General features: G+C 71.9%; 100 protein-coding genes, 1 tRNA gene, 1 pseudogene and 1 riboswitch (2 of these 103 cut by a window edge). Of the genes and pseudogenes, 39 read left to right on the forward strand and 63 right to left on the reverse strand.

Features of this window, described 5'->3' with window-relative positions; translation table 11 throughout:
• The 3 genes in view from IE140_RS17040 to IE140_RS17050 are tightly spaced (at most 12 nt apart) and all read right to left on the reverse strand, a layout consistent with a single transcriptional unit that may run on beyond the window.
• Positions 1 to 386, reverse strand: partial view of a dipeptidase gene (locus IE140_RS17040; protein WP_109178801.1) — the 5' portion only. It extends 811 nt beyond the left edge of the window; the window shows 386 of its 1197 coding nt (coding positions 1-386); it begins with the start codon at positions 384 to 386; its stop codon lies beyond the left edge, outside the window.
• Positions 387 to 398: 12 nt separating this feature from the next.
• The gene (purE, locus tag IE140_RS17045) at positions 399 to 938 is read right to left on the reverse strand and encodes a 5-(carboxyamino)imidazole ribonucleotide mutase (protein ID WP_150196465.1); all 540 of its coding nucleotides are present in this window, start codon (positions 936 to 938) and stop codon (positions 399 to 401) included.
• A complete protein-coding gene (locus IE140_RS17050) occupies positions 935 to 2074 on the reverse strand; it encodes a 5-(carboxyamino)imidazole ribonucleotide synthase (RefSeq protein WP_073824111.1) in 1140 nt (379 codons plus the stop codon). Before IE140_RS17050 ends, purE begins: the two co-directional genes overlap by 4 nt.
• A 165-nt stretch (positions 2075 to 2239) precedes the next feature.
• On the opposite strand from IE140_RS17050, the gene IE140_RS17055 reads away from it, so the two are divergent.
• The gene (locus IE140_RS17055) at positions 2240 to 2803 is read left to right on the forward strand and encodes a GtrA family protein (RefSeq protein WP_109178804.1); all 564 of its coding nucleotides are present in this window, start codon (positions 2240 to 2242) and stop codon (positions 2801 to 2803) included.
• 44 nt (positions 2804 to 2847) lie between these two features.
• Here the strand turns inward: IE140_RS17055 and IE140_RS17060 are convergent, their stop codons facing one another.
• On the reverse strand, positions 2848 to 4113 hold the full coding sequence (locus IE140_RS17060; protein WP_150196466.1) for a sensor histidine kinase: 1266 nt from the start codon (positions 4111 to 4113) through the stop codon (positions 2848 to 2850).
• Between the two features lie 58 nt (positions 4114 to 4171).
• Positions 4172 to 4849, reverse strand: coding sequence for a response regulator transcription factor (locus IE140_RS17065; protein ID WP_069737479.1), 678 nt, complete (start codon positions 4847 to 4849; stop codon positions 4172 to 4174).
• A gap of 492 nt (positions 4850 to 5341) precedes the next feature.
• On the opposite strand from IE140_RS17065, the gene IE140_RS17070 reads away from it, so the two are divergent.
• Positions 5342 to 6826 (forward strand): oligopeptide:H+ symporter, encoded by a 1485-nt coding sequence (locus IE140_RS17070; protein WP_150196467.1) that lies wholly within the window; start codon positions 5342 to 5344, stop codon positions 6824 to 6826.
• Positions 6827 to 6954: 128 nt separating this feature from the next.
• Here IE140_RS17070 and IE140_RS17075 read toward each other — a convergent pair whose 3' ends face one another.
• The 6 genes from IE140_RS17075 to IE140_RS17100 all read right to left on the reverse strand — a co-directional run bounded on the left by IE140_RS17075 (position 6955) and on the right by IE140_RS17100 (position 12368).
• A complete protein-coding gene (locus tag IE140_RS17075) occupies positions 6955 to 8316 on the reverse strand; it encodes a hypothetical protein (RefSeq protein WP_150196468.1) in 1362 nt (453 codons plus the stop codon).
• A gap of 14 nt (positions 8317 to 8330) precedes the next feature.
• Positions 8331 to 9428, reverse strand: a complete 1098-nt coding sequence (locus tag IE140_RS17080) for a hypothetical protein (protein ID WP_150196469.1) — start codon at positions 9426 to 9428, stop codon at positions 8331 to 8333.
• On the reverse strand, positions 9425 to 10351 hold the full coding sequence (locus IE140_RS17085; RefSeq protein ID WP_150196470.1) for a COG1470 family protein: 927 nt from the start codon (positions 10349 to 10351) through the stop codon (positions 9425 to 9427). Before IE140_RS17085 ends, IE140_RS17080 begins: the two co-directional genes overlap by 4 nt.
• A 68-nt stretch (positions 10352 to 10419) precedes the next feature.
• Complete coding sequence (locus tag IE140_RS17090) at positions 10420 to 11124, reverse strand: peptidase (RefSeq protein ID WP_150196471.1); 705 nt, start codon at positions 11122 to 11124, stop codon at positions 10420 to 10422.
• 180 nt (positions 11125 to 11304) lie between these two features.
• Positions 11305 to 11796: an ATP-binding protein gene (locus IE140_RS17095; RefSeq protein ID WP_010070993.1), complete on the reverse strand. Its 492-nt coding sequence runs from the start codon at positions 11794 to 11796 to the stop codon at positions 11305 to 11307.
• A 203-nt stretch (positions 11797 to 11999) separates the two neighbouring features.
• Complete coding sequence (locus tag IE140_RS17100) at positions 12000 to 12368, reverse strand: STAS domain-containing protein (RefSeq protein WP_093441085.1); 369 nt, start codon at positions 12366 to 12368, stop codon at positions 12000 to 12002.
• Positions 12369 to 12653: 285 nt separating this feature from the next.
• Between IE140_RS17100 and IE140_RS17105 the strand changes: the two genes are divergently transcribed.
• Entirely contained in the window at positions 12654 to 13643 is a 990-nt protein-coding gene (locus IE140_RS17105) for an RNA polymerase sigma factor SigF (protein WP_100561759.1), read from the forward strand.
• A 191-nt stretch (positions 13644 to 13834) separates the two neighbouring features.
• Positions 13835 to 14542 carry a hypothetical protein gene (locus IE140_RS17110; protein ID WP_189460501.1) on the forward strand — a complete coding sequence of 236 codons (708 nt, stop codon included), beginning with the start codon at positions 13835 to 13837 and terminating at the stop codon, positions 14540 to 14542.
• Here the strand turns inward: IE140_RS17110 and hutI are convergent.
• The 4 genes from hutI to hutU form a co-directional block, all read right to left on the reverse strand.
• Positions 14505 to 15677: an imidazolonepropionase gene (hutI, locus tag IE140_RS17115; protein ID WP_150195092.1), complete on the reverse strand. Its 1173-nt coding sequence runs from the start codon at positions 15675 to 15677 to the stop codon at positions 14505 to 14507. The two genes, IE140_RS17110 and hutI, sit on opposite strands and share 38 nt — an antisense overlap.
• A gap of 128 nt (positions 15678 to 15805) precedes the next feature.
• Complete coding sequence (locus IE140_RS17120; RefSeq protein WP_150195090.1) at positions 15806 to 17173, reverse strand: formimidoylglutamate deiminase; 1368 nt, start codon at positions 17171 to 17173, stop codon at positions 15806 to 15808.
• Positions 17164 to 18474, reverse strand: coding sequence for an allantoate amidohydrolase (locus IE140_RS17125; RefSeq protein ID WP_150195087.1), 1311 nt, complete (start codon positions 18472 to 18474; stop codon positions 17164 to 17166). Before IE140_RS17125 ends, IE140_RS17120 begins: the two co-directional genes overlap by 10 nt.
• Positions 18474 to 20132, reverse strand: a complete 1659-nt coding sequence (hutU, locus tag IE140_RS17130) for a urocanate hydratase (RefSeq protein ID WP_100561764.1) — start codon at positions 20130 to 20132, stop codon at positions 18474 to 18476. Before hutU ends, IE140_RS17125 begins: the two co-directional genes overlap by 1 nt.
• A gap of 136 nt (positions 20133 to 20268) precedes the next feature.
• Between hutU and IE140_RS17135 the strand changes: the two genes are divergently transcribed.
• The 5 genes from IE140_RS17135 to IE140_RS17155 all read left to right on the forward strand — a co-directional run bounded on the left by IE140_RS17135 (position 20269) and on the right by IE140_RS17155 (position 24095).
• On the forward strand, positions 20269 to 21654 hold the full coding sequence (locus tag IE140_RS17135; protein WP_150195085.1) for an APC family permease: 1386 nt from the start codon (positions 20269 to 20271) through the stop codon (positions 21652 to 21654).
• 157 nt (positions 21655 to 21811) lie between these two features.
• Entirely contained in the window at positions 21812 to 22219 is a 408-nt protein-coding gene (locus IE140_RS17140; RefSeq protein WP_093441095.1) for a hypothetical protein, read from the forward strand.
• Positions 22216 to 23022, forward strand: coding sequence for a helix-turn-helix domain-containing protein (locus tag IE140_RS17145; RefSeq protein WP_150195083.1), 807 nt, complete (start codon positions 22216 to 22218; stop codon positions 23020 to 23022). Before IE140_RS17140 ends, IE140_RS17145 begins: the two co-directional genes overlap by 4 nt.
• A gap of 38 nt (positions 23023 to 23060) precedes the next feature.
• The gene (locus IE140_RS17150) at positions 23061 to 23549 is read left to right on the forward strand and encodes a roadblock/LC7 domain-containing protein (protein ID WP_010070995.1); all 489 of its coding nucleotides are present in this window, start codon (positions 23061 to 23063) and stop codon (positions 23547 to 23549) included.
• Between the two features lie 171 nt (positions 23550 to 23720).
• Positions 23721 to 24095, forward strand: a complete 375-nt coding sequence (locus IE140_RS17155) for a hypothetical protein (protein ID WP_150195081.1) — start codon at positions 23721 to 23723, stop codon at positions 24093 to 24095.
• A 30-nt stretch (positions 24096 to 24125) separates the two neighbouring features.
• Here IE140_RS17155 and IE140_RS17160 read toward each other — a convergent pair whose 3' ends face one another.
• Positions 24126 to 24971, reverse strand: a complete 846-nt coding sequence (locus IE140_RS17160) for a MurR/RpiR family transcriptional regulator (protein ID WP_093441102.1) — start codon at positions 24969 to 24971, stop codon at positions 24126 to 24128.
• 180 nt (positions 24972 to 25151) lie between these two features.
• On the opposite strand from IE140_RS17160, the gene IE140_RS17165 reads away from it, so the two are divergent.
• Positions 25152 to 25568: a hypothetical protein gene (locus tag IE140_RS17165; RefSeq protein WP_150195079.1), complete on the forward strand. Its 417-nt coding sequence runs from the start codon at positions 25152 to 25154 to the stop codon at positions 25566 to 25568.
• Between the two features lie 368 nt (positions 25569 to 25936).
• Here the strand turns inward: IE140_RS17165 and IE140_RS17170 are convergent, their stop codons facing one another.
• Complete coding sequence (locus IE140_RS17170) at positions 25937 to 27343, reverse strand: cystathionine beta-synthase (RefSeq protein ID WP_150195077.1); 1407 nt, start codon at positions 27341 to 27343, stop codon at positions 25937 to 25939.
• A gap of 159 nt (positions 27344 to 27502) precedes the next feature.
• Between IE140_RS17170 and IE140_RS17175 the strand changes: the two genes are divergently transcribed.
• The 3 genes from IE140_RS17175 to IE140_RS17185 all read left to right on the forward strand — a co-directional run bounded on the left by IE140_RS17175 (position 27503) and on the right by IE140_RS17185 (position 31013).
• Complete coding sequence (locus tag IE140_RS17175) at positions 27503 to 28504, forward strand: SGNH/GDSL hydrolase family protein (RefSeq protein WP_100561771.1); 1002 nt, start codon at positions 27503 to 27505, stop codon at positions 28502 to 28504.
• 153 nt (positions 28505 to 28657) lie between these two features.
• A complete protein-coding gene (locus tag IE140_RS17180) occupies positions 28658 to 29878 on the forward strand; it encodes an acetyl-CoA C-acetyltransferase (protein WP_032783648.1) in 1221 nt (406 codons plus the stop codon).
• Positions 29879 to 30098: 220 nt separating this feature from the next.
• Positions 30099 to 31013, forward strand: coding sequence for a hypothetical protein (locus IE140_RS17185; protein WP_372505036.1), 915 nt, complete (start codon positions 30099 to 30101; stop codon positions 31011 to 31013).
• Between the two features lie 39 nt (positions 31014 to 31052).
• Here IE140_RS17185 and IE140_RS17190 read toward each other — a convergent pair whose 3' ends face one another.
• The 3 genes from IE140_RS17190 to IE140_RS17200 form a co-directional block, all read right to left on the reverse strand.
• Positions 31053 to 31370, reverse strand: coding sequence for a hypothetical protein (locus IE140_RS17190; RefSeq protein ID WP_032767286.1), 318 nt, complete (start codon positions 31368 to 31370; stop codon positions 31053 to 31055).
• 186 nt (positions 31371 to 31556) lie between these two features.
• Positions 31557 to 32438, reverse strand: a complete 882-nt coding sequence (locus tag IE140_RS17195; RefSeq protein ID WP_093441113.1) for a Bax inhibitor-1/YccA family protein — start codon at positions 32436 to 32438, stop codon at positions 31557 to 31559.
• Between the two features lie 170 nt (positions 32439 to 32608).
• Positions 32609 to 32694, reverse strand: a tRNA-Leu gene (locus IE140_RS17200).
• Between the two features lie 578 nt (positions 32695 to 33272).
• Here IE140_RS17200 and IE140_RS17205 point away from each other — a divergent pair.
• Both IE140_RS17205 and IE140_RS17210 read left to right on the forward strand, forming a co-directional pair.
• Positions 33273 to 34043 carry an ABC transporter ATP-binding protein gene (locus IE140_RS17205; RefSeq protein WP_006125104.1) on the forward strand — a complete coding sequence of 257 codons (771 nt, stop codon included), beginning with the start codon at positions 33273 to 33275 and terminating at the stop codon, positions 34041 to 34043.
• 117 nt (positions 34044 to 34160) lie between these two features.
• Positions 34161 to 36692 (forward strand): ABC transporter permease, encoded by a 2532-nt coding sequence (locus IE140_RS17210; RefSeq protein WP_150197529.1) that lies wholly within the window; start codon positions 34161 to 34163, stop codon positions 36690 to 36692.
• A 101-nt stretch (positions 36693 to 36793) separates the two neighbouring features.
• On the opposite strand, the gene IE140_RS17215 is transcribed toward IE140_RS17210, so the two are convergent.
• The 10 genes and pseudogenes from IE140_RS17215 to IE140_RS17255 form a co-directional block, all read right to left on the reverse strand.
• Complete coding sequence (locus tag IE140_RS17215) at positions 36794 to 38098, reverse strand: class I SAM-dependent methyltransferase (RefSeq protein ID WP_150197528.1); 1305 nt, start codon at positions 38096 to 38098, stop codon at positions 36794 to 36796.
• A 351-nt stretch (positions 38099 to 38449) separates the two neighbouring features.
• Entirely contained in the window at positions 38450 to 39835 is a 1386-nt protein-coding gene (locus IE140_RS17220; protein WP_093441121.1) for an NAD(P)/FAD-dependent oxidoreductase, read from the reverse strand.
• Between the two features lie 428 nt (positions 39836 to 40263).
• The gene (locus IE140_RS17225; protein WP_093441123.1) at positions 40264 to 41208 is read right to left on the reverse strand and encodes a Ppx/GppA phosphatase family protein; all 945 of its coding nucleotides are present in this window, start codon (positions 41206 to 41208) and stop codon (positions 40264 to 40266) included.
• Positions 41205 to 41819 carry a DUF501 domain-containing protein gene (locus tag IE140_RS17230; RefSeq protein ID WP_100561775.1) on the reverse strand — a complete coding sequence of 205 codons (615 nt, stop codon included), beginning with the start codon at positions 41817 to 41819 and terminating at the stop codon, positions 41205 to 41207. Before IE140_RS17230 ends, IE140_RS17225 begins: the two co-directional genes overlap by 4 nt.
• A 48-nt stretch (positions 41820 to 41867) precedes the next feature.
• Positions 41868 to 42347: an FtsB family cell division protein gene (locus IE140_RS17235; RefSeq protein WP_010071007.1), complete on the reverse strand. Its 480-nt coding sequence runs from the start codon at positions 42345 to 42347 to the stop codon at positions 41868 to 41870.
• A 94-nt stretch (positions 42348 to 42441) separates the two neighbouring features.
• Positions 42442 to 43722, reverse strand: coding sequence for a phosphopyruvate hydratase (eno, locus tag IE140_RS17240; RefSeq protein WP_006125111.1), 1281 nt, complete (start codon positions 43720 to 43722; stop codon positions 42442 to 42444).
• 323 nt (positions 43723 to 44045) lie between these two features.
• A complete protein-coding gene (locus tag IE140_RS17245; protein ID WP_093441129.1) occupies positions 44046 to 44753 on the reverse strand; it encodes a transglycosylase family protein in 708 nt (235 codons plus the stop codon).
• A 5-nt stretch (positions 44754 to 44758) separates the two neighbouring features.
• Positions 44759 to 44937: riboswitch (cyclic di-AMP (ydaO/yuaA leader) on the reverse strand.
• A 288-nt stretch (positions 44938 to 45225) separates the two neighbouring features.
• Positions 45226 to 46281, reverse strand: a complete 1056-nt coding sequence (locus tag IE140_RS17250) for a transglycosylase family protein (RefSeq protein ID WP_189460503.1) — start codon at positions 46279 to 46281, stop codon at positions 45226 to 45228.
• Between the two features lie 176 nt (positions 46282 to 46457).
• Positions 46458 to 46646, reverse strand: a pseudogene (locus tag IE140_RS36045) (cytochrome P450); the annotation flags it as partial.
• Between the two features lie 95 nt (positions 46647 to 46741).
• Positions 46742 to 48850, reverse strand: a complete 2109-nt coding sequence (locus tag IE140_RS17255) for a recombinase family protein (RefSeq protein WP_150198014.1) — start codon at positions 48848 to 48850, stop codon at positions 46742 to 46744.
• A gap of 283 nt (positions 48851 to 49133) precedes the next feature.
• On the opposite strand from IE140_RS17255, the gene IE140_RS17260 reads away from it, so the two are divergent.
• Both IE140_RS17260 and IE140_RS17265 read left to right on the forward strand, forming a co-directional pair.
• Complete coding sequence (locus tag IE140_RS17260; RefSeq protein WP_150198011.1) at positions 49134 to 50453, forward strand: cytochrome P450 family protein; 1320 nt, start codon at positions 49134 to 49136, stop codon at positions 50451 to 50453.
• 138 nt (positions 50454 to 50591) lie between these two features.
• The gene (locus IE140_RS17265; protein WP_229826828.1) at positions 50592 to 50942 is read left to right on the forward strand and encodes a hypothetical protein; all 351 of its coding nucleotides are present in this window, start codon (positions 50592 to 50594) and stop codon (positions 50940 to 50942) included.
• An 83-nt stretch (positions 50943 to 51025) separates the two neighbouring features.
• On the opposite strand, the gene IE140_RS17270 is transcribed toward IE140_RS17265, so the two are convergent.
• From IE140_RS17270 to IE140_RS17295, 6 genes are all read right to left on the reverse strand, one after another.
• Positions 51026 to 52039, reverse strand: coding sequence for a nucleoside triphosphate pyrophosphohydrolase (locus tag IE140_RS17270; RefSeq protein WP_150198009.1), 1014 nt, complete (start codon positions 52037 to 52039; stop codon positions 51026 to 51028).
• A 90-nt stretch (positions 52040 to 52129) separates the two neighbouring features.
• Complete coding sequence (locus IE140_RS17275) at positions 52130 to 52783, reverse strand: SurA N-terminal domain-containing protein (RefSeq protein WP_032767274.1); 654 nt, start codon at positions 52781 to 52783, stop codon at positions 52130 to 52132.
• A 151-nt stretch (positions 52784 to 52934) separates the two neighbouring features.
• Positions 52935 to 54587, reverse strand: coding sequence for a serine/threonine-protein kinase (locus tag IE140_RS17280; RefSeq protein WP_189460505.1), 1653 nt, complete (start codon positions 54585 to 54587; stop codon positions 52935 to 52937).
• A complete protein-coding gene (locus IE140_RS17285) occupies positions 54584 to 55204 on the reverse strand; it encodes a hypothetical protein (RefSeq protein WP_093437142.1) in 621 nt (206 codons plus the stop codon). The genes IE140_RS17280 and IE140_RS17285 overlap by 4 nt, the downstream gene beginning before the upstream one ends.
• A gap of 91 nt (positions 55205 to 55295) precedes the next feature.
• Complete coding sequence (locus tag IE140_RS17290) at positions 55296 to 55865, reverse strand: isochorismatase family protein (RefSeq protein WP_229826852.1); 570 nt, start codon at positions 55863 to 55865, stop codon at positions 55296 to 55298.
• A 44-nt stretch (positions 55866 to 55909) separates the two neighbouring features.
• Positions 55910 to 56656: a GNAT family N-acetyltransferase gene (locus IE140_RS17295; RefSeq protein ID WP_006125124.1), complete on the reverse strand. Its 747-nt coding sequence runs from the start codon at positions 56654 to 56656 to the stop codon at positions 55910 to 55912.
• 101 nt (positions 56657 to 56757) lie between these two features.
• On the opposite strand from IE140_RS17295, the gene IE140_RS17300 reads away from it, so the two are divergent.
• A complete protein-coding gene (locus tag IE140_RS17300) occupies positions 56758 to 57327 on the forward strand; it encodes a GNAT family N-acetyltransferase (protein ID WP_150197594.1) in 570 nt (189 codons plus the stop codon).
• A 121-nt stretch (positions 57328 to 57448) separates the two neighbouring features.
• The gene (locus IE140_RS17305) at positions 57449 to 58111 is read left to right on the forward strand and encodes a hypothetical protein (protein WP_150197595.1); all 663 of its coding nucleotides are present in this window, start codon (positions 57449 to 57451) and stop codon (positions 58109 to 58111) included.
• 146 nt (positions 58112 to 58257) lie between these two features.
• On the opposite strand, the gene IE140_RS17310 is transcribed toward IE140_RS17305, so the two are convergent.
• From IE140_RS17310 to IE140_RS17320, 3 genes are all read right to left on the reverse strand, one after another.
• On the reverse strand, positions 58258 to 58665 hold the full coding sequence (locus IE140_RS17310) for a peptidoglycan-binding domain-containing protein (protein WP_093437132.1): 408 nt from the start codon (positions 58663 to 58665) through the stop codon (positions 58258 to 58260).
• A gap of 206 nt (positions 58666 to 58871) precedes the next feature.
• Positions 58872 to 59258, reverse strand: a complete 387-nt coding sequence (locus IE140_RS17315; RefSeq protein ID WP_150197596.1) for a peptidoglycan-binding domain-containing protein — start codon at positions 59256 to 59258, stop codon at positions 58872 to 58874.
• A gap of 42 nt (positions 59259 to 59300) precedes the next feature.
• On the reverse strand, positions 59301 to 59702 hold the full coding sequence (locus IE140_RS17320; protein WP_093437127.1) for a peptidoglycan-binding domain-containing protein: 402 nt from the start codon (positions 59700 to 59702) through the stop codon (positions 59301 to 59303).
• A 192-nt stretch (positions 59703 to 59894) separates the two neighbouring features.
• Between IE140_RS17320 and IE140_RS17325 the strand changes: the two genes are divergently transcribed.
• Positions 59895 to 60809, forward strand: a complete 915-nt coding sequence (locus IE140_RS17325) for a peptidoglycan-binding protein (RefSeq protein ID WP_229826829.1) — start codon at positions 59895 to 59897, stop codon at positions 60807 to 60809.
• Positions 60810 to 60832: 23 nt separating this feature from the next.
• Entirely contained in the window at positions 60833 to 61675 is an 843-nt protein-coding gene (locus IE140_RS17330) for a helix-turn-helix domain-containing protein (protein ID WP_229826830.1), read from the forward strand.
• Positions 61676 to 61751: 76 nt separating this feature from the next.
• Here the strand turns inward: IE140_RS17330 and IE140_RS17335 are convergent, their stop codons facing one another.
• The 3 genes from IE140_RS17335 to IE140_RS17345 all read right to left on the reverse strand — a co-directional run bounded on the left by IE140_RS17335 (position 61752) and on the right by IE140_RS17345 (position 63566).
• Entirely contained in the window at positions 61752 to 62123 is a 372-nt protein-coding gene (locus IE140_RS17335) for an SH3 domain-containing protein (RefSeq protein ID WP_093437120.1), read from the reverse strand.
• A 229-nt stretch (positions 62124 to 62352) separates the two neighbouring features.
• Positions 62353 to 63156 (reverse strand): HNH endonuclease family protein, encoded by an 804-nt coding sequence (locus IE140_RS17340; RefSeq protein ID WP_189460508.1) that lies wholly within the window; start codon positions 63154 to 63156, stop codon positions 62353 to 62355.
• Positions 63157 to 63257: 101 nt separating this feature from the next.
• Positions 63258 to 63566 carry an ArsR/SmtB family transcription factor gene (locus IE140_RS17345; protein WP_150197599.1) on the reverse strand — a complete coding sequence of 103 codons (309 nt, stop codon included), beginning with the start codon at positions 63564 to 63566 and terminating at the stop codon, positions 63258 to 63260.
• A gap of 61 nt (positions 63567 to 63627) precedes the next feature.
• Here IE140_RS17345 and IE140_RS17350 point away from each other — a divergent pair, with 61 nt between their 5' ends.
• On the forward strand, positions 63628 to 64620 hold the full coding sequence (locus IE140_RS17350) for a zinc-binding dehydrogenase (protein ID WP_093437112.1): 993 nt from the start codon (positions 63628 to 63630) through the stop codon (positions 64618 to 64620).
• A gap of 58 nt (positions 64621 to 64678) precedes the next feature.
• On the opposite strand, the gene IE140_RS17355 is transcribed toward IE140_RS17350, so the two are convergent.
• Positions 64679 to 65620, reverse strand: a complete 942-nt coding sequence (locus IE140_RS17355; protein WP_189460509.1) for an SCO6745 family protein — start codon at positions 65618 to 65620, stop codon at positions 64679 to 64681.
• A 115-nt stretch (positions 65621 to 65735) separates the two neighbouring features.
• On the opposite strand from IE140_RS17355, the gene IE140_RS17360 reads away from it, so the two are divergent.
• A complete protein-coding gene (locus IE140_RS17360) occupies positions 65736 to 66323 on the forward strand; it encodes a TetR/AcrR family transcriptional regulator (RefSeq protein ID WP_093437107.1) in 588 nt (195 codons plus the stop codon).
• 135 nt (positions 66324 to 66458) lie between these two features.
• Positions 66459 to 67328: a nucleotidyltransferase domain-containing protein gene (locus IE140_RS17365; protein WP_229826831.1), complete on the forward strand. Its 870-nt coding sequence runs from the start codon at positions 66459 to 66461 to the stop codon at positions 67326 to 67328.
• A gap of 64 nt (positions 67329 to 67392) precedes the next feature.
• Here the strand turns inward: IE140_RS17365 and mfd are convergent, their stop codons facing one another.
• Positions 67393 to 70926, reverse strand: coding sequence for a transcription-repair coupling factor (gene mfd / locus IE140_RS17370; protein WP_189460511.1), 3534 nt, complete (start codon positions 70924 to 70926; stop codon positions 67393 to 67395).
• A gap of 443 nt (positions 70927 to 71369) precedes the next feature.
• Between mfd and IE140_RS17375 the strand changes: the two genes are divergently transcribed.
• Positions 71370 to 72377: a helix-turn-helix transcriptional regulator gene (locus IE140_RS17375; RefSeq protein WP_150198411.1), complete on the forward strand. Its 1008-nt coding sequence runs from the start codon at positions 71370 to 71372 to the stop codon at positions 72375 to 72377.
• A gap of 152 nt (positions 72378 to 72529) precedes the next feature.
• Here IE140_RS17375 and IE140_RS17380 read toward each other — a convergent pair whose 3' ends face one another.
• Entirely contained in the window at positions 72530 to 72823 is a 294-nt protein-coding gene (locus IE140_RS17380) for a hypothetical protein (protein ID WP_150198272.1), read from the reverse strand.
• Positions 72820 to 74196, reverse strand: coding sequence for an amidohydrolase (locus IE140_RS17385; RefSeq protein ID WP_150198274.1), 1377 nt, complete (start codon positions 74194 to 74196; stop codon positions 72820 to 72822). The genes IE140_RS17380 and IE140_RS17385 overlap by 4 nt, the downstream gene beginning before the upstream one ends.
• Before the next feature lie 183 nt (positions 74197 to 74379).
• Here IE140_RS17385 and IE140_RS17390 point away from each other — a divergent pair, with 183 nt between their 5' ends.
• The gene (locus IE140_RS17390) at positions 74380 to 74556 is read left to right on the forward strand and encodes a thiazolylpeptide-type bacteriocin (protein ID WP_150198276.1); all 177 of its coding nucleotides are present in this window, start codon (positions 74380 to 74382) and stop codon (positions 74554 to 74556) included.
• Positions 74557 to 74633: 77 nt separating this feature from the next.
• On the opposite strand, the gene IE140_RS17395 is transcribed toward IE140_RS17390, so the two are convergent.
• From IE140_RS17395 to IE140_RS17465, 15 genes are all read right to left on the reverse strand, one after another.
• Positions 74634 to 76625: a TOMM precursor leader peptide-binding protein gene (locus IE140_RS17395; RefSeq protein WP_150198278.1), complete on the reverse strand. Its 1992-nt coding sequence runs from the start codon at positions 76623 to 76625 to the stop codon at positions 74634 to 74636.
• Complete coding sequence (locus IE140_RS17400; protein ID WP_150198280.1) at positions 76622 to 77377, reverse strand: ABC transporter permease; 756 nt, start codon at positions 77375 to 77377, stop codon at positions 76622 to 76624. Before IE140_RS17400 ends, IE140_RS17395 begins: the two co-directional genes overlap by 4 nt.
• A gap of 97 nt (positions 77378 to 77474) precedes the next feature.
• Complete coding sequence (locus tag IE140_RS17405) at positions 77475 to 78437, reverse strand: ABC transporter ATP-binding protein (RefSeq protein ID WP_189460513.1); 963 nt, start codon at positions 78435 to 78437, stop codon at positions 77475 to 77477.
• Positions 78438 to 78480: 43 nt separating this feature from the next.
• Positions 78481 to 79593, reverse strand: a complete 1113-nt coding sequence (locus tag IE140_RS17410) for a M50 family metallopeptidase (RefSeq protein WP_093445222.1) — start codon at positions 79591 to 79593, stop codon at positions 78481 to 78483.
• Positions 79590 to 80639, reverse strand: coding sequence for a lantibiotic dehydratase C-terminal domain-containing protein (locus IE140_RS17415; protein WP_093445223.1), 1050 nt, complete (start codon positions 80637 to 80639; stop codon positions 79590 to 79592). The genes IE140_RS17410 and IE140_RS17415 overlap by 4 nt, the downstream gene beginning before the upstream one ends.
• Complete coding sequence (locus IE140_RS17420) at positions 80636 to 83383, reverse strand: lantibiotic dehydratase (protein WP_150198456.1); 2748 nt, start codon at positions 83381 to 83383, stop codon at positions 80636 to 80638. Before IE140_RS17420 ends, IE140_RS17415 begins: the two co-directional genes overlap by 4 nt.
• 14 nt (positions 83384 to 83397) lie before the next feature.
• A complete protein-coding gene (locus IE140_RS17425) occupies positions 83398 to 84984 on the reverse strand; it encodes a SagB family peptide dehydrogenase (protein WP_189460515.1) in 1587 nt (528 codons plus the stop codon).
• Between the two features lie 110 nt (positions 84985 to 85094).
• Positions 85095 to 87182, reverse strand: a complete 2088-nt coding sequence (locus IE140_RS17430) for a TOMM precursor leader peptide-binding protein (protein WP_229826832.1) — start codon at positions 87180 to 87182, stop codon at positions 85095 to 85097.
• Complete coding sequence (locus IE140_RS17435; RefSeq protein WP_150198163.1) at positions 87172 to 89481, reverse strand: TOMM precursor leader peptide-binding protein; 2310 nt, start codon at positions 89479 to 89481, stop codon at positions 87172 to 87174. The genes IE140_RS17430 and IE140_RS17435 overlap by 11 nt, the downstream gene beginning before the upstream one ends.
• A gap of 5 nt (positions 89482 to 89486) precedes the next feature.
• Positions 89487 to 91592 (reverse strand): BTAD domain-containing putative transcriptional regulator, encoded by a 2106-nt coding sequence (locus IE140_RS17440; protein ID WP_189460517.1) that lies wholly within the window; start codon positions 91590 to 91592, stop codon positions 89487 to 89489.
• A gap of 41 nt (positions 91593 to 91633) precedes the next feature.
• Entirely contained in the window at positions 91634 to 91882 is a 249-nt protein-coding gene (locus IE140_RS17445) for a hypothetical protein (protein ID WP_093445234.1), read from the reverse strand.
• Between the two features lie 269 nt (positions 91883 to 92151).
• The gene (locus IE140_RS17450) at positions 92152 to 94737 is read right to left on the reverse strand and encodes an ABC transporter permease (protein ID WP_150197053.1); all 2586 of its coding nucleotides are present in this window, start codon (positions 94735 to 94737) and stop codon (positions 92152 to 92154) included.
• On the reverse strand, positions 94734 to 95522 hold the full coding sequence (locus tag IE140_RS17455) for an ABC transporter ATP-binding protein (protein WP_093445229.1): 789 nt from the start codon (positions 95520 to 95522) through the stop codon (positions 94734 to 94736). Before IE140_RS17455 ends, IE140_RS17450 begins: the two co-directional genes overlap by 4 nt.
• Positions 95523 to 95827: 305 nt before the next feature.
• Positions 95828 to 98689, reverse strand: coding sequence for a tetratricopeptide repeat protein (locus tag IE140_RS17460; protein ID WP_150197052.1), 2862 nt, complete (start codon positions 98687 to 98689; stop codon positions 95828 to 95830).
• Positions 98686 to 99117: a hypothetical protein gene (locus tag IE140_RS17465; protein WP_150197051.1), complete on the reverse strand. Its 432-nt coding sequence runs from the start codon at positions 99115 to 99117 to the stop codon at positions 98686 to 98688. Before IE140_RS17465 ends, IE140_RS17460 begins: the two co-directional genes overlap by 4 nt.
• Positions 99118 to 99270: 153 nt before the next feature.
• Between IE140_RS17465 and IE140_RS17470 the strand changes: the two genes are divergently transcribed.
• The 5 genes from IE140_RS17470 (at position 99271) to IE140_RS17485 (ending at position 104766) form a co-directional block, all read left to right on the forward strand.
• Positions 99271 to 100872, forward strand: a complete 1602-nt coding sequence (locus IE140_RS17470; protein ID WP_150197050.1) for an MFS transporter — start codon at positions 99271 to 99273, stop codon at positions 100870 to 100872.
• A gap of 186 nt (positions 100873 to 101058) precedes the next feature.
• Positions 101059 to 102159, forward strand: a complete 1101-nt coding sequence (locus IE140_RS36050; protein WP_229826833.1) for an AAA family ATPase — start codon at positions 101059 to 101061, stop codon at positions 102157 to 102159.
• Between the two features lie 69 nt (positions 102160 to 102228).
• Complete coding sequence (locus tag IE140_RS36055; RefSeq protein WP_229826834.1) at positions 102229 to 104004, forward strand: tetratricopeptide repeat protein; 1776 nt, start codon at positions 102229 to 102231, stop codon at positions 104002 to 104004.
• 55 nt (positions 104005 to 104059) lie between these two features.
• Positions 104060 to 104380, forward strand: coding sequence for an ArsR/SmtB family transcription factor (locus IE140_RS17480; protein WP_150197049.1), 321 nt, complete (start codon positions 104060 to 104062; stop codon positions 104378 to 104380).
• A complete protein-coding gene (locus IE140_RS17485) occupies positions 104377 to 104766 on the forward strand; it encodes a VOC family protein (protein WP_150197048.1) in 390 nt (129 codons plus the stop codon). The genes IE140_RS17480 and IE140_RS17485 overlap by 4 nt, the downstream gene beginning before the upstream one ends.
• 11 nt (positions 104767 to 104777) lie before the next feature.
• Here the strand turns inward: IE140_RS17485 and IE140_RS17490 are convergent, their stop codons facing one another.
• Positions 104778 to 105302, reverse strand: a complete 525-nt coding sequence (locus IE140_RS17490) for an ATP-binding protein (protein WP_150197047.1) — start codon at positions 105300 to 105302, stop codon at positions 104778 to 104780.
• Between the two features lie 137 nt (positions 105303 to 105439).
• Here IE140_RS17490 and IE140_RS17495 point away from each other — a divergent pair, with 137 nt between their 5' ends.
• From IE140_RS17495 to IE140_RS17525, 7 genes are all read left to right on the forward strand, one after another.
• Positions 105440 to 106384 (forward strand): helix-turn-helix domain-containing protein, encoded by a 945-nt coding sequence (locus IE140_RS17495; RefSeq protein ID WP_229826835.1) that lies wholly within the window; start codon positions 105440 to 105442, stop codon positions 106382 to 106384.
• Positions 106347 to 106466 carry a DUF397 domain-containing protein gene (locus tag IE140_RS17500; RefSeq protein ID WP_167533558.1) on the forward strand — a complete coding sequence of 40 codons (120 nt, stop codon included), beginning with the start codon at positions 106347 to 106349 and terminating at the stop codon, positions 106464 to 106466. The genes IE140_RS17495 and IE140_RS17500 overlap by 38 nt, the downstream gene beginning before the upstream one ends.
• A gap of 499 nt (positions 106467 to 106965) precedes the next feature.
• A complete protein-coding gene (locus tag IE140_RS17505) occupies positions 106966 to 108873 on the forward strand; it encodes a sensor histidine kinase (RefSeq protein ID WP_189460519.1) in 1908 nt (635 codons plus the stop codon).
• Between the two features lie 116 nt (positions 108874 to 108989).
• Positions 108990 to 109436, forward strand: a complete 447-nt coding sequence (locus tag IE140_RS17510) for a roadblock/LC7 domain-containing protein (protein WP_093439503.1) — start codon at positions 108990 to 108992, stop codon at positions 109434 to 109436.
• On the forward strand, positions 109433 to 109792 hold the full coding sequence (locus IE140_RS17515; RefSeq protein WP_032767246.1) for a DUF742 domain-containing protein: 360 nt from the start codon (positions 109433 to 109435) through the stop codon (positions 109790 to 109792). Before IE140_RS17510 ends, IE140_RS17515 begins: the two co-directional genes overlap by 4 nt.
• Complete coding sequence (locus tag IE140_RS17520) at positions 109773 to 110390, forward strand: GTP-binding protein (RefSeq protein ID WP_006125150.1); 618 nt, start codon at positions 109773 to 109775, stop codon at positions 110388 to 110390. The genes IE140_RS17515 and IE140_RS17520 overlap by 20 nt, the downstream gene beginning before the upstream one ends.
• A complete protein-coding gene (locus IE140_RS17525; RefSeq protein WP_150198338.1) occupies positions 110387 to 111667 on the forward strand; it encodes a cytochrome P450 in 1281 nt (426 codons plus the stop codon). The genes IE140_RS17520 and IE140_RS17525 overlap by 4 nt, the downstream gene beginning before the upstream one ends.
• A 121-nt stretch (positions 111668 to 111788) precedes the next feature.
• Here the strand turns inward: IE140_RS17525 and IE140_RS17530 are convergent, their stop codons facing one another.
• On the reverse strand, positions 111789 to 112940 hold the full coding sequence (locus tag IE140_RS17530; protein ID WP_229826854.1) for a cytochrome P450: 1152 nt from the start codon (positions 112938 to 112940) through the stop codon (positions 111789 to 111791).
• Positions 112941 to 113145: 205 nt separating this feature from the next.
• Here IE140_RS17530 and pdxR point away from each other — a divergent pair, with 205 nt between their 5' ends.
• On the forward strand, positions 113146 to 114028 hold the 5' portion of the coding sequence (pdxR, locus tag IE140_RS17535) for a MocR-like pyridoxine biosynthesis transcription factor PdxR (RefSeq protein ID WP_189460521.1). It continues 557 nt past the right edge of the window; only the first 883 of its 1440 coding nucleotides appear in the window; its start codon is at positions 113146 to 113148; its stop codon lies off the right edge, out of view.

Genomic DNA, 114028 nt, shown 5'->3' on the forward strand with positions numbered 1-114028 from the left:
GAGTGGCCGCCCTCGGCTCCCATGAGGGAGGCGATCCGGCCCTCGGCGCGGGCCTTCTCCAGGTCGTCGGCGGTGAGCGCGCGGCGCAGGTGCGTCGGGTAGCGGGCGATCAGCTCGCCGACGACGTCGATCTGCTCCAGGGTGGCGCTGACGGCCGCGTCCCCGGTGAGGTCGGTGCGGACGTACACCGACCAGAACTGCCCGCCGACCCCGCCGGCCCGCAGCCGGTTCAGGTCGGTGTGGAGCAGGCCGCGCTGGTCGGCGGCGATGTCCCGGGCGTCGAGGTCGTAGCCGACCTGTTCGCGCAGGGCCCAGGGGAGGTCGTTGTGGCCGTCGACGACGGGGTGGACGGCGAGCAGCTCGCGGGCTCGGGCGAGATGGTCCATCGGGGCCGCCCCTTACTTTCCGAAGCCGAAGGAGTCCGAGCCCTGGACCTTGGAGCGCAGGCGCTTGCCCTTCTCCGTGGCCTGGTCGTTCAGCTCCTGCAGGAACTCCTGCATCCGCTCCTGGAGTGCGGAGTCCTGCGTGGCCAGGATCCGGGCGGCGAGCAGGCCCGCGTTGCGTGCTCCGCCGACCGAGACGGTGGCGACGGGGACCCCGGCGGGCATCTGGACGATGGAGAGCAGGCTGTCCATGCCGTCCAGGTACTTCAGCGGCACCGGCACGCCGATGACCGGCAGCGGGGTGACCGAGGCCAGCATCCCGGGCAGGTGGGCGGCTCCGCCCGCGCCCGCGATGATCGCCTTCAGGCCACGGCCCGCGGCCTCCTCGCCGTACGCGATCATCTCGCGCGGCATGCGGTGGGCGGAGACGACGTCGACCTCGTACGGGATCTCGAACTCGTCGAGCGCCTTGGCCGCCGCCTCCATGACGGGCCAGTCGGAGTCCGAGCCCATCACGATGCCGATCACGGGCGCCGGTGCGGAGGGGGAAGTCATTCGGTGATCGTTCCTCGCAGATAGTCGGCCGCGTGCCGGGCGCGCTCCCGCACGTCCGCCAGATCGTCGCCGTAGGTGTTGACGTGGCCGACCTTGCGACCGGGCTTCACGTCCTTGCCGTACATGTGGATCTTGAGCTGCGGGTCGCGGGCCATGCAGTGCAGGTAGCCCTGGTACATGTCCGGGTAGTCGCCGCCCAGGACGTTGCACATGACCGTCCAGGGCGCGCGGGGGCGCGGGTCGCCGAGCGGGAGGTCGAGGACCGCCCGTACGTGGTTGGCGAACTGCGAGGTGATCGCGCCGTCCTGGGTCCAGTGGCCGGAGTTGTGCGGGCGCATCGCCAGCTCGTTGACGAGGATGCGGCCGTCCCGGGTCTCGAACAGCTCGACGGCGAGGTGTCCGACGACGTCCAGCTCGGCGGCGATGCGCAGCGCGAGCTGCTGGGCCTCGCCGGCCAGTTCCTCCGAGAGGTCCGGGGCCGGTGCGATCACCGTGTCGCAGACGCCGTCGACCTGGATGGACTCGACGACCGGGTAGGCGACGGCCTGGCCGTGCGGCGAGCGGACGATGTTGGCCGCCAGCTCCCGTACGAAGTCGACCTTCTCCTCCGCGAGGACCGGGACCCCGGCGCGGAACGGGTCGGCGGCGTCCGCCTCGGAGCGCACCACCCACACGCCCTTGCCGTCGTACCCGCCGCGCACGGTCTTGAGGATGACGGGGAAGCCCCCGACCTCCTCGGCGAACGCGGCGGCGTCGGCCGGGTCGCTCACGATGCGGTTACGGGGGCAGGGGGCGCCGATCTCCGCGAGCCTGGCGCGCATCACCCCCTTGTCCTGGGCGTGGACCAGGGCATCGGGGCCGGGGCGCACGGGGATGCCGTCCGCCTCCAGGGCGCGCAGATGCTCGGTCGGCACATGCTCGTGATCGAAGGTGATCACGTCGCAGCCGCGCGCGAAGGCGCGCAGGGTGTCCAGGTCGCGATAGTCGCCGATGACGACCTCGCTCACCACCTGGGCCGCCGAGTCCTGGGGGGTGTCACTGAGCAGCTTGAATTTCAGGCCGAGGGGGATACCCGCCTCGTGGGTCATGCGGGCGAGCTGACCGCCGCCGACCATGCCGACTACCGGGAACGTCACGTGTCCAGGGTATCCGCCACGCCGGTGGTCCCCGGACGGCCGTACGGATGGCCGCACGGCCCCCGCCCCCGTGGACTCACGGGCGTCACACGGGTGGGCTGGTTAGCATGGCGGGGTTGACGTGGTTGCGTCGACGCCATCGAGCGGACGGACTGAGCGATCACCATGAGCGAACGGGGCGCACTGCGGGCCCGGCTTGATCTGCTGGCCCGGGAGGTCGCCAAGTTCGGCGCGGTCGGCGCGGTGGGACTGCTGGTCAACATCGCCGTCTTCAACCTGCTCCGGCACACGACCGACCTCCAGGTCGTCCGCGCGAGCGTGCTGGCGACCTTCGTCGCGATCCTCTGCAACTACGTCGGCTTCCGCTACTGGACCTACCGGGACCGGGACAAGACCGGCCGGACCCGCGAGCTGACGCTCTTCCTGCTGTTCAGCGCGGCGGGCGCGGTGATCGAGAACGGTGTGCTGTACCTGGCGACGTACGGCTTCGACTGGAACAGCCCGGTCCAGAGCAACGTCTTCAAGATCCTCGGTATCGGGATCGCGACCCTCTTCCGCTTCTGGTCCTACCGGACCTGGGTCTTCAAGGCGCTCCCCGCCGAGGCCCCTCCTGCCAAGACCCCTTCCGCCGAGACCCCTCCCGCAGAGGAGGCCGCGCGCTCCGCGGAGCGGTTTCTGGAGCAGCGGCGGCCGGCGGAGACCGTAGAGCCCGACCCCGTACGGCACTAGAGCCGGTTCCCGTTCGGGAACCGGCGCGCCGCGTCCGTCGTTGTTCAGCGCACCGGGCGCTCAGGGGTTTCGCGGTCGTCCGGGACGCGGCTCAGGAAGAGCGCGAAGACCGCCGGACGCTGCTGGACCAATTCCAGCCGCCCCCCGTCCGCCTCCGCGAGGTCGCGGGCGACGGCCAGGCCGATGCCGGTGGAGTTCCGGCCGCTGATGGCCCGCTCGAAGATCCGCGCCCCCAGTTCGGCGGGGACGCCGGGGCCCTCGTCGGTGACCTCGATGACCACCTGGTTTCCGGTGACCCGGGTGCGCAGGGCGACGGTGCCGCCGCCGTGCATGAGGGAGTTCTCGATCAGCGCCGCCAGGACCTGGGCGACCGCGCCCGGGGTGCCGACGGCCCGCAGTCCGTGCTTGCCGGAGCAGACGAGGGCCCGGCCCGTGGAGCGGTAGGCGGGGCGCCACTCCTCGATCTGCTGCTTGATGACCTCGTCGAGGTCGAAGACGACGGCGGAGCCGGTGCGCGGGTCGCGGGAGTTCGTCAGGAGCCGCTCGACGACGTCGGTCAGGCGCTCGACCTGGGTGAGGGCGATGTTCGCCTCCTCCTTGACCGTCTCGGGGTCGTCGGTGACGGAGATCTCCTCGATCCGCATGGAGAGCGCGGTCAGCGGGGTCCGCAGCTGGTGCGAGGCGTCCGCGGCCAGCCGGCGTTCGGCGGTCAGCATCCGGGCGATCCGCTCGGCCGAGGAGTCCAGGACGTCGGCGACCCGGTCCAGCTCGGGCACGCCGTACCGCTTGTGGCGCGGGCGGGGGTCCCCGGAGCCCAGGCGTTCGGCGGTCTCGGCGAGGTCGGTGAGCGGGGAGGCCAGCCGGTTGGCCTGGCGTACGGCGAGGAGCACGGCCGAGACGATCGCCAGCAGCGCCACCGCGCCGATGATCAGGAGCGTGCGCCCGACCTCGCGGGTGACGGACGAGCGGGACTCCTCGACGGTGACCTTCTCGCCCCCCTCCCCGGTCTCGGTGGCGCGCAGGACGGAGCCGGTGGGCCGGTCGCCGACGGAGATGGGCTCGCGGCCGGGGATCTCGATCAGCGCGTACCGGGCGGGGTCGATCTGCTCGGCCAGCACGCCGGAGTTGATCGTCTCCTCCCCCAGCAGCCGGCTCTCGACCACGCTGATCAGCCGGAGTGCCTCGGACTCCACGCTCTCCTGGGCGCTGGCGCTGATGGTGCGGGTCTCCACGATCACCAGCGAGACACCGAAGACGGCGATGACGACGAGCACCACGGCGAGCGTGGAGTTGATCAGTCGGCGGCGCATGCCCGCCGCCTCAGGGGGCCGTCGGGACGGTTCTCAGAGCGCATGGGTGCTTCGTACGTCAGCTCTTCTCGAACCGGAAGCCGACGCCCCGGACGGTGGCGATGTAGCGCGGATTGGCGGCGTCGTCGCCGAGCTTCTTGCGCAGCCAGGAGATGTGCATGTCGAGGGTCTTGGTGGAGGACCACCAGGTGGTGTCCCAGACCTCGCGCATCAGCTGGTCGCGGGTGACGACCCGGCCGGCGTCCCTGACGAGGACCCGCAGCAGGTCGAACTCCTTGGCGGTGAGCTGGAGTTCCTCCTCGCCCATCCATGCGCGGTGGGACTCGACGTCGATCCTGACGCCGTGGGTGGCGGGCTGCGGGACGGGCTCGGAGGAGCCGCGGCGCAGCAGGGCGCGGACCCGGGCGAGCAGCTCGGCGAGCCGGAACGGCTTGGTGACGTAGTCGTCGGCGCCCGCGTCCAGGCCGACGACCGTGTCGACCTCGTCCGCGCGGGCCGTCAGCACCAGGATCGGGATGGCGTGGCCGCCGGCCCGGAGCCTGCGGGCGACTTCGAGACCGTCCATCCCGGGCAGCCCCAGGTCGAGGACGACCAGGTCGATACCGCCCTGGAGTCCGGCGTCGAGCGCGGTCGGACCGTCCTGGCGGACCTCGACCTCGTAACCCTCCCGACGCAGTGCGCGGGCCAGGGGCTCCGAGATGGATGCGTCGTCCTCGGCGAGCAGTACACGGGTCATGGACTGATGGTAGTCCGGCCGGGGGGCCCGAAGTGAGGCCCGCGACGCCACCTGCGGGTCAGCGCCACAAAGAGGACGGAGACCTTTGAATATGGGAGTCTGGTTCCACCAGGACCTGTGATCCATGTCTCAAATCCTTTCATATCCCTCCGTGTCGTGTCGTATGGTGTCCCGACGCCTGTTGCACTACTCAAGGACCTTTGGGCAGCCATGAGCGCCAAGGGTCCCTTTTGTGTGCGGGGCCGGTTCCGGCCGGCCCGCTCTGAGTGAATGACCTGTGAGCCGGGCCCGGAACGCGAGGACGCGCCCCGGGTGTGGATCCCGACGCGGTTCTTCCCCGCTCCACCGCCGCGCCCCCGCCAGGGGCCCGGCCGCACGGAGCACGTCCCCCTCAGGCGTCGGGGACGGGGCAACGCCGCGCCGGTGCCGGCTGCCCCCCACCGGGCGCGTACCGCTCACGAGGCGGCGCGTCCCGACCAGCAAGGATCGACCATGGCGTCCAGCCTGACGAAGGACTCGCCGAATTCCGGCGAGAAGACCTTCTTCGGCCACCCCCGCGGCCTGGCCACACTCTTCATGACGGAGATGTGGGAGCGCTTCAGCTATTACGGCATGAGGGCACTGCTCCCGCTCTACCTGATCGCGCCCGGCGGGCTCGACATGAACGCCGGCACGGCGACCGCGATCTACTCCGTCTACCTCTCGCTGGTGTACCTGCTCGCCATGCCCGGCGGCTGGTTCGGCGACCGGGTCTGGGGTCCGCGCAAGACCGTCGCCATCGCGGGCGGCATCATCATGCTCGGCCACCTGACCCTGGCCCTGCCCTCCGAGGCCACCTTCTTCGCGGGTCTCGGCCTGGTGGCCATCGGCTCCGGCCTGCTGAAGTCCAACATCTCCACGATGGTCGGCCACCTCTACGACGGCCCGGAGGACCCGCGCCGCGACGGTGGCTTCACGATCTTCTACATGGGCATCAACATGGGCGCCTTCGCGGCTCCCCTGGTGATCGGCACCGTGGGCGAGAACGTCAACTGGCACCTCGGGTTCGCCCTCGCCGCGCTCGGCATGGGCCTGGGTGTGGTCCAGTTCCTGATCGGCACCCGCCACCTGAACGAGCGCAGCCTCGTCGTCCCGAAGCCGCTCTCCAAGGACGAGCGCGCCGCCACGCTGCGCAAGTCGATGATCTGGCTGGGCGTCGCCGCCGTCTTCTACATCGGCACGGTCGTCACCGGCGTCTACACGCTGAACTGGCTGCTGGTCCCGATCACGATCGCGGGTCTGGTCATTCCGGTGATGGTCCTCGCGCGCATCAAGCGCGACAAGGAGCTCAGCGCCGCCGAACAGTCGAAGGTGAGCGGGTACATCTGGTTCTTCGTGGCCGCCGCCATCTTCTGGATGATCTACGACCAGGGCGGCTCGACGCTCTCGATCTTCGCCGAGTCCTCGGCCGAGAACAGCGTCTTCGGCTGGGACTTCCCGGTCTCCTGGTACCAGTCGGTCAACCCTGTCCTGATCATGGCGCTCGCCCCGGTCTTCGCCACCTTCTGGCTCGCTCTGAACCGGCGCGGCAAGGAGCCGAGCACGATCGTGAAGTTCAGCTCCGGCCTCGTGCTGGTCGGCGCCTCGTTCTTCGTCTTCCTGATGCCTCTGACCATCGCGGGTGACGGCCACAAGGCCGCCGCGATGTGGCTGGTCGCGATCTACTTCATCCAGACCATGGCCGAGCTGACGCTCTCCCCGGTCGGACTCTCGGTCACCACCAAGATGGCACCGCAGAAGTACGCCAGCCAGATGATGGGTGTCTGGTTCCTCGCCGTCACCGCCGGTGACTGCACCACGGGTCTGCTCTCGCTGGCCGGTGTGGGGCTCGACAGCACGGGGGTCGTGGCCCTGGAGGCGACGCTCGCAGTCGCCGCCGGTATCGCGATCTTCATGTACCGCGGCAAGGTCAAGCAGCTCATGGGCGACGTCCGCTGACGCACGCTCCGTAGGCCCCTCCCGGGGATGTACACACGTACGACTGAGGGCCGCCGCACCGGATCACTCCGGTGCGGCGGCCCTCAGCTCTTCTCCGGACCGGCTGCTCTCCGGACCGGCCGGGCCGCTCAGCGCATGCCGCGCAGCTTCCGCCACGGGGTGAACGTGAACACCGCGCCGCCCAGCAGGATCGCGGTGCCCGCGACCAGGCCGAGCGCCCTCAGTGCACCGCTGTCCTCGGCCCCGGTGGCGGCCAGGCCGCCGCCCGAGTCCGTGCCGCCGCCGGACGCCGCCGCTCCGCCGGAGCCTGCCGCTCCGCCGCTTCCGCTGCCTCCGGACGCGCCGCCCGGCTGGGCCGAGGTGTCCAGCTCCAGGGAGACGGCCACATCGGCGGGCGGGGTGCAGGTGGTCGTCGTACCGGCGGCCATCACGGTCAGGACGCCGGGGCTGAGCGTGGACTTCCCGCTCGCGCCGGGCTTGTACGTGCCGGTGAGATCCGGGATCTCGATCGGGGCGCCGGTCTTGATGACCTCCTTGTTCAGCGGCCCCTCGACCTTGACCGTGCCCTGGTCCGCCCCGCCGAGCTCGACCTCCATGGACGGCTTGACCTGGCCCGCCGGAATGTCGATCGGGCTGTCCATCACGGACTTGCTGAACTTCACCGTCAGGTCGTAGTCGCCGCCGTTCTTCTTGGCGCTGATCCGGACCGGCGAGGTGGCGTTCTTGTCCCCGATGGGGGTCTTGCACGCGTAGGCGACGGACACCTCCTTGCCGGGGAAGTCGGTCTCGCCGCCCCCGCCGCCGGTGCTTCCGCCGTCGCCGCCCCCGGACGTCGTGCCGCCGGAGTCCGAGCCGCCGCTGTCCGTGCCGCCCGTCGTGGTGCCGCCGGAGTCCGTGCCTCCGGTGGTGGTTCCGCCGGTGTCCGTGCCGCCGGAGGTCGTGCCGCCCGTGGTGGAGCCGCCTCCCTCGGTGACCTTGATCGTGACGCCCGGCTGCACCTCCTCCTTCGGCGCGCACTTGGTGTCCGTCGAGATCGGCTTGGACACGTTGATGTTGTACGCGCCGGGGGTCAGCGTGATCTCCCCGGCCGTCTCCAGCTTCAGCGTGCCCTTCATGTCGGGCAGCAGCATGGGGCTGTTCTTGGGGATCGGCGGGTTCTGCCGGGGGCCTTCCAGCTTCAGTTCGCCGCTCGCCGCGCCGCCCAGGGTGACGGTTCCGGTCGGCTTGACCGTGTCCGCCCCCAGGTCCAGCACGTCCGGGTTCTTGGACGCGGCCTCGACCGTCTTCCAGACGACCTCGATCTCGTCGCCCACCTTCGCCTCGGCCGGAGCCGTGAGCTCCACCTTCGTGGTGCCCTGCACGGCGGGCAGTCCCGAGATCGGCGGCGGGACGCATTCCGTCGCGTAACTGACCTCGGCGGCCTGGGCCGGGCTCGCGGCCATCAGGATGCCCGCGCCGCCGAGCATCAGCGCGACTCCTGCCGCGCTCATCCTCCGTTGCGTTCTCACGCTTGTCCCTTCGTCGTGGGTCGGGGTCGGTTCTCTGACGGTGCGGAGTCCGGGGTGAACCACGGCAGCACGGCCGTGGTCGAGGTGGTGCTCGTGGTGGCGTCGGTGGACGTGGGGGCGGTGCGGGGTGCGGCCGGCCGCCGCATGCGGTGCGCGCCGGCGGGGCGGGGCCTGACCCTGTCCACGATCGCCATGCCGACACGGAAGACCGCCGCCGGGACGACCAGGCAGAGCAGGACCCAGAAGAGGGTGACGCCCCACGGGCGGCCCACCCCCCACGGCTGCTCGGCCAGCACCTTGTCCCCGTACCGCAGGGAGACCTGGTAGTCGCCGTGCGCGCCCGCGGACAGCTCGACCGGCAGCTCGATCCGCGCCTTGCCGCCGGGCGCGACCGTGCCGCGCCACTGGCGTTCCTCCCACTGCGGCGCGTAGACGCCGTGCGCGGTGCCGATCTCGAAGACGGGGTCCTTCACCGGGGCGGATCCGAGGTTGCCCACGGTGAGGACAAGCCGTCGGGCGGGCGGGGCGCCGAACCAGGTCAGCAGGGAACTGTCGCCCTCCAGACGGGTGGTGGCCAGCACCGCGAGCCTCCCGTCGCCGCTCTGCCGCGGCAGATCCGCCGTCGGATGGCCCGCCACCGTGAACTCCGCGTCGACCAGAGCCTGTTCGCCCGTCACCGTGGCGACGTGCACGACGCAGGGGCAGGGCTGCGGCGGTTCGGTCACCGGCAGCTTCTTGCGGAAGGTGCCCTTCTCGTCGGTCGTGACGGCGCGGCCGTCGGCGTTGGCGCAGGAGTTGGTACCGCCGATGACACCCCGCTCCGGCGTGGACCGACCGCAGATCAGCAGCATGAGCAGCGCGTCGGGCCGCCAGCCGCTGCCGCTGACGGTGATCTCTCCTCCCTTGCCCGCCTCCTTCTTGGACAGGCTGACGGCGGGGTCGCGGTCGGCCGCCCGCGCTCCCTGCGCCGTGAGGACCAACAGGGCGGGCAGCAGGGCGAGGAGAGCCAGGAGGGCGGGCAGGTGCCGCCGGCCGGCGGGCCGGGTGGGACGGAGGAGGGTACGGGGGGCTTCGGGTCCGGGCTGCCGCGTCACGTCTTCGCTCCCGCCTTCAGCAACGGTTCGGTGGCCACCGGGGGTTGCGCCTCGACCGTGGGTGGTCGCGGGGCCGCGCGCCCCGTGCGCCGCCTCCTCCGGTACGCGCCGGAGGCGAACACGGCCAGGCCGCCGAGGAGCAGCAGCCCGCCGCCGACGACCGGGCCCACCGGGAGGTACGTCGCCGAGGCCTCCGCCTCGTCCCGGGCGCCCCCCGAAGCGGTGACCCGCAGGTGTACGGTCACCGCGTCCAGGGCCGGGGCGTCGGGCCAGGGTTCGGTCCGCTCGACCCTCCGGCCGGGGGCCAGCTCCAGCGGCAGGGGCCGTTCCGGGCGGTCCAGCAGCCTGCCGAACACCCCTTCGGCGCGGACCGCCAGCCGGGGCCTCAGCATCGCGTTGCCCCGGTTGACCAGGGCGTACCTGATCGTCCCGTCGGACACCTCGACGTCCTCGACGGTGAGCGCCGCGAGTGTCGGGCCGACGGTCCGGACCCGGACCGGTACGCGGATCTCCTCGCCCCCGCCGATGGCCACGGCCTCTCCGGAGGCGTCGCCGGGGACCGCGTCGGGCGGCACCGTGAGGGCGAGCGGCACATCGGCGCGGGTGCGGGCCGGAACGGTGACCGTGTCCTCGGCGAACCTGATCCACCCCCCGGCCCGGCCCTCGCCCCGGAGCCGTACGGTCAGCGGGGCCCGGCCGGAGTTGGTCACCGCGAGCCGGTCCTGGAGGACCGTGCCGGGGGTGCCCTCCAGATAGACGTACGGCCGGGCGTCCCGGCCGGTGCCGGTCCCTGCGGGCCGGGCCGTCCAGTCCGCCGGACCGTCATCGGCGGCGGCCGGGGGCGCGAGCCCGTACAGGAGCACGGCGAGCGCCGCCGTGAGGACGGGCAGCGCCCGGCAAAGGCGCTGGGTGGGTGGCGACATGGGCGGCTCCTTGCCTTCCGGCGGCGACGGCGGCGGCGGACGGGCCGTGCGCTCCTCGCGTGCCGCGGTCAGCCCGTGGGCCGCTGTCCGCGCCGGGTCAGCCAGAGCACTCCCGCCGCTCCGGTCAGCAGCACGGTGCCGCCGAGCGTGCCGAGCGCCGCCGCCGAGTCCAGCGGTCCGGTGCGGGGCAGTTCGCCGCCGCCCGAAGTGCCTCCGGTGGCACCGCCGGTGGAGCCTCCGGTCGCTCCCCCGCCCGATGAACCGCCCGCCCCCTGGACGTCCAGTTCGAGGGAGGGGCCCGGGCTGTTCTTGGGTGTACAGGTCGTCGTCGTACCGAGGGCCTTGATGGTGAGGACCCCGGCGGTGAAGGTGACCTTGCCGCTCTTCTTCGGGGTGTACGTCCCCGACAGGTCACTGATCCTGATCGGGGTGTTGGCCGGAATCGCCTCGGCGTTCGCCGGGCCGGAGACCTGGACCTTGCCCGTCTCCGCGCCGCCCAGTTCGATCACGGCGCTCGGGTTCATGGCGCCCTTCCCCAGCTCGACCGGGCTGGAGGAGACACCCTTCTGGAAGGACATGGTGAGCTTGTGGCCGTCGCCGCTCCTGACGCTCTTGATGTCGATGGGCGAGACCGCGCCCTTGGGCCCGATGGGCGTCACACACTGGTAGTTGACGTCCACGACCTCGGCGTACGCGGCAGGCGCGCCCGTCACCACGATCGAGCCCGCCAGCGCGGCCGCCAGCGCGAGAGTTGTCCGTTTCCGGTTCGGCACCTCGTGTTCCCCTCTTGCCGGACGCCGCCGCGCGCCACGATCAGTGGATCCTTACGGGCGCACATTGCTGACGGCACATCAGATTGGGCGCTCAAGGTACGCCCGGGGCCTGATGGAGGGAAGACAAAGAGCGCGCCGATCCGGCGCGCTCTTCGTGGATACGGATTTCGGGGGGCGGGTCTAGGCGGGAGCGGCGAGCTCCGCCCAGACGGTCTTGCCCGGGGCGTCCGGCGTACGCAGCACGCCCCAGTCGAGGCAGAGGCGCTGCACGATGAACATGCCGTGGCCCCCGGGGCGGCCGGCGCGGTGCGGCGTACGGGGTGCGGGCTGCCCGGTGCCGCGGTCGACGACCTCCACCCGCAGCCCCTTGGGGGTGCGGCCGATCCGGATCTCCTCGGGGCCCTCCGCGTGCAGGCAGGCGTTGGTGACCAGCTCGGAGACGACCAGCAGGACGTCCTCGGCTGCGGCCCTGCGGTCGGCGGTGGACGCCGGGAGCCAGCCCCAGTCGTGCAGCGCCTGCCGGGCGAAGTCCCGGGCCGTCGGAACGATGCCGCCGGCCTGTGCGAGCGAGAGCGTGCGCCACTGCCGCTCGGCCGGGACGGGCGAGGCTGCGCCCGCTTCGTCCGGCTCGCGACCGAGGTCGCCCGGCGGATGCTGCCGGGTGGTGCTCATCAGCGCTTCACCTCACCGATTCGCCATGTCGCCATGTCGCCGTTCAACAGATAATGATCAGTTACCGAGTGTGCCGGAACCCTTGCGGGGCACCGCCGGGGTGTCTCCTGCCCTGCCATGTCGCAACAACACCCACTTGAGGCACACGATCGCGTGACGCAGCCGACATCAGGAATGCCCGCGGTCGCACGGCCGTGACCGGGTCAGGTGGCCAGGGCCTCTTCGAGTGTGGCGTGGACGGTGAAGACCGCCTCCGCGCCGGTGATCTCGAACACCCTCGCCACGACGGGCTGCATTCCGGCCAGATGGACGCCCCCTCCGGCGGCCTCCGCCTTGAGGCGGGCGCCGAGCAGCACGTTCAGCCCGGTGGAATCGCAGAAATCCAGGCGGGAGCAGTCGACCACCAGGCGCGAACGCCCCTCCTCGACCGCACTCTCCAGGGGCTCGCGCAGCAGATCCGCGGTGTGGTGATCGAGCTCACCCACCGGAGTCACCACCTCGCTGCGCCCCTCGGTCCGGACCTCGACCTGAAGCCGACCCCGGTTAGCACTGCCGACCGTCCCGCGGTCCATGCCTGTCCCTCTTCGCCGTCCGTCACTGTGCGCGTCACTGCCTGTGCGGCTGTATGCATAGCTGCCGCCGACGTGCGTAAAACAGTACGCGTTCCGCACGCCACACGGTAGTCGGAGACCTCAACAAACCGGACATATGGCAGCAATTGGCGCTTGTCACTGCTGGTCAAGACCGGGTATGGGTAGAGGGACACCAGAAATGCGACCGGCTTTGGAGGCGCCGCTTCACCGCAGGAACACGTATGGGCATCGGCAGCCATATGCCGAGAACGATGGAGGAGAACCATGTCACCCCGGCTCGACGTAGCGCGTACCCAGAACGCGTCGTCGGCATGTCCTCAGGGACCGACCAATTCCGACTCCCCCGCCGCGAGCGCCGTCCCCGGCCCGCGCGCGAGCACCACCGGTGACACCGGCACCACCGTCACCACCTCAGACTTCTCCGGCGCTTCCGGTGAGAGCCCCGAAGGGCTCGAAGGGCTTCCCGAGATCCCGCCGTACGCCGAAGTGGGCGCTCTGGACGCCAGGGCCCTGTCGAAGACGCTCTTCGAGCGGCTGGAGTCCCTCGAAGAGGGCACCCACGAGTACAGCTACGTCCGCAACACCCTCGTCGAGCTGAACCTCGCGCTCGTCAAGTTCGCCGCCTCCCGGTTCCGCTCCCGCAGCGAACCGATGGAGGACATCGTCCAGGTCGGCACCATCGGCCTGATCAAGGCGATCGACCGGTTCGAGCTGAGCCGCGGCGTGGAGTTCCCGACCTTCGCGATGCCGACGATCGTCGGCGAGATCAAGCGCTTCTTCCGTGACACCAGCTGGTCCGTGCGCGTACCGCGCCGGCTCCAGGAGCTGCGGCTCGACCTGGCGAAGGCGGGCGACGAGCTCTCCCAGCAGCTGGACCGCGCGCCCACCGTGGCGGAGCTGTCCGAGCGTCTCGGCATCACCCCGGACGAGGTCGTCGAGGGCATGTCCGCGAGCAACGCGTACACCGCGAGCTCGCTGGACGCCAAGCCCGAGGAGGACGACGGCGAGGGCGCCCTCGCGGACCGCATCGGTTACGAGGACCACGGGCTCGAAGGCATCGAGTACGTGGAGTCGCTGAAGCCGCTGATCGCCGCGCTGCCCGCCCGGGACCGGATGATCCTCTCGCTCCGCTTCGTCAGCAACATGACGCAGTCGGAGATCGGCGAGGAGCTGAACATCTCGCAGATGCACGTCTCCCGGCTGCTCTCCCGCACGCTGACCAAGCTCCGCAAGGGTCTGACCCTGGAGGAGTGACCCCGGTCGGCCCGCCGCCCCTCCTCGGGGCTTCACGGGCCGTCGAGCACCGCGGAAGGACCCGCCCCGGACTGCCGGGAGCGGGTCCTTCCGCGTGTGGGGCGGTGGCCCGTGCCGGAGGACCGGCTACTCATGCGCGCTGAGTACGCCACCGGAGGCGTCCGGTGGCCGCGGGCTCCTAGCGTTCGATCATGAACGCGCCCCGGCCCCGGCCCCGCCCCTGGTATCGCACGGCATCCCGTCGGCGGCTCCTGCGCCGTCCCCGCCTTCCCGGGTACCGGGGAGCCCGCGCCCTCTGCGCGACGCTCGTCGCGTCGGCGACGGTCGCCGCGTTCGCCTGGCTGTGGTACGGGTCGCCGTATCCGCAGTCCGACCCCGACCGCATCGCCGTCCGGCTCAAGGACCAGGCCCAGCGCGCCTACGACGAGGCCGCGCTGCCCGGCCGGCCCGAGGTGGAGCTCGGCCGGGTGGAGACGGGGGCGTGTTACTACCGAGGGCTGCGGGGCGTGGCCCACATCGACGAGGGCCGCCCGGACGTCAGAAGCTTCGACCTGGACTGGCAGGTGACGGCGGTCCCGGAGGACGTCGCCCGGTCCGGCCTGCAGCGGATGCGAGCACGGCTGGAACGCGAAGGCTGGACCTTTGTCGACACCGGCGTGGACCGGCCCGGCTTCCGCTTCCGCAACCCGGCCGGCGAGGACGGCGTGCAGCAGGTGGAGCACGTCGACGCGCGCTGGTACCGGGAGACGGGAACGTACTCCGTCAGCGTCTACGCGGGCTGCGGGAAGCTTCCCGACGGCTTCGACGAGTACACGTGGCCGGAGCGCGACTGGGTCCCTGAGGCGGTTCCCGGGGCGCCCCTCACACCACCCGCTGCCCGCTCCGCCACACCGCGCTGACCAGCGGGACGCCCGGGCGGTAGGCGAGGTGGACGTGGCTCGGGGCGTCGAGGAGGACCAGGTCCGCGCGGGCTCCGGGGGTGATCCGGCCGATGTCGGTACGGCGCAGGGCCGCGGCCCCGCCCGCGGTGGCGGACCAGATCGCCTCGTCCGGGGTCATCCCCATGTCGCGTACGGCCAGCGCGACGCAGAACGGCATGGACGAGGTGAACGACGAGCCGGGGTTGCAGTCCGTGGAGAGCGCGACGGTGGCCCCGGCGTCGAGGAGGCGGCGGGCGTCGGGCCAGGTGGCGCGGGTGGAGAACTCCGCGCCCGGGAGCAGCGTGGCGACCGTGCTGCCCTGGCCGAGCGCGTCGACGTCCGCGTCGGTGAGGTGGGTGCAGTGGTCGGCCGACGCGGCGCCGAGCTCGACGGCGAGCTGGACGCCGGGGCCGTAACTGAGCTGGTTGGCGTGGATGCGCGGCTGCAGCCCCTTGGCGAGGCCCGCGGTGAGGATGGCGCGGGCCTGGTCGCCGTCGAAGGCGCCCTGCTCGCAGAACACGTCGATCCAGCGGGCGTGCGGGGCGCAGGCCTCCAGCATCGGACCGGTGACCAGGTCGACGTATCCGGCGGGGTCGTCGGCGTAGTCGGGGGACACGATGTGCGCGCCGAGGTAGGTGACCTCGTCGGTGTGGCGGCCCGCGATGCGCAGGGCGCGGGCCTCGTCCTCGACGGTGAGGCCGTAGCCGGACTTGGTCTCGAAGGTGGTGGTGCCCTGGCGCAGGGCCTCGGCGAGGTAGCGGGCGACGTTGGCGGACAGCTCCTCGTCGGTGGCGGCCCGGGTGGCGGCGACGGTGGTGCGGATGCCGCCCGCGCGGTAGGGCTGCCCGGACATGCGGGCGTTGAACTCCTGGGTGCGGTCGCCCGCGAAGACCAGGTGGGAGTGGGAGTCGACGAAGCCCGGGACGACCGCGCGGCCGGCCGCGTCGAGGACGTTGTCAGTGGCGGGTGCTTTGCTGGATTCACCGGTCCAGACGATGCGGTCGCCCTCGATGACGACGGCCGCGTCCTGGATCACGCCCAGGGGGGTCCCGTTGCCGAGGGAGGGGTCATTGGTGACCAGGCTGGCGATGTGGGTGACGGCGGTGGTCGTCATCTGGAGAGTGTTCTCCTCGCGTTCCGGATGTTCCGGGGTCGGGGTTGCGGGTCGGGGGCGTTCCGCGCTCGGCTGCTCAGGGCTTTCGCGGCCGGCGCTCGGCTGCTCAGGGTTTCCGCGTCCGGCGCTCAGCCGTGCAGGGCGGCGATGGCGGTCGCCAGGGCCCGGGGCACGTCCTCGATCTGTGCGTGACGGCCGTCCCGGACGATGTGCCGCCCTGCCACGACCGTGTGCCGCACATCAGCGGCGGAGGCGGCGAATACGGCGGTCTCCGCTGCCAGTCGGGGCACCGGTCCTGCCGTCCTGACGGAGTCCAGGGCGACCGTCGTCAGATCGGCGGGGGCGCCCGGCTCCAGGACGCCCGCGTCGGGGCGGCCCAGTGCCGCGTGCCCGTCGGCGGAGGCGGCCCGCAGCAGGGCGGCGGCCGTCCAGTGGCCCCGGATGTGGGTGCGCAGCCGCTCGTTCAGCTCCATCGCGCGCGCCTCTTCGAAGAGGTCGATCACGGCGTGGCTGTCGCTGCCAAGGGAGAGCGGCGAGCCCGCCTTCTGGAGGGCGGTGGCGGGGCCGATGCCGTCGGCCAGGTCGCGTTCGGTGGTCGGGCACATGCACGTGCCGGTGGTGGAGGAGCCGAGCAGAGCGATGTCCTCCTCCGTCAGATGCGTGTTGTGGATGCCCGTGGTGCGCGGGCCGAGGACCCCGTGGTCGGCGAGCAGCCGGGTGGGGGTGCGGCCGTGGGCGGCCCGGCACGCCTCGTTCTCCGCCGTCTGCTCGGACAGGTGGACGTGCAGCGGGGCCTCCCGCTCCTCGGCCCACTGCGCCACGGTGGCCAGTTGGTCCGCCGGGACCGCCCGGACGGAGTGGATCGCCGCGCCGATGAGCGTGTGGTCGTCGCCCTTGAGGAGGGAGGCGCGTTCCGCCCAGGCCTCGGCGGTGGTGTCGGAGAAGCGCAGCTGGTGCCGGTTGGGCTTCTCGCCGAATCCGGCGGCGAGATAGGCGGTGTCCAGCAGGGTGATCCGGATCCCGGCCTCGGCGGCGGCCGCGATGAGCGCCTCGCCCATGGCGTTCGGGTTGGCGTAGGGGGTGCCGCCGGGGGCGTGGTGCAGATAGTGGAATTCGCCGACGGAGGTGATGCCGGCCAGGGCCATCTCGGCGTACGTGGCGCGGGCCAGGTCGAAGTAGGTGTCCGGGGTGAGCCGGGACGCCGTGCGGTACATCAGCTCGCGCCAGGTCCAGAACGTCCCGGTGCCGACCTGGACGGTGGCGCGCAGGGCCCGGTGGAAGGCGTGGGAGTGGGTGTTGGCGAGGCCGGGGAGGGTCAGCCCGCGCAGCGCGGTCGCGCCGGGCGGCGGTGCCTCCACCCCGGTCCTGATCCCGGCGATGCGCCCGTCCGCGACGTCCAGGGTGACGCCCGGCTCGACGTGCGTGCCGAGCCAGGCGTGGTCCATCCAGTAGGTCGCGGTGACGGGCGCGCCCGTCGTCCGTTGTGTCAGCTGCACGCGAGACCTTCCAGTACGTCGGCGAGTGCCTCCACCCCGGCCGTGCAGTCGTCCTCGGCGGCGTGCTCGGCGGGTGAGTGCGAGATGCCGGTGGGGTTCCGTACGAAGAGCATGGCGGTGGGCACCGAGGCGGACAAAATACCCGCGTCGTGGCCCGCGCCGGTGCCGAGGACGGGCACGGGCCGCCCCGTGTCGCCGGCGCCCTCCAGGATCTTGGCCAGTTCGTCGCGCAGGGCGTGCTCGAACTCGACGACGGGCGTGAACGATTCGCGCACGACGTCGAGGTCGATCCCGGCCCGCTCGGCGTACTCCCGGGCGGCACGCTCGACGCCGGTGACGACGGCGTCCAGGGTGGCCTGGTCGGCGGCGCGGGAGTCGAGCCAGCCGCGGACGAGGGAGGGGATGGCGTTGACCCCGTTGGGCTCGACCGCGATCTTGCCGAAGGTGGCGAGCGCGCCGGTCAGTTCGGCCTCGCGGCGGGCGGCGAGCACGGTCTCGGCGTACGTGAGCATCGGGTCGCGACGGTCGGTGAGCCGGGTGGTGCCCGCGTGGTTGGCCTCGCCCCGGAAGTCGAACCGCCAGCGGCCGTGCGGCCAGATGGCGGAGGCGATGCCGACGGGGTCGCCGGTCAGGTCGAGGGCGCGGCCCTGCTCGACGTGGAGTTCGACGAACGCGCCGATCCGGGCGAGCCGTTCCGGGTCGGGGCCGATGGTCCCGGGGTCGTATCCGGCCGCCTCCATGGCGGCGGGCAGGGTGGTCCCGTCCGCGTCCGTCAGGCGGTGGGCGTCGGCGACGGTGAGCTGTCCGGCGGCGAGCCGGGACCCGACGCAGGCCAGTCCGAAGCGGGCGCCCTCCTCGTCACCGAAGTTGGTGATGGCCAGCGGCCGGGTGAACTCCACTCCCCTGCGGTGGAGTTCGTCGAGCGCGGCGAAGGAGGACACCACGCCGAGCGGGCCGTCGAAGGCCCCGCCGTCCGGTACGGAGTCCAGATGGGAGCCGGTGACGACGGCGTCCCGGGCCAGGGGGTCGCCGAGCCAGGCCCACTGGTTGCCGTTGCCGTCGATCTCGTACGCGAGCCCGCGCGCCTCGGCCTGCGCACGGAACCAGGCCCGGCAGTCGAGGTCGGCCGCCGACCAGGCGTAGCGCCGGTAGCCGCCGCTGTCGGGGTGGCGCCCGACGGGAGCCAGCTCCCGCCACATCGAGAGGAAGGAGTCACCGGCACGCCACGGCTGTCGTCCCGGACCGGGCGGGGTGGGCCCGGCCGCACCGGCCGGGTCCTGCCCCGAGGTGCCCGTGGGCATCAGTTGCCCTCCGTCATCGGAACGCGTACGCCCTTGTCAGCGGCGACGGACTCCGCGATGTCGTAGCCGGCGTCGACGTGGCGGATGACGCCCATGCCGGGGTCGTTCGTCAGGACGCGGCGGATCTTCTCGCCCGCGAGCTTCGTGCCGTCGGCGACGGAGACCTGGCCCGCGTGGATGGAGCGGCCCATGCCGACGCCGCCGCCGTGGTGGAGGGAGACCCAGGAGGCGCCGGAGGCGACGTTGACCATGGCGTTGAGCAGCGGCCAGTCGGCGATGGCGTCGGAGCCGTCGAGCATGGCCTCGGTCTCGCGGTACGGGGAGGCGACGGAGCCGCAGTCGAGGTGGTCGCGGCCGATGGCCAGCGGGGCGGCCAGCTCGCCGCTCGCGACCATGTCGTTGAAGCGCTCGCCGGCCTTGTCGCGCTCGCCGTAGCCGAGCCAGCAGATCCGGGCGGGCAGGCCCTGGAAGTGGACGCGCTCGCCGGCCATCTTGATCCAGCGGTGCAGCGACTCGTTCTCCGGGAAGAGGTCCAGGATCGCCTTGTCGGTCTTGTGGATGTCGGAGGCCTCGCCGGAGAGGGCGGCCCAACGGAAGGGGCCCTTGCCCTCGCAGAAGAGGGGGCGGATGTAGGCGGGGACGAAGCCGGGGAAGTCGAAGGCGCGGTCGTACCCGGCGAGCTGGGCCTCGCCGCGGATGGAGTTGCCGTAGTCGAAGACCTCGGCGCCGGCGTCCATGAAGCCGACCATGGCCTCGACGTGGCGGGCCATCGACTCGCGGGCGCGCTGGGTGAAGTCGGCGGGCTTCTCGGCGGCGAGGTCGGCCATGTCGTCGAAGTCGACGCCGAGCGGCAGGTAGGCCAGCGGGTCGTGGGCGCTGGTCTGGTCGGTGACGATGTCGATCGGCGCGCCCTCGGCGAGCATCCGGGGCAGCAGCTCGGCCGCGTTGCCGAGGAGGCCGATGGAGAGAGGCTTCCGCTGGTCACGGGCTTCGACGGCGAGCTGGAGGGCGTGCTCCAGGCTGTCGGCCCTCACGTCCAGGTAGCGGTGCTCGATGCGGCGCTCGATGGCGCGCGGGTCCACGTCGATGCAGATCGCGACGCCGTCGTTCATGGTGACGGCGAGCGGCTGGGCGCCGCCCATGCCGCCGAGCCCGGCGGTCAGGGTGATCGTCCCGGCCAGCGTCCCGCCGAACTTCTTCGCGGCGACGGCGGCGAAGGTCTCGTAGGTGCCCTGGAGGATGCCCTGGGTGCCGATGTAGATCCAGGACCCGGCGGTCATCTGGCCGTACATGGTCAGGCCCAGCTGTTCCAGGCGGCGGAACTCCTCCCAGTTGGCCCAGTCGCCGACCAGGTTGGAGTTGGCGATGAGCACGCGCGGCGCCCACTCGTGGGTCTGCATGACGCCGACCGGCCGCCCCGACTGGACGAGCATCGTCTCGTCCTGCTTGAGCGTCTGAAGGGTGCGGACCATAGCGTCGAACGAGCGCCAGTCGCGGGCCGCCTTCCCGGTGCCGCCGTAGACGACGAGCTTGTCGGGGTGCTCGGCGACCTCGGGGTCGAGGTTGTTCTGCAGCATGCGCAGGGCGGCTTCCTGCTGCCATCCCAGGGCGGTCAGCGCGCTGCCGCGCGGTGCCCGTACGGGGCGGGGTCCTGACATGGCGGTGCCTCCTCGCGACGGTGGAAATCTATTCACATCCTGCTGCTCTGAATAGTCGTAGTCAACAGGTGCGGTTCGCGTCGCGATCGGGAAGGCGTGATTCCTACCCGTCCCAGCGGCCGTCCCGGAGGCACCGATGAGCACTCCCGACCTACCCGCAAGCGCCAAGGCGTCCGAGAAGGACGGCGGATCGCCGCCGCTCAAGCGCGCCCTCGGACCCAAGCTGCTGATCCTCTTCGTCATCGGCGACATCCTCGGCACCGGCATCTACGCCACCACCGGAGACGTCGCGGGCAAGATCGGCGGCGCGCTCTGGCTGCCGTTCGCGATCGGCTTCGCCGTCGCGCTGCTGACGGCGGCCTCGTACGTGGAGCTGGTCGGCAAGTACCCGAAGGCGGCCGGGGCCGCGCTCTACACCCAGAAGGCGTTCAAGGTCCCCTTCCTGACCTTCGTCGTCGCCTTCATGGTCATGTGCTCGGGCCTGTCCTCGGCGAGCGCGGCGGCACGGGCGTTCAGCGGCGACTACCTCGGCGAGTTCACCGACGCGGTGCCGCCGACCCTGATCGCGATCCTGTTCATCCTCGCCCTGGCCGCGATCAACCTGCGCGGGGTCGCCGAGTCGGTCAAGGCGAACGTCGTCCTGACCCTGGTCGAGGTCAGCGGGCTCGCGGTGATCCTCGCGATCGGCGCGTACGCCGTGCTCAGCGGCGAGGGCGAACCCGGCCGGCTGACCCAGATCGAGACCGGCGGCACCGGATACGCCCTGCTCACCGGCGTCCTCGGGGCCACCGCGCTCGGCTTCTTCGCGTTCGTGGGCTTCGAGGACTCGGTCAACATGGCGGAGGAGACCAGGAACCCGGCCCGCAACTTCCCCCGCGCCATCTTCATCGGCGTGGGCGTCACCGGCACCATCTACGTCCTGGTCGCCCTGATCTCCTCGCTCCTGGTCGACTCCGAGACCCTGTCGGGATCCAGCGGCCCGCTGCTGGAGGTGGTGAAGGCCGGGGGCGTCGATTTCCCGCCGAAACTCTTCGCGCTGATCGCCCTGTTCGCCGTCACCAACTCGGCGCTGATCAACATCATGATGGCCTCGCGGCTCTGCTACGGCATGGCCAACGAGCGCATCCTCCCGCCCACGATGGGCAAGGTGCTGGCCGGCCGGCGCACCCCCTGGGTCGGGATCGTCTTCGTCTCCGCCCTGGCGATCGGCCTGGTCTCCACCGGCGAGATCGAGGGGCTCGGCGACACCACCTCGTTCCTGCTGCTCTGCGTCTTCGCCGTGGTCAACATCGCCGTACTGGTGCTGCGCAGGGACCCGGTGGACCACCACCACTTCCGTACACCCACGGCGCTCCCGGTGCTCGGCGCGCTCACCTCGCTGATCCTGGCGAGCCCGCTCGCCGACCGGGGCTCCGACGTGTACGTACGGGCCGGAATCCTGCTGCTCATCGGGATCGGGCTGTGGGTGCTCAACAAGGTGGTGATGACCGCCCGCGAGAGGTCCGGTGCCGGCCCGGCCTGACCGGACGTCACCGCGCCTACCGGCCAACGCATTTCAGCCGCTCCTTTACACCCCGGAGGGCATGTACCAAAGGAAAATGCCAGAACCTCCACCAGCCGTGAGCACGTTGCGTAGCCTCTGCGTTACAGCCGTACGCCACGTCGGGAGGGAAATCCGCGTGCCCGGAATCGACGAGTGCCTGCTCGAAGTCATGAGGCTGCCCGGTGCCCGGGGCGCCTCGGTGGTCGACTGGACGAGCGGTCTCGCCCTCGGCACCATCGGGGACTCCCCCAACGGCGACCACGAGGCGACCGCCGCCGAGACGGCGGAGGTCGCGCGGATGACCGCCGAACAGCCCGCCTTCGCCCGCCTCGGCACCGAAGGCGAACAGACCGCGGAACCACCGAGCACGCCCGTCGAAGACGTCATCGTCACCACCCACGACGGATACCACATGCTCCGATTCGTGGAGACGGCATTCGACAGCAGCGTCTTCCTGCATCTGTGGCTGGACCGCTCGGCGGGCAACCTCGCGCTCGCCCGGAGGCGGCTCGGCGAGCTGGCCGAGCGGCTGGTGCTGGCATGAGCGCGATAGCCGCCGCCCCCGACGCAGCCGGGACGGACCGGCTCCCGGTCCTCTCCCCCATGCTCCAGCGCCTGGCCGCCGAGCGCGCCACCGGCGCCCTGATGCGCGACCGCGGCACGCTGTACCTCGCCGACGGCCAGGTGGTGCACGCCGAGAGCCCCGCCACCCCCGGCATCGACGTCCTGCTCACCGCCGGCGGAACCCTGCGGCACGAGGGCTGGTGGGACGCGGTGGCGCAGGCCGGGGCGGGCCGCCGGGTCGGCCGCTATCTGGTGGACAGCGGCCATGTGCCGGGCGGAGCCCTGGAGCTGTGCCATCTGGGCGCGCTGTACGACGCCGCGTTCTTCGCCCTCGCCCCGACCGGGACGCCCGCCCGCTTCCGTTACGGGGTGGCGCACTGGATCGGTCCGGTGCGGCCCGTCCCGGTCGCCGCCGTGGAGCGCGAGACGCTGCGCAGACGGGAGTTCCTGGACCGGATCTGGCCCGATCCGGCCTGCGACAGCGCCCCGCTCCTGCGGACGGTCCACGGGAGGGACGCCCCGGTCCCGGCCCGGCAGCGCAGGCTCCTGGAGCTGGTCGACGGGGTCCGTACGGCCTCGGACATCGCGCAGGCGCTGGGCCGCTCCGCGTTCCACATCCTGGTCGACCTGCGACGGCTCGCCGCGGCCGGTCTGGTGGAGGCGGTCCGTGCCCAGCCCCTGCCGGCCGCCGCGACGCCCGGCCGGATCACGCTCCCCGAGGTGACGGCCGACCCCGATATCGCCCTGCTGCGCCGACTCCGAGACGCATTGGAGGCCCTGTGATACGCGCGCTCAGACAGCGTGCCGGGAGGAGACAGCTGATGGTGCCCGAGGCCGAAGTGCGTGATGTCCTCGACGAGCTCCAGCGGTTACGCGCCCGGGTCCCGCTGCTCTCCGGGGCGCTGGCCGCCTCCACCGACGGGCTCGTCCTGGCCCACGACACCCCGGGCGTCGAGGCGGAGGGCGTCGCCGCCCTCACCGCGGCCGCCCTCGGCGTCTCCATCCGGATGACCGACGCCACCGGCCGGGGCGGCTTCCGGGAACTGCTGGTCCGCGGCGGCAGCGGCTACATCGCCACGTACGCCGCAGGCTCCTCCGCCGTCCTGACCCTGCTCGCCGAGGACCGCATCAACGTCGGCCGACTCCATCTGGAGGGCCGCCGCGCGGGCGCCCGGATCGGCGAACTCGTCGACACCGCGCTGGAGCGCGTCGAGCGCCCGGCCGCGGCCACTCCCCGCGCCACCCCACGTGCCGCGCCGCCGCGCCCGGCCACCGCACCCGACCGCGCCCTGCCGCAACGCCCCACGTAACGCACCTTCGCGCAGCGGCCGTCCGATTCCCCCCACCCGTACCGCCACAACCACCGGGACTCAGCCATCACGCAGAAGCCCGAGCACCAGCCCGCACGGAAACCGGCCCAGCGGCCGGCACAGAAACGGACCCGGTCACCGCGACCGGCCAGGGAAAGGAAACGAGCCTCCATGGCGAACACCGAAGCGACACTGAAGGAAGCGATGAGCTCGATCGAGGGCACCACGGGTGTCGCCCTCGTCGACTACACGAGCGGGATGGCCCTCGGCACGCTCGGCGGCGGGAAGGACTTCAATCTGGAGGTCGCCGCCGCGGGCAACACCGACGTGATCCGCGCCAAGTTCCGCACCATGGAGCACCTCGGGCTCAAGGAGGAGATCGAGGACATCCTCATCACGCTGAGCACCCAGTACCACCTGATCCGGCTGCTCAAGACCCGCGGCGGCAACGGCCTGTTCCTCTACCTGGTGCTGGACGCCGGCCGGGCGAACCTGGCGATGGCCCGCCACCAGCTGAAGAAGATCGAGGCCGAGCTGGAGGTCTGACGCGTCCGGGGCGGCGCGAGGCCGGGGCTCTCACTCCACGAACAGACCGCGCGCCGCCGCCCGTACGTCGAACTCCTCCAACCGCGCCTGGGCGTCCGGAAGTCCGTCGCACATCGCCTCCAGCAGCACCCGGCCGAGCAGCATCGGCGCACAGACGGTGTCGAAGGAGAGCCCGGAGCCGATCGCCGCCGGGAGCAGCAGATCGCTGTGCTTGGCGACGGGTGCGAACGCGGAGTCGGCGACCGTCACGACGGTCAGCCCCTGGTCCTGGGCGTACGCGAGCGCGTCCACGCACTCCTTGGGGTGGCGCGGCAGGGCGAAGCACATCAGGGCGGTGGCCCCGGCCCGGCGGGCGGAGTCGATCCGGTCGGGCAGCATACTGCCGCCCTCGTCGAGCACCCGGACATCCGGGTGCACCTTGGCGGCGAAGTAGCCGAAGCCGCGCGCTTGCGAGGAGGCGGCGCGCAGCCCGAGCACCGGCAGGGGCCGGGAGCCGGCGAGCAGCCGCCCGGCCCGTTCGACGGGCGCGGGGTCGGCGAGCACGTCACAGAGGTGCTGAAGGTTCTCGATCTCGGCGCGGACGGCCTGCTGGTACTCGTTGTACCGCTCCCCCGTCTCCTCCTGCTCCGCCTCGGCGGGCGCGACCTCGCGCAGGTGCCTGCGCAGCGCCGGATAGCCGTCGAAGCCGAGGGCGACGGCGAAGCGGGTGACGGAGGGCTGGCTGACCCCGGCCAGCTCGGCCAGCTCGACGCTGGAGAGGAACGGCGCGTCGGCGGCCCGGCGGACCATGCAGTGCGCGATGCGCCGCTGGGTGGGCGTGAGCCGGTGGCCCTCGAAGAGCCGCTGCAACCGTGCGGCGGGGCTGCTCCCGCTCATGGTGTCCCCTTGCTGGGTCTTGCCGGATCCGTCGCGCCCGGCCGGCGGCGACCATTCTATTCAGCCAGGAAGGTTGCTGTATGTCCATATGCAGGAGCCCCGTAAAGGGGGGGTTGGCCCCAGGGAATTCGGGGGCTAGCCCTACTGTCACGGGGAGCTGGACTCCGTACCGTCATCTCCATGGAAGCCCGTGACCACGAGCTCAAGAAGGAGCTCGCCGCCACCCTCCAGGCCCGCGGCGAGCTGGGTGCGGAGTACGAGTCCGTGCTCATCGAATCGTTCCTGGAGAAGGTCGAGCAGCGCCTCGGCACCACGCTCGACCGCCGGGTCCGCCGCCAGCTCGCCGAGCAGCAGACGGCCGGCGCCCGAGGCACGCCGCCGGCTCAGCCGGAGACCTTCGGAGAACGGCACGCCCTGGGGATCGTCTCCCTGATCCTGGCCGTCCCGCTGTCCGCGATCGGTGTCGTGAACGCCGGTATCGGGGGGCTGGTGGTGGCCTGGCTCGGCATCGTCGGCGTCAACGCGTTCCAGGCGGCACGGGGCGGGGGGCTGTTCCGGCGCCGGGACGAAAGGGCATCGTCCGACTGGAAGGACTGAGCCCGGCGCAGGGCCGGGAAGGACTGCGCCCGGGGAAGGGGCCGTGTCCGGGAGCTCATGTCGCGGGGACCGCCGCACCCCCGGTTGCCCGGGGGGCGGGACGACGGCGGTCCCCGCGAGGGACGCGGACCGGGTCAGGGCCGGTCGCTCGCGTCCGGGCGACGGTGGAGGTCCGGGAGCCGCTCCGTAGTCCGGTGTCGCCGTTCTGGGTGCCGGCGGGTTTCCCTGCCGACACCCACCAATGTGCCGGAGGCGTGTTAAGCGGGTGCTGCGCGGACGTGACACGCTCGTACCGTTTCCGCGAAGCCCCGCGACCGGCTCTGCGAGGCCCCACGGACCGGCCGGGCCGGTCCGTGGGGGACGGACCGTCAGGCCTTCGCCGTGCCCGCGTCCTTGGCCAGGAACGCCAGCAGGTCCTGGCGGCTCACGACGCCCTTCGGCTTGCCCTCGACGAGCACGATCGCCGCGTCGGCGCCGTCCGTGCCGCTGAGCACGGCCATGAGGTCCTCGACCGGTTCGCCGGAGCCGACCTGCGGCAGCGGGGCCGACATGTGCTTCTCCAGCGGGTCGCTCAGCGAGGCGCGCTGGGTGAACAGCGCGTCCAGCAGCTGCCGTTCCACGACGGAACCGATGACCTCGGCGGCCATCACGTCAGGGTGGCCGGCGCCCGGCTTCACGATCGGCATCTGGGAGACGCCGTACTCGCGCAGTACGTCGATGGCCTCGCCGACCGTCTCCTCCGGGTGCATGTGGACGAGGGAGGGCATCGGGCCCTCCTTGAAGTCCAGGACCGCACCGACGTTGGCGGAGGTGCCGGAGTCCTCCAGGAAGCCGTAGTCCGCCATCCACTCGTCGTTGAAGATCTTGCTGAGGTAGCCGCGCCCGCTGTCGGGGAGCAGGACCACGACGACATCGTCGGGGCCGAGCCGCTTGGCGACCTCCAGGGCGCCGACGACCGCCATGCCGCAGGAGCCGCCGACGAGCAGGCCCTCCTCCTTGGCGAGGCGGCGGGTCATCTGGAAGGAGTCCTTGTCGGACACCGGGACGATCTCGTCCGTCACATTGCGGTCGTAGGCGCTCGGCCAGAAGTCCTCGCCGACGCCCTCGACCAGATACGGCCGCCCGGAGCCGCCGGAGTAGACGGAGCCCTCCGGGTCCGCGCCGATGACCTGGACCGCGCCGACACTGATCTCCTTGAGGTAGCGGCCGGTGCCGCTGATGGTGCCGCCGGTGCCGACTCCCGCGACGAAGTGGGTGATCTTCCCCTCCGTCTGCTCCCACAGCTCGGGACCGGTGGTCTCGTAGTGCGAGCGCGGGTTGTTCGGGTTGGAGTACTGGTCGGGCTTCCAGGCGCCGGGCGTCTCGGTGACCAGCCGGTCGGAGACGTTGTAGTACGAGTCCGGGTGCTCGGGGTCAACGGCGGTGGGGCAGACGACGACCTCGGCGCCGTACGCCCGCAGCACGTTGATCTTGTCCGTGGACACCTTGTCCGGGCAGACGAAGATGCACTTGTAGCCCTTCTGCTGCGCGACGATGGCGAGGCCGACGCCGGTGTTGCCGCTGGTCGGCTCGACGATCGTGCCGCCGGGCTTCAGCTCCCCGCTCTGCTCGGCCGCCTCGATCATGCGCAGCGCGATGCGGTCCTTCACGGACCCGCCGGGGTTGAAGTACTCGACCTTGGCCAGGACGGTCGCCTGGATACCTGCCGTGACGTTGCGCAGCCTCACCAGCGGGGTGTTGCCGACAAGACTGATCATCGAATCGTGGAATTGCACCGTGTACTCCGGGATCTCCGAGATGGTCCGGCCCAGAGTATGCGTACGGGACGCACTGTGCGTACGGGAAGGAGTACGCGGAGCCCCGAGCGGGGCAAGTAGGTACGTGTACGGCTGTACGGCGAGGAGGAGGTGGACCGGACTGTGTCGAGAGCAAGGGTGGCACGGCGGATCGCGGCGGGCGCGGCTTACGGCGGTGGCAGCATCGGGTTGATCGGTGCGGCGGCCGTGGGCGTGTTCCTGGCGGAGGTCCAGCTCGCGAAGAGGCAGGTCGGCGGCGGGACGGCTCCGGTTCCGCCGAGCGCGGACGGGCGGTACGGAGTGGCGTTCGCCGGGCCGAACGACGCCATGCGGCTCGGGATGCTCGGGGATTCGACGGCCGCGGGCCAGGGGGTGCGGCGGGCCGGGCAGACCCCGGGCGCCCTGCTGGCCTCGGGGCTCGCGGCGGTGGCCGAGCGGCCGGTCGATCTGCGGAACGTGGCCCTGCCCGGGGCCCGGTCGGACGATCTGGAGCGGCAGGTGTCGCTGCTGCTCGCGGATCCGGCGCGGGTCCCGGACGTCTGCGTGATCATGATCGGGGCGAACGACGTCACCCACCGGATGCCCGCGACCCAGTCGGTGCGCTGTCTGACGACGGCGGTGCGCAGGCTGCGGACGGCGGGGGCGGAGGTGGTCGTCGGGACCTGTCCGGACCTGGGCACGATCGAGCCGGTCTACCAGCCGCTGCGCTGGCTGGCCCGGCGGGTCAGCCGGCAGCTGGCGGCGGCGCAGACGATCGGCACGGTGGAGCAGGGCGGGCGGACGGTGTCGCTGGGCGACCTGCTGGGCCCCGAGTTCGCGGCGAACCCGCGCGAACTGTTCGGCCCGGACAACTACCACCCCTCCGCCGAGGGGTACGCCACGGCGGCCATGGCGGTGCTGCCCACGCTGTGCGCGGTGCTGGGCCTGTGGCCGGAGACCGACCGGCTGGACGGCGCACGGCGCGAGGACATCCTCCCGGTGGCCAAGGCCGCGTCCCAGGCGGCCCGGGAAGCCGGTACGGAGGTCACGGGGGCGCGGGCTCCCTGGGCCCTCCTCAAGCACCGCAGGCGGCGGCGTCTGCCCGCCTCCACGGAACCCACCCCGCACGTCCACCCGGACGCCGCCCACGGGCACGCGTAACGGGTGGCGTCACCCGGCGGACCGTGCTGAGCAAGCGCTTAGAAAAGAGTTCCGCATCACACGGCCTGCCGGGTGACCCCGGCGATACGTCCGGGTAACTTCCAGAGGAGTTCTGCCGTCCACACAGCCTTCCAGCCCCCTTGGAGCCGCGTGATGCCCGAAGCCGTGATCGTCTCTGCCGCCCGTTCGCCGATCGGCCGCGCCTTCAAGGGTTCCCTGAAGGACCTGCGCGCGGACGACCTGACCGCCACGATCATCCAGACCGCGCTGGCCAAGGTCCCCGAGCTGGACCCGAAGGACATCGACGACCTGATGCTGGGCTGCGGTCTGCCCGGCGGCGAGCAGGGCAACAACCTGGGCCGCATCATCGCCGTACAGATGGGGATGGACCACCTTCCCGGCTGTACGGTCACCCGCTACTGCTCCTCCTCGCTGCAGACCAGCCGGATGGCGCTGCACGCGATCAAGGCGGGCGAGGGCGACGTCTTCATCTCGGCCGGTGTCGAGATGGTGTCCCGCTTCGCCAAGGGCAACTCCGACAGCCTGCCGGACACGCACAACCCGCTGTTCGCCGAGGCAGAGGCCCGCACCGCGGCCCGCGCCGAGCAGACCGGCACCGACTGGCACGACCCGCGCGAGGACGGCCTCGTCCCGGACGCGTACATCGCGATGGGGCAGACCGCGGAGAACCTGGCCCGGCTCAAGGGCGTCACCCGCCAGGACATGGACGAGTTCGGCGTACGGTCGCAGAACCTCGCCGAGGAAGCCCTGAAGAACGGCTTCTGGGAGCGGGAGATCACCCCGGTCACCACCCCCGACGGCACGGTCGTCGCCAAGGACGACGGTCCGCGCGCGGGCGTCACCATGGAGGGCGTGCAGGGCCTGAAGCCGGTGTTCCGCCCCGACGGCCTGGTCACCGCGGGCAACTGCTGCCCGCTCAACGACGGCGCGGCGGCCCTGGTGATCATGTCCGACACCAAGGCGCGCGAGCTGGGCCTGACCCCGCTGGCCCGGATCGTCTCCACCGGCGTCTCCGGCCTCTCCCCCGAGATCATGGGCTACGGCCCGGTCGAGGCCAGCAAGCAGGCGCTGAAGCGGGCCGGCCTGACCATCGACGACATCGACCTCGCCGAGATCAACGAGGCGTTCGCCGCCCAGGTCATCCCCTCCTACCGGGACCTCGGCCTGCCGCTGGACAAGGTCAACGTCAACGGCGGCGCGATCGCGGTCGGCCACCCCTTCGGCATGACCGGCGCCCGCATCACCGGCACGCTGATCAACAGCCTCCAGTTCCACGACAAGCAGTTCGGCCTGGAGACGATGTGCGTGGGCGGCGGCCAGGGCATGGCGATGGTGATCGAGCGCCTCAGCTAACCCCGTCGAGCCCCGACCGTGACCGAATCTCCCCCAGGATGTGATCTGCATCCCGGGGGAGAGTTGTTTCCGCAGGTCAGGCCGGTTTGAGGCTAAACATCGGACCGAAAGACCTGTCCATTTCGTGACGTAATGCACTGACAGCCCGTACCGGTACAGGCCAAGCTGATGTAGGAAGTCGGGGGTATCGATTGAGACCGGGAGTATGTCAGTGAGCGCCATGTCATTTGCCCTGTTGCTGACCACCGCCGCTGCCACGGCCGTCGGCGCCGCCGCACTGCACGCCGCTCACGGGCTGCGCAAGCAGGTCGTGGCGCTGCGCACGGAGCTGGCCGCGAGCCACCTTCCCGGCGCCTCGGTGCCACCGCAGAGCCGCAGTACGGCGACTCCCGCCGAGGAGATACGCGCGGCCGTCGCCGAGGCGCTCGCCGAGGAGCGGGAGCGCGAGCTGGCCGAGGCGCGGGCTTTCTGGGCGGCGCAGGAAGCCCGTGACGCCGCCGACGCCCCGTCCCTGCTGGGCGGTCTGCCCGGCCTGGGCGACGACGCCCCGTACTACCTGCCCCGGCAGGCCGACTTCGCCGGCCTGGAGTCGATGGACCTGGAGGCGGCCGAGGCGATGGAGGAGCTCGTCGAGCTGAGCGAGCGGACCCTCGCGGAGCACGAGGTCGGTGAGCTGACCGATCTGCCGACGGACCTGCACACGGAGCTGTCGACGGACCTGGCGACCGGGCTTCCGGAGACCTCGGAGTTCCCCGAGGACTCCCCCGAGCTGGCCGCCGCCCGCCGCCGCCACCCCTCGCACCCGGACTTCGTTCCCGTACAGACGCCGGTGGTCACCGACCACGAGCGCACCGTGAACCGTCTCGAGGAGCTGGCCGACACCGCGACCGAGCTGACCGATGTGCGGCCCGGCCCGCTGGGCACGCTCGATGTGTACGTCTTCGCCGACGGCACCACGCTCTGCATGACCCCGGGCCACCGTGAGACCGCCGAGCGGCTCGCGGACGCGCTGCGGGCGGGCCGGCAGCCGGTGCTGCTGGGGGGCTCGGGCGTCTCGGGTGCCTATGCGCTGACCTTCTCCTGCGGCGAGGACAACGTGTACATCCTCGCCGACCGCGTCATCGCCTCGTTCTGACCGCCGGGCGCGGGCCGCTCGTACGCGCACCCGCGCCGCTCACGCGAAAGCCCGCGCCGCCGCTTCGCCGACATACCGCACGGCCTCGTCCAGCTCCTGGGACGGGGCCGTTTCCAGTGCCGCGGCCAGGTCCCGGCCGACGACGGCGAGCTGGTCGCCCACGGCGAACATCCCTGCGTCCGGCAGCTCCCGCGGCTCGGCGGCCGGGTTCTCCAGCCGCTGCGCCCGGGCGGCGAGCTCCCGGGCGGCGGCCAGCGCCTCGGCGGCGGCACCGCGCTGGAGGCGGCTCTGCGGGGCCGAGCGCAGCCGGTCGGCGAAACGGTCCACGGCCAGGATCAGGGGCGTCGTATCGAGCACCCGGCCGACCCTACGCGCCCCGCCCGCGCCCCCGCCAACGGCCCGATCCGCACATCCGCACCGCACGCACCCCTCACCCCGCACCCCGCACCCCGCACCCCGCACCCCGCACGCGGAACGGCCCGCAGGCGCCATGCCTGCGGGCCGTTCCGGTGCTACGGGGTACTGCGGGTACTACGGGGCCGCTCAGTCGTCGCCGCTGAGGATCGCGACCAGGCGCAGCATCTCGATGTAGATCCACACCAGGGTCACGGTGAGGCCGAACGCGGCCAGCCACTCCTCCTCACGGGGAGCGCCGTACGCGATGCCGTCCTCGACCTGCTTGAAGTTCAGGGCGAGGATGGCCGCACCGATGACGATGGCCACGATGCCGAAGACGACACCGAGGGCGCCGCTGCGGAAGCCGAGGCCGTCACCGCCGCCGAACACGGCGAACAGGAGGTTGACCATCATCAGCAGCATGAAGCCGATGGCGGCCGCCATCACGAAGCCGTAGAAGCGGCGCGTGACCCGGATCAGCCCGGTGCGGTAGGCGATCAGCACACCGGCGAAGACCGCCATGGTGCCGAGCACCGCCTGCATCGCGGCGCCGGGGGCGACGTACATGCTGACGATGTTGCTGACGATGCCGAGGAAGACACCCTCGAACGCCGCGTAGGTCAGGATCAGCGCGGGCGAAGGCCGGCGCTTGAACGAGTTGACCAGCGACAGCACGAAGCCGATGAGCGCGGCGCCGATGGCCACGCCGTAGGCGCTGCCCAGGTTCGCCTGGTCGACCGGCATGACCCACCACGCGACGGCGGCGGCCAGGATCACGGTGCCGAGCGTCATCGCCGTGCGCGTCACCACGCCGTCGATGGTCATCGCGTCGGTACGGGCGGGCGCCTGCGGGGCGCCGTGCATGTCCGTCTGCGCGTAGGGGTTCGTGGCGTACGGGTTGGCGGCGGTGCCCTGTGCGTACGGGTTGCCCGTCGCGGGGGCCCCGGCCTGCGGCGCCGCGTTGAAGCCCGCGTGGCCGTTGTCGCGGCTGAACCCCCGTCGCGAGAAGACCGGGTTGCTGCTCCTCATCTCACTCCTCCATGGCCACACTGCGTGGCCTTGCCACAAGAGTAATGGGTAGGCAAAGGAATCACCCTAGTGCCCGGGGAGGATCTTTCCGGCAGCCCGCGTGTTCCCGCGGCGACGCGCGGGGCCCTGGATGCGAACCGTTCACGCCGGGTCACGCAGCGTGCGGCGCGTGGTGCCCGGAGCCGGACTCGAACCGGCACGCCCCCGAGGGGCAGCGAGGTTTAAGCTCGCCGTGTCTACGTTCCACCATCCGGGCGTGCCGCGCGGCTCCGCGTCTGGCTACCGACCCTATCCGGGGCTGTCCCTCGATCAGCGGAACAGTGGCGCGATGTTGTCCTATTTTATTGACCGCTTGAGGGGTCGTCAGCACATCGGGCCGGGCTGACCACACGCCCGCGGCCGATCCCGGGCGATGTGCGCGCCGCATCGGAATGACGGAAAGTCGCCGCACCCGTACGGCCCAACGCGCCAGGTCCGCGCCAGGCCTCGCCAGGGTGTCCGCCACCCTCGGCCGCCGCCGCGCTCCGGCCCCGCGGCCGGCACCGCTCCGGGAGGGCCCGCGCGCCGCCGCCCGTTCCCCGCCCCCACCCTCGTCCGCTCACGCTGGGTGACCGTCAGGCGGTCGCACTACTCCACTCAGGGTCGATGTCATACCCGAGGAGGACGGATCCACGCCCGTGATGCGACTCAAGAGGGCCCCGGGAACGGGCATCGGGAGTGACGACCGGACGCGATCGGGCCGTAAGGATGGAGTAAGTCCCCGAGGCATGGCGTCAGCGCCCGTCTCACCACGGCCCAGGCCCCATCCGCACCACCCGAACCAGGAGCGTCCCAGTGACCACCACCCCCACCGTTCACCGCGCCACCGCGGTGGCTGCCCGCGCCACGGAGCTGTCGAAGGTCTACGGCGAGGGCGAGACGCAGGTCGTCGCCCTGGACCGGGTGACCGTGGACTTCCCGCAGGGTGAATTCACCGCGATCATGGGCCCGTCGGGCTCCGGCAAGTCGACGCTGATGCACTGCGTCGCCGGACTCGACAGCTTCAGCAGCGGATCGGTGCGGATCGGCGAGACCGAGCTGTCCACGCTGAAGGACAAGCAGCTCACCCAGTTGCGCCGGGACAAGATCGGCTTCATCTTCCAGGCGTTCAACCTGCTCCCGACGCTCACCGCGCTGGAGAACATCACCCTGCCGATGGACATCGCGGGCCGTAAGCCGGACGCCGCGTGGCTCCAGAAGGTGATCGACATGGTCGGTCTCTCCGAGCGGCTGAAGCACCGCCCGACCGAGCTGTCCGGCGGTCAGCAGCAGCGTGTGGCCGTGGCCCGCGCCCTGGCCGCGCAGCCCGAGATCATCTTCGGTGACGAGCCGACCGGAAACCTGGACTCCCGCTCCGGCGCCGAGGTGCTGGGCTTCCTGCGCAACTCGGTGCGCGAGCTGGGCCAGACCGTGGTGATGGTGACGCACGACCCGGTGGCCGCCTCCTACGCGGACCGGGTCATCTTCCTGGCGGACGGCGCGGTCGTCGACCAGATGATGCACCCGACCGCCGACGGCGTCCTCGACCGGATGAAGGCGTTCGACGCGAAGGGCCGCACCAGCTGACGCCCGCGGCCGGTCACCGCGACCGGCCGCCGCACGGCTGACGCGTACGGCCGCCGTACCCGGCCCGTACCCGCGCGCCCCGCCCTCCCCTTCCGGAACCCATCCCAGGACACAGACATGTTCCGTACCGCCCTGCGCAATGTGCTCGCGCACAAGGCCAGGCTGCTGATGACCGTGCTCGCCGTCATGCTCGGCGTAGCGTTCGTCTCCGGCACGCTGGTCTTCACCGACACCCTCGGCAACGCCTTCCGCAACCAGTCCGCCAAGAGCTACGACAACGTCGCCGTCTCCATCGAGACCTACGCCGGCGACGACGAGAAGACCCCCGGCATCGACGACGCCACCCTGGAGAAGATCCGGGGCCTGGACGGCGTCGCCTCCGCCACCGGGCGCGTCAACGGCTTCGCCGGGGTCGCCGACCCCGACGGCAAGCTGATCGGCAACGGCTGGTCCAACACGGGGGCGAACTTCTCCCCCGGCAAGGACGGCAAGGACGCCCAGTACACCTTCGTCGAGGGCTCGGGCCCGGCGAAGAACGGCTCGGTCGCACTCGACAAGGACACCGCGAGCAAGGGCGAGTACAAGGTCGGCGACCCGGTACGGGTCGCGACCAACGGCCCGGTGAAGGAGTACACCCTCTCGGGGATCTTCACCACCGAGGACGGCGCGGTCAACGCGGGCGGCAGCCTCGTGCTGTTCGACACCCCGACCGCCCAGAAGCTCTATCTGAAGCCCGGTGTCTTCCAGAACGCCACGGTCAGCGCCGCGGGCGGGGTCTCCGACCAGAAGCTGCTGGACGAGATCGAGCCGCTGCTGCCCAAGGACGCCACCGCACAGACCGGCAAGGCGCTCGCCGACCAGCAGGCCAAGGACATCGAGTCCGGCCTGACCAGCCTCAACACCATGCTGCTGGCCTTCGCGGGCATCGCGCTGTTCGTCGGCATCTTCCTCATCGCCAACACCTTCACGATGCTGATCGCCCAGCGGACCCGTGAGCTGGCCCTGATGCGCGCCATCGGCGCCACCCGCCGCCAGGTGAAGCGCTCGGTGCTGCTGGAGGCCGCCTTCGTCGGCACCCTCGCCTCCGTCATCGGCTTCGTCCTCGGTCTCGGCCTCGCCACCGGTCTGCGCTCCGCGATGGGCCTCATAGGCGGCAAGATCCCGGCCGGTCCGCTGGTCGTCTCGCCCACCGCCGTGATCTCCGCCTTCGCGGTCGGCATCCTGATCACCGTGCTGGCCGCCTGGCTGCCCGCCCGCCGGGCCGCGAAGATCGCACCGGTCGCCGCGATGAGCAGCGTCCACGCCACCGCCTCCGTCAAGTCCCTCGTCGTACGGAACTCGATCGGCGGCGTGATCACCCTGCTCGGCTCCGCCGGCATCGTCGGCGGTGCCGCGACCGGCGGCACCTCCGGCCGGCAGTTGGTCGCCGCGGGCGCGTTCTTCGCCCTCATCGGCGTCATCATCCTGATCCCGCTGCTCTCCCGCCCGGTGATCGCGCTGGTGCGGCCGCTGCTGAAGAAGCTGTTCGGCGTCTCCGGGAAGCTGGCCTCGCAGAATGCCGTCCGCAACCCGCGGCGGACCGGAGCCACCGCCTCCGCCCTGGCCATCGGGCTGACCCTGGTCACCGGCATCTCGGTGCTCGGCGTCACGCTCGGCCAGGCCATCGACAAGATGACCACGGACAACATCAAGGCCGACTACCTGGTCTCGATGGCGAGCGGCGACTCGCTCGACGAGTCCGCGCTCACGGCCCTGTCGAAGGCCGACGGCGTCTCCGCGCTCTCCCCGCAGCAGGCGGCGTGGTTCGAGGTCGACGGCGACTACTTCTCGGCCTCCGGCGTCACCCCGGGGGATGTGGAGAAGGTCTTCGCCCTGACGACCGAGTCCGGTTCGCTGGCCTCGCTGAAGGACGGCCAGATCGCGGTCGGCTCCAAGACCGCGAAGAAGCACGGCTGGAAGACCGGCGACACTCTTCCCGTGAAGTTCGACGACGACAAGAAGGGCGAGCTGAAGGTCGGCGCGACCTACAAGGAGAACGAGTTCCTCTCCCCCTTCGTGATCCCGAAGGAGCTGGCCGACCGGCACAGTGCCTCGACCCGCCCGGAGATCCGCGAGATCTGGATCAAGGCGGACGGCGGCGCCAGCAAGGCCAACGAGCAGTCCATCGTGGACGCGCTCGGTGACAACCCGGCGATGAGCGTCATGGACCGGCAGGACATCCGTGACATGTTCGGCGGCTTCATCAACACCGCACTGAACATCATGTACGGGCTGCTCGCCATGGCCCTGCTGATCGCGGTCCTCGGGGTCGTCAACACCCTCGCGATGTCGGTGTTCGAGCGGCAGCAGGAGATCGGCATGCTCCGCGCGATCGGTCTCGACCGGGGCCGCGTCAAGCGGATGATCCGTCTGGAAGCCGTCGTCATCTCGGTCTTCGGCGCGGTGATCGGGGTCGGCCTCGGGGTCTTCCTCGGCTGGGCGATCGGCCGGACCCTGTCCGCCGACATCCCCGGCTACGCCCTGGTCATCCCGTGGGACCGGCTCGGCGTCTTCCTGCTCCTGGCCGGCCTGGTGGGCGTCCTCGCCTCGCTGTGGCCCGCCCGCAGCGCCGCGAAGCTCAACATGCTGACGGCGATCAAGACGGAGTAGCGGCCGCGCGTCCCGGGGCCGGGACACGAGAGGCCCGAGGGGCCGGTGCACCGCTGGTGAGCGGAGCACCGGCCCCTCGCCCGTGCCGTACGGGTTACGGGTCAGGCATCGGCCTCCGCAGTCCACTCCCGGGCGCGCAGCGGCAGCCGGGAGCCGCCGTCGTCGAGCGGGCGCACCGCGAGAATCTGGTTGACGCCGATCTTGTTGTGCTCGAAGGAGAGGGCCGAGGCCGCCATGTACAGCCGCCAGACCCTGGCCCGGCCCGGGGAGGTGGCGCGTACCGCCTGCTCCCAGTGCCGCTCCAGGTTGGCCACCCACTGGCGCAGGGTCAGTGCGTAGTGCTCGCGCAGGGCCTCGACGTCCCGCGCCTCGAAGCCGGCCTCCTCCAGGGTGGCCAGGGTGCGGCCGACCGGGGCCAGTTCGCCGTCGGGGAAGACGTAGGCGTCGATGAACGCGTCGATGCGGTAGGCGTCCTCGTTCCTCTCGGGGCGGCGGGCGATCTGGTGGTTCAGGAGGCGGCCGCCGGGCTTCAGGAGGGCGTAGAGGTCCTCGGCGTACTCGCGGTAGCGGACCGAGCCGACGTGCTCGGCCATGCCGATCGAGGAGATCGCGTCGTACGGGCCGTCGCACACGTCCCGGTAGTCCTGGACGCGGATCTCGATCCGGTCGGTCAGGCCCTCCTCGGCGATGCGCTTGCGGGCGTGGGCGGCCTGTTCCCGGGAGAGGGTGACGCCGGTGACCCGGGCCCCGTAGTGGCGGGCGGCGTGGATGGCCATCGAGCCCCAGCCGCAGCCGACGTCCAGGAGCCGGTCGCCGTCCTTCAGGCCGAGCTTGCGGCAGACCAGGTCGAGCTTGTCGCGCTGGGCGTCCTCCAGGGTGCCGCCGTCCTGCCAGTAGGCGCAGGAGTAGACCATGGAGGGGCCGAGGACCAGGGCGTAGAAGTCGTTGCCGACGTCGTAGTGGTGGCTGATGGCCTGCTTGTCACGGCGTCTGGTGTGCAGCGGGCCGGTGCGGCGGCGCACCTCCTCGGCGGGCGGGGCGGGCGGCGGCCAGGGCCCGGCGAGGTCGAGGAGGCCGCGGGCGAAGGCGCGGACCTTGGGGTCGCGGACCGGGTGGACGGCGTCCTTGGCATCGGCGCCGCGGTCCCAGAGCAGCCCGGCGATCCGGCCGAGCACGTCGTACAGATCGCCGTCGACATCGATCTCCCCGGCCACCCAGGCGCGGGCCAGGCCCAGTTCGCCGGGCTTCCACAGGAGGCGGCGCAGGGCGCGGCGGTGGCAAATCACGAGGGCCGGGGCGTCGGGCGGCCCCGACTCGCTGCCGTCCCAGGCCCGGATCCGGACCGGCAGGGGTTCCGAGAGCAACTCTTCGGCGAGAGCGGTCAGCCGCGGCGCGGCGTCTGCCATGGCGCACACCTCCGTGGTGTTTCCCCGACAAGCACGACAAGCACAGCAAGCAGAGCAGGAACGACGGGCAACAGACGTGCTCGTAACCCCGCCCACGACACCCCGGGCGCCGTCGCGAGGTACACCCGCGTCAACTCTTCCCGCACACTCCGTCATCCCGCTACCGGGCAACGAATGGGCAAAGCGCGTGTACGTCCCACCCACATCGGCGGGGCCGGGCCACCGCGGCCCGCCGGGCCTCTGCCCTGACCCGCGCCCGGGTACGCCGAAGGGGCCGTCCGCACCACGGATGGCGGACGGCCCCTTCGGGCGTCGTACGGAGCGCTCCTCGCGGAGCGGGTCACCGGAGGGTCAGGAGGCCTTGGCCTTCTCGCCCTCGGGCTTGGCGGCGGCCGGAGCCGGGGCCGGCTTGGCGGCCTCGTAGAACTCCTCGCGCGGCGTCTCCATGGCGCCGAGCGAGACGACCTCGCGCTTGAGGAACATCGCCAGCGTCCAGTCGGCGAAGACCCGGATCTTGCGGTTCCAGGTCGGCATGGCCATGCCGTGGTAGCCGCGGTGCATGTACCAGGCGAGACGGCCCTTGAGCTTGATCTTCACCTTGCCCATGACGATCATCGCGACGCCCTTGTGCAGGCCGAGACCGGCGACCGCACCCTTGTTGGCGTGGCTGTACTCCTTCTGCGGGAAGCCCCGCATGCCGGAGATCACGTTGTCGCCGAGGACCTTCGCCTGACGCAGCGCGTGCTGGGCGTTGGGCGGGCACCAGGCGTTCGGGTTGCCGGCGCGGCGGCCGACCATGTCCGGCACCTGGGCGTTGTCGCCCGCGGCCCAGATGTAGTCGGTGCCCTGCACCTGGAGCTTCTCGGAGGTGTCCACGTGGCCGCGGGGGCCGAGCGGCAGACCGAAGCGGGCCAGCGCCGGGTTCGGCTTCACACCGGCGGTCCACACGATGGTGCTGGAGTCGACCTCCAGGCCGTTCTTCAGCACCACGTGGCCGTCGACGCAGGAGTCCATCGAGGTGGAGAGGTAGATCTCCACGCCGCGGCTCTCCAGGTGCTCCTTGCCGTAGGCGCCCAGCTTCGGGCCGACCTCGGGAAGGATCTTGTCGGCGGCGTCGACGAGGATGAAGCGCATGTCCTCGCGCTTCACGTTCGTGTAGTACTTCGCCGCGTCGCGGGCCATGTCCTCGACCTCGCCGATGGTCTCCGCGCCGGCGAAGCCGCCGCCCACGAAGACGAACGTCAGCGCCTTGCGGCGGACGTCCTCGTCGGTCGTGGAGTCGGCCTTGTCCAGCTGCTCCAGGACGTGGTTGCGCAGACCGATGGACTCCTCGATCCCCTTCATGCCGATGCCCTGCTCGGCGAGGCCGGGGATCGGGAAGGTGCGGGAGACCGCGCCCATCGCGATGACCAGGTAGTCGAAGGGCAGCTCGTAGGCCTCGCCGACGAGCGGCGCGACCGTGGCGACCTTGCGGTCCTGGTCGATGGTCGTGACACGACCGGTGAGAACCTCAGCCTTGGGCAGCACGCGTCGCAGCGGGACGACGACATGCCGAGGCGAGATGCTGCCGGCGGCAGCTTCGGGGAGGAAGGGCTGGTACGTCATGTACGACCGCGGGTCGACGACCGTGACGGTCGCCTCTCCGTATCGCATCTTCTTCAGAATGCGACGAGCTGCGTACAGGCCTACGTACCCACCGCCTACAACGAGGATCCTGGGACGCTCCGTGGTGCTCATGCCATCGAGTATCCACCCCGCCCCAGGGGGGTGCTCGTGAGCCCCTTCACAAGGATTGACCGACCCTCTGCTACACTTCGCCGCCCACGTGACCCAGGTCATGGGCACGAAAGGGAACCACAACACCGCGGGAAACGTTGTTCACCGCTTGTGAGCTGGCCCTTGACCCTTCGGCCGGGGTGAACCACCGTCCCTTTTCACCCGGGCGCAACACCCGTGGAACGTGCCCGCGACGCCCCTCCGCGGCCCCGAGGGTGCCCCGGAGGGGCGTACGGACCCCGAACCGCGCCCGACAGGGCCCAATTCCTTGTGAAGAAGTTCACGAACTTTCTCGCGGCACGCCCCGGAAGGGGACCGCCGAGCCGCCCGCCGAAGCCGGTGGGCGGCTCAGATGTGCAGGTCGCGAAGCGATCGAGCGCCGGGCCCTGTCAGCCCGCCGCGCTCCACGCGATGCCGTCCAGGATGTCGTGCTCGCTCACGACGACCTCGTGGGCTCCCGTCCGCTCCATCACCGCGAGCAGGACGAGCGCCCCGGCCCCGATCACGTCGACCCGGCCCGGGTGCATCACGGGGATCGCGGCGCGCTCCTCGTGCGTCGAGCGCAGCAGGTGCTCGGTGATCGCGCGGACCTGGCCGCGGGAGACCCGGGAGTGGTGGATCGCCCCGGAGTCGTACTCCGCCAGCTCCAGCGCGATCCCGGCGACCGTGGTGACGGTGCCCGCGAGGCCGACGAGCGTGCCCGCCCCGGTGAGCGGCACGGTCTTCTCGGCGATGTCGAGGGCGGCGTCGATGTCCGCGCGGATCGCGGCGGCCCGCTCGTGGCTCGGCGGGTCCATGACGGCCCCGTCCACCACGAGGTGGCGCTCCGTCATCCGTACGCAGCCGATGTCGACGGACCGGGCCGCCTCCACCTGGTCCGAGCCGAGGACGAACTCGGTGGAGCCGCCGCCGATGTCGACGACCAGGTACGGCTTCGTCAGATGGTCGCTGCCGGCCAGTTCCTTGGTGGCCCCGTCGAAGGAGAGCTGGGCCTCCTGGTCGCCGGTGATCACCTCGGGCTCGACGCCCAGGATGTCCCGCACCCCGGCCACGAACTCGGCGCTGTTCTCGGCGTCGCGGGAGGCGGAGGTGGCGACGAAGCGGATCCGCTCCGCGCCGAGCTCCTCGATCGCGGCGGCGTACGCGCGGCAGGCCGCGAAGGTCCGCTCCAGCGCCTCGGGGGCGAGCCGGCCGGTCCGGTCGACGTCCTGGCCGAGGCGGACGATCGTCATCCGCCGGTCCAGCTCGGTGAAGGAGCCGGTGGCGGGGTCGACGTCGGCGACGAGGAGCCGGATGGAGTTGGTGCCGCAGTCGACGGCGGCGACCCGGGTCACGCGCCCTTCCCGTCGGCGGGGCCGTCCAGCGGGCGGAAGGCGAAGTGGCCCTCGTCCCCCTCGTCGACCGTCCACCCGTCGTCCTCGCCCGTCGGCGCGCACGGCGCGACACAGGGGCCCTTGGCCCACCACTCGGGCAGCATCGCGATGGCCTCGTCGCCCAGCGGGTTGACCCCGGGCCCGGCGGCCAGCGAGTGGCCGACCAGGACGTGCAGGCACTTCACCCGGTCCGGCATGCCGCCCGCGCTCGGGAAGCCCTCCAGGACCTCGATGGCGTCGCGGCGGGTGATGTAGTCCTCGTGCGCGGCCCGGTAGGCCTTCGCCAGCTCCGGGTCGGTCCCCAGACGGGCCGTCATCTCCTTCATGACCCCGTTGGCCTCCAGCGTGCCGATCGCCGAGGCCGCCCGGGGGCAGGTCAGGTAGTACGTCGTCGGGAACGGCGTGCCGTCCTCCAGACGGGGCTGGGTCTCCACCACGTCCGGGTTGCCGCACGGGCAGCGGTGCGCGATGGCGCGCAGACCGCGCGGCGGGCGGCCGAGCTGCTGCTCGAACGCGGCGATGTCCGCGTCGGTGGGCTTGGTGGACTCGGTCTGCGGAGGGGGCGTTTCCATGCCTGCCTTGGTTCTGCTCGAAGCTCGTTGAGGGGGTCGCGGGTCCGGTCAGCCGCGGTCGTCACGGTCGGCGCTGTCCACGCCGTCCCAGAGGTTGGAGTGCCAAGGGCGGTCGCTCGCCCCGGGCTCCGACCGACGGTCCTTCGCCGCGTCGGGGTCGGCCACGGTGTAGCCGGTCTCCCCGGGAAGTACGTAATGCAGGTGCTGGCGGGCCAGACGCATGATGTACGCGTCGTCCTGGAGCCGCGCCTTCTCGTCCCGCAGCTCCTCGGTGCGCCGCTGCGCCTCCTGCGAGAGCCGCTCCTGCTCGGCGATCTCGTCGCGCTGGGAGACGTACTGCCGCATCGGATAGGCGAGCGCCACCACCAGGGAGCAGACCACCAGCGCCAGGAACGCGGCCCGGCCGGTGAGCCGGGAGCGGCGGGCCTGGCGGCGGTTCTGGGACCGGTACACGCGGGCCGCGGTCTGCTCGCCGAGCAGCCGCAGCCTGGTCGCGGTGGAGAACCGGTCGCGGTCCTTCCCGGCCATGTCTCCCCGCCTCCCCATCACATACGTCCGTCCCCGCACACGGTACGGGACCGGGTGCGGGGACGGGCGGAGGCCACCGACTTGACGCTGCGGGTCAGCCCTTGAAGCGCGGGAAGGCGGAGCGGCCCGCGTACACCGCGGCGTCGTCGAGGATCTCCTCGATGCGCAGCAGCTGGTTGTACTTGGCGACGCGGTCCGAGCGGGCCGGGGCGCCGGTCTTGATCTGGCCGCAGTTCACGGCGACGGCGAGGTCGGCGATGGTGACGTCCTCGGTCTCGCCGGAGCGGTGCGACATCATGCACTTGAAGCCGTTGCGCTGGGCCAGCTCGACGGCGTCCAGGGTCTCGGTCAGCGAACCGATCTGGTTGACCTTGACGAGCAGGGCGTTGGCGGAGCCCTCCTCGATGCCGCGGGCCAGGCGCTCGGGGTTGGTGACGAAGAGGTCGTCGCCGACGATCTGCACCTTGGAGCCGATGCGGTCGGTGATGACCTTCCAGCCGGCCCAGTCGTCCTCGTACAGCGGGTCCTCGATGGAGACCAGCGGGTACGCGGAGACGAGCTCCTCGTAGTACTCGGTCATCTCGGCGGCCGAGCGGGACTTGCCCTCGAACTCGTAGACGCCGTCCTTGTAGAACTCGGACGCGGCGACGTCGAGCGCGAGCGCGATGTCGCGGCCCGGGACGTAGCCGGCCTCCTTGATGGCCTCGACGATGAGGTCCAGGGCGGCGCGGTTGGACTCCAGGTTCGGGGCGAAGCCGCCCTCGTCGCCGAGTCCGGTGGACAGGCCCTTGGTCTTGAGGACCTTCTTCAGCGTGTGGTAGATCTCCGCGCCCCAGCGCAGGGCCTCGGAGAAGGACTCCGCGCCGATCGGGGCGATCATGAACTCCTGGATGTCCACGTTGGAGTCGGCGTGCGAGCCGCCGTTCAGGATGTTCATCATCGGAACGGGCAGCAGGTGCGCGTTCGGGCCGCCGAGGTAGCGGAAGAGCGGCAGGTCGGACGCCTCGGAGGCGGCGTGCGCGACGGCCAGCGAGACGCCGAGGATGGCGTTCGCGCCGAGCGAGGCCTTGTTCTCGGTGGCGTCCAGGTCGAACATCGCCTGGTCGATGAGGCGCTGCTCGGTGGCGTCGTACCCGACGAGCTCCGGGCCGATCTGCTCGATGACGGCGAGGACGGCCTTCTCGACGCCCTTGCCCTGGTAGCGGTTGGGGTCACCGTCGCGAAGCTCGATGGCCTCGAACGCACCGGTGGAGGCGCCGGACGGAACGGCAGCACGGCCCGTGCTGCCGTCGTCGAGGCCGACCTCGACCTCGACCGTGGGGTTGCCCCGGGAGTCGAGGATTTCCCTGGCTACGACGACGTCGATGGACGGCACGAGGCATCTCCTTCTGGGATCTGACACTGGTTGTGCAGGGTCACTGTGGCCTTGCGACCCGAGCCTATCCGGCCCGGCCGCGTCCGTCGGCCGCCCGCCCGCCTCCTGGGACGAAAAAGGACCCAAGGGCCTGCATAACGGGACAGAACTCTAGATATCTACTGGTCGGTAACAACAAGAGGTGAACGCAACCGCGCTCATCCGCGGCCTCTCCCGACGAAGAACCCGGCCCGGCGCGCAGGGGGGAAGAGCGCGCCGGGCCGGGAAGCCGTGCGAGGAGGGGTGCCGCCGGACACCTCTCCTCCGGGGAGGAGAGACGGCGATTACTTCAGGTGGAGCTGCTGGCCCGGGAAGATCAGGTCCGCGTCCTCGACGATGTCGTCGTTGAGCTTGAAGAGCTTGCTCCAGCCGCCCTTGACGCCTTCCTTGTCAGCGATCTTGCTCAGGGTGTCGCCGGCCTTGACCTTGTACTCGCCGTCACCCTTCTTGACCTTCTCGCCGGTCGGCGTGGTGACGGTCTTCTTGCTCTCAGCCTTGGGCGCCTCGCGCTGCTCGCTGCGCGTGGTGGGCTGCTCGGCCTGGCGCTGGGGCTGCGCCTGCTCGGGCTTGCTCTCGGACTGGCCGGAGCCGCCGGGGTTCACGCCCGGGTCCACACCGTCGTTGGTGAGGCCGCCGGCGCCGGCGCAGGCCCAGGCACCCGGCCCCTGCATGTCGAGGAGCTTCTCGGCGGTGGCGATCTGCTGGTCCTTGGAGGCCAGGTCGGCGCGCGCGGCGTACTGCGTACCGCCGGCGGCGGCCCAGCTGGACTGCGAGAACTGCAGTCCGCCGTAGTAGCCGTTGCCGGTGTTGATGGACCAGTTGCCGCCGGACTCGCACTGGGCGACGGCGTCCCAGGTCTCGACGGAGGCGGCGGAAGCGTTGGTCGCGCCCATCAGCGGGACGGCGACGGCGGCACCGGTGACACCCGCGAGGGTGGCGATGCGGGTGGCCTTGGACGGGCGGCGGTGCTTGCCCTTGCTGTTCAGCAGCATGGAACGAATCTCCTCACCGACGCCTACGAGGTGAGCTGTCGGGTTCGGGCTGATGAGTTGCCCGGCCGTGCGTCCTTGCGCACGGCTTCACCCCTAGCCGGTCCCGTACGCCCCCTCGGAGGGGGCCGTGCGGACCCGGCGGCCTACCTGGGTCCCCCGCTCCTGCCTACGGCGCTTACGCGTCTGTTCCCTTCGACCGACGGCAGGATTCGGCGTGACGGTCGACGGGGCCCGCGGTGCGAGCGGGTTAGACCGTAAACACAGGCAACCCCGACATTCAAAGACGGACATAGGGGGCAATAGGCTCGAACTCGCGGCGACCAGCGAGCTGTTTCCGCAGGTCGGGGGTGATGTGCGCGAATGGACCGGAAGAGGCGCGTGAGTTGAAGCAAAGAGACCCATGTCTCACTTACGCAAAGTGGACATAGGCCTCTTAACTGCCTCTACTTTCGGGGCTTTTTCCCGAATTGAATCAGTTGGCGGCTGGCGCCTCGGCGGACTCATCGGCGTCCTGCGGCGTGGACCGGTCGGCGTCCCGGTCCTGGCCCTGCTCAAGCCCCAGATCCAGGTTCTGGCCGGGCAGGATCAGGTCCGGGTCGGAGCCCAGGAGGTCCTTGTTGGTCTCGTACAGGCCGGTCCAGCCGCCGGGGAGTTCCTGGGCGTCGGCGATCGCCCAGAGGTTGTCGCCGGGCTGCACGGTGTACGCGCCGGGGGTCGCCGCACCGCCGTCCCGTGCGTCACCGTCGCCGCGCGAGGCATGCCGGCCGGATCCGCGCGGGCCGTCCTCCTGCCCCGACTCGGCCTCCTCGGGCGCGGGGGCGCCGCGGTGCTTGCCGCCCTTGCCCTGCGAGGCGTCGGGGACGGTGGAGGGGTCCGTGGCGTCGGGGGCGGTGGAGGACGGCGGGGTGGTGGGCGTCACCGAGGAGTCGGGGGCTTCACCGCCCTTCTCCGCGTCACCGCTGTCACCCTTGCCCGCCGGCTCACCCTTCTCACCCTCGCCGGCCTCATCACCCTTGTCGTTCTTGCCGGACTCATCGGCTTCACCGGACTTGCCGGATTCATCCGCTTCGTCGGGTGCGTCCGCTTCGTCGGTCGGGGTGGTCGTCGGGTCGGGGGCCGGCGAGGTGCCCGGGTCGACGCCCGGCAGGCTGCCGTCCACCGCGAGACCCGAGATCACCGCACAGCTCGGCCACGCCTTGGGCCCCTGGTCGTCCAGGATCTTCTCGGCGACGGAGATCTGCTGCGAGCGGCTGGCGAGGTCGGCGCGGGGCGCGAACTCCGTACCGCCGTACGCCGACCAGGTCTCCTGCGAGAGCTGGAGCCCGCCGTAGTAGCCGTTGCCGAGGTCGGCGCTCCACATTCCGCCGCTCTCGCACTCCGCGACCCGGTCCCAGGTGGTGGCCTCGGCGGCGGTCGCGCCGCTCGCCCCGAGCAGCGGGATGGCGATGGCCGATCCCGTCACCCCGGCGGCGACAACAATGGCGGGTGCCTGGCGAGGGCGGCGGTGTCTGCCGTTCGCGGAGCCCATGGGTATGCCTTCCGTGCGACTGACAAGCGAGTGACCTGAGCGCCGCGCAGCGGGATTCCGTGCCTGCGTCGGCGCACAAGTGACGCGTGAGCAACGTGCGACCGACGCGTCGAACCGTGAACCTAGCGGGACTCGAACGTGTGTCACAAGTCGATGCAGCGCAGATCACGTGAAAGTCACAGAGTTGACAGTGCGTCACTTTTTTCGGAACGGTTTCCCGGCTCGAACTCGACCGGAAGGGTGCGCAGTCCACGCATGATGAGCCCGCCGCGCCAGCGCAAATCGGTAGGTTCTTCCGCAAGTCGCAGGTCAGGAAGGCGTCTCAGGAGTGTGGCGAGCGCGGTCTGCCCTTCCAGCCGGGCCGGATCAGCCCACGGTTGCGTCACACCATGTCGCGAGCTTCACCGGCCGGCCGAGCGGAGCAGCCCCGATCCAGTGACCAGCAGCGCGCTCTCCTCATCTACGGCAGGGGGTACGCATCGCCGCCGATGAGGTTGACCGTCGTTTCAAACTCCATCCGACCAGCAGAGGGAAGGTGGACATGGCCAGGCATGTCCACCTTGACCGCATCGCGATCAGGGGTCAGGTTCTCCCTCTTGCCCTGGGGCGCCTCGCACCGCACCTCCGCGAGCAGCCCTACACCGAGCCGACCGGTGATCGTGAGCGTGGGAAGGGCGGGCCTGCGGTACGCCTCCACTCCCTTCTTGTCCGCGCCGAGAACCTGCATGACCTCGGGCCAGGCCCCCTTTTGCCACCACGTGAGCTGGCGCGACCGCATGGGGTCGATCGGCCCCCAGTCGAGGGGCATGCCGCTCCACGCAAGGCCGCGCCGAAGGCGGTGGAGCATGCCGCAGAACTGCGCACGGATGTCGTACTCCGTGGTGAAGTGCTGCTTCGCCTTCCCGTGGAAGAAGGTGCGGAGGACGGCGAGAACCGTCTCCCATTCCGCGTCCGTCGGGTCCGGAGGAACGAGAGTGCCGGTCTCCCAGTGCCACTGGCTCACTGCGCACTTGACGCCGGGCTTCAATGTGTTCTCCATCGTGCCGGGGGCGACCCTGATGTTGAACATGTCGAAAACTTCCCGGCGCTCCTCCAGCGTCATCGTTCCAGGGTGCTCGCGGGCACCGTTCGCGATGCCGAAGAGGTTGTGCGCCTGGCGCTCATGCGCGCTGTACGCCTCCAGCCACTGCTCCGCGCACTTCTTCTGCTTCCGGAACTCCTCGAGTTCCTGTTGCATCTCCTTGACCGACGCCTTGAGGACGGCGGGATCGACCCCGGCCCTGATGTACTCGGGCACCTTCCGGTTGATGAGGTCTTCCTGGGTCGCGATTCTCGTGTCGAACTCGGTGACCCTCTCCAGGTACTTCGCCCTGTCACCCGGCAGGCTGCCGGCCCACTCGGCTGCCATCGCGCGAAGGCCTCCTCCATCCTTCATGAGCCTGGCCAGTTCCCCCCAGACAACACCCTCGATCCCATCTGCGTTGAAGTGCGGCTCGCCGCAGGATCCTTCCTTGCCGGTCGTCCCCCTGCAACGGTAGGCGCGCGCTTCCCCGCTCCGACCGGCACCTGTGTAGACCTCGCCGCACTGGCCGTCGATGCGTCCGCTGAGTGGGTAGACCTGATCCTTGCTGCGGCCGTTCTGGAAGCCGATCTTCTTGAGCCGCTCCATGAGGACCCTGGTGCGCTCCTCACTGAAGATGGGCGGAACACCGATCTTCAGCGGGTCGCCATGAACCGGAGTGCCGTCCTCGCGGCGCAGGGTCGTGTTCCTGCCGTTGCCCCTGCCCGTCTTCCGATAGACCACGTAACCGTCGTGGATGGTTTCGCTCCAGAGGCGGTTACGCAGATTCCCGACGGTCCAGGGCACGCCGCTGCGAGTGAACAGCTTGCGCAAATTGAGCTCGTCGCATGCCTTGGTGTAGTTCATGCGCTGGTCGACGATGAGATCGACGGCCGTGGAAAGCACCATGGACTCGTGGTCGTCGGTGACGAGAACACTGAACTTCTTCCGGCGCTTGCCGACCCAGGTGGTGTCCTGGGCAATCCTGTATCCGTAGGGAGCGGGGCCACCTGGCCAGCCGCCATAACTGATCTTCAGCTCACGACCGGCAAGGGTGCGCTCCTTGATACGCAGCCACTCCATCTCGGAAAGAGTGACGTACCGCATGAATTGGGACCAGCCGACCTCGTTACTGGTGTCGATGCCCTCGGCGACCGAGACGAAGTAGATGCCGAGGTCTGCCATGTCCCAGGCCCACTGGTAGGCGGCGCGGGCCGTGCGGCCGACGCGATCGACGTTGGGGACGAGGATGCGGTTGAAGTGCTGCTGGTGCGCGTCGCGGACCAGGCGGTCCATCTCAGGACGCCTCTCCAAAGCGCCGGAGACCGCTTCATCAACGTACTCGTCGTACACGGCGGCGTCAGGATGGCGGTCGAGCCAGCCATGGCAGATCTCGTCCTGAACTTCGAGACCGAAGCCAGAGAGCTGGTCCAGGGTCGAGACGCGGGCGTATTTCGCCACGATGATCGCGCCGGATTCAGATAAGCGCGAGCGTGCCACAATGGGCATGTTCAGTCCTCCGAGACTGTTCCGTCCCCGGGGTGGTTGCACACCGCCGGGAAGGTTCCGGCCTCGTTGCGCTCGCTACAGCGCTCTGGGGCCGGTGCCGTTTCCGGGCAGGTTACCCCAGTTTGGTAACCCGAGGAGAATTTCAGAAGTAGCCTGCGCTCTGCGGGCAGGAGTGGTAGTTCCTGCTCAGCCGACTGGATCGGGAAGCAGGTACAAGTCCCCCGTCGCGGCGGGACCCAGCCGAGGCAGGCGTGGATCCCCTCGTCGTCGAGATCTCAACGCCATGCCCGTGGCCCCTCCCCGTACAAGCGCCCGATACCGTCGCCAGGTGAACGACACCCCGACTCCGGAACTCTTCTCCTGGGAGTTCGCGACCGATCCTTATCCCGCGTACGGCTGGTTGCGGGAGCACGCGCCCGTGCACCGGAAGGAATTGCCCTCCGGAGTGGAAGCGTGGCTCGTGACCCGCTACGCCGACGCACGGCAGGCACTCGCCGACGCACGGCTCTCCAAGAACCCCGAGCACCACGCGGACGACGCCCCGGGCCGTGCCAAGACCGGTATCCCGGGGGAGCGCGGTGCGGGCCTCATGACACACCTGCTCAACATCGACCCGCCGGACCACACCAGGCTGCGCCGGCTCGTCTCCAAGGCGTTCACCCCGCGCAGGACCGCGCTCTTCGCCCCACGGGTCCACGAACTGGCGAACGGTCTCATTGATGCCTTCGCGGAGAAAGGGGAAGCCGACCTCATCCACGAATTCGCCTTCCCGCTCCCCATCTACGCGATCTGCGACCTGCTCGGTGTGCCCCGCGAGGACCAGGACGACTTCCGTGACTGGGCCGGGATGATGATCCGGCACGGCGGCGGACCGCGCGGCGGCGTCGCCCGCTCCGTCAAGAAGATCCGCGCCTATCTCTCCGAGCTGATTCACAAGAAGCGCGCGGACCCGGGCGACGACCTGATCTCGGACCTGATCCGGGCCAGTGACCACGGTGAGCACCTCACCGAAAACGAGGCCGCCGCCATGGCGTTCGTGATCCTGTTCGCAGGTTTCGAAACGACCATCAACCTGATCGGCAACAGCGCCCACGCGTTCTTTCGTCACCCCGTTCAGCGATCCGTCTTCCAGGATGCAGTGGAACGGGGCGACGGCTCCCTCATCGACAGCGCCATCGAGGAACTGCTGCGCTTCGACGGCCCGGTGGAGATCGCGACATGGCGGTACGCCACCGAGAGACTGGAAATCGGGGGACAGCCAATCCGGAAGGGCGACCCGGTTCTCGTGGTCCTCGCGGCGGCGGACCGTGACCCCGAGAGGTTCAGGAGCCCCGACACCCTCGACCTCACCCGCCGGGACAACCAGCACCTGGGATACGGCCACGGCATCCACTACTGCCTGGGCGCGCCCCTCGCACGACTGGAGGGACGTACTGCTCTGGAGACGCTGTTCCGTCGGCTGCCGGACCTGCGACTCGCGGTGGACCCGGCCGATCTACGGTGGCGTGGCGGCCTGATCATGCGGGGCCTGCGCACCCTCCCGGTCGAGTTCACACCGGAAGCATCAACCAGGTCTTCGCGGGCCGATAACTCACCTCATTGAGGTGACCCCGACCCTGGGGAGTGCGGTGGAGATGAGCCGGACAGAGGCCGCCGTGCTCGTGCGGCGGATCATGGATGCGGACCGCACTCCCGAAGAAGAGGCGGATGGCTGGTTGGGCATGCTCCACAGGGCCATGTCATGTCCGACCATCCGGGAGGCCATACAGACCCTGGTGGGGAGGCCAGGATCACGGATCATCACGACGAGCGGCGGCTTCTGAGCGGAAGCACCCTCGTCGGCACGATTGGCGTCGATGCCCCAGGAATGCCCTGGCAGCGCGGACACTTCTCTCCTGAGCCTGCCTTCAGCCGGTTCAAGCCCTGGTTCGACGAGATCCACGCCCTTGTCGAGGCAGCGGATCTTGGACGGTTCGACGACATCTACGACCTCATCGAAGGTGCCCTGACCCTGGAGTCACCATCGGGGCCCGTTGGTGAGCTTCTCCTGCACATCGGTCAGGAGCATGCTTGGTTCCGCTGGGACCCGTAGGCAGCCAACGCCGGTGTTCCAGGCGACGGGCAGGGCATGGAGGGTCGAAAGCTCCCGGTGGCGGTGGGGAGCAACCGAGCTCCCTACCGGGCGTCCGGTCCCCCCTCCACCGCCAGGATCGCGTCCCTGTACGCCCGGGCCGCCGCGCGCAGCGCGGCCTCCGGGTCGGCGCCGTTCGCCTCGGCGGCCACGGCCAGGGCGAGGAGGTCGTAGCCGATGGAGTCGCCGGCGGGCTCTCCCGTCGGGAGGGGGACGTCGAGGCCGGCCGTGCGGACGCGGCTGCCGAGCTTCGCGGCGAGGGCCAGGCCCGGCTGGCCGAGGGGGACGCCTTCGGTGACCGAGGTGCGCTGCTTCTCGATCGCCTTGGTCCGCAGCCAGTGGGCGTGGACGTCCTCGGGGGTCTCGGCGGTCTCGTCGCCGAAGACGTGCGGGTGGCGGTGGATCAGCTTCTCGACGAGGCCGCCTGCCACGTCGTCGATGGCGAAGGGTTCTTCGGGGTCCTCCTCCGCGATGCGCGCGTGGAAGACGACCTGGAGGAGCACGTCGCCCAGTTCCTCGCGCAGTTCGGTCCGGTCGCCGTCCTCGATCGCCTCGACCAGTTCGTACGCCTCCTCGATGGCGTACTTGGCGAGGCCCCGGTGCGTCTTCTGCGAGGTCCAAGGGCAGGAGCGGCGGATCCGGTCCATGACCTGGACCAGGTCGAGGAGACGGGCGCCCGGCAGGTCGTAGGAGCCGGGGAGCAGTTCCAGGTCCGGCATCCGCATCCGGCCGGAACCGCCCAGGCGGGCAAGGCCGTCGGTGAGGGGGGCGTTGCCCTCTCCGCCGGTCAGGACGACGACCGTCCGGCCGCCCGCGCAGTCCGCGACCAGTTCGTCCGCGGAGGGCGTGGCGTGTTCGACGTGTACGCCCGCCTCGCGGAGGTAGGGCAGCTGCGGCTGGTCCGGGTCCGCGCACAGGACGCGGTCGGCGGCGTGCAGGGTCTGCCAGGCCGGCCAGGACAGCAGGCCGGGCGCGACCCGGTGGCTGGCGGTGAGCAGGACGATGCGGCCGGGGTCGGCGGGGGTCTCGACGGAGGCGTCGGGGGCTTCGGCGTTCACCCTGCGAACCTACCTCCGGAAGGGAATCCGCCTCCGGCCCGCAGGCCCCGCCTGCCGCCCGCCGGCCCCGCTCTCCGGCTGCCGGGGCGGTCAGGCCTCCGTCGGCTGCTCGGGGGTGAACTTCGTGCGCTGGGTGATCCAGGGCGCGCTGTAGTTGCCGAGCTGCATCTTCTGGTCGTCCCAGGTGCCGAAGCGCGGGTTGACGTCGATGTCGAGGGCCTTCGACGCCTTCGTGAGGGCCTCGCCGACGACCTCCTGACCGGCGGGCGTGCCCAGGTCCGCGCCGAGCGCCCGGGCCAGCTTCGGGAGCTGGACCTCCTGGCGCATGTCGGCGTCGATCTGGTCCGGGGCCACCCAGCGCTGCTGGAGCATCATCGCCTCGAACTGCTCCTCGCCGCCCTGTTGGGCGAGGCCGGCCCGCCGCATCTCCTGGATCTCCTTGCGGGAGACCGTGACGCCCGCGTCCTCGGCGGCGCGGTCGAGGATCCGGCCGAAGATCAGCCCGTGCAGCTTCGCGCGGTTGAGCTGGCCCGACTTGTTCACCAGCTGGGCCGCCTGCGGGGAGCTCTCCTGGGCGGCGCGGACCTCCGCGGCCCGCTCCTGGACCGCCGACACCTCGATCCGCTCGCCCCCCACGACGGCCGCGGCACCGGGGTGGGCCTGGTTGCCGCAGGCCGACAGGAGGGGCGCGGCGACGAGCGTTGCGGCGAGGACGGTGAGCGCGGTGCGACGACGGCGGTGCAAAGGAGCCTCCCGGGGAGAGTTTGTGCATCGGTGCACAAAGCCTTGCGGTGATCGATGTTAGGCAGTGGATGTGGCCTGTGCCACTGATTCGACCAACGATTCCGGAGGAGTTGGGGATGTGGTCCGGGAAGGGCGGTGATCCGGGGCGCTGTCAGCCGCCGCGGACGTCCCGCTGGTGGCTGAGAAGGCGACGCAGGTCCACGGGCAGCGGGTGGTGCGGCCCGTAGGTGCGCTCGGCGTCGTACAGCAGCGCCTGGAGCTGGGCCCGGCCCGCAGTGTGGTCGCCGACCGCCAGGAGCAGTTGTCCGATGCGGTGCCGGATGTCGAGGGCGCGGCCGGGGTCGGAGGTGATCGGCCCGTAGGCGTTCTCGTAGTACGGGAGGACCGCGCGGTACTCGACCAGCGCGGCCCCGGCCTCGCCGAGCTGTTCCAGGCACTGGGCCGCGTCGTAGCGGAACTGGAGGGCCTGGGTGTCGGCCGGGCCCGCCTCGGCGGTGCGGTCGTCCGCGAGGCGGCGCAGTTCGGGCAGGGCGCGGCGGTACTGGCCGTCGTCCATGAGCGTCGCGGCGTACTGCTTGCGCAGGATGCGGACGACCGGTGAGTGCTCGCCGTGCTCCGCGGCCGCGGCCGGGAGGGTGGCGCCGAGGATGTCCACGGCCTGGGTGATCCGGCCCTCGCCGAGCAGCTTCTTCACCTCGTCCACGGCCCGCGCGACGTCCAGCCGGCCGGGCGGCGGGGTGGTGGGGCGGGCGGGGGTGGCCTGGTACGGGTGGACGGCCGGGGGCGGGGTGAAGGACGGCGGGGCGCCGAGCGCGGGCGGCGTCGTCGCGAAGGCGGACGGCGGCGCGGCGAAGGTGGCGGGGGCGGGCACGGGGGCCGGGGTGGCGGCCCGGTCCGGCCAGGGGGCGTGCGGCCGCAGGAACGGGCGGGTCGGGTCGAGCGGCCCGGCGGGGGCGCCGTGCTTCGGCAGCAGCGGGGCCAGCTCCTCGTACACCTCCTGCGCGGAGGCGGGCCGGTCCTGTGGGTCCTTGGCGAGCAGCCGCAGGACGAGGGCCTCCAGCGCGACGGGGGCCTCGGGGCGCTTCTGCCGGACCGGGACCGGGGCCTCGTAGAGGTGGCGGTGCAGGACGCCCAGCGCGGTGGACCCGGCGAACGGCACGTCGCCGCTGACGAGTTCGTGCAGGAGGACCCCGAGGGCGTACAGGTCGGTGTACGGGCCGACCGCGCCGCCCATCGCCTGCTCGGGCGCCATGTAGGCCGGGGAACCGATGGGCGAACCGGTGTGCGTGAGACGGGTGGTGTCGGTGTCGAGGACGGAGGCGACGCCGAGGTCGAGGACGGTGACCGTGCCGTCCGGGCGGACCATCACGTTCCCGGGCTTGAGGTCGCGGTGGACGATCGGCACGGCGTGCACCGCGCAGAGGACAGCGCAGAGCTGGGCGGCGACCGCGACGGCCCACGGCCAGGGGTACGGGTCCTGCTCGGCCAGATGGTCGGCGAGGTCCGCGCCCTCGACGTACTGCATGACGAGGTAGAGGTCGTCGCCGTCGCTGCCCGCGTCGTGGACGGTGACCAGGCCGGGGTGGTCGACCTGTGCGGTGACCCGGCACTCGCGGACGAACCGGCGGCGCAGTTCGTCGGCCGCGTCGCTGCCGGTGGGCCCGGCGACCCGGTCGGGGCGCAGCAGTTTGACGGCGACGCGGCGGTCGAGGCGCCGGTCGTACGCCGTCCACACCTGGCCCATACCGCCCTGGCCGAGGATGGTGGCCAGTTCGTAGCGGTCGGCGATGGTCCGCCCGCTCACCGGCCCTCGCCGCCCCTGCTGTCCTTGTTCTCCTGGCGGAGGTAGTCGCTCAGCTCGTCCAGCTCGGCCCGGACCTGGTCCAGGCGCTGGGGCGCGGGCTTGGGGGTGGGCGGGGTGGCCGGCGCGGTGTACGGGTTGGGCGGCTGGTGCTGCTGGGGCTGACGTTGTTGCGGCTGGTGCTGCTGGTGTCGGGCCAGGTGCTGTTGCTGGTACGGGAGCGGGGGCGCCGGGTGCGCGGGCGCACCGTACGGGGCCGGGGCGCCGAGGGTGTTGTAGTGCCGTATCTCCGCGTACAGGTAGTAGGTGATCACCCCGGCCAGCAGGCCGAGGATCCAGAGCATCATGAACAGCGCCGCCGCGTCCGACATCTCGTCGGGGTCGTCCGGTGTGGCCATGATGAAGGCGAACAGCCCGATGTTGAGGGCGATCACGACCACCAGCAGGAACCAGTCGCGCGGCCTGCGGGTGACGATCGCGAGCCGCAGCATCGGCGCCCAGCCCAACAGGCCGCAGCTCAGCACGGTCAACGCCACGAGGATCACGCGCACCGTCGTGAGCGTCGCCGGGGACGGCCGCGATGTCGTCGGCTGCTGCGGCATGGGGCCGTAGCCGTGCATGTGCTGCTCCTGGGAGGCGTATGTCGGACGTGTGGGGTGAGCGTATACACCTCTGCCGACCGGCTGTCCCCGGTTGCCCCCAAGGTTGTCCTCAACGTTGTGTGCGGCGGTCCTCCCCGGCCGGGGCGCCCCGGCCGTACGAGGGGCTTCTGTGGCCGAAGTCGACCTCGGCCGCAGGCAGGACGCGCACCCGGCGCCCCGGGAAGCGGAGGTTCCGGTAGATCTCGTTGTGGTGCGCGACGGACGCCTCCGGTGCGGCGTAGCGGCCGGGGGCGTCGGGCCGGACGGACGTGGTGTGCCCGTCCGCGACGAGCACCACGTCGTACCCCAGGCTCAGCGCCTGCCGGGCCGTGGACTCGACGCAGATCTCGGTGGCGAACCCGGTGACGACGACCTCGGTCACGTCCCGGGCGCGCAGCACGGCGTCCAACTCCGTGCCGAGGAAGCTGTCCGGTGCGGCCTTGGGTACGACGGTGTCCCCGGCGGCGGGGGCCAGTCCGGACACGATCCGCCACCCGTCGGTCCCCGGCTCCAGCTCCTCGTCCTCCTGCTGCGCGAACACCACCGGGGCCCCGGCCGCCCTGGCCCGCGTCCGGAGGCCGGCGATGGCCGCGACGGTGGCGGACGCCCGGTACGCGATCGCGACGAGGGTGTTCTGCATGTCGATGACGAGGAGCGCGGGGGTGGGATTCGGGCCGGAGGCCGTCACAGCCGGTGCCGTACCCATACGTTGGGCTCGACGTACACCGCGTACCCGTGGGCGAGCGCGCAGTGCACCGGGACGAGCGCGCCCGGCACCTCCACCGGACCGTCCGTGTCGAACGGCAGCCCGGTCCATTCCCGCCACTGCGCCAGCGAACCGCTCACCGTCATCGACACGGTGGCGACCGAGTCAACCGTCCCGCCGGCCCGGGCGTGGACCCGCAGCCAGGGGTCCTCGGGCAGCCCGTCCTCGGGGCGGGTCAGCCGGGCGTACTCCTCCATCGGCAGGCCGGCCTTGACGTGCTTGCCGCTCGGCCGCACCGGGGCGACGACCTCACGGAAGCCCTGCCGCCGCGCGTTGTCCCGCATCGCGGCGAGCATCCGGCCGGATATCCCCTTGCCCTGATGGCCGGTGGCGACCGTGATCTCGATCGCGCCGACCGTGTCGGGCGTCCGCCCGCGCCGCAGGTCGGCGAAGGCCCACAGCAGCATCCGGTCCCAGCCGCCGACGGGCAGTTCGCCGCGCCCGGGGGCGTCCAGCACGAAGGGCACGCTGTAGGCGCGGGCGACCACGACACCCTCGGGGTCGGTGGCGACCAGCACGTACTGGGGGAACTCGACGGCGATCCGGGCGAAGTTGGCCCAGCCGACGATGTCCTCCAGGACGAACTCCGGCCAGGTGTCCGGCATTCCGTCCAGGGCGCCGGCGAGCTCGGGACGTTCGGCGAGGGTGGTGATGTTCAGCTCCATACGCGTGACCCTAGGCAGTCCGTACCGCTCCGACCAGCGAATATCGGCGTGGAACGGACGCGGTCCGAAGGGGGCGGACGGCCCGGCTACCCTCTCGCCGCATGACGACGACACCACCACCGGACTCTCCCGTCCCCGCCCTCGCCGCCGTACACATCCGGCCCTGCCGGGCGGCGGATCTCGGCCCGCTGGAGCGGCACATGCCCTCGCCGGGCCGGACCCGGCGGCACGCGGCCCGGTTCGACCGGCAGGAGCAGGGCCTCAGCACCTTCCTCACCGCCTGGGCCGACGACGTACCCGTCGGAACGGCGCAGGTCCTGTGGCAGGGCTGCGCGGCCCCGGAGGTACAGGCCCGCTTCCCCGGCTGTCCGGAGCTGAACGGGCTCGGGATCTGGCCACCGGAGCTGCGTTCCCGGGGCATCGGTACGGCGCTGATCCGGGCGGCGGAGGAACGGGTCCGGGCCGCCGGCCACCCCCTGATCGGCCTGGGCGTGGACGACGACAACGGCCGGGCGGCCGCGCTCTACCTGCGGATCGGCTACCGGGAGACCGGCTGCCGCTACCTGGACCGGTACGCGTACCTCGACGACGACGGTGTCCGGCACGAGGTCGTGGACCCGGCCCGCTTCCTGGTCAAGGAGTTGGCCGGGTGCGCTCCCGGGCCGATGTGATCCGGCCGGAACCGTGAGGTGTGCATGCCGCGTCCCCACCCGTGACTTTCCACCCCGTGCGCCACCCGTTGACCTTCCACCCCGTGCGCCACCCGTCGAGGACCCGTCGAGGAGCAGAACCATGACCCAGCCCGGCAGTACGCCGACTCGCCCCCGCAGAGGCGCCGGATGCCTGCAGAGTCTGCTGGTGCTCGCGGTGATCCTCGGTCTGGGCTACGGGGCGTCCAAGATCTTCGGTGACGAGTCGTCGAAGTCGAAGGGGTCCTCGTCCTCCTCCTCGTCCGCCTCCGACGGCAAGGGCGGATCGTGGGAGATCGGTGACTGCGGAGGACCGGACCCGGAGAACAAGCCGGACGGCTACCGCGCCTTCGACTGCGACGAGCAGGGCGCGACCTTCAAGGCCCTGAAGATCGAGGACGCGAGCTTCCTGCCGAACGCGATCCAGTGCCCGGCCGGAACGGACCTGATCATCCAGGTCTCGCGGGTCTTCGGCTCCGGCGACGGCAAGAAGGGCGGCGGCATCCCGACCAACACCGTCTGCGGCCGCAACCTGACGGGCGACCACCCCGGCGACGCGGGCGCCGGCGGCGGCCAGCTCGTCGAGGGCGACTGCGTCTCGACGACGGCCAAGGAGATCGCCTGCGCCTCGGCCGGGGCGAACGACTTCAAGGTCCTCGGCCTCGTCAAGGAGAAGACCGAGTGCCCGGCGGCGACCACGGAGCCGATGCAGCTGATGATGGCGATGGGCCGCCCGTACGACGTGATCTGCGGCGGCAAGGTCTGACCGGGCAGGCCCTCGGGGCCCGTCCGTTCCCTCCGTGGGGCGGAACGGACGAGCCCGCTCGGCAGCACGGGCCCACGGCCGTGCGCCGGCCCGGCACACCGCTCGGCGGCCTGGCGGCCCGGCCGTGTCGCCGCAGCGGTCAGCGATCAGCGGCGCAGCCAGGGCCAGGACTTCGGACCGGGCCAGCCGTCGACGGCCAGACCGACGCCGTGCACCTTGTTGACGTGACGTTGGAACCCCTTCATCGCCGCCTGCGACTGCGGGCCGAAGTATCCGTCGATCGCGCCCGAGTAGTAGCCGGTCTCGCGGAGCTGGCACTGCGCCTCGATACCGGCCGACGTCACGATGTCGGCTCGCGGGACGGCCGTCATGCCGTCGTACCAGCCGGCGTACCAGTACCCGCCCCTGAGGTTCATGTCGCAGCTGTACGCGGCGGAGACCGAGGCCTGGGAGGTGCCGGTGGCGTTCGCGGCGGTGGCCGTGCCCTGGACGAGGCCGACGGCGGCGGCCAACGCCACTGCCGTGAAGGAGAGTCGGCGGGTGAGTCTGCGCATGGGTGATCCCTTCGGAGGAGGAGCGACCCCGGAGGCGGGGACAGGGCGTGACTGCCCCGTCCACCCCCGTGGGGCGGGACTGTCGTGCCTTGCGGTGTGGTGCCTTGCGATGTGTTCCGTGGCCGGGCGGTCCAGCTGACGGCACGGCCGGCCTCTCCGCGCTCTCCGCACGCGAGCGGAGAATCGACTTCCGCGCGTCGGCGCGGTCACGTCTGGCGCAGGCGCTTCCAGGTGTTGGGGCCGACGATGCCGTCGACGTGGCCTGACCCCATGTAGGTGGCCTGGAACCAGCGGACGGCGGCCCTGGTGCGCGGACCGAACTGGCCGTCGACCGCCAGTTCCGTGTTGTGGTACGCGTAGTACGCGGTGGTGTTGGCGATCAGCGCCTGCACTTCGAACACGGGGACGCCCTTGCTGCCCTCGGCGAGCAGCGCGCCCGTGCCCTTGTAGTAGCCGCAGTACCAGCCGGTGCCCTGCTCCTTCTTGCAGGAGGCGGCGGCAGTGGCGGCGGACGCGGTGGGCGACATCGCGACGGAGGTTCCGAACAGCGCGACAGTGATCATCGCCGTGGCGAGAAACTTACGGGCCTTCATGCGAAGCGGTCTCCTTCGGGAGCGTGAAACGGGTACGGGAATTCATCGCTTGCCGTAGCGCAGCATTTCCCAGGTCTGCGGCCCGACGATGCCGTCGGAGATCGCTTCGCTGCCGTAGTACCACTGGAACCAGGTCACGGCGGACTTGGTTTTCGCCCCGTAGATGCCGTCGACCACGAGCTTGGTGCCGCCGGGCTCTCCGTAACGGGTGGTCTCGTTGATGAGTGCCTGGATTTCCTTGACGTGGTTGCCCTGGCTGCCGAGCTCTGCCCACTGGGTGCCGGGGTGGTACCCGCAGTAGCGGCCCACGGTGCTGACACCGGGGCATTTCTCGGCTGCCCGGACGGTCGGGTCGGCGATCGCGGGGACCGCCGGCGCGAATGCGGTGAACGCCGCCGCGGCCAGGGCGACGGCCGCGACCCGTGCGACACGGGTTCGATGCATGGTGACTGCCTCTCAAGTGGCTTGCTGTGAGGACTGCTTCAGCCTGTCGGAGGGAAGTCGGCCGGGCCATCGATTGGGAATCCTCGCGGGTATTCTGGGACGTCCCGGGCTCTGATCTGCTCAAACCCGGCCCGGGACAGGACGATCGTGGTCCGGACAGGGACCGGGTCCCGTTCAGAGATGAGGGTTTTCGTGAGCAAGGGGAAAGAGCCGCCGCGATCGCTCGGCCCTCATGGGCGGAGATTCGTCGACCGGATGCGTGAGCTGAAGGATCGCAGCGGGCTGAGTCTGGCCGCGCTGGCGAACCGGACGAGCTACAGCAAGTCATCCTGGGAGCGCTACCTCAACGGAAAGAGCCTCCCGTCGGCCGAAGCGGTGCGGGAGCTGGCCGGGCTGTCCGGTGCGGATACGGACCAGCTGCTCGCCCTCCACTCACTGGCGGCGGACGACTGGGGCGTTCAGGCCGACGCGCGGGCGCCGGAGGACGTCTCGGGCGAGGTGGCACCGGGTCGGGAACCCGGCCCCGAGGTCCCCGGAGAGCACACCGCCCGGCACCTGGCCGGGAGTGACGCCGCCGGGGCCTCCCCCGCGGGGGAGGCCCCGGCGGCGGATGACGGTACGCGGGACGGGACGACGCAGCCCTTCTCCTCGGACGGGCAGCCGTACAGGAAGCCGCCGGTTTCGCAGCGCATCCGGCTCGGCTCCCCCGCGCTCATCGGTGTGGTGGTCGTCGCGGCCATCGTCGTCTCCGGCTCACTCCTGTACTTGGCGCCGAGGACGGAGGGCGCCGCCGAAGACCGCCGCGTGGCGAGCGTGAAGTTCGCCTTCACCCCCGGCCGCACCCACGGCTGTGACGTCCACCGGGACGACGGCCGGCTGTGGGCGGGCCACAGCGACACCGACAAGGCGCTCCTCCAGCAGATCACCACGAGTTGGGACGTCGTCGAGGCACAGTGCCTCCTCGAACACCGGGGCTACCCGGTGGGCGCCGTCGACGGCGCCTACGGCCAGGCCACCGAGAAGGCGGTCAAACGCCTCCAGGAGGCAAACGGCCTGGTGGTCGACGGCATCGTCGGCCCGCACACCTGGCAGGCACTGCGCCAGTGAGTGACCACCTGCCGCATGAACGAGTGGTCTTCGCGAGGGAGTTGAGGAGAGTCCGGCAGCAGACCGGGCTGACGCTGGTAGCGCTCGCCGAGCGGACCACCGCCAGTAAGTCCTCCTGGCAGCGTTACCTGAGCGGCGCGCATCTGCCGCCACGCGGGGTGGTCCGGGAGCTGTGCGAACTGGCCGGCCGAAAACCGGGACCGCTGCTCGCTCTGTGGGAGCTGGCCGAGGCCTCACGCCATCGGCGGCAGCCGCCCACCGAGAGCGGGGAACGGCCCGCGGCTGCCGGCGCCGAAGAGGTGCCGGAGGCTCCGCCGACGCCCCCTGGGCCGGCCCAGGACATATCGGAATCCACTGCCCCGGCCCCGGAGGAGCCGCGGACCGAACAGGCCCGGGACCGGTCCGTGCCGGCCCTTCGGCTGCCTGCCGCGGCCCTGTCCGCGCTGCTCGCGCTCGCCGTCGTGGGCGTGGCCCTCCTGATCTGGTCCGACAGAAAGCCGGAGGGGCTCAAGCCCGGCTGCCGCGGTGCCGAATGCACCGGAAAGAGGTCGCAGCCCAACGCCTGCGGGATCGACGGCAGTGCTCCGCTGACGGTCGCCGAGCGGGAGTTCGACGACCGGACCCGGGTCGACATCCGCTACAGCGAAGGCTGCGGGGCGAGTTGGGCGAGGATCTGGTTCGGGGAGATCGGTGACCGGCTGGAGGTGAGCGCTCCCGGACAGGAGACCCAGTCGGTCCGGATAGCCGACAAGTACGACGCCGAGGGCTACCTGAGCACCCCCATGGTCGGCGGTGGCCCCGGCGGTGTACAGGCCTGCCTGGTCTCCGCGCGGGCCGACGACCGCCGGTGCTTCAGCAGCACGTGACCCGGCCGGGACCGGGTTCGGTCCCGGCCGGGCCGGATGCCACCGCGGTAGGGCCCTCAGCGCCGGGCCCGGCGAGTCAGAGGCACTTGCTCACGTAGCTCTGGATGCGCCCCGTCGTCAGGTAGTAGTCGCTCACGTACTTCAGGCCGATGGGGCTGTAGAGCCGGGCCCAGATGTTGTACCCGTTCACGGACGTGCCGTAGGTCCAGCAGTCGATCTCCAGCTTTCTGCCGTTGTGGGCGGTACCGACGGCCGAGTAGTTGGTACCCGGACCCGAGCGGATGGTCAGGCCGTTCGGGGCCTTCTGCACGTAGGCGCACCAGGCGCGGGGGTCGCTGCCGGAGTGGCCGCAGCGGAACGCGTCGGCGCTCGCGCTGGGAGCGAAGACGAACGAGGTGGCGATGAGCGCCGCCACGCCCGCCAGGAGTGTGGTGAGTCGCTTGCGCATGGCCTTCAGGGGCCTTTCTCCTCAAGAGGGTCGGGACGGGGCCCACTATCGGCCCGCATCGCCGTGTCCCACCAGCTTTCCCGGCGTCCCTGGTCCGCCGTGGGAACCGCACCCCGCTGACGAGCGCCGTCGCACGGGGTGGAGGGACGGCGCCCGGCACGCCGAGGGAGCGGCGGCGGTCGTGCGGCGAGCCGCGTCACGCTCGGAGTGCGGTTCGGCCAGTGCCCGCTCAGCCGCCGCACTGGGCCAGCATGGCCCGCTTGTCGGCCGTGGTGACCGGGAGTTCGTACTTCAGCGAGACCTGGGCGAACCGCACCGCGTAGGAGCAGCGGACCGGCTTGTACGGCGGGAGCCAGGAGGCGGGTCCCGAGTCGCGCTTGGCGTTGTTGGCGGGGCCGTCCACCGGGATGAGGTTGAGCGGGTCGTTGGCGATCTGCTCGCGCTTGGACGCGTTCCAGCGGGCGGCGCCCATCTGCCAGTCGTAGGACAGCGGCATCACGTGGTCGATCTGCACCTTCGTCGCCTGCTGCTTGCGCCAGTCGATGGTCTCGCCGGTGTAGGGGTCCTTGAGCGTCATCGCCATGACGACGCAGTCGGACCCCGCCTTGTGCTCGATGTCCTTGCCGTCGCGGGCGAGCAGGTCGTTGCGGGTGTCGCAGCCGTTGCGGGCGAGCGGAATGCCGTCGACCCCGTCCTTCCACGCGTAGCCGAACTTGTCACGCTCGTAGCCCGTCTTCGGGCCGCGCCCCTTAGTGGCCACCTGCTCGATGAGCTTCCGGGCGGCGGCCCGGTCCGTGTCGCCGGTGAGGGGGGCCAGGCCCGGCTTCGTACCGTCCGGGTTGTCCAGCGGGCTGACGCCGAAGCCCTCGGCGGACTGCGCGCCGCCGTCGGTCCCGCCGCTCGTGCCGCCGCCGTCGGCCGCGAGGTCGTCGGGGCTGCAACCGCTCGCCAGGGCGAGCACGACGAGGGCGCCGACGGCGGGCAGGGCCGCCGCCCGGTGCGTACGGCGGCGGGGCGTACGGGGAGCTATCACGGGGAGCCGTCCTGACGGGGAGGAGACCGGACGGCGAGAATCCTATGGGCGGCCGGCCACGATCCGCCCATCCCTCGATGAGCGAACGGAACGGCGAGGGGCTAGAACACGTCGCCCAAGGTCTCCAGGAGGCGGGCGATGTTCGCCTCGTCGCGGCGGTAGTAGGTCCACTTGCCTCGCCGCGTGGCGACCACCAGCCCCGCCTGCCGCAGTATCGCCAGGTACTGCGAGGTGGTCGACTGCCCCAGCCCCGAACGGCGCTGGATGTCGCTCACGCAGACGCCGATCTCGACGTCGGCGGGCTCCTGGCCCGGGAAGCACATCGGCTCCTTGAGCCACACCAGCATCTGGCGCCGGGCCGGGTTGGACAGGGCCCGGAACACAGCCAGCAACTCCGTCTCCGAGAACACCAGGCGATCGTAACCCAATCACATATTGGCAATTCTCGATATGACGATTTACCGTGGCGGCATGTCGACTTCGATGCGTGTGATGGAACTCGTCCACTTCGGCGACGCGGACACCGCGTTCGCCGCCCGGGAATTGCCGCGACCCGCTCCCGGCCCCGGCCAGGTGCTGGTGCGCGTACACGCCACATCCGTCAACCCTCTGGACCTGCAGACCCGGCGCGGCGACTACCGCGACGAGGTGGCACTGCCGGCGGTGATCGGCAACGACGTGTCCGGCGTGGTGGTCGAGACCGGCCCCGGGGCGGACGACTTCCGGCCGGGCGACGAGGTCTGGTATCTGGCGCCGGTCTTCGCCGGTCAGGGGACGTACGCCGAGTTCCACGTGGTCGACCAGGCCCTGGTCGCCCGCAGGCCCGAAGGGCTGTCGCACGTCGAGGCCGCCGGTCTGGCGCTCGTGGGCGTGACGGTGTGGGAGGCGCTGGTCGAGCGGGCCGGCGTGAAGGCCGGGGAACGGGTCCTGGTGCACGGCGGCGCGGGCGGGGTCGGCTCGGCCGCCATCCAGGTCGCCCACGCGCTGGGGGCCGAGGTGGTGACCACGGCGCGGGCCAAGGACCACGAGTTCGTCACCGGGCTGGGGGCCGACACCGTGATCGACTTCTCGGCCGGCGACTACGTTCCGCAGGTCCGTGAGCTGGGCGGGGTGGATGTCGTCCTGGACACGGTGGGCAGGGACACCCTCACCCGCAGTCCGGAGGTCCTCGCCGACCGGGGCCGCGTGGTGTCGATCGTGGACATCCCCGAACCGCAGAACCTGCTCGCCGCGTGGGGCGTGAACGCGACCTACCACTTCCTCTTCGTCAGCCCCGGCCGGGCGAAGCTCGACGCCCTCAGCCGGCTGGTCGACCGGGGCGAGCTCCGCCCGGTGGTCGGTGCGGTGCTTCCGCTGGCCGACATGGCGGACGCGCACACGCTGCTGGAGGGCGGTTCCGTCGGCGAGGGCCGTCGACGCCCCCGCGGCAAGATCGCCATCGCGGTGCATCCCGAGCAGGGATGAGCCACGCGTGAGCCCCCGACCCCGGCCCCGGCCCGGGGGCTCACCCTTCCACCGCAGGTCACACCTTCCCGATGCCGAGGGTGTTCTCGGACGGCAGCAGCCCCGAACCGATGACCGCCAGCCACGGCTCCCCCAGCAGCTCCACCAGCCGCTCCCGCCCCGCCTCCCCCAGCGCCCGCCACGGCGCCGCGGCCTCCTCGTCGGTGCGCAGCTCCACCTTCGCGCGCAGCTCGCGCCCCGCGTCCGTGGCCGTGCCGTCCGCCGCCAGCAGCCCGCGCTCCTGGAGACGCCGCCGGGCCGCGCCCCACTCGTCGGCGCTCCACCCCCGGCTCGCGAAGACCGCGGGGGCCGCCGCGCCGACCGCCGCGAAGGAGACCAGCGCCTCGACCGGGTAGAGCCCGGCCCCGATGAGAGCGGCGATGTGCCCGTCGCCCCGGTGTTCACGCAGGACGGTCGCCGCCTGCCAGAGCGTGAGGTGCGGGGCGTCCGGCCAGGGCAGGGCGGAGTTGGCGGCTCCGAGGCCACCGAGCACTCCCGGGGCCTTTGCGGCTCCGAGGCCACCAAGCACTCCCGGGACCTTGGCGACGCCGAGGCCGCCCGGGGCGTCCCGGCCCGCCGCCTCCGCCGCGCGGCGGGCCAGGGCGGCGGCCTCCGCGAACTCCGGCCCCTCCACCCGGTCCCCGAACAGCGCCCGGTAGGACCGGTCGACGGCCCGCAACCGGGCCGCGAGGACGGCGTCCGGGGCGGCGGTCACCCAGCCGTCCGGAACGTATCCGTCCACCATCGCCGGGGCGAAGCTGTGGAACGTCCGCACCACCTCCGCCGCTCCCACCGCCCCCAGCGGAGCCGCGCGCCAGGCGAAGTAGCTCGCCCAGCGCTCCTCGGTGTCGTACCCCAGCGCGGCGGCCTCCTCGAAGGCCGCGGGGGCGTAGTAGAGGACGGCGTGCAGGGGCTCCAGGAGGTGCCACATCTGCCGCACACGGGCCGGTTCTCCGGTCATGATCTCCGCCTTCCCGGACAGGAATCGCAGATCTAGTCAGCGACTAGATTGAACCTCCAGCATGGCTCGCGTCACGCGAACTTGTCAATGACTAGATGCCGGGTAGGGTTCCCCCATGAGCAGCGAGCGCGAACGCACCTACCACCACGGCGATCTGCGGCGCGCCATCCTGACCGCCGCCCTCGACGTCATCGCGACCGAGGGCCCCGCCGCCCTGAGCCTGCGCGATCTGGCCCGCCGGGCCGGCGTCTCGCACGCCGCTCCCGCGCACCACTTCAAGGACCGCACGGGCCTGCTGACCGCCGTGGCGGCCGAGGGCTACGCCCTGTTCGCCGACGCGCTGGCCGGGGCCCCGGATCTACGGGAGCGGGGCGTGGCGTACGTACGGTTCGCGGCGACGCACCCCGCGCACTTCCAGGTGATGTTCCAGCCGGACCTGCACCGCGCCGACGACCCGGACCTGCTGGCCGCCCGCGCCCGGGCGACCGAGGCGTTGCGCTCCGGCGTGGCGGACCTCCCGCCGGCCGGCCGGGGCGAGGACGACCGCCTGGCGGGGGTGGCCGCGTGGTCGCTGGCCCACGGCTTCGCGACGCTGCTGCTCACCGGCAACCTGGCGGACGCGATGGCGGGCCGGGACCCGGAGGAGGCGTTCCGGTCACTGGCCGCGTTGGTCTTCGCGCCGGAGAGCGGGGGCGGCGGCTGACAGGCACGGCCTAGACTGCCCTCATGGGCGTTTCCTGAGCGACGAACGAGGTCCCGGACCGGGACCGGAAGCAGCCCGGCGTCGACCGCCGGCCTCGTTGGTCTGCCCACGCACCCTTCCTCAGGAGACCCGGCCATGCCGCACGCCCGGCCCACCCACGCCCGTACCGCCCCCGCTCCCCTGCCCGCCGACGCTCTGCCCCTGGACCGCCGCATCGAGTCGCTGCGCGAGACGGCCGAGGCCGATCCGCGGGTGGAGGGCGTCCTGCTCTACGGATCGTGGACGCTCGGCGAGGCCGACGCCCACTCGGACCTGGACGCCTGCCTGTACGTACGGGAGGAGGACGTCGACACCTTCGACGGGCGGGAGTTCGTGGAGCGGCTGGCCCCGCTGAAGCTGGCGTACACCAACATGTACGGCATCCTCGCGGTGGTCTTCGACGACCTGATGCGCGGCGAGTTCCACGTCGAGCCCACGGGCTCCGGCATCGCCGAGATCGCCACCTGGCGCGGCCAGGTCCACTTCCCCCGCCCCGAAGCCGCCGTGCTCCTGGACCGCACCGGCCGCCTGACCGCCGCCGCCCGCGAACTGGCCGCCTTCACCCCGCCGGAGCCGGTGGCCACCGCCCAGCAGCTCACCGACGAACTGGCCAACTGGACGCTGATGCTGGCCCACGTACAGGCCCGGGGCGAGCACGCCCGCGCCCACAACCTGCTGCACGCCGTGATCGCCCCGCTCCAGCTCAAGCTCTGCCGCCTGCTGCGCGGCTCGACCGCCCACTGGCTCACCCCGAGCCGCGCCCTGGAGGCGGACCTGCCGGGCGCGGACGTCGAGCGGCACGCCACGACCATCGGGCCCCTGACCCCGGAGGCGGTCCGTACGGCGGCCGCGAACAGCTGGGAGTGGAGCCGGGAGCTGGCGGCCGAGGCGGCGGACCGCTGGGGGACGCGACTGCCGTCGGGGTTGCACGAGGAGATCGCGGGGGCGCTGTCCCCGACTGAGTGACCTCACGTCTCGGGCCCGCCGGGCTTGCTCGCCCGGCGGGCCCGTCGTTCACAGACCCCGGGACCTACGACCCCAGGATCGTCGTCAGGAACTCGCCCGTCCACGCCAGCAGTTCGCGGCCGATGACCGGCTTGCCGCCGATCTTGCCCGTCGTCGGGCGCGGGACCAGGATCTGGTGGGCCGCCGGCTTGATGACCGTCTTGGGGTGCAGGCGCTTCAGGCGGAGTTCCTGGGACTCGCGCAGCTCCACCGGGGCGAAGCGGATGTTGGAGCCCTGGAGGACGATCTCGCCCACTCCGCAGGCGCGGGCCAGCATGCGCAGGCCCGCCACCAGGAGGAGGTTCTCGACCGGTTCGGGCAGGGGGCCGTAGCGGTCCGTCAGCTCCTCGCGGACCGCTCGGATGTCGTCCTCCGAGGAGGCCGACGCGATCGCCCGGTACGCCTGGAGGCGCAGGCGCTCGCCGGGGGCGTAGTCGTGCGGGACGTGCGCGTCGACCGGGAGCTCGATCTTGACCTCCAGCGGGGGCTCCTCCTCGACGCCGCCCTCCATCTGGGCCCGGTAGTCGGCGACGGCCTCGCCGACCATGCGGACGTACAGGTCGAAGCCGACGCCCGCGATGTGGCCGGACTGCTCGCCGCCGAGCAGGTTGCCCGCGCCGCGGATCTCCAGGTCCTTCATCGCCACGTACATGCCCGCGCCCATCTCCGTGTGCTGGGCGATCGTCGCCAGGCGCTCGTGGGCCGTCTCCGTCAGGGGCTTCTCGGGCGGGTAGAGGAAGTAGGCGTAGCCACGGTCGCGGCCCCGGCCCACCCGGCCGCGCAGCTGGTGGAGTTGGGAGAGCCCGAAGTTGTCGCCGCGTTCCACGATCAGCGTGTTGGCGTTGGAGATGTCGATGCCGGATTCGACGATCGTCGTGGAGACCAGGACGTCGAACTTCTTCTCCCAGAAGTCCACCACCACCTGCTCCAGGGCCTGTTCGGACATCTGGCCGTGTGCTGTCGCGATCCGCGCCTCGGGGACGATCTCGCGGAGGCGGGCGGCCGCCCGGTCGATGGACTCGACCCGGTTGTGGATGTAGAAGACCTGGCCCTCGCGCAGGAGTTCGCGGCGGATCGCCGCGCCGATCTGCTTCTCCTCGTACGGGCCGACGAAGGTGAGGACCGGGTGGCGCTCCTCCGGCGGGGTGGTGATCGTGGACATCTCGCGGATGCCGGTGACCGCCATTTCGAGTGTACGGGGGATGGGGGTCGCGGACATCGTGAGCACGTCGACGTTGGCGCGGAGCTTCTTCAGCTGCTCCTTGTGCTCGACGCCGAACCGCTGCTCCTCGTCCACGATGACCAGGCCGAGGTCCTTGAACTTCGTCTCGGAGGAGAACAGGCGGTGCGTGCCGATGACCAGGTCGACCGAGCCGTCCTTCAGGCCTTCGAGGGTCGCCTTGGACTCCGTCTCCGACTGGAAGCGGCTCAGCGCCCTCACGTTGACCGGGAATTGGGAGTAGCGCTCGGTGAACGTGCCGTAGTGCTGCTGGACGAGGAGCGTCGTGGGGACCAGGACCGCCACCTGCTTGCCGTCCTGGACCGCCTTGAACGCCGCCCGGACCGCGATCTCCGTCTTGCCGTAGCCGACGTCGCCGCAGATCAGCCGGTCCATCGGGACCGTCTTCTCCATGTCCTCCTTGACCTCGGCGATCGTGGACAGCTGGTCGGGCGTCTCCGCGTACGGGAAGGCGTCCTCCAGCTCCCGCTGCCAGGGGGTGTCCGCACCGAAGGCGTGGCCGGGGGCCGCCATGCGCGCGCTGTACAGCTTGATCAGGTCGGCGGCGATCTCCTTGACCGCCTTCTTCGCCCGCTGCTTCGTCTTGGTCCAGTCCGCGCCGCCGAGCCGGTGCAGCGTCGGGGCCTCGCCGCCGACGTACTTGGTGACCTGCTCCAGCTGGTCGGTCGGGATGTAGAGGCGGTCGCCGGGCTGGCCGCGCTTGGCGGGGGCGTACTCGACGAGCAGATACTCGCGGGTCGCGCCCTGGACCGTGCGCTGCACCATCTCCACGTACCGGCCGACGCCGTGCTGTTCGTGGACGATGTAGTCGCCGACCTCCAGCGTCAGCGGGTCGATCGTCTTCCTGCGGCGGGCCGGCATCCGGCCCAGGTCCTTGGTGGCCGTGCGCTGGCCGGTCAGGTCGGTCTCGGTGAGCACCGCCAGCTTCAGCGCCGGGTCGACGAAGCCCTGCTCGATCGCCCCGCAGGAGACGTGGACGAGGGAGGGGGCGATCTCGGTGAGGTCCGCGTCGAGGCGGGCCGCGATGCCCTCGCCGCCCAGCACCTCGACCGTACGGGAGGCGAGCCCCTGGCCCTCCGTGACGTACACCGTGCGCCAGCCGTCGGCCAGCCAGCCCTTGGTGTCGGCGAGCGCCCGGGCGGTGTCGCCCCGGTACGCCTCGGGGGCGTGCATGGAGAGCTGGAGGGTGTCGTCGTCGTGGTCGGCGGCGTCGGCGGCGAACGGGGAGACCGACCACCACATCATGCCCAGCTCGCGGGCCCGGTCCCGGACGTCCGCGATGCCCCACAGCGAGGCCGCGCCCACATCGATCGGGGCCTCGCCGCCGCCGGCGCTCGCCGCCCACGACGCCTGGAGGAACTCCTGGCTGGTGGCGACCAGATCGGCCGCCCGCGTCCGCACCCGCTCCGGGTCGCAGACGATCGCCATCGCGTCCTTCGGCAGGACGTCGAGCAGCAGCTCCATGTCGTCGACGAGGACCGGGGCGAGGGACTCCATGCCCTCGACCGCGATGCCCTCCGCGATCTTGCCGAGCAGTTCGCCCAGCTCCGGGTGGGCCTCGGCGAGGATCGCCGCCCGCTCCCGCACCTGGTCGGTCAGCAGCAGCTCGCGGCAGGGCGGGGCCCACAGCCCGTGCGCGGCGACCTCCAGCGACCGCTGGTCGGCGATCTTGAAGTAGCGGATCTCCTCGACCTCGTCGCCCCAGAACTCCACCCGGAGGGGGTGCTCCTCGGTCGGCGGGAAGACGTCCAGGATCCCGCCGCGTACGGCGAACTCGCCGCGCTTCTCGACCAGTTCCACCCGGGAGTACGCGGCGGCCGCCAGCGCGTCCACCACCTCCCCCAGGTCCGCGCTCTGCCCGCCCGCCAGGCTCACCGGCTCCAGATCGCCGAGCCCCTTGACCTGCGGCTGGAGCACGGACCGGATCGGGGCGACGACGACGGAGACCGGGCCGGTCTCCGGGTCGTCCTCGCGGGGGTGCGCCAGGCGGCGCAGCACGGCGAGGCGGCGGCCCACGGTGTCCGAGCGGGGCGAGAGCCGTTCGTGCGGCAGGGTCTCCCAGGACGGGTACTCCGCGACTGTGTCCGGCGGCAGCAGCGTCCGCAGGGCCGCGGCCAGGTCCTCGGCCTCGCGGCCCGTGGCGGTGACGGCCAGCACGGTCCGGCCGGTCTGCCGGGCCAGCGCGGCCACGGCGAACGGGCGCGCGCCGGGCGGGCCGACCATGTCGACATGGGCCCGGTGCCCGTCCCCGGCGGCCTTCACCGCCTCGGCGAGCGCCGGGTCCGTAACGACGACATCCAGCAGACCGTGCAGGCTCATGAAGTTTCCGTCCGGGATCAGATCAGCGGTGGCTCGGACGTTGCCGGCAGCCGGCTGCTGGCCGGGCAACGCGAAGGGCCCGACACGTGGGACGCGCCGGGGGGTTCCAGGTTACGACCCGGGGGTGACAGCCGCGCCCGCAACCGGCCGGGAGGCCCCGGCCGCCCGTCGTGCCGGGCCCGCCGCTCGTCGACGGTCGCACACCGTTCATCTCCGTCTCGCACACAGTTGTGCCAGGGATCCTCACAGGAGTGATCCCAGCGTCTAGTCTTTGCCCGAACCTTGCACAACGGGACGTGCGGAGTGGCGCGAGAGCGTCATTCACGCGGTCGACATAGAGGCACGTACCGGGCACGGGCGAGAGCGAGCAGTGGCCGGGGCGGGCGGCGCGGGGCGATCCCCCTCGGTGCGACAGCCCCACGGCATCGGCATCGGGGGCGTACGTGGGCGAGAACGAGATGTCTGTCTTCGGGGTCCCGGAGGCCGAGGAGGAGATCTACCGGCACTTCCTGCGCAACCCCGGGACCCGCGCCGACGATCTCCACCCCCTGCTGCGCTCCCGGTACGGCCAGCCCAGGACCCGGATCGCCCGGCTCCAGGAGATGGGGCTGCTGCACGCCGAGGACGCGGAGCGGCGGATCTTCCCCGCGGACCCCGAGACGGCGCTCGCCCGGCTGGTCGACGTACGGCTCGCGGCGCTCCACCAGGAGCTGCGTCGCGTCACCCGGTCGCGGCACGTCATTGAGGGTCTACGCGCGGAGCAGGGGGCTCGTACACCCCATCCGCAGGGCATCGAGCAGCTGGAGGGGCTGGCCCAGATCCGTAACCGGATCGACGACCTCGCGTTCTTCGCCCGGGACGAGATCATGTCCGTGGAACCGTACACACGGCTGTCGCCGGAGAACATCGCCCGGTCCCGCCCGCTGGACCTGCGCTGTCTGCGGCGCGGGGTGCGGATCCGCAACGTCGTCTCCAGCGCGGCGCTCCAGGACCCGCCGACCGCCGCCTATCTGCGCGAACTGGCCAAGCACGGGGCGGCGATCCGGGTGACGTCGGACACCACGGAGCGGCTGCTCGTCTACGACCGCCGGGCGGCGCTCGTCCCGCTGGATCCGCGCGACACCTCGCGGGGCGCGCTCCTGGCCCATCGCAGCGGCCTGGTCTCCAACATCATCTCCCTGTTCGAACGGATCTGGGAGCAGGCCGACGATCTGTCCCTGGCCGTCGGTGGCGCGGAGAGCGGCGAGGGCGCGGCCGCCGCCCGCCCTTCCGGCATCGAGCGCCGGGTGCTCGTGTCGATGTGCACGGTGGGCAAGGACGAGGCGGGGGCGCGGGAGCTGGGGGTGTCGGTGCGGACCTACCGGCGGCATGTCGCCGATCTGATGCAGACGCTCGGCGCGGCGAGCCGGGCGCAGGCCGCGCTGCTGGCCCGCGAACGCGGCTGGATCTGACCGCCGGCGGTCTCCGGGACGCCGGGGCCGCGGGACCGCAGGGCCCCGTGGCCCCGTGGCCCCGTGGCCCCGTAACCCCATCGCCCCGTCGCCCCGTCGCCCCGTCGCCCGTCGCCCCGTCGCCCCGTCGCCCCGTCGCCCCGTCGCCCCGGTCAGGATCCGCCGGGCACGCCCTTCGGCTGCGGCTCCTCCGCCCAGCCGCGCAGGGCCGTGTCGGCCAGGACGCAGGACACCGCCCGCCGCACCGCCGACGCGTCCGTCGTCCCGGCCAGCTCGACCCGCAGCACCACCCGGTCCTGCCCCACCTCGGGGTGGCAGGTCCAGTGCCCCGGGAGCAGTCCGAGCAGCCGTACGACGGTGGTCCAGCCGGTCGGGGCCGCGCGGTCGCGGCGTACGACGACGACATCGACCACGGCCCTGGCCCGGGAGGTCCGGCGAGCCGTCATGACGCCGTCTCCCGGCTCCCGGCGGGCCCCGGGCCGAGGACCTGCCGGGCCGCCGCCGCCAGGGCCGTGATGCCGACAGGCAGGGCGGCCCGGACGTCGGGGGCGAAGCCGGGCGCGTGGTTGGGCGGTACGGCCTCGCCTCCGGCGCGGGCCGTCCGCCAGGGCCCGGCTCCGGTGGTCCCGAGCATCCAGTAGGCGACCGGGACCCCGCCGACCGCGAAGTGCGGGAAGTCCTCGGTGGCCGTCGACCCGGCGAGGTCCAGCACCCGGCCGGGGCCGAGGAGCGCCTCGTGGGCCCGGCGAACCCGGGCCGTGAGCACCGGGTCGGGGCGCAGGGCGGGCGAGCGGGCGACGACGGTGAACGCGGGGGCGCGCGGGGCGTCGAAGGCGGCGGCCTCGGCCCGGACGGCCCGTTCGGCGGCGGCCGCCAGCCGGTCGAGCGCCGAGTCCGTGAACGCCCTGATGGTCAGGGAGAGTTCGGCGCGGTCCGGGGTGATGTTGCCGCGCTCGCCCGCCCGCACCGAGCCGACGGTGAGCACGGCCTGTTCGGCGGGCGCGGTCTCCTCGGCCACCACGGTGCGCAGGCGCAGCACGGTGGCGGCGGCGATCAGGACCGGGTCGATGTTCAGGTGCGGGGTGGCCGCGTGGCCGCCCCGGCCGTGCAGGACCGCCTCGGCGGCAACGCTCCCCGCCATCAGGGGCTCCCCGCCGCCCGGCGCGTGGGCGAGGGTCCCGGCGGGGAGCGGGGCGGCGTGCTGGGCCAGGACCGCGTCGGGAACGCAGAACCGCTCGTACAGCCTGCCGTCCTCCAGCAGGGACCGGGCCCCGCTCAGCGTCTCCTCCTCGGGCTGGCCGACGACGAGGACCGTGCCGCGCCAGGCGTCCCGGGTGGCGGCGAGGAGTTCCACCGCGCCGGTGACCGCCGCGATGTGCAGGTCGTGGCCGCAGGCGTGCATGGCTCCGGGCACGGTGCTGGCGTACGGGAGTCCGGTGGCCTCGGTGACGGGCAGCGCGTCGAGCTCGGTGCGCAGCAGCACGGTGGGCCCGGGGCCGTTGCGCAGGACCCCGACGAGCCCGTGGCCACCGCCCACGGAACGGGTGACCGTACAGCCGTGTTCCGCGAGCCGGGCGGCGAGGCGGCCGGCGGTGCGGTGTTCGTGGCCGGAGAGTTCGGGGTGGGCGTGGAGGTCGAGGTAGAGCTCGACGGCGGAGCGGAGCAGAGGGCGCGGCAGGGGCACGCCTCCCGGCGGCCGGCCCCCCGGAGCTCTCCCGTCCCTCCGCACCGCTCCTCTCGCCGCTTCCGCCCCCCTTGCGTGCCCGTCGTCGTCCGCGTTCTTCGTGGCTCTCTCCGCTGTGACCACCGCGCACCTCATCTCTGCTCAACGAGCCTGCTCCGTACGGCTGTCACGTACCGCCCCGTCGCCCTGCCACCGGGTGTCAGCGATGTGACAGCGAAACCGCGGCCGATCTGACAGCGGCCACCCCTGCAATGGGTCCAGCACCGGGCACCGCGCCGGAACGGCCGGCCGGGCCCCCACGAGACCAGGGAGATCACCATGGCCCCGAAGACCGAACTCGCCACCCTCGCCGACGAGATCCTGGAGCTGGAGTCGGAGACCTTCGAGATCTCGGACTACTCCGACGCCTCCGAGGTCGTCCTCGCCGGTTCCACGTCGTGCTCCTCGACGTCGACCTGCTCCAGCACCACCAGCACCACCTCCTGCTGCGCCTGACACCGCTGCTCGGCCCGCTCGTGCGCCCGCCCCCTCCGTCGGTCGGAGGGGGCTGTCGTACGTGGTACGCTGGCCGGTCACGGGAAGGGGTGCGGGACGGCCTTGATCTCCGCCTCCGGCAGGTCGTCGGTCCGGCGGCCCGCCGCCCGGAGCGCGGTCCGCAGCCGGGGCATGTGCAGCGCCCGCTGTCTGGTCCAGCCGAAGTCCAGCGGCAGCAGCCCGGGGACGATGGCGGAGACGGTGTGCAGGCCCATCCGGTGCTGTTCCGGCGTCGTCTGGTCGACGGCGATGACGTCGTGGCCCGCCTCGGTCAGCCGGTCCCGCAGGAACCGCAGATCGTCCAGCAGGTCGCCGGTGCGGGGGCGCAGCGGCTGCCAGTCGGCGAACGCCTCCGTCAGCGGGAGCACGGCGGCCGGCTCCAGGTACTCGACGGCGTGCCGGGCCATCGACGGCAGCCCGTAGAGCTGGGCGTGGTCCTTGAGGTGCAGGACTTTGGTGAAGTCCTGCTCCATCGCCTCCAGTTCGGCCCGGCGTTCGGCCACCTGGTAGGGCAGGTGCGGGATGTAGGTGAGCACTTCGGACAGGGCGGACTCCACCGTGTCCGCCGGGTCGAAGCCGGCCGCCGCGCTGAACGACAGGGTGCCGGGGCCGCCGTCCCGGCGCACCGCGAGGGCGGTGACGACGGGGACCGCCAGATCCATCCGCGTGTCGAAGGCGTGCACGTCGTAGCCGTGCAGGGCCGCCCGGTCGAGCATCGAGCGGACGCCGGGGGTGGCAGCGCCGGTGAGGTCGATCTCGGTGAGCCGGGTCCGTCCGTACCAGGCGAGGAGGAAGGCGTCCCGCTCGACGAGTTCGAGGAGGCCGAAGAGGATCGCCTCCTCCAGACTGCCGCCGGTGGCACAGCCGTTGGAACATTCGAAGACGAAGTTGTCGGCGTCGACGCCCGCGCTGTAGTGGGCGAGCCGGGACGGGACGAGGACCGGGGCGTCGTCGCGCAGGGAGTGGCCCCAGACCCAGGGGATCGGCCGGTCCGGGTCGAAGGGGCTGACCAAAGGGTCGGTGGCGTACGTCTGCGGGGTGTAGAAGCCGCAGTCGGCGGGGTTCAGCGCCTGGCCGGAGAGGTTGCGGTAGCTGTCGACGACCGGGGCCGTGCCGCGTCGCCGGTGGGTGCCCGCGTACCGCTCCAGGCCCTCCAGGTGGGCGAGGGCGCGGCTGGTGGCGTACCGGTTGGCCTGGCCGCTCCAGGTGACGTCGTTGAGACCGGCGTAACCGCGGACGAAGTGGGTTCCGGCGACCGGGGCGGTGGTGGTGGAGGTGGGGTTGATCCAGATGTCGGAACCGAGCGCGCCGCACACCGGGTTGGCGAGGGCGGCGGTCGGCAGCGGATAGGAGTCCAGGGTACGCAGACGGTAGGTGCCGGGGTCCGGTTTGGGGGCGGGGGCCAGGACCATCCGGGCGGCCTCGGCCGTGTCCGGGACCTCGTGGACGCAGGCGGGGCAGAGGGGTTCGGGCAGCAGCGGGAAGGTGGCCGTGGCGAGGGTGACCAGGTCGACCCGGGTGACCTGGGGAAGCGCCCGGTCGGCGGGGGTGGCGGTGGACCCCTCGGGGCACGTGGGCGCCTCGGGGCCGGGCGCTCCCAGGCTGCTGCGCAGGCCCGTGAAGACCGCGCTGTACGTCGCCCACACCGCGTCCACCGCGTACTCCGTGAGCACCGGCCAGTCCACGGCCCCCTGCGGCTCGTGACCCAGTTCCAGGGCCTCCCGCTCCGAGCGGCTGCGCAGCCGCTGCCAGCGCATCGCCAGGCACTGACCGCAGACGGCGGCGTCGGGCGCGCCGCCCCAGGGGCCGATGAGAACGGCCCGGGAGGTCAGCTGGACGGTGGCGGCGGGCCGGGTGCCCGCGTACGGGTCCGGGCGGCCGAAGCCGAGGACGTCGGCGGCCCCGAGCGGGACCACGTACGGCGCGGGCAGGTCACCCGCGCCGGGGGCGTCCGCGTGGCGGGCCGACAGCGCGGACTGGAGCCGGGCGCGCGCCGCGTCCAGCGCGGTCGGGGCGGTGGCCGTCGTCATGACTTGTCGCTCCAGCGGAAGGTCTTCAGCGCCACCGCGCCGAGGACGAGGGCGAATCCGGCGAGGACGGCGCACGCGACGCCGATGTCGGCCAGGGAGCCGCCGCCGGTCAGCGCGCCGGAGACCCCGTCGTTGAAGTAGCGCAGCGGCAGGATCCGGGAGAGGGCCTGCATCCAGCCGGGCATGGCGTCCAGCGGGAAGAACGAGCCGGAGAGGAACGCCATGGGAATCATCAGGCAGTTGGCGACGGCGGCGACCGCTTCGGGGGTCTTCGCATAGCTGCCGACGATGACGCCGAGCGCGAGGAAGGCGGTGATGCCGAGCACCAGCACGGGCAGGACGAGCGGCCAGCGGCCGTCCAGCTCAAGCCCGAAGGACGGCAGCAGGGCCACGGCGACGAAGAGGGCCGCCTGGACGGCCCCGATGGCCAGGGCCAGGACGTAACGGGAGGCGAGGACGGTGGAGACCGGGGTGGGCGTCATCCTGATCAGGCGGAGGATGTCGTCGCGCCGCCACTGCATGAGGACGAACCCGACGCCGAAGACGGCGGCGTTGGCGACGCCCCAGGACAGCACCCCGGGCGCGATGTAGTTGATGTAGGGCTTGCCGCTCTCCTCGACCGTCTGGCCGTGGAAGATCAGCCCGAAGACGACCAGGAAGATCAGCGGGAAGGCGAAGGTGAAGAAGAGGGTGGTGCGGTCGCGGGTATAGGCCCGGTACCCGGCCTGGCTCAGCGCGGTGTAGGCGCTCATGGGGTGTCTCCGTATCGCTGGTTCGCTGGATCGATGCGCGTGGGTGGGGCGGGACTTCCGGGGGCCGGAGCTGCCGGGGAGGCGTATCTTCCGGGGGTTACGGCTGTGGGGCGCCGGTGCCGGTGCCGGTCAGCTCCAGGTACACGTCCTCCAGGCTCGCCGTCCTGGTCTGTACGCCCTGGAGCCCCGTGATCGCGTCGACGGCGGCCAGAACCCGGCCCGCGGCGAGGGTCTCCAGCACGAGCGAGCCGCCTTCCTCGGTCACCCGGTCCACGTCCGCGATGGCGCGGGCCTGTTCCGGGGTGAGGCGGCCGGCCGGAACCAGCAGCCGGGTGGTCGGGGTGGCGGCCGCGATCAGCCGGCCGGGGCTGTCCAGCGCGGCGACCCTGCCCGCGACCATGATGGCGACCCGGTCGCAGAGCGCCTCGGCCTCGTCCAGGTGGTGGGTGGTGTAGACGATGGTGCGGCCCTGGCCCTTGAGGTCGCGCAGGACCTGCCAGAGCGAGCGGCGGGCCTGCGGGTCGAGGGCGGCGGTCGGCTCGTCCAGGAAGATCAGTTCGGGTTCGTGGACCAGGGCGGAGGCGATGGCGAGCCGCTGCCGCTGGCCGCCGGAGAGGTCGTCGACCCGGGTGTCGCCCTGCTCGGTGAGGCCGACGGAGGCGAGCGTGCGCTCGGCGGCCGCCGGGTCGCACCGGTAGAGGGCGGCCATGGTGGCCAGGTGTTCGCGGGCGGTCAGGCGGACGAAGAACGCGGAGGCCTGGGTCTGCACGCCGAGCCGGGGCAGCAGGGCGGTGTTGCGCGGCCAGGGGCTCATGCCCAGGACCGCGACCGTGCCGGAGTCGGCCCGCCGCTGGCCCTCCATGATCTCGACGAGCGTCGTCTTGCCCGCCCCGTTGGGCCCGAGCAGCCCGAAGAACTCCCCGCGTTCGACGGTCAGCGAGACCCCGTCGACGGCCCGGGTGGTCCCGTACGTCTTGTGGACCTCGGTCAGGGCGACGGCGGGCCCGGCGGACGGTTCCGTCGGGGGGTCCTGCGAGGGGCGGGGGGCGGTGGACGTCATGGAACTCTCCTCGATGGGGAACAGCGGGCCCGGGGCGGGCACTTCAGGTGGTCAGCAGGTGATGGACGCCCGCGACGAGCGCCGCGACGACGGCGGCCAGGACGAGGAGCGTGGCCGCCGCGTAGACGGGGTAGGCGATACGGGCCCGGCGGGGGTAGGCGGCCGCCTCCGGGGAGCGGCGCAGGGCGAGCCGCAGATAGCCGCCCGCGGAGGCGGCGAGACCGGTGGCCCCGGCGAGCTGGCACGCGATCTTGTAGCCGTCCAGCGGCGGCAGCGGCACGAGCATCATGAACGCCTGGACGCTGCCGAGGAGCAGGAGGGCGGCGAACGCCTCGTGCGTCGCGTCGTCGAGCGGGGCGAACAGCCACAGCGCGCAGAACGGGAGCAGGAAGACCAGGTTCATCACCGCACCGGCGGCGGCCGTGGCGATGCGGTGCCTCCGGGTGCCGAGGTAAAGGTAGTCGTCGACCGTGCAGTACATGATGACGGCGGGCAGCCGCCACCGCAGCCCGATCTCGGCGACCCGCCCGCCGTGGTGCCGGGCCACCACGCCGTGCGCCAGCTCATGAAGGGCGGTGCTCACCCAGAGCAGGATCGCCATGGCGGTCAACAGGACCGGGTTGGACATCAACCCCCTTACCGCGAGCAGGAGTTCACCGGAGCGGGCGACGACCACCGCCTCCATGGCGAGGACCAGCGCGAACAGCGGCACCAGGGCAGCGGGGGCGAGCAGGAAGCCGAAGACCCGGTGGAGCCGGGCGGTGGTGGCGTCGGCGTCGGCCACCAGCGGGAGGGAACCGCGCAGGAGGGTGCGCTTCTCCGGTACGGGGACGGGGGCGGGGGCGGGCTTCGGCTCGGGGGCGCCGGCCAGCAGCCCCTTCGTGCCCAGCAGGGCCAGGAGTTGCCGCCAGTGGGCGTCGGCCAGGCGGCGCCCGTACTCCCCCGCGTACGCCTCGCCGATCTCCGCGAGGCTCCGCTCTCCGTCCATGCGGGCGATGAGGAAATGCTCCTTGGCCCCGACCTTGAAGGAGTTCCCGGTCTCGGCGTCCTTGATCAGGTGGACCGTCGCGGCCCCGTCCAGCAGCGGATCGCTGAGCAGCACGCGGGGCCGCAGGGCCGGGCGGTAGTCGGCGAGCGCCCCGGGGGCCGCGCTCACGCGGACTCCTTGAGGACCCGGCCCAGGACATGGCTGAGGTAGGCCTCGTCGCGGATGGTGACGTGCAGCCGGTTGTTGGTCATGTGCATGTACGGGGAGAGCAGGAGCGGCAGCGCCACCGCCGGGTCGGTGACCTGTTCGTCCCGCTCGCCGTCCCAGGACCGGAACACCAGGTCCCCGTCGACGGCCAGTTTCCGGGCCCGGTCCCGCAGTTCGGCGCAGTGCTCGGCCCAGCCCGCCAGGGATCCGGGCAGCGAGCGGGCGCTCCCGGGCGGGGCCGTGGCGGCCCGGACCCGGGCGAACCGGTCCCGCAGCCCGTCCGCCGTCCGGGCGTAGTTGGTGTCGTACTCCTCGGTGCCGATGAAGCCGGTGCCGGGGAACGCGCGGTGCCAGAACGTGTAGTAGTCGTCCAGGTACTGCGTCAGCTCCGCCCGGTCCGGCAGGAAGGTCGAGGACATCACCATCATCAACTGGGCGGCCGTGCCCAGCAGTACGGTGCGCAGATGGAGGTTCTTGGTGGCGAGGGCGTCGATCACCAGGTCGCTGGAGTGCCGGAAGTGCCACTCGGCCAGCTCGATCCCGGCCGGGCCGCCGTACTTCCCGAACTCCGGCTCGTACGGCTCCCGGTGGCGGGAGTTGTTGGGGCGCAGGTTCATCCGGCCCTGCTCGTCCGTGTAGTGGCCGCGCTCGCTGCCGGGGAACTCGATCTCGAAGAGGGTGTTGTAGAAGTCGTTGAGGAACCCGGAGTCGACCTCGTACAGCGCGGGCCGCTCGGCCAGGAACGCGTCCACGGCCCGCTCGGTGCGGCGGGCCACTTCGGGCTCGGCGGCGGGCGATGACGGCTTCAGCCGCAGCCGTACGTGGGGGCCCTCCAGCCAGTAGTTGATGAAGAAGTACCCGGCGAGCAGGCCGTCCGCCTCCAGCTCCGCCACCAGCGGGCGGACGCAGTTGAGGAGGAAGGGGCGGGGGTTGGCGGCGTAGAAGACGTGGGTGGCCTGCCACGCTCCGGTGGTGGTCGCGGCCGCTGCGGTGGTGGGGGGTGTCATGTGGTGGTCCTCCTGCGGACGGGTACGGCCGTCTCCACGGCCAGTTCGGCTACATGGCGGCCTGCGCCCGAGACGGTGGGCAGCGCGTCCTCGTCGGGCAGCATCTCCCGGAACACCACTCGGGCGTCGGGGGACTTGATCAGCGCCTCGAAGGCGGACAGGGACAGCGGGCTGTCGAAGTCGAGGTACTGCGGTTTGGCGCCGGTCGCGCCCCGGGCCCCGGTGTCCGACACGGTCGCGAAGACCCGGTCGGGCAGCCCGTGGGTACGCCGGAAGGCGTGCCAGTCCAGGAACCAGCCGTCCTCCGGTGTGCCCGGCCGGTGCAGCGGCAGGACGGCGGCCGGGGCGCTCCAGCTGCGCCGGCTCAGGACGAGCGAGCCGTGCCGCACCCGGGGCCGCCCGGTGACCCCGCCGCGCGGCTCGCCCTCGGGGACGCCCGCCCACACGTTGAGCGGGGCCATCAAGGTCGGGGAGAGCAGGAGCAGGGTGCGGGGCAGTTCGGGCAGGGCGAGGGGGACGAGGTAGCCGAGGTAGACGGGGATGACCTCGCGGCCCAGGCGGACCGAGCGCAGGGCGAGCCGGTCGGCCTCGGCGTCGTGCACGAGGTAGAGGTCGTCCAGGTCGATCCTGAACTCCGGTTCCAGCGTGCCGCGTTCGCCGGGGCAGACGATCTCGTACGGGGTCAGCCTGCCGTGCAGATTGAGGTTGCTGGTGACCGGGCCGCCGGTGACCTCGGCGAGGACCGCGCCCTCGGGCACGAGGGCGTCGGCGTCCGCGAGGAGCTGTTCGTCGAGGCCGTCGAAGAGCTGGGTGAACCGGGTGAACGAGAACGACACCCCGCCGTAGGACCGGTTGAGGACGACGAGCGGGTCGCCCGGGCGGTCGGCGATCTGGACGTGGTGGCTCATCGGGGCGAACCCGGCCCGGGGAACGTCCAGTTCACCGGCGACCGCGTCCAGGAACGCGTCGTCGAGCCACACCTCGCCCACATCCGGCTCCGCCGCCTCCCAGAGCGCGGCCATCTTGGCGGTGAAGGTGCGCCGCGCGTCATCGAGGGCGCGCAGCCGGGGCAGGCCGAGCCAGTTGACCTCCGGGACGTAGGTGCCGTCGGCGTCGTACGGGGTGCGGGAGGAGGTGAACGTCATGTACTGGTCGAAGAAGTCCTCGTGGAAGTCGTGGACCAGCTTCAGCAGGTCGTCGCAGCGGCCGCCGCGTCCGTAGCGCGCCAGGAAGAAGCCCTGGAAGGTGATCCGCTGCGGAAGGGTGAGGTCGAAGGCGGGCAGCACCCGCTCCACGGCCGCCAGCGGCCCGGCGGCCAGCCCCCGCCACGCATCGGGATCCAGCGCGACGGCCGGGGAGCCCTGGCCCGAAGCCTTTTCGCCCCGGTCCGGCGCACGCCCCGCGCCCGCCGCCGCGTCCTCGTACAGCAGCGTCTGCGGGACCTTCGCGCGCTCGCCCCCCAGCTCCTCCTCCTGCACCGCCCGCAGCCCGGCCCGTACGGCTGCCAGCAGGGCGCGCCGCTCGTCCGGGGCCGCGTCGGCGAACCGGGCGGCGTGCGCGGCGGGCTCCTCCAGGCGGTCCGCGAGCCGGGCGGCCCAGGGGCGGTCCAGGCCGCGCAGGGCGTCCTGGAAGGCCCGGAGCGGGTCGGTGTCGTGGACCTCGGTCCGCAGACACGGCACCTGGACCATGCCGACGTCCAGGAGCGCCCCGAGGTACTGCTCGCACTCCTCGCGCGCCGCCCCCCGGTCCCGCTCCAGCCAGGACGCCAGCTCGCCGTAACGGATCGTGCCGCGTTCCTCGAACAGGCCGAGCAGCCGTTCCAGGGTGCCGCTGCGGCGCAGGAAGAACAGCCGGTCCTTCACCGCGTCGAAGGTGACGGCCGCGTCCTCGTCGCCCGTGGTGACCCAGCGCCGGACATAGCGGACCCGGTCGTCGTCGCGCCCCCAGCCGGAGGCGAGGGCGAGCGGCAGATCGGCCCGGCGGACCGGGTCGGCGATCACCGCGTCGGCGATCCGGCCGAGCGCCACGACGTTGAGCCGGACCTGCGTCCGCCACTCCTCCCCGACCCGCGTACGCAGCCCGTCCGATCCGCCGAAGACGCCGGGGGCGACACCGGTGAAGGTGGAGAAGGGGCTCGTCTTGCACGCCGTCCGGTACACGTAGGAGAGCAGCGAGCGCTCGATCTTGCGCTGTTTGCGGTCCGGCCGCGCCCCGGGGCGGGACGCCTTCTCCCGGTAGGCGTCGAGCTGGGCGTCCAGGGTCGGCGAGGCGAGCAACAGCCCTTTGCGCAGCCGCTCGTGGCCCGCGATCCGGGCCAGCTCGGTGCGGGTGCGGCCGGTCTCGTCCGCCACCAGGGCGGCCCCCGCGTCCCGCTTGCCGGCGAGGGCGCGCCGGCCGGTCAGCCAGTCGGCGAGGGCCCCGGCGGCGGCCGGGTCGAGGGCGCGGACCCGGTTCAGGGCGTCCTCGGCGGCGGCCGGGTCCGGCAGCCGGTTGTTGAAGACGTCGCGGCGCAGCTTCAGCAGGGCGCGGCGCAGCGGTTCGTCGTCGCTGCCGCCGATCAGCCCGTGCAGCTGGTCCGCGGCCTTCCCGGCGAGCAGCGCCAGCTGTTCGGTGGTGTCGAGGACGTCGTCGGCCCAGCGCCGGCTGTCGGGGCAGCGCAGGGCCCGGACCTCGTCGACGGGGAGCCCGGCGACGCGCAGCATGAACGCGGGCGGGGCGGCCAAGGGGTTCACGGTGTCGGTCATCGTCGTATCCCCGCTCAGGCGATCTCGTAACGGAAGTCGGCGGGGGCGGGGCGTTCGTTGCCGATCATCATGATCAGCAGGGGCGCCTCGCCCGTCCCTTCGAGACCCAGCTCCTCGATGTAGGAGATGTTGTCGAAGCCGAGGGCGACCCCGCAGCCGAGCTCCACGGCCGCCGCGGCGGTGTAGACGGACTGGGCGACGGCCCCGATGGTCGCGTTGACCAGCCGGTATCCCCGGTCGCCGACGGCGTCGAGGACGGCGGTGGTGCGGACGGTCGGCACGAGCACGGCCCCGGCCTGCTCCAGGTTGTAGTTGGCGAGGAAGTAGTTCCGCTGAAGGAACTCCCCCGGCCGCCCCTCCTTCACCCGCCGCAGGCTCCGCCGCCCGGGGTCGTAGACGTACGAACCGGGCTCGACGCCCTCGACGTGGTTCACGAACGCGTACACCCGGGCCAGCCGGGCGTCACCGGTGTCGCCGCCGAGCCGCGATCCGGCCGATGCGGCGGCCAGGCAGGCGGCCAACTGGTCGGCGGTGACGGGCTTCTGGGCGTCGAACCGGCCGAAGCTGCTGCGGCGGGCGCGCAGCGCGGTGCGCACGTCGGCGTCCAGCGGCCGGGCGGGCGGCAGCTCGACCTCCGCGAGCCCCGGGTCGACGGGGTGGGCGGCGGCGGGCCCGAGGGCGTCCGGGGCGGGGCGGGCGGTGGCGTCGGCGGAGGTGGCCGCCTGCATGCGGAGCAGCGCGTCGAAGGTGAGGACGGTACGGGAGCGCTCGACGTCCGCGCGCCCGACGGCGACGGGCGCGGTGGCGGCCGGGAGAGCCGAATCCCCTTGCGAACCTGCCCACTTGAGCGGCACGACGGCGAAAATCCCCTCCTGCGCCGGGTCCACGCCGAGCAGGGCGGCGAGGCGTTCCTCGTCGAACCAGAGGGCCGGTTCGACGGCCAGGCCCCGGGCGGTCGCCCACATCCGCCAGGTCTGGACGCAGGCCCCGAGGTCCATGGAGACGGCGTGGAAGGAGAAGCTGTTGTACTTGAAGGAGTTCTGCCAGTACTTGATGCCCAGCACCAGGTACTGATCGGTCTCAGGACCCGGCGCCCCGTCGCCCAGCGCCTCGCGCACCTGCCCGGAGACATCGCCCGTGAGCAGCCGCTGCATGGTGTGGTGCCGGGTGGAGTAGTAGTGCACCCCCGGCGGTACGGGGGCGCTCGGCCCGGACACCCAGTGGATGCTGACCGGGTAGAGCCCGCCGCCGGAGGCGGAGCCGCGCGACCAGTTGGCGAGCGGGTAGAAGGGCAGGGCGTTCAGGTCCGTGTTCGCCTGGACGCCGAGGCGGCGGCCGGTCAGACCGTACGAGTCACGGAGCATGCCGGAGAGCGAGCCGAGGTCGAACGCGCCCTGGGCGGAGGTGTTTTCGGCGAACAGCCCCCGGTCGACGGTCGCCCCGGCCGGGTAGCCGGCGTCGGGCAACAGGAATCCGTCCGCGCCCGGGTGGTACTTCGCCTTGCGCGGCCCGTCCTGCCAGTTCGGTACGTAGTCGGCGGGGTCCATCGGGACCCGGCCGCGGTGCATGATCGCGGCGGCGTATTCATGGGCGTATCCCATGGCGGGCTCCTTGGTCACGGCAGGAGGGGGAATCACGGCAGGAGGGGGAAGGGGCGGAACGGTCACGGGACCGGTCATGGGAACGGGTGCGGGGCCGGTCATGGGAACGGTCATGGGAACGGGTGCGGGGCCGGGTTGAGATCGGCGTCGGTGAGGTCCGCCGTCCGCAGGCCCGCCTCGCGCAGGGCGGTACGGAGCCGGGGCATGCCGAGGGCCCGCTGGCGGGTCCAGCCGAAGTCGATGGGCAGCAGTCCGGGCACGATCACGCTCACCGTGGTCAACCCGAGATCCCGCTGTTCCGGCATGGTCTGGTCGACGACGACCACGTCGAACCCGGCGGCGGCGACGGCGTCCACGCAGCGGAGCAGGTCCTCGCGCAGATCGTCGGAGACCGGCAGGACCGGCCGGCCGCCGGGCCCGTCCCCGTACAGCTCGTCGAAGGAGCGGACGGGCGGGCGTACGCTCCCCGGCGTGCCGAGCAGGAAGTCCGCGTGGTCGCCCATCTCCGGGATCCCGTACGCCAGCGGGTGGTCGTGCAGCGCCTCGACCTTGGCGAAGTCGGTGGCCATGGCCCGCAGCCGCTGCTCGTCCCGCTCGGTTCGGCCCTGGAGGTTGACGGCGTCGGTGGCGATCTCGCAGAGGGCCCCGGCGAGGGCCGCCTCCGGGTCGAGCCCGGCCCCCGCGCCGAAGCACATCCGGCCGGGCCCGCCGTCGGGGCGGACGGCGACACCGGTGACGACGGGGATGGGGAAGGTGATCCGGGTGTCGAAGAACCGCGCCTCGTAGCCGTACATCTCCAGCCGGTCCACCATCTGCCGGTTGGCGGGGCGGCGGCTGGTGCGCGGGTCGATCTCGGGCAGCGCGGCCCGCCCGTACCAGGAGAGCAGGAACGCGTCCCGTTCGACGACCTCCATCAGCCCGAAGTAGACGGCCTCCTCCAGCGCGCCGCCGGAGGCACAGCCGTTGGAGCTCTCCTGCACGAACCGGTTCTCCAGGCCCGGCGCGTGGTAGTACGTGAGCACTTCGGGGACCAGGACGGTGTGTCCGTCGCGCAGCGACCAGCCGCGCACCCAGGCGATCTCCCGGTCCGGGGTGAAGGGCCGCACCCGGGGGTTGGCCCGGTGGAAGGCGTCGGAGTAGAGGCCGCAGACGCGCGGGTCCACGACGGCCCGGCCCTCGGCACGCAGGGTGTCCAGGGCGGCGTGCACCTGGGCGTGCCTGGCCCGGGGCCGCATGCCCGCGTACCGCTCCAGGCCCTCCAGCACACCGATGCGCACGCTGTCGGCGAAGGTGTCGGCGTGCCCGCCCCAGAACGTCTCGCGCAGATACGGTCCCGAGCGCAGCGAGAAGCAGCCGATGGTGGCGGACGTGGACGTGGAGGAGACGTCGTGGACGACGGAGGGGCCGAGCGACCCGCAGACGGGGTTGGCGTACGGCTCGACGGGCAGCTCGTAGTTCCGGAGGTCCCGGACCCGGAAGCCGCCGGGCCGTAGCTTGGGCGCGGGCTTCAGGGTGAGGGAGGCGGCCTCCTCGCTGTCGGGTTCGGGCTGCCCGCAGCCGGGGCACTCCGGATCGGGGACGAGCGGGTAGTGGCGGACGGCCAGGGTCTGGAGGTCGACGAGATGGACGGCGGGGAAGGCCCCGGTGTCCGGTCCGCCGCCGGCCAGCCGGGCGGCGATCACCCCGGCGACGGCCTCGGCCGCGAACGGGGTGACGTAGGGGGACGGGCCCGCCGCCCGGGTCCCGGAACCGAGCTCCAGCGCCTCGCGCAGGGCGACGGACCGCACGGCCTGCCACCGGCGCTCCAGGCAGCGGGCGCAGGGGCGTCGGGCGGTGCCGTGCGGCGTCGGCAGGGGGCCGACGACGGCGTGCCGCCCGTAGTAGCGCACGGGCACGGTGTCGGTCCGGGGCACCTCCCTGTCGGCCGCGAACGCGTCGTGTACACCCAGGGGTTGGACGTCCGGCGGCGTGGTGACCGCTGCCGCCCCTCGTTGCCGGGCCAGCGCCTGCCGCAGCAGCTCCGCGAGCAGCCGGGTGGACTCCCCCAGCACGGGAGCGTCCGGTGCGGCGGGCCCGCCCGGCGCGCCGGGCACGTTGGGCGTGTTGGCCGCGTCGGGCGCGTTGGCCACGTGGGGCCCGTTGGCCGCGTCGGGCCCGTCCGGCACCTTGGGCGCGCCCCGCAACGTCTCAACGGCCATCGGTGCCGCCCTCGCCGTCCACCGTGAGCAGCACCCGGGCCGTGGCGATGGAGCCGGAGCGCAGGTCCGCCGAGGTCGTCGGCACGTACAGGGCGTCGCGCCCGGCGGACGCCAGCGCCTCCAGCACCGCGTCGAACGAGGTCTCCGCAGTGTCCGCCACGACGGACTCGCCGCCCACCGCGATCGCGCCGGGGGCCAGGTCGGCCACCAGCGGGTCGCCGGGGTCGACCGCCGCCTCCGGGTCCTCGGCGGCGAGCTGCACCTGCCCGAGCAGGTCCCGCAGGGCGGCGGCGGCCGCCGCACGCCGGGACAGTCCGGCCCCGACCGCCCAACGCGGAGCGGAGGCAGGCCCGTTGGCCTCGCGGGCCAGCACCACGTGGGCCGTGCTGCGGCCCGCCTCGCCCAGGTCGAGGAGGTCCACGGCGATGTCCAGGTTGGCGGCGGACTTCAGCAGGAACACCAGCTCCGGGTCGTCGCCGCCGACCGCCAACGGGCTCACCGTGGTGCTGCCCCGGACCGCGCGGAGCAGGGCGTCGTGGGCGAGCGCGGACAGCAGCCCCCGGCCCGCCGCCTCCGCCGCGCTGCCGCCCGCACCGGCTCCGGCGGTGGTCGCCAGGTGCACCCGGTCGCGGTTGTGCGGCCCGAACGGGCGCAGGGCGGCGGCCGGTACGCGTACCGGGTCCTTGCCGATCAGGGAGGTCGCCACCGCCCAGGCGGCGGGCGCGGCCCCGGTGCCGCCGCCGGTCGTCAGGGCGTCGGGCCCCAGCGTCCGCAGCTCCTGGGTGCTGCCGTCCGCCCGGACTCCGTGGACGCTCTGGACTCCGTGGACGCTCTGGACGCCCGCCAGCGGAACCATGTGCTCCACATAGGTCTCGGCCGCCGCGTACAGCGCCCGGGTCCGTGCCCCGGCCAGGTGGTGCACGTCGAACGCGGCGATCCGGCGGCGCGCCCCGCCCCCGAGCGCCACCTCGACCCGGCTGAGTTTCAGCGGGGTCTGGGTCAGCTCCTCGTCGTCGTAGCGGCGGAAGGTCCCGGTGTACGGGCGGACCAGCGCGGTGCTGATCCGGTTCAGCTCCTCGACCAGCTCCTCCGCGTCCCGGGCGGTCTCCACGGTCGCGGTGACGGGCAGCGCGAGGGCCTCGGGCAGGGCGGCGGGTCCGTCGGCGTCCTCGGCGGGGAGCGCGGAGCAGCGGGTGCACCGGGGGTGGGGCCGGACCGGTTCGGCGATCACGTCCAGCGATTCCAGGTCCTGGACGAGGATCTGGCCGGCCGTCTCGGCGGGCAGCGCTCCGGTGGTCAGGCGGAAGACCTCGTAGCCGACGAGGTTGCCGACCATCGCGGCGACCGGCCCGGAGAGGGCGGCCCCGTCGGACGGTACGGCCCCCGCCGCCTCGCTCCACAGATCGGCGGCCGTGCCGGGGTCGACGTTGCCGCCCAGGCGCAGCAGGGCGCAGGACCAGCAGCCGGTGGAGCCGGCGGTGGAGAGCGGGCCGACGACCAGGCGGCGGCCGAACAGCCAGGCGGGGATGAGCGTCACGCCCTCGGGCACCCCGGCGGCCAGCAGCCGGTGCGTGCGCGCCCCGGCCCCGGCTCCGCTGACGACGACGATGTCGTAGCCGTCCAGGTCGGCCCAGCCCGCGTCCGTACCGGCGGTGATGGTGTCGACGCGCGCCCCGTTGGCGGCGGCCTCGGCGATGACGTCGTCGGAGGCCGCCGGCGCGCCGATGCCCGCGCATCCGTTGCGCACCAGGCTCAGCGCGCACCAGCGGGCCGTCTCGTCGTCACCGAGGACGGCGACACGGGTGGCGCGGTAGCGGGCGAAGCGGGCGGGGGCGTCGTCGGTGTAGTGGTCGACGTAGGCGATCTGGGCGGCGAACCGTTCGGCGGTCTCCCCGTCGACCGCGTCCCCGGCGGTGTCCGCCTCGGGGATGTCCCGGGCGAAGCCGCGCGCGTACAGCGTCTTGACCAGTTCGGCGGCCATCGCCCGCTGCGCGGGCCCGAAGCCGGCGCAGAGTTCGGCCATGCGGTGCCGCCCGGTGAGGTGCGGGACGACGAGGGAGGCGAAGCGGTAGGCGGTGCGGCCGGTGAGGTGGAAGCCGCCGTCGGCGTTGTGGAACAGCACCCCGCCGGGGGTCTCGGTGAACAACACGTCACGGCGGATACGGGGCCGGGTGCCGGCGAGCGCGTCGAACGCCGTCGTCGCGGTGGTCTCCGCCGTCGCGGTGGTCGCGGGCGTCGGTGCGGGCTTGGCGGGTGCGGCGGACGTGACGGGGGCGGCGGGGGCAGCGCTCTCGGCCATGGGGATCACACCTTTTCTGTGCGGCGGTCGCGGATCCGGGCGGTTCTTCGTACGTGGGCGCGGAGCAGATCGTGGATGCGGTACGGGCCCGGCGGGCCGTCCTCCAGCAGTCCGGCGTCGGCGAGTTGTTCCCGTACGGCTTCGGGAACGGGTCCGTCCTCGTCGGGGCCCCGGTCGTCGAGCAGCGTCGGGGGGCCCTGGGCGAGGTGGGTGAACGCCTCGGACAGCCGGGGATCGAGCCGGCCGAGCGCCCGGTCGAAGAGGCCGGACACCGAGTGGTCCGGGGAGTCGGTCAGGGTGAGCCGGGAGAGCGGGTCGTCGCCCAGCCAGTCGGCGGCATCGGCGAGCCGCAGGCCCGGCCGGGTGAGCAGCCGGGCGGTGAGGATGCGCAGGGCGGCCGGGAAGTGGCCGCACACGGCGGCGAGCCGGTGGGCGGCACGGGGTTCGGCCTCCACCCGCTCGGCGCCCAGGGCGGTCAGCAGCAGGGCGTAGGACTCGGTCTCGGTGAAGGTCGTCAGGCGCTGCACCCAGCCACCGTGGGTCGCGATGAGTCCGCCGAGGCCCATCCGGCTGGTGACCACGACGGCGGGGCCCGGCCCGGCTCCTGCTTCCCCGCGCAGCGTGAGCAGGGGGCGCACCTGGTCGGCGTCGACCACATCGTCGAGGATCAGCAACGCCCGCCCCTCGCCCGCCGCCCCGAGCACGGCGGCCACGTCGGCGGTCACCTCATCGGCCGGGCGGGGTTCGCCGTCCGCGCGGGTCATCCGGACGAGCAACTGCCCGGCGGGGAAGGCGTCCCGGGCGAGCCGGGCGGCGTGCTGGGCGAGCGCCGACTTGCCGATGCCGGGTGCCCCGGAGACCAGGACGGTGAGGGGCCGGTGGTCCTCGGGGCCGGGCGGCGGAGGCGCGGTGAGGCGGGCAGTCAGGGCGGCGGCCTCGGCGGCGCGCCCGGTGAAGTGCGGGACGGCGGGGACCGGTTCGATGCGGGGAGTGGCGACCGGGGCGAAGGTCGTCCCGGCGGCGGGAGCGGGTGCGGCAACCGGGGTGGCGCCCTGGGCCGGGGCCGGGGAGCCGCCTTGGGCCGGGACCGGGGGGGCACCCTGGGCCGGGACCGGGTGGCTGCCCTGGGGCAGGACCGGCGTGGGGCCCGGCGCCACGACGCCCGAAGCGGCCTGGGCCGTCACGGGCGAAGCGCCTTGGTCCGTGGCGGACGCCGCGTCCGGAGCCGTGGCGGACGCTGCGTCCAAGACCGTTGAGGGCGTCACGGCCGAGACCGTCGAGGGCGCGGCGTGCGGGGCCGTGATCGGCCGGGCGGCCGGGAGGGCGACGGTCGCGCCCCGGATGACGCGGGGCGCCGCCGGTGCTGCCGGACCGAGGTCCTCGCCGCGCAGGACGGCCAGTTCGAGCCGGCGCAGGGAGGGCGAGGGGTCCACGCCCAGCTCCTCCAGCAGGAACCCCTTGACCCTGCGGTATTCGGCGAGGGCCTGCGACTGGCGTCCGCTGCGGTAGAGGGCCTCGATGAGCTGTTCGTGGAACCGTTCGTGGCCCGGGTGGAGGCGCGTAGCGGTCCACAGGTCGACCAGCGCCTCGCCGCAGCGCCCGAGCGCCAGCAGTAGGTCGCAGACCCGCTCGACCGCACGCAGCCGTTCCTCCGCGAGCCGGGGCACCTCGTCGCGGTGCAGGACGACGGACCGGACGTTGGCGAGCAGCGAACCCTGCCAGAGCGAGAGGGCGTCCCTGAGCGCGCAGAGCTCTGCCTCGGGGTCCCGGTCCAGGCCGGCGGCCCGGCGCAGCCGGTCGCGGAAACCGAGGAGGTCCAGGGTGGGCGGCGCGGCGGTGATCCGGTAGCCGCCGGGCACCGCGTCGATGGAGGTGGTGACGCCGTGCTTGGAGAACAGCCGGCGAAGCCTCAGCACACAGGTCTGGAGGGCCGCCCTGGCGGTGGCCGGCTGCTCCTCACCCCATATCGCGCGCTGCAAGTACTCGGCGGAGACCGGGGAGTTGGCGTGCAGAAGCAGCGCGGCGAGCAGGTTCGCGGGCTTGGAGGGCTGAAGGACGACGGTGTCGGGACCGTCGGCGAGGGCGAGCGGCCCCAGAAGCTGGAACCGCATCCCGGAAGGCGTCCCCGGAATGCCTGCTGGGCTCGACACGTCTAGTCCCAGCCGTTGACCAGCTTGCACATCTGGACGGGCGGCGATTCCGGGGGCAGTTGGCCGATGATCCCCGCCAGCTCCGTACAGATGACGCGGGCGATCTCGTCGGCGACGGGCGGGGGGCCGGCCGGGGTGGTGGCCGATGCGGGGCCGGTGGAGAAGGTGAGGGCGGCGAGGGCGATACCGATGACGAGCGCGGCGGCTCTGGCCGGGCGGCGCTGCTTCTGCGCAAGCGGAGACCTTGACACGTGTTCCCCTTCGACGGTGGCGTCGGAGCCGGGGTCGTCCCGGCACGGGAGACGATGCCAGCGCGGAACGCGCCACAAGAGAGGCCGTGATGTCAGCTTGCTGCACGGGGGTCCGCCGCCCTGTGCAGCAAGCTGACACGGTCCTCCGTGACCGACGGCCCGGGGCGGGGAACGGGCTCGGCCCCGGGACGTTTGGAGGAACGTCCCGGGGCCTGCCGGTCATCCTACGGTGACGCCCTCGGGCTCACCCCTGCCGGGCGGGTGCGGGCTCACCCGTCCGTCGCGATGGCGTTCAGGACGTTCATCCGACCTGCCCGGAAGGCAGGGACGAGGGCGGCGAACAGTCCGACGAGGGCGGAGCAGGCGAAGACCGTGAGGATCGTCGGCCACGGGATCTCCAGGACCTCAAGACCTTCCAGCGCCAGCAGCTTCTGGGCCGCGGTGCCCCAGCCCATGCCGAGTCCGAGTCCGAGCATCGCCCCGAAGAGGGCGATGACCACGGACTCCAGGCGGATCATGCGGCGCAGCTGGCGGCGGGAGAGCCCGATGGCGCGCATCAGGCCGATCTCCCGGGTCCGTTCGACGACGGACAGGGCGAGGGTGTTCACCACACCGAGCACCGCGACGATGATCGCCAGGGCGAGCAGGCCGTACACGATGTTCAGCAGCTGGCCGATCTGGTCCTTCAGTTGTTCCTTGAAGTCGGCCTGGTTCTGGACCTTGTAGACCGGGTACTCGGCGATGGCGCTCTTGAGGGCCGCGTACGCCTCCTTCTCCTTGCCTTCCTCGGCCTTGGCGAACATGATCACGTTCTGCGGCATCCGGTCGGCCGGGACGTAGGACGACGCCGTCGTGAGGTTGGTGTACATCGCGCCGCGGTCGATGTTGGTGTCGTCGGAGGTGATGGCCGCGACCTTGAGCTTCGCGGTCTCGCCCGCCTTGAAGGCGACGGTGATCGTGTCGCCGACCTTGATCCCGTGCCGCTCGGCGTACCCGTCACCGACGGACATGGCGTCCTTGCCGTACGCCTTCGCGAGGTCACCGGAGACGACCGTCCGGCGGACGTCCTGCTGGTACGTCGGGTCGGCGGCGACGAGCCCCTCGTCCTCCGTCTTGCCGTTCGGCGCGGTGATCTTCGCCTTGACGAAGGTGTAGTCGGTCATGTGCTCCAGGCCGGGAACGGCGCGCACGGCGTCGGCGGCCTGGGGCACGATCGGGCGGCCGGTGCTGCCGTCCTGGACCATGAAGTCCGCGCCGACCGACTTGTCGAGCTCCTCGGTGGCCGAGGCCACCATGGAGGACCCGACGACGGAGAGGCAGGCCACCAGGGCGAGCCCGATCATCAGGGCGGCGCCGGTAGCTCCCGTACGCCGGGGGTTGCGCAGGGCGTTGCGCTCGGCCAGCCGACCGACCGGGCCGAAGAGCCGCAGGACGACGACGCTCAGCCCGCGCACCACGACGCCGGCCAGGAGCGGGCCGATCACGATGAAGCCGATGAGGGTCAGCAGCACGCCGAGGGCGAGGAACATGGAGCCCTCGGTGGCCTTGTCAGCCTGGGTCGTCGCCCACAGGGCCGCGCCGCCCGCCGCCGTCAGGAAGAGACCGATACCGGCCCTGATCCAGCCGGAGCGGCCGTCCGCGGGGGTCCCGGCGTCGCGCAGGGCGGCCATCGGGGAGACCTTGCCGGCCCGGCGGGCCGGGATGTACGCGGCGAGGACGGTGACGACGATCCCGAGCACGAGGCCGATGGCGGGGGTCGTCCAGGCGACGGTGAGGTCCTCGGTGGAGAGCGTCATGCCGACGGCGCTCATCATCTTCATCAGCCCGACGGCGAGGCCGACGCCGGCCGCGACGCCGAGCAGGGAGCCGACGATGCCGAGGAGGACGGCCTCCAGGAGCACGGACCGGTTGACCTGCTTGCGGCTGGAGCCGATGGCCCGCATCAGGCCGATCTCGCGGGTGCGCTGGGCGACCAGCATCGAGAAGGTGTTGACGATCAGGAAGATGCCGACGAGGAAGGCGATTCCGGCGAAGCCGAGCATCGCGTACTTCATGACGTCCAGGAAGGCGCCCATGTCGTCCTTGTTGGCCTCGGCGGCCTCCTTCTGGGTCTGGAGCTTGTACGCGGCGTCGCCGTCGAGGGCGGCGGCCACGTTCTTCTTGAGCTGGGCGTCGCTGACGCCGCTCTCGGCCTTCACCAGGATCTGGGTGAAGACGCCCGGGGCGCCCAGCAGGTGCTTCTGTGCGGTGGCGGTGTCGAGGTAGACGACGGTCGCGCCCGGGTTGGTGGCGGTGAAGGACGCGATGCCGCTGATCTTCGCCTTGAGGTCACCGGTGGCGGCGATGGTGCGCAGCTCGTCGCCGATCCTGAGCTTGTTCTTCTTCGCCGTGTCGGCGTCGACCATCACCTCGGTGGGACCACGGGGTGCGTGCCCGGAGGTGATCTCCATCGAACGCAGGTCGTTCTTGGTCCAGTTGCTCGCGATGGTGGGGGCGCCGGTGTCGGAGCCCATGTTCTTGTTGTCGCTGTTGACGACGGTGACCGCCATCGAGAAGGCGGCGCCCTCGGCCCGCTCCACCCCGTCGGCCTTCTCGACCTGCTGGATCACGGAGGCGGGCAGTGAGGCGGGCTTGCCGTTGTCAGGCTGCTCGTCTTCGTCGTCCGAGGCCTTCGGGCTGACGGTGACGTCGGGCGAGGAGATGGTGAAGAGCTTGTCGAACGTGGTGTTCATCGTGTCGGTGAAGACGAGCGTGCCGCAGACGAACGCCACGGACAGCAGCACCGCCACGGCGGAGAGGGCCATCCGGCCCTTGTGCGCGAAGAAGTTGCGCACCGAGGTCTTCCAGACAGTCATGACGTCCGCCCACGTGCGTCGAAGTGCTTCATACGGTCGAGGACCTGCTCGGCGGTCGGGCTCAGCATCTCGTCGACGATGGAACCGTCGGCGAGATACAGCACCCGGTCCGCGTAGGAGGCGGCTACGGGGTCGTGGGTGACCATCACGATGGTCTGGCCCAGCTCGTCGACCGACCTGCGGAGGAAGGAGAGGACTTCGGCCCCGGCGCGGGAGTCCAGGTTTCCGGTGGGCTCGTCACCGAAGATGATCTCCGGCCGGGCGGCGAGCGCCCGGGCGACGGCGACGCGCTGCTGCTGACCGCCGGAGAGCTGGGTGGGGCGGTGCTTGAGACGCTCGGCGAGCCCGACCGTCTCCACGACCTGCTGAAGCCAGGCAGCGTCGGGCTTGCGGCCCGCGATGTCCATCGGCAGCGTGATGTTCTCGATCGCGTTGAGCGTCGGGAGCAGGTTGAACGCCTGGAAGATGAACCCGATCCGGTCGCGCCGGAGCTGGGTGAGCTTCTTGTCCTTGAGCTTGGTGATCTCGGTCTCGTCGAGGAAGATCTCGCCCGACGTCACCGTGTCGAGCCCGGCCAGGCAGTGCATCAGGGTCGACTTGCCGGAGCCGGACGGGCCCATGATCGCCGTGAACTGCCCGCGGGCGATGTCCACATCGACATGGTCGAGCGCGACGACCCGGGTCTCGCCGGTTCCGTAGGCCTTCACTACCTGTCGCGCCCGTGCCGCGACGGCCGTACGCCCTCCAGTGCCCCCGTGCCTGGGAATGGTCACAGCCGTTGTCACGGTTTTTCTCCTATGTCGGTCGATGACTGGACGTCGCTGAGTACGTTCCGATTCTGTGTTCCGGACCGTCTCCGGCGCGATGGTGCTCAGCGCAGTCTTCGGGTGGGGTTTTCCCCACCCGCCCCCCTGCGGTGAGCCGTAGCGGCGACGTAAGAAGAGGTTAAGGAGAGGGCCCCCGTCGCCACGTCCTCCGCCGGGAGGAACAGGCCCTGGCCACTATGAGGGGGCGCCCCCTAGGGGAACTCGTCCCTCGGGCGGAGCCGGGGTCAGGGGCACGGTTCCGGCGCCTTGGTGTCCTGCAAGCCCTAGAAGGGATCGTCGCCGTAGCCGGACGTGCTGCTCCCGCCGCTGTCGGACGAGGAGTCGTAGCTGCTGGAGGAGTCGTAGCTGCTGGAACTGCTGGAGGAGTCGTAACTGCTGGAAGAGTCGTAGCTGCTTGAGGAGTCATAACTGCTGGAACTGCTGGAGTTGCTTGAGCTGCCGGAGCTGCTGGAGCTGCTGGAGGAAGAGCCTTCGTCGCTCGCCGCGGCGGACGAGCGGTGGCCGCCCGAGCCGCGCGTCCGTGATCCACCGGTGCCGAGGTACGTGACCGTGGGCCGGGGCGGGGGCTGTTCCTCGGCGGCGTCGACGGGCAGCGGGGAGGCGACGGGTCCGCTCGCGTCGTCCGCGCCTCCGACCGGAAGGGCGGCGAGTGCCGCGTCGTCCGGGGGCGACGGTTCTACCAGGCCGTGCGAGACGGTGCGGCCGTCCGGCAGAGACTGGCCGAGGGCGAGCACGTCAGGGGTGTCCGGGGATACGTCGTCCAGGAGGAGCGCGGCCGCCGGCGGCAGGACGATGAGCGGGCCGAGCGGCTTCAGCGGGATGCGCCGCAGCGAGGCGCGGCGGCGGACGAGACGCCGGACACTCAGGTGCTCCTCCCGGGCCCGCCGCTCCAGCCTTCGGGCCGCGTGCCGGACCGAGTCCGGGTGGACCTCCGCGAAGTACCCGGCGGCGGCCCCCAGCCAGTAGCGCGTCTCGCGCACGTGGCCCGACGCGGCCGATGCGAGACCCAGGTTGTACGCGGCGAGCGCCCGGCCGAACGGGTACTCGGCGGGGAAGGCGCGGAACGCCTTTCGATAGGAGCCGAGCGCGGCCGGGGGATCGCCGCTCAGCAGCTGGACATTCCCCAGGTGCAGCAGCGACCGGCCCTCGCCGACCTCGTCCGCGGCGTGCCTGCTGTGCTCGACGGCCCGCTCGTGGCAGTCGAGGGCCTTCCGGTCGTTCCCGTGACGGGCCTCGATGACACCGAGGTTGTTGAGGATCGCGGCGACACCGCTCGCGGCGTCCGAGGAGCGCCGGTGCCGGAGGGGCAGCTCGCACTGCTCCAGCACGCTCCTCAGGGCGGCGATGCCCTCGTCGCTCAGCTGTTGCGGCGTGTCCAGCTCGCTCAGTGCCCGGTACATCAGGGAGACGACCTCGTCCGGGCGACGGCCGCTCCGGGAGGGCCAGGCGTCCACCGCCTCCCGGTAATAGGGCAACGCCTCCTCGGGCAGACCTTGTTGGTGGTACGCCCTGCCGATCTCCCGCAGCAGGTGGCTGCGCGTCTCCGCGAGGCCGAGGCGTTCCGCCGCACGGGCCGCCACCTCGTGCGAGAGCAGCCAGTCGTCCCAGTGCTTGCGCAGGTCGAAGTAGGGCGTGAGGCTGAACGCCACGGACACGGCACGGTCCTGCGAGGACGGGTGGTCCTGGGAGCGGACCACGGCGGCCACCAGATTCGGCCGTTCGGCGTCCAGCCAGGCGAGCGCGGAGCCGGTGGTCCGCAAGCCTTCGTCCGCCCGGGCGGTGGAGTGCGAAGCCCGTTTCCGCCACGACTTCTCGTCGTCCGCTCGGCGGGAGGGGCGAAGGTCGGCGGGCAGCCTCTTGACGGCGGTCCCCGCCGTGACGTCGTAGTGGTCCATGAGCCGGGTGAACGCGGCCTTCCGTTCTCCGGCGGCGAGGTCCCGGCAGTGCTCCTGTGCGTAGAGCAGCACCAGGGATGCGAGGCGGTAGCCGTCGTAGCGGGTGCTCCGTTCGAGGAAGCGCAGGCCGTGCAGTTCGTTCAGCCGGTCGCCGGCCCGGGCCGGCGAGACCCCCGCGAGTGCGGCGGCGGCGTGGACGCCGATGTCGGGCCCGGGGTGGAGGGGCAGCAGCCGGAGCATCTGCTGCGCGGGGGTCGAGAGCAGCCGGTAGGACTCGTCCAGCGCGGAGCGTACGCTCCGGTCCCCGGTGCCCAGTTCGCCGAGCCGGTCCGAGGAGTCGGCGAGCCGGTCCCGGAGTCTGCCGACGGACATGCCCGGGCGGGTGACGAGCATCCGGGCCGCCCGCATGAGGGCGAACGGCAGCCGGTCGCAGAGCTCGGCCACCGCCAGCGCGGCTTCGGGGTCGTCCGCGATCCGCCGGTCCGTGCCGAGCGCGTGCTCGACGACGGCCGCCAGGAGCGCGACGGCGTCGGCGGCCGCGAGGCGGTCGAGCGCGTGGAACGCCGCGTGCTCGTCGAGCAGTTCGGCCAGCTGTCCGCGGCTGGTGACCACCAGTCGCCCGGTGCCGCCGGGCGGCAGGAACGGGGTGACCTGTTCCGTGGCGGTGGCGCCGTCCACGACGATCAGCATCGGCTTGCCGTGCTGCTCGGCGTGGTCGAGCAGATAGTGACCGAACAGCTCCCGCTGCTCGTCGAGGGTCCCCTGCCCGGGCACGGACCGGTCCAGGGCCTCCGCCAGCAGGCGCAGGGCCCGGCTCAGCGCGTCGCCGGGCGCGCCCACGTCACCGGGCCGGTTGTCGACGTCGATGAACAGCTCGCCGCTGAACCAGCGGCGTCCGGTACGCCGCGCCTCCTGCGCCACGGCCCGGACCAGCAGGGTCTTGCCCACACCCGCCGGGCCGTGGACGACCACCGGGCCGGTGGCGCCGCGGCGGGGGTCCAGCCGGGCCAGCACCTGCCGGGTCTCGTCCTCCCGGTCGATCCAGCGGCCGACGTCGAGCATCCGCCCCACCGCCTGCGCCCTGCCCTCCCGGGGCAGATTCCAGGTGATGAACTGCCGGTTGCCGTCCCCGATCTGCTGGGCGCTGTTGCGGTAGATGTTCCCGGTCAGGTGCGTGCCGCCCGTCCGCCGCCGACGGGAACCGTCCGGGGCACCGGAACCCCGCCTCATGTGTCGGAGCCGTAGTGAATCTGCTGGTGGTTGTGGTTGCCGTACTGCTGGGGCGACTTGTCGTAGGTGTTGCCGTGCACGTTCAGCACCTGATGCCGGTCCGCCACCCCGGGCACCAGGGAGATCAGCTGCCTCAGCTCCGTCTCCGCCTGCTGCCGGACCTGGTCGTCGGCATCGCTGAGCAGGGCGGCGAAACGCTGCCCCCACAGGCTCGCCTGACGGCTGCTTCCCTCCGCGTCGTCCGACGCCAGGACCAGTGCCGTACGGTCCAGTTCGCGCTGCGCCCCGTCCTCGGCGCCGTCCCCCGAACGCCTGCGGAACATACGGGCCACGCCCTCGCTCACGCTCCCCCAGGCCTCCGTTCCGGCGGCCTGCACCACAGCGGTCCCGCCGGCCGCGGCCAGCGCCAGCAACGCTTCGGTCAGCATCCCCCACACCCTTTCCCCCGGACCCCGAACAGCCCTTCTGGTCCTCCCCGCCTCAACTCCCCGACAAACGAAGCCTCCCAGCACAGGCACTCCCGCTCCCGCCGCTCGGATGAGACAGTTCCCCGGGAGATACGTGCATAGGGAAGGAACCCGGTGAGCGGCACAGACGGCAGGAGCGACGCGAACGCGGGCGGCGGCGAACCCACGGCGGCGCCGCCTGCCCTCACCACTCCCCGGGGCCGCCGCCCCGTCGTGGCTGCGCTCATGCTCGGTATGGCGCTGGCCGCCATCGACGGCACCATCGTCTCCACCGCCGTCCCCCAGATCGTCGGCGACCTCGGCGGGCTCACCGTCTTCTCCTGGCTCTTCTCCGGCTATCTGCTGGCCGTCACCGTCACACTCCCCCTGTACGGGAAGCTCTCCGACACCTTCGGCCGCAAGCCGGTCCTGATCGCCGGGATCATCCTGTTCCTGGTCGGCTCGGTCCTCTGCGCGGCCGCCTGGAACATGGCTGCGCTCATCGCCTTCCGTATCGTCCAGGGGCTCGGCGGCGGTGCGCTCCAGGGCACGGTGCAGACCATCGCGGCCGACCTCTACCCGCTCAAGGAACGCCCGCGCATCCAGGCGAAGTTGTCCACGGTGTGGGCCACCTCCGCGGTCGCCGGGCCGGTGGTCGGCGGGCTGCTCGCCGGATACGCGGACTGGCGGTGGATCTTCCTGATCAACCTCCCGGTCGGGGCCGTCGCCCTCTGGCTGGTCGTCCGCCATCTCCACGAGCCCTCCCGCCCGCGTCCGGCCACCCGGCCCAAGGTCGACTGGGCGGGCGCGCTGGCCGTCTTCGCGACCGGCAGCCTCCTGCTGACGGCGCTCGTGCAGGGCGGGGTGGCCTGGCCCTGGCTCTCGGCACCCTCGCTCGGCCTGCTCGGGGCGAGCGCGGCGCTGGCCGCGCTGACCGTCGTCATCGAACGGCGGGCGGCGGAGCCGATCATCCCGGGCTGGGTGTGGCGGCGGCGCACCATCGCCTCGGTCAATCTGGCGCTCGGCGCGATGGGGCTGCTGATGGTCGCGCCGACCGTCTTCCTGCCCACGTACGCCCAGTCGGTGCTGGGCCTCGGCCCGATAGCCGCCGGGTTCGTGCTCTCGGTGATGACGCTGAGCTGGCCGGTGTCGGCCGCGCTGTCCGACCGGGTCTACAACCGCATCGGCTTCCGGCGGACCGCGATGATCGGCATGAGCGCGGCACTGCTGATCCTGCTGGCCTTCCCGCTTCTCCCCTACCCCGGCGAGCCCTGGCATCCGGCCCTCCTGATGCTGCTGCTCGGCGCGGCCCTCGGCCTGTTCCAACTGCCGCTGATCGTGGGCGTGCAGTCGACGGTCGGCTGGGCGGAGCGCGGTACGACGACGGCGTCGGTCCTCTTCTGCCGCCAGGTCGGCCAGAGCATCGGCGCGGCGGTCTTCGGGGCCGTCGCCAACAGCGTCCTGGCCGCCCGCCTCCTCGACGCCCCGGTGGACGGCCTCCCCGGCGACCTGGACGCGGTGACCCGCGCGCTGGAGGACCCGGGCGCGTTCTCGGCGGCGGCGACGGACCATGTGCGCCGGGCGGTCGACGCGGCGGTGGACTACGTCTACATCGGGGCGGCCGGAGCCGCGGCACTGGCCCTGCTCGCGCTGATCACGCTGGCCCCGCGCCGCTTCCCGATCATCACGGAGCCGACGGAGGCGACCGAGGGCGCGGGGGCGGCGGGCCGGCGCTGACGCCGGTGCCGGGGTTCTCCCGCGCTCGGCTGACAGACGGGCGGGCTGGACCGGACACTGATGGCCTGCGTCCGAAGCGACCAGCACGGACGGACGGTTGTCATGCCTGGCCCGCAGGGTGAGGCGGAGGAACGGACGGGGTGCGGGATGTCAGGGGCGGAGACGCGGGGCCTGTCGCGGGGAGCGTTGATCCGGCAGCGTGCCAAGGCCCGGTTCGTCGGTCGGCGGGCGCAGTTGACGCTCTTCACGGAGAACCTGGCTAAGGACCCCTTCTCCGAGGAGGCTCCGGCGGACTTCCTCTTCCATGTGCGCGGCGTGGGCGGTGTGGGAAAGTCCACGCTGCTGCGGCAGTGGCAGGAAGCCGCCAGGCGTGCGGACGCGATCACGGCGGTGGTGGACGAGAACGACGTCCACGGAGTGCAGCAGGCCCTGGTCGAGCTCGTCCGGCAGCTGGAGGCGCAGGGCGGGCCGTGCAAGGAGTTCGGCAAGGCGGTCGAGCAGTTCAGGCGGGAGCAGGCGGCCCAGGCCGAGCCGCTCCCCGTGGACGGCGAGGCGTCGGTATCGAGCCGGGTGCTGACGCAGGCCGCGTTGGGAGCGACCTCGCTCATCCCCGGGGCCGGGTTCGTGACGGCGATGGCGAATCCGGATGCTGCGGCCCAGGGGCTGGACCGGCTCCGGTCGCAGTCGAGGTCCCGTTCCCAGCGCCGAGGTGGCCGAGGTGACGAGACGGGGTTGAGCCGTGCTTTCGTCGCCGAGCTGGAACGGTTGTGCCGCCGCCAACGGTGGGTGGTGCTCTTCTTCGACACCTGGGAGCAGACCGCGCACTACTTGGACGGCTGGCTGCTGCGGCTGCTGGATGAGGAGTTCGGCCCGGTGCCGGCGAACGTCGTCATCGTGCTGGCCGGCCGGGACGAACTGGCGGAGCGGGACTGGGCGCCGTTGCGCGCGCATGTCGTGGACGTACCGCTGGAGGTGTTCACCGAGGCGGAGACGCGTGCGCTGCTGACCTCGCGGGGCGTGACCGAACCAGCGGTTGTGGAAGCGGTGTTGCAGCTGTCGATGGGGCTGCCTCTGCTCGTCGAGCTGCTCTCTCTGGCTCGCCCCAACACCGTCGAAGACCTCGACGCCGGAGGGGACTTCGCCGATGTGGCCGTCGAACGGTTCGTGCAGTGGATCACCGACCCGAAGAAGCGTGAGGCCGTACGGGCCTGTGCGCTGCCCCCGCAGCTGAACGAGGACGTCTTCCACGCCGCGGCCGGGCCCGAGGCCGAGGGGTTGTGGGAGTAGCTGTGCGGGCAGCCGTTCGTCAGTGGCCGGGGTGACTACAAGCACTACCACGCGGTGGTCCGCGCCAGCATGGTCCATCAGCAGCGCACCCATTCCCCCCAGGGCTGGGTCTCCGCCCATATCCGACTCGCCGACGTGCAAGCCGCCTGGCGCGGTTCGGTCGAGGAACGGCTCCCCGAAGCGAAACGATGGGAGGAGGACGAATGGCGTCGGCACCGTGCGGACGAGACGTACCACCGGTTGTGCGCCTACCCGGGGACGTATCTGACGGCCGCCCTGGAACAGCTCGTGCATGGCGCGGGCCAGAGCGTGGCCGTACTGCGGCAGTGGATCGAGACCTTCGAACAAGCCGCGCGGGACACGACCGACCCCACACTCCTTTCGTGGGCGGGGCGACTCCAGTCCGCTCTCACGAGCGATGATCCCGTTCTCGCCTGTCTCGGTGTGCTGCTGTCCCACGGTGGGCTGAGCGCCGACGGTAGAAGCCGGGCCTTCACCTACCGGGGCAACCGCCTCTACTTTTGCGACCGGGAGGAGGAGGCCCTCACCGAGTTGGATCGTGCCGTCGCACTGAACGCCCGGAACGTGACTGCCTGGTCCCGCCGCGGCGAGGTCCGCCGCTGGTTCGGCCATTACGACCAGGCCGTCGCCGACTTCACCACCGCGCTCAAACTTGATCCAACTGACGCGTGGAGCCTCACATTACGCGGAGAGACACACCAACAGGCAGGTCGTTACGCGGCGGCCGTTGCAGACCTCACCACCGCACTCGAACACGACCCGACCAGCGCCTGGGCACTCAGCGCCCGCGGCATATCTCACCGGCAGGCCGGTCACTACGATCGAGCCATCGCAGACCTCACCAGCGCTCTTGAACACGATCCCACCCTCACATGGGTACGCAGCCAGCTAGGCGACACACATCGGCAGGCCGGCCGCTACGACCAGGCCGTCGCCGAGTACACCGCCGCTCTCGAACTCGACCCCACCTACGCCTGGGCACTTGCAGGTCGCGGAGAGGCACACCAACGGGCGGGCCGCCACGACCAAGCCATCGCCGAGTACACCGCCGCTCTCGAACTCGACCCCACCTACGCCTGGGCACACGCCAGTCGCGGCCACGCGCACCATCAATGCGACCGGTACGACCAAGCTATCGCCGAGTACACCGCCGCTATCGAACTTGACCCCACCTACGCCTGGGCACTCGGTGCCCGGGGCGAGGTACATCGGGCGATCGGCAACTACCGTGAGGCCGTTGCAGACCTCACCGCCGCGCTCGAAAGCGACCCTGCCTATGCCTGGGCACACGCCACCCGCGGCCACGCGCACCATCAGCCCGGTCGTTACGATCAGGCCGTTTCCGACCTCACCGCCGCTCTCGAAATTGACCCCACCTATGCCTGGGCACACGCCACCCGCGTCCAAGTACATCGGCAAGCAGGCCGGCGCGAGGAGGCGCGTAGAGACCTGGATCGGGCTGTTGAAGCGCACCCCGAAGACGTCTCCTGCACCTTCGAGAGGCTCATGTTCGAGGCTGTGGAAGGTCGGCTTCAATCGTCTGCGGAACAGTGGATTCAGCTGCTCTCCTCCCAAGGGAACCCGACTGACGCGGAGACCAGCTTCTTGAACCTTCTTCGGTCGCTGTTCATCGAAGCGGAGAACCGCGTGCCGGAGGCGACCGAGGAGTTGTTTGCTATTGCCGCCTATCAGGGTCGCGGTGATCTCGCCGATCTGCTCAGTTACGTGGTCGAGCTCTCCGCGCTGACCGGCGAGCTGCGGGACCGGGCACGGCAGTGCCGCGATCTGATCATGGAGCACGACCCCGACGTCGGTCGACCCTAGGGCTGCCGAGGACCTCCACTTGATAGGCAAGTCGCTACTTGCCTATTGTGGAGTCATGGCGGACGATGTCTTCAAGGCCCTGGCCGACCCCACCCGGCGGCGCATCCTCGACGAGCTGACCGACCGGAACGGCCAGACGTTGTTCGAGATATGCGGACGGCTGGTGACCAACCACGGCCTCGGGCTGTCCCGGCAGGCGGTCAGCCAGCATCTGGCCGTCCTGGAGACGGCGGGTCTGGTCGTCACACGCCGCGAGGGCCGCTACAAGTTCCATGACCTGCACACCGAACCCCTTGAGCAGATCGTCACTCGATGGCTCGGACCGAAGACACCGCAGACCCCGCAGACCCCCCAGACCCCGGAGAGCACCCCATGAGGATCAACCTGACCAGCGTCTTCGTCGACGACCAGGAGAAGGCCCTGCGCTTCTACACGGACGTCCTCGGCTTCGTGAAGAAGCACGACGTCCCGCTCGGCGGCGAGGACCGCTGGCTGACCGTGGTCTCGCCGGAGGACCCCGACGGCACCGAACTCCTCCTGGAGCCGGACAAGCACCCGGCCGTGAAGCCGTACACGACGGCCCTGGTCGAGGACGGCATCCCGGCCACAGCGTTCACCGTGGACGACGTACGGGCGGAGTTCGACCGGCTCGGCAAGCTCGGCGTCCGCTTCACCCAGGAGCCGACGGAGATGGGCCCCGTCACCACCGCCGTCCTGGACGACACCTGCGGCAACCTGATCCAGATCATGCAGAGCGCCTAGGGCGGGCACCCTCACGCCCCGCCGGCAGGCGGGCCGGCCGCCACCTCCGCCCACACGATCTTCCCGATCGGGTTCCGGGGCTCCCACCCCCACTTCGTCGCCAGGCATTCCACCAGGAAGAGGCCACGTCCCGACTCCTGGTCCTCCGGGGGCAGCTTCGCGTGCTCCGGCGTCCGGCCGAGCACGGCGTCCGAGACCTCGATACGGAAGCGGCTCGCCGGGCCTTCGTAATCCACCCGCACGTGGAAGTTCCGCCCCCGCAGCCGCCCGTGGCACACCGCGTTGGCGGCCAGCTCCGCCACCACCAGGGCCACCGAGCACGACGCGTCGGTCATCGGCCCGAACCCCCAGTACCCCAGCTGCCGCACCACCGTGCGGCGGGCGAGCCGTGCCCCCCGGGGCGTCGAGGGGAACTGCCGCGACAGGCTCCCGTAGCCGTTGGCGGTCAGGCCGAAGCGGCGCGGGAGGGGTGGGGCCTCTTCCCGTCGGGCGGCCTCCGCCGCCGCGGGCGTCTTCCTGCCGGTCATGCCGACCATCCGTTCACTCGACTCCTCTCACGTCACCCACACGTGCGGGTTCCGTGACGTTCCGTGCTCAAGAGTCGGCCGTGCGTCCTAGCCTCGGAAGGTGACAGCGCCTTACCCCGCAGGCCGTAAGAATCGGAAGCAGCCCCATGGCCAAAGCAATTGACCCGCAGTCCTCCATGGCGGCCCTCTTCGGGTCGCGCCTGCGCAAGCTCCGCGTCGCGGCCGGACTCACCCAGGCCGAAGTGGGCTCGCTCGCCCATGTCGTCAGCAGCCGCATCGCCCAACTGGAGCGCGCGACCGGCGCGAAGCCCACGCTGGAGCTGACCCGGGTCCTGGACAAGGAGCTGGTGGCGGACGACTTACTGATCGACCTCTGGCCTTATGTGTACCGGGAGGCGTTCCCGGACTGGTCGCAGGCGTTCATCGCGTACTCCGCCCGCGCGGCGGTCATTCGCCAGTACGCCTCGCACGTCGTGCCCGGTCTGCTGCAAACGCCGGAGTACGCGCGGGCGTTGCTGAGCGTGGGCCACACGCTGCGGGACGCCGAGCACCTGGAAGAACGGCTTGCCGCCCGGCTCGACCGCCAGGTGCGGCTGACCGGCCCGGACCGGCCGGAGCTGTGGATCATCCTCGACGAGGCCGTGCTCCGGCGTCCGGTCGGTGGCGCGGCGGTGATGCGCGGCCAGTTGGAGAAGCTGCTCAGGATGGCGGAGGAGCCCAACGTCACGATCCAGGTGCTGCCGTTCGACCAAGGTGCGCACGGCTCGTTGGGCGGTTCCCTCACCGTGCTGGTGATGCCGGACGGCACCGAGATCGCCTACACGGAAGGCGCGCACTACGGCCAGTTGACCGAGGAACCGGACGAGGTCGAACGGTTCGCTCTGACTTACGATCAACTCAGGGCGATGGCACTGCCGCCGCTGATGTCACTCGCCATGATTCGATCCGTACTGGAGGCCGATACCCGTGCAGCGAGTGTCCCGTCCCGATCTGACCGCCGCCGCCTGGCGCAGCAGCAGCTACAGCAACCAGGAGGGCGGCGACTGCGTGCAGGTGGCGGACGGATTCCCCGGCGTCGTCCCCGTCCGTGACAGCAAGAACCCCACCGGCCGCGCCATCGTCGTTCCCGCCGCCGCCTGGAGCGCGTTCATCGCCGGAGTCGTCGTCCACTGACGCATGGCGCGCGGCGTCACCCCCGCGCGCATCGGCACCACTCCATTTACTGGTGTCACTGAGCATTTACCGGCGCCATATTGACCGAAAAGAATTCCTCGGGCTCCGAGACATCGCCGCTTCGCGGCACACCCCCGGACCTGCCGGCAGGCGTGGCGCATATGCCTCGACCATTCCCCCGGGGCTCATTCCGGCCCGACATCGGTCAACGCGGCGCGCCGCCTCGCAATTACCACAACAGCCGCAGCCCGCTGGCCACTTCCCGACAAAATCACTCTGCCTACGGACTATGCCGCTCACCGGATCAACCTCCGCACAAGCATGTCTACGATGAGGTCAACCCCTGACAGGAAAGGCTGCTTCCGCTTTTCTCCGATTCGCCAGGTGAACTGCACCTTCTCGGAGCGGCCGCACACCTTCTGCTCGGTAGAACTGTCGGTAGAACTGAGGGACCGCATCCATGCCAGAACCCGTACCAGCCAGTCAGCGGCGGAGGCCGATGAAAGCGCCCGGGGCGGCGACGGCGCCGCTCGTGGCCGTGCTGTCCGTACTCGCCGTCGCCGGAGCCGTGGCCGTCCTGCTGGCCCCGTCCGGGGCGCGCGGCTGGGCGGTGGCGGTCGTGGTCACCGCCTGGGTCGTCCTTGCCGTCGCCCTCGCCGTCGCGCACGCCCTCGCCCGGCGGGCCCAGCGCGCGGCCTCGGCCCGGACCGCCGAGGCCGAACGGCTCAAGACCTCGCTGACCGCACTCGAAGCGGACACCGTCCACACCGCCGACGTGGCGCTGCCCGCGCTGCTCCGTCTCGTACGCGGCGGAGTGCCGGCCGCCGACGCCCTCGGGCGGGTCCCGCTGCCGCGCGGGCCGCGTCAGCGCAAGCTGCTGCACGTCCTCGCCACCACCGTCGAGGGGCAGGAGCAGCAGACCGCCGCCCTGCGCACCGAGAGCACGCGGACCCACGACGAGCTGGGGAGGGAGAACGCCCGGCTCCGCGACGAACTGCACGCCCTGACCGCCGAGGTGGAACGCTTCACCCGCGAGACGCTGCCGAGCGTGGCCGCCCGGCTCCGTGAGGGCGAGTCAGGCGCCGCCGTGCAGGCCGAGGTGTACCTCCCGGAACAGCCGCTGCTGCGCGCCTCCGTCGAGGCGGTGCTCCGGGAGCTCGCGCTCAGCGAGCGCCGCGCCCTCGCCGCGCAGACCGCGTCCGCCAAGGCGCTCAGCCGCGTCCAGGCGAAGTCCGTCAGCATGCTCGCCGACCTGCGCAGCATGCAGGAACGTCACAGCGAAGAGGTGTTCGGCGATCTGCTGAAGCTGGACCACAGCACCTCGCAGCTCGGCCTGATGACGGACCGCCTCGCCCTGCTGATGGGCGGCCGGCCCAGCCGCGCCTGGAACAGGCCGATCATCATGGAGAGCATCCTGCGGGGTGCGGTCGGCCGGATCGCCGCCTATCAGCGGGTACGGCTGCACTGCTCGTCGAACGTCGCCATCTCCGGCTTCGCCGCCGAAGGCGTCATGCACCTGCTCGCCGAACTGATGGACAACGCCGCCAACTTCTCACCGCCCATCGACGAGGTGCACGTCTACGTCGAGGAGCGCGGCACCGGCATCGTCGTCACCATCGAGGACAGCGGCCTGAAGATGGCCGACGCGGCGATGCGGCGGGCCGCGGACTCCGTGGCCGGGCGGACCACCGACCTCGCGGCCCTCCAGGGCACGCGTCTCGGCCTCGCCGTGGTGGGGCGGCTCGCGCTCAAGCACCGGATCAGCGTCAACTACCGGCCGTCCTCGCGCGGTGGCACCGGCGTGGTCGTCCTGCTGCCGAGGCATCTGATCGCGCAGGAGTCCCGCGAGAGCCATGCGGTCGCCCCGGCGGCCCCGAACCTCCGGGAACCCGCAGCCCCGGCGGCCCCGAGCCCCCGCGAAGCCGCTCCGGCCGTTCCTGCATCAACGCCCGCGCCCGCCCCCACGGTCACGCTCACGCCTGAACCCGTGACACCGGAACGTTCGCCCGCGGAGCCTGTGTCACCCGCGCCCGCAACGCCCTCCCTCCCCGAAGCCCCCGCACCCGCTCCCCCGGCCCCCGACCCCCTCGTCGTCCGCCCCCGGGAGCCCGAGCAGCCCTCGACCCGCCCTGCGGCGGCCTCCACCCCCGGCGGCCTGCCCGTCCGCACGCCCGGCCGCACCATGGGCGAGGCCGAGCGCGAGCGCGGCCGTCACCGCGGGGCGCCCGCGCCCACCTCCTCGGCCGGCCCGCGGGGCGACACGCCACGGGCCACCCCGCCCCGCACCGCGGGCCAGCAGTTCGGCGCCTTCCAGCGCGGCCGGCGGCCCCAGGGCACGGCGCCGGCAGCAGCGGAGCAGCCGGACGCCGGGACCGTACCGCCGCCGCCACCGTCCTCCGCGCCGTAGCCAGGAACGCCCATCCACAGGGTGTCCGGGGCCACCGGACGCGCTCGCTCGAACATCCGAGATTGGAGGTACGGGCCGTCGGCCGGTTCCCCGGCCCCACGGTCCCGTCACTCATCATGCAGACAACGGACAACAGCCTCACCTGGCTCCTGCAGAGGCTGCTGGAGCAGACCCCCGGCACCCGGCACGCCCTGGCCCTGTCCCGCGACGGGCTCAAGCTCTGCTGGAGCGAGCACCTCACGCTCGACCAGGCCGACCAGCTGGCCGCCATCTGCTCGGGCATGCAGGCGCTGGCGCAGGGCGCCTCCATCGAGTTCGGCGACGGTTCCGGCGGCGTACGGCACTCGATGACCGAGTTCCACGGCGGCCTGCTCTTCATCGTCGAGGCCGGGGAGGGCGCGCACCTGGCCGTCGTCGCCACCGAGGAGGCCGACCCCAGCATCGTGGGCAACCAGATGACGCAGATGGTCGAGCAGATCGGCGAACACCTGCGCGCCGCACCGCGCGGCACCGTACCGGGGAGCGCTTCTCCGGGACGTACGGCCCCGGGGAGTCTCTCGTGACGCCCCGGCGCCCCGTCGACACTGGCGCCCCCGACCGCCTCTACACGGTCACCGGCGGACGCAGCCGCGCCGCGGACTCGTTCGACCTGGTGACCCTGGTCGTCAGCGAGAGCCGGCCGACCCCCGGCATGCAGTCCGAGCACGCGCGGATCCTCGAACTGTGCAGCCACCCGACCGCCGTCGTCGAGATCGCCGCCGAACTCTCCCTCCCCGTCACCGTGGTCCGCATCCTGCTCGACGACCTCCACGTCATGGGCCGGATCACCGCCCGCCACCCCCGCGTGGCCGCCTCGCACTCCGAACTCCCCGACTCCGAACTGCTGAAGGAGGTGCTCCATGGTCTCCGGAAGCTGTGAGCTGCCCGCCCAGCGCACCCCGCTGGCCGACGCGGCCGAGACCGGCCTGAAGATAGTCGTCGTCGGAGGGTTCGGCGTCGGCAAGACCACGCTCGTCCGCTCGGTGAGCGAGATCCGGCCGCTGAACACCGAAGAGGTCATGACCCAGGCCGGTGTCGGCGTCGACGAGACGAGCGGTGTCGACGCCAAGACGACCACCACCGTCGCCTTCGACTTCGGACGCATCAGCCTCAACGAACGCATCGTGCTGTACCTGTTCGGCGCCCCGGGACAGGAACGCTTCTGGTTCCTGTGGGACCGGCTCTTCTCCGGCACCCTCGGCGCGGTCGTCCTCGTGGACACCCGCCGGATGGACGACTCCTGGTACGCGATCGACCGGCTGGAACACCACGGCACCCCGTTCGTGGTGGCGGTGAACCGGTTCGACGACGACGTCGCCCACCCCCTCGAAGAGATCCGCCAGGCCCTTGCCCTGCCCGAGCACATCCCGATGATCGACTGCGACGCCCGGGTCCGGACGTCCAGCAAGAACGTCCTGATCACGCTCGTCGACCATCTACGCACGATGGCCATCGCCCGGGAGACGACACAACCATGAGCACCTCCAGCCCGTCCTTCGACCCGCCCTTCGATCCGGGAGCCACCGCACCGCCCGGCTGCCCGGTCGCCCCCGGTGCCGTACGCCTGTCCGGAGCCTCGTACCAGCAGACCCCGACCGAGCTCTACCGCTCGCTGCGGCGCGAGCACGGCGCGGTGGCGCCGGTCCTGCTCGACGGGGACGTACCGGCCTGGCTGGTCCTCGGCTACGCCGAACTCTCCTACGTCACCACGCACGACGAGCTGTTCGCGCGGGACTCCCGCCGCTGGAACCAGTGGGAGACCATTCCGCCGGACTGGCCGCTGCTGCCGTTCGTCGGCTACCAGCCGTCCGTGCTCTTCACGGAGGGCGACGAGCACCGGCGCCGGGCCGGCGTCATCACCGAAGCGCTGGAGGGCGTCGACCAGTTCGAGCTGGCCCGCGACTGCCGGCGCATCGCCGAGCGGCTCATCGCGGACTTCGCCGGGAGCGGCCGGACGGAGCTGATGAGCAGTTACGTCCACGCCCTGCCGATGCGGGCCGTGGTCCAGATGTGCGGGATGCCGGTGTCGGGATCGGACACCCAGCAGCTGGTGGACGACCTGCGCATCTCGCTCGACGCCGGCGAGGGGGACGACCCGGTGGCGGCCTACGGGCGCGTCGGGGACCGGCTGCGCCAACTGGTCAAGGACAAGCGGGCGGCACCCGGGCCCGATGTCACCTCCCGCATGGTGACGCACGGGGCGGGGCTCACCGACGAGGAGATCGTCCAGGACCTGATCTCGGTGATCGCCGCCGCCCAGCAGCCCACCGCCAACTGGATCTGCAACACGCTGCGGCTGCTGCTGACGGACGAACGCTTCGCGGTGAACGTCTCCGGGGGCAGGCTCAGCGTCGGCGAGGCGCTCAACGAGGTGCTGTGGCTGGACACCCCGACGCAGAACTTCATCGGCCGCTGGGCCGTACGGGACACCCAGCTCGGCGGGCGGCACATCCGGGCGGGCGACTGCCTGGTCCTGGGGATCGCCGCGGCCAACACCGACCCGGAGATCTGGCCGGAGTCGTACGTCGGGGCCGAGAACTCCGCGCACCTGTCGTTCAGCGGCGGCGAGCACCGCTGCCCCTACCCCGCGCCGCTGCTGGCCGACGTGATGGCCCGTACGGCGGTGGAGACGCTGCTGGAACAGCTGCCGGACCTGATGCTGGCGGTCGAACCGGCGGAGCTGGCCTGGCGGCCCTCGATCTGGATGCGCGGACTGTCGGCGCTGCCGGTGCAGTTCAGCCCGATGGCGCAGTAGCGGGAGGCCGGGCGAGGGGCGATCCCCCGCCCGGCCTCCCGGGGACGAATCCCGGCCTCCCGGGTACGACGCCCGGCCTCCCGAGTACGAAGCCCGGCCTCCCGAGTACGACCGTGCTCCGTCAGCCGGACACCGGTGTGAAGCGCACCGGCAGGCTCTTCGGCCCCCGGGTGAACACTCCGTTCTCGACCGGGTCGAAGCCGTCGGCCAACCGGAGATCGGGCATGGCGTCCAGCAACTGGCCCACCCCGGTCTCGACTTCGGACCTGGCCAGCAGAGCGCCCACGCAGAAGTGCCGGCCGAGCGCGAAGGCGAGATGGTCGGCCGCCGCCGAGAACGCGTTCGTGGCGGTCAGGTCCTCGCGGAAGATGTCGAAGACATCGGGGTCGCGGTAGCGGTCCTCGTCGCGGTTGGCGGAGCCGATCAGGCAGGTGACCGTGGAGCCCGCCGGTACGGTGCCGCCGCTCAGCTCCACGTCCGCCGCCGACTGGCGCATGATCATGTGCACCGGCGGTGTGTAGCGCAGCGTCTCGGCGAAGGCACGGGCTATCAGGCTCCGGTCGGCGCGGACCGCCGCCAACTGCTCCGGGTGGTTGAGCAGGTTGGCGAAGATGCCGGCGATGGCCTTGTCGGTCGTCTCCCCGCCGGCCGCGAGCAGCAGACTGCAGAACGCCTTGACGTCCTCGTCGCTCATCCGGACACCGTCGACCTCCGCGGTGCACAGCGTCGACAGCAGATCGTCGCCCGGCGCCTCCCTCCGCTCGCAGATGATCGGCAGCATGTACTCGGCGAACTCGACGCGCGTACGTTCACCGGCCCGCGCCACGTCCTGGTCGCCGGAGAGATTCCCGAGAAAGGCGATGACGGCCGTGTACCAGCCGTGAAAGCGCTCATAGTCGGACTTGTCCAGACCGAGCATGTCCGCAATGACGTTCACGGGAAATCGGGTTGCGTAGTCGGCGACCAGATCGACGGAACCGGAGCCACGGAACCGGTCGATCAATTCGCGCGAATTGCGCTCGATGACCGGTAAGAACTTGTCCCGCAGGTCGGCGCCCCGGAAGGCGGGCGCGACGAGGGCCCGGCGTACGGCGTGCTCGCGCCCGCTGAGCTGGAGAATCGTCCGCCCGTGCACGGGCTCGATCTGCCAGTCGTAGTTCTCGGTGGTGAACTCACCGGCTCTGTCCTTGAAGATGCGCTCGACATCCTCATAACGCGAGACGATGTAACTCTTGGTGGCCTCGTGCCACAGGAGCGGCGCGTCATGCCGCATCCGGCGATACGCCGCATACGGGTCTCTCTCGAACTCTGGCGACAGAATGTCCGGTGTTCGGACGGTCATGACCACTCCCTTGCAAGCAGAACGGGAACTGCGAGGTGCATGACTTATTCAGCTCGTGCCGGCGGATATATGCAAGAGCCACGGGTCGCGGACTGCCCGAGCCGGTACGGCATCCCGGCCGCTACGATCTCCGGCTGTGACGCATGACCGTGAGCGGACCGGGCCCGCGTGGGGGACCTTCCTGGAGCTGGCGGATCCCACCGGAGGCCCCCTGCACACGCGGCTGGCCCGGGCGCTGCGGGACGCCGTCGCCGACGGGCGGCTCGCCGCGGGCAGCACCCTGCCCGCGAGCCGTGTTCTCGCGGCGGATCTGCGGTGCTCCCGCTGGGTGGTGACCGAGGCGTACGCCCAGCTCGTCGCCGAGGGCTACTTCGAGGCCCGCAGCGGCTCGGCCACCCGGGTGCGGGCGCACGCGGGTACCGCCGCGACCCGGCACCCGGGGGCGGGCCCGGCGCGCTGGACGCCCCGGTTCGACCTGCTGCCGGGGATCCCCGACCTCCGCGCGTTCCCGCGCAAACGCTGGGCCGACATGGTCCGCGCCGCCACCACCGAACTGACCTGGGACGAACTGGGCTACCCCGATGCCGCGGGGCTGCCGAGGCTGCGCCGGCAGCTCGCCTCCTACCTGGCACGCGGGCGCGGAGCCCGCGTGGAGCCGGAACAACTCGTCGTCTGCGCGGGCACGTTGGACGGTGTCCTGCGGCTGTGCCGGACCCTGCGGGCCGCCGGGCACGCCCGGGTCGCGATCGAGGACCCCGGCTGGACCCAACTGCGCCTGACCGTGGCCGCGGCGGGCCTGACGCCGGTGCCGGTCCCGGTGGACGGACAGGGGCTGCGGGTCGACCTGCTGCGCCGGGAGGCGGCCGTACGGGCCGTCATCGTGGCCCCGGCGCACCAGTTCCCCACCGGTGTCGTCCTCACCCCCGCCCGCCGCGCGGAACTGGCCGACTGGGCGCGGGAAGTGGACGGCCTGATCATGGAGGACGACTACGACGCCGAGTTCCGCTACGACCGCCACC

The organism is Streptomyces parvus, assembly GCF_014648875.1.
GTDB lineage: Bacteria > Actinomycetota > Actinomycetes > Streptomycetales > Streptomycetaceae > Streptomyces > Streptomyces parvus.

Excerpts from the sequence above, each read along its gene's own strand:
- purE (WP_150196465.1), bottom strand. The coding sequence starts at position 938 with ATGACTTCCCCCTCCGCACCGGCGCCCGTGATCGGCATCGTGATGGGC.
- IE140_RS17055 (WP_109178804.1), top strand. The coding sequence starts at position 2,240 with ATGAGCGAACGGGGCGCACTGCGGGCCCGGCTTGATCTGCTGGCCCGG.
- IE140_RS17060 (WP_150196466.1), bottom strand. The coding sequence starts at position 4,113 with ATGCGCCGCCGACTGATCAACTCCACGCTCGCCGTGGTGCTCGTCGTC.
- IE140_RS17065 (WP_069737479.1), bottom strand. The coding sequence starts at position 4,849 with ATGACCCGTGTACTGCTCGCCGAGGACGACGCATCCATCTCGGAGCCC.
- IE140_RS17070 (WP_150196467.1), top strand. The coding sequence starts at position 5,342 with ATGGCGTCCAGCCTGACGAAGGACTCGCCGAATTCCGGCGAGAAGACC.
- IE140_RS17075 (WP_150196468.1), bottom strand. The coding sequence starts at position 8,316 with ATGAGCGCGGCAGGAGTCGCGCTGATGCTCGGCGGCGCGGGCATCCTG.
- IE140_RS17085 (WP_150196470.1), bottom strand. The coding sequence starts at position 10,351 with ATGTCGCCACCCACCCAGCGCCTTTGCCGGGCGCTGCCCGTCCTCACG.
- IE140_RS17095 (WP_010070993.1), bottom strand. The coding sequence starts at position 11,796 with ATGAGCACCACCCGGCAGCATCCGCCGGGCGACCTCGGTCGCGAGCCG.
- IE140_RS17100 (WP_093441085.1), bottom strand. The coding sequence starts at position 12,368 with ATGGACCGCGGGACGGTCGGCAGTGCTAACCGGGGTCGGCTTCAGGTC.
- IE140_RS17105 (WP_100561759.1), top strand. The coding sequence starts at position 12,654 with ATGTCACCCCGGCTCGACGTAGCGCGTACCCAGAACGCGTCGTCGGCA.
- IE140_RS17110 (WP_189460501.1), top strand. The coding sequence starts at position 13,835 with ATGAACGCGCCCCGGCCCCGGCCCCGCCCCTGGTATCGCACGGCATCC.
- hutI (WP_150195092.1), bottom strand. The coding sequence starts at position 15,677 with ATGACGACCACCGCCGTCACCCACATCGCCAGCCTGGTCACCAATGAC.
- IE140_RS17125 (WP_150195087.1), bottom strand. The coding sequence starts at position 18,474 with ATGCCCACGGGCACCTCGGGGCAGGACCCGGCCGGTGCGGCCGGGCCC.
- hutU (WP_100561764.1), bottom strand. The coding sequence starts at position 20,132 with ATGTCAGGACCCCGCCCCGTACGGGCACCGCGCGGCAGCGCGCTGACC.
- IE140_RS17135 (WP_150195085.1), top strand. The coding sequence starts at position 20,269 with ATGAGCACTCCCGACCTACCCGCAAGCGCCAAGGCGTCCGAGAAGGAC.
- IE140_RS17145 (WP_150195083.1), top strand. The coding sequence starts at position 22,216 with ATGAGCGCGATAGCCGCCGCCCCCGACGCAGCCGGGACGGACCGGCTC.
- IE140_RS17150 (WP_010070995.1), top strand. The coding sequence starts at position 23,061 with ATGGTGCCCGAGGCCGAAGTGCGTGATGTCCTCGACGAGCTCCAGCGG.
- IE140_RS17155 (WP_150195081.1), top strand. The coding sequence starts at position 23,721 with ATGGCGAACACCGAAGCGACACTGAAGGAAGCGATGAGCTCGATCGAG.
- IE140_RS17160 (WP_093441102.1), bottom strand. The coding sequence starts at position 24,971 with ATGAGCGGGAGCAGCCCCGCCGCACGGTTGCAGCGGCTCTTCGAGGGC.
- IE140_RS17165 (WP_150195079.1), top strand. The coding sequence starts at position 25,152 with ATGGAAGCCCGTGACCACGAGCTCAAGAAGGAGCTCGCCGCCACCCTC.
- IE140_RS17180 (WP_032783648.1), top strand. The coding sequence starts at position 28,658 with ATGCCCGAAGCCGTGATCGTCTCTGCCGCCCGTTCGCCGATCGGCCGC.
- IE140_RS17185 (WP_372505036.1), top strand. The coding sequence starts at position 30,099 with ATGTCATTTGCCCTGTTGCTGACCACCGCCGCTGCCACGGCCGTCGGC.
- IE140_RS17195 (WP_093441113.1), bottom strand. The coding sequence starts at position 32,438 with ATGAGGAGCAGCAACCCGGTCTTCTCGCGACGGGGGTTCAGCCGCGAC.
- IE140_RS17210 (WP_150197529.1), top strand. The coding sequence starts at position 34,161 with ATGTTCCGTACCGCCCTGCGCAATGTGCTCGCGCACAAGGCCAGGCTG.
- IE140_RS17215 (WP_150197528.1), bottom strand. The coding sequence starts at position 38,098 with ATGGCAGACGCCGCGCCGCGGCTGACCGCTCTCGCCGAAGAGTTGCTC.
- IE140_RS17220 (WP_093441121.1), bottom strand. The coding sequence starts at position 39,835 with ATGAGCACCACGGAGCGTCCCAGGATCCTCGTTGTAGGCGGTGGGTAC.
- IE140_RS17230 (WP_100561775.1), bottom strand. The coding sequence starts at position 41,819 with ATGGAAACGCCCCCTCCGCAGACCGAGTCCACCAAGCCCACCGACGCG.
- IE140_RS17235 (WP_010071007.1), bottom strand. The coding sequence starts at position 42,347 with ATGGCCGGGAAGGACCGCGACCGGTTCTCCACCGCGACCAGGCTGCGG.
- IE140_RS17245 (WP_093441129.1), bottom strand. The coding sequence starts at position 44,753 with ATGCTGCTGAACAGCAAGGGCAAGCACCGCCGCCCGTCCAAGGCCACC.
- IE140_RS17250 (WP_189460503.1), bottom strand. The coding sequence starts at position 46,281 with ATGGGCTCCGCGAACGGCAGACACCGCCGCCCTCGCCAGGCACCCGCC.
- IE140_RS17255 (WP_150198014.1), bottom strand. The coding sequence starts at position 48,850 with ATGCCCATTGTGGCACGCTCGCGCTTATCTGAATCCGGCGCGATCATC.
- IE140_RS17260 (WP_150198011.1), top strand. The coding sequence starts at position 49,134 with ATGCCCGTGGCCCCTCCCCGTACAAGCGCCCGATACCGTCGCCAGGTG.
- IE140_RS17265 (WP_229826828.1), top strand. The coding sequence starts at position 50,592 with ATGTCCGACCATCCGGGAGGCCATACAGACCCTGGTGGGGAGGCCAGG.
- IE140_RS17285 (WP_093437142.1), bottom strand. The coding sequence starts at position 55,204 with ATGCACGGCTACGGCCCCATGCCGCAGCAGCCGACGACATCGCGGCCG.
- IE140_RS17290 (WP_229826852.1), bottom strand. The coding sequence starts at position 55,865 with ATGCAGAACACCCTCGTCGCGATCGCGTACCGGGCGTCCGCCACCGTC.
- IE140_RS17295 (WP_006125124.1), bottom strand. The coding sequence starts at position 56,656 with ATGGAGCTGAACATCACCACCCTCGCCGAACGTCCCGAGCTCGCCGGC.
- IE140_RS17300 (WP_150197594.1), top strand. The coding sequence starts at position 56,758 with ATGACGACGACACCACCACCGGACTCTCCCGTCCCCGCCCTCGCCGCC.
- IE140_RS17305 (WP_150197595.1), top strand. The coding sequence starts at position 57,449 with ATGACCCAGCCCGGCAGTACGCCGACTCGCCCCCGCAGAGGCGCCGGA.
- IE140_RS17310 (WP_093437132.1), bottom strand. The coding sequence starts at position 58,665 with ATGCGCAGACTCACCCGCCGACTCTCCTTCACGGCAGTGGCGTTGGCC.
- IE140_RS17315 (WP_150197596.1), bottom strand. The coding sequence starts at position 59,258 with ATGAAGGCCCGTAAGTTTCTCGCCACGGCGATGATCACTGTCGCGCTG.
- IE140_RS17320 (WP_093437127.1), bottom strand. The coding sequence starts at position 59,702 with ATGCATCGAACCCGTGTCGCACGGGTCGCGGCCGTCGCCCTGGCCGCG.
- IE140_RS17335 (WP_093437120.1), bottom strand. The coding sequence starts at position 62,123 with ATGCGCAAGCGACTCACCACACTCCTGGCGGGCGTGGCGGCGCTCATC.
- IE140_RS17350 (WP_093437112.1), top strand. The coding sequence starts at position 63,628 with ATGTCGACTTCGATGCGTGTGATGGAACTCGTCCACTTCGGCGACGCG.
- IE140_RS17355 (WP_189460509.1), bottom strand. The coding sequence starts at position 65,620 with ATGACCGGAGAACCGGCCCGTGTGCGGCAGATGTGGCACCTCCTGGAG.
- IE140_RS17360 (WP_093437107.1), top strand. The coding sequence starts at position 65,736 with ATGAGCAGCGAGCGCGAACGCACCTACCACCACGGCGATCTGCGGCGC.
- IE140_RS17365 (WP_229826831.1), top strand. The coding sequence starts at position 66,459 with ATGCCGCACGCCCGGCCCACCCACGCCCGTACCGCCCCCGCTCCCCTG.
- mfd (WP_189460511.1), bottom strand. The coding sequence starts at position 70,926 with ATGAGCCTGCACGGTCTGCTGGATGTCGTCGTTACGGACCCGGCGCTC.
- IE140_RS17380 (WP_150198272.1), bottom strand. The coding sequence starts at position 72,823 with ATGACGGCTCGCCGGACCTCCCGGGCCAGGGCCGTGGTCGATGTCGTC.
- IE140_RS17385 (WP_150198274.1), bottom strand. The coding sequence starts at position 74,196 with ATGAGGTGCGCGGTGGTCACAGCGGAGAGAGCCACGAAGAACGCGGAC.
- IE140_RS17390 (WP_150198276.1), top strand. The coding sequence starts at position 74,380 with ATGGCCCCGAAGACCGAACTCGCCACCCTCGCCGACGAGATCCTGGAG.
- IE140_RS17395 (WP_150198278.1), bottom strand. The coding sequence starts at position 76,625 with ATGACGACGGCCACCGCCCCGACCGCGCTGGACGCGGCGCGCGCCCGG.
- IE140_RS17400 (WP_150198280.1), bottom strand. The coding sequence starts at position 77,377 with ATGAGCGCCTACACCGCGCTGAGCCAGGCCGGGTACCGGGCCTATACC.
- IE140_RS17405 (WP_189460513.1), bottom strand. The coding sequence starts at position 78,437 with ATGACGTCCACCGCCCCCCGCCCCTCGCAGGACCCCCCGACGGAACCG.
- IE140_RS17415 (WP_093445223.1), bottom strand. The coding sequence starts at position 80,639 with ATGACACCCCCCACCACCGCAGCGGCCGCGACCACCACCGGAGCGTGG.
- IE140_RS17420 (WP_150198456.1), bottom strand. The coding sequence starts at position 83,383 with ATGACCGACACCGTGAACCCCTTGGCCGCCCCGCCCGCGTTCATGCTG.
- IE140_RS17425 (WP_189460515.1), bottom strand. The coding sequence starts at position 84,984 with ATGGGATACGCCCATGAATACGCCGCCGCGATCATGCACCGCGGCCGG.
- IE140_RS17430 (WP_229826832.1), bottom strand. The coding sequence starts at position 87,182 with ATGGCCGTTGAGACGTTGCGGGGCGCGCCCAAGGTGCCGGACGGGCCC.
- IE140_RS17435 (WP_150198163.1), bottom strand. The coding sequence starts at position 89,481 with ATGGCCGAGAGCGCTGCCCCCGCCGCCCCCGTCACGTCCGCCGCACCC.
- IE140_RS17440 (WP_189460517.1), bottom strand. The coding sequence starts at position 91,592 with ATGCGGTTCCAGCTTCTGGGGCCGCTCGCCCTCGCCGACGGTCCCGAC.
- IE140_RS17450 (WP_150197053.1), bottom strand. The coding sequence starts at position 94,737 with ATGACTGTCTGGAAGACCTCGGTGCGCAACTTCTTCGCGCACAAGGGC.
- IE140_RS17460 (WP_150197052.1), bottom strand. The coding sequence starts at position 98,689 with ATGAGGCGGGGTTCCGGTGCCCCGGACGGTTCCCGTCGGCGGCGGACG.
- IE140_RS17465 (WP_150197051.1), bottom strand. The coding sequence starts at position 99,117 with ATGCTGACCGAAGCGTTGCTGGCGCTGGCCGCGGCCGGCGGGACCGCT.
- IE140_RS36055 (WP_229826834.1), top strand. The coding sequence starts at position 102,229 with ATGGTCCATCAGCAGCGCACCCATTCCCCCCAGGGCTGGGTCTCCGCC.
- IE140_RS17480 (WP_150197049.1), top strand. The coding sequence starts at position 104,060 with ATGGCGGACGATGTCTTCAAGGCCCTGGCCGACCCCACCCGGCGGCGC.
- IE140_RS17485 (WP_150197048.1), top strand. The coding sequence starts at position 104,377 with ATGAGGATCAACCTGACCAGCGTCTTCGTCGACGACCAGGAGAAGGCC.
- IE140_RS17490 (WP_150197047.1), bottom strand. The coding sequence starts at position 105,302 with ATGGTCGGCATGACCGGCAGGAAGACGCCCGCGGCGGCGGAGGCCGCC.
- IE140_RS17495 (WP_229826835.1), top strand. The coding sequence starts at position 105,440 with ATGGCCAAAGCAATTGACCCGCAGTCCTCCATGGCGGCCCTCTTCGGG.
- IE140_RS17505 (WP_189460519.1), top strand. The coding sequence starts at position 106,966 with ATGAAAGCGCCCGGGGCGGCGACGGCGCCGCTCGTGGCCGTGCTGTCC.
- IE140_RS17510 (WP_093439503.1), top strand. The coding sequence starts at position 108,990 with ATGCAGACAACGGACAACAGCCTCACCTGGCTCCTGCAGAGGCTGCTG.
- IE140_RS17520 (WP_006125150.1), top strand. The coding sequence starts at position 109,773 with ATGGTCTCCGGAAGCTGTGAGCTGCCCGCCCAGCGCACCCCGCTGGCC.
- IE140_RS17525 (WP_150198338.1), top strand. The coding sequence starts at position 110,387 with ATGAGCACCTCCAGCCCGTCCTTCGACCCGCCCTTCGATCCGGGAGCC.
- IE140_RS17530 (WP_229826854.1), bottom strand. The coding sequence starts at position 112,940 with ATGCGGCATGACGCGCCGCTCCTGTGGCACGAGGCCACCAAGAGTTAC.